We start from the raw sequence: 115,343 nt of genomic DNA, 5'->3' as shown, positions 1-115,343 counted from the left end.
GATGAGTTCACCGGCAAGGCTGAGTAGGCGTTGTACGGTTTCCAATGGCACACTGAGGTGGCTGGAACCACTACGTGGTATATCCGCCGTGTGGGCATCTTCCACCTCGCCGAAGTCGTCTTCTGCCGAACCGGACTGGATGATAAAGTCGGGCAAAATAACGGGTGCTAACAGTACGGATTCTGGCTCGGCCTGCGGATCTGGTGGCGATGCAGCAGCACTGGTTAGGCGTTGTTCCCAGTCATTCATTTCAGCCAGCAGCAGGGCGTATTCGTCCGGGAGTGGTTTGTGTTCCTGCAAGTGCTCGAACAGGGTTTCGAGGCAGTCGGCAGAAGCGGCTAGCGTTTTCCCTAAACCCTTTGGCAGGTGCTTGGCAATATCGAATTCGAGAATGTCTTCCAGTCGGTGGGTGAAGGAGGCGATGGCCTCTACGCCGACGACACCGCTGGCTCCTTTGACGGTGTGGGCAAGGCGGGCAGCGTGGCGGCGTTGTTCGGGGGTGCTGTCACCTTGGGAAATCAGGTGAATTAAACGGGATGTTTCGGCAATTTGCCCCGGCGTTTCCTGTAGGTAGGCTTCGAGCAATTCGGGGTGGATGTCCGCTGCCCATGCCAGTGGGTTGTGTGCCGGTTTGCTGGTGATGACTTCGGTCGGCTCGATGGCTTCGACCTGTTGGGAACTGACCCGCAGGTTGACGAGCAGGTTTTCCAGCATCTCAGGCGCTGGGGGTTCAGGCCATGCTTCGTCCATCAACTCAGCCGCGATGGCAGGCAAGTGGGAATGCTCTTCGGGTTCGCGCAAGGCAACAGCGGTGAGTTCGACCCAGCCGAACAATTGCCCGCCTTGCAGCAGTTCGAGGATGGCTTCTGGCAGGGCTTGCTGAAAACTGACCAGCATACCGTGTATCCACTCGGCGGCCTGCTGCACACCATCCATACCCAACTGGTCAGCGGCGGTGCTGATGCGCTGGTATTCAGCCACGACATTGGCAGCCGTCGCGGCAATCTCTTCCGGCGATTCGGCTAGCGGGTTGAGGCTGGAGAGTTGCAGGGCAACATCTTCCAGCACATCAGCGAAGGCGCTGGCATTATTCATAGGCTTACGCGTCCAGTTTGAAGACGTTGACCGATTTCACCAGACGTTGACCGTATTCCGCCATGTTCTTGGTCAGACCGGTGAGTGAGAGCAATTCTTTACCTGTCGATTGGGTGGCTTCCAGAATGCGCTCGGCACGGGTTTGCAGGGATTTGCTGATAGCAACCTGTTCGGCAGAGGATACAGCGATTTTTTCAACCGAGGCAACCAGTTCGTTGGTGGCTTCCAGTGTGGCTTGCATTTGCTGGGCAGCTTCTTCGGCGAGGGTGGAGCCGCTGACGACTTGTGCAATGGTGTTATCCATCGTGGCGATGGTGGTGTTGGCTTCTTGCTGGATATTGCGTACCAGTGTGGAAATCTGGTTGGTGGAATCACGCGAGCTTTCGGCGAGTCGCTGGATTTCTTCCGCGATCATCGAGAAACCGCGCCCAGCATCGCCCGCTGCCGTGGCTTGCATACTGGCGTTGAGGGCGAGGACGGTGGTGCGCTCGGAAAGGTTGTTGATGAAGTCGATGATCTGGCTGATTTCCTGGGAACGTTCACCGAGGCGTTTCAGGCGCTTGCCGGTTTCTTGTACGGTATCGCGGATGTTGCTCATGTTTTCCATGCTGCGTGAAACGGTTTCTTGCGCATGGCGGGTGGTGGTGGAGGTGGTGTCCGCCACCTGATTGGCTTGTTGAGCGGAAGCGGCGATGCTGTCCAGCCGTTGCAGGATGGTGTCGAGCTGTACGGCGGTTTCTTCGGCTTCGGAGCGTTCTAGTTGTGCGAGCTTGTTAACCTTAAGGGCGTAGCGGTTTACGTCTTGTGAAGTGGTTTCGACGGAAGTGGCAACGTCACGTACCTGTCTGAGTACGTCCGCAGTGTCTTCCGCCAATTGGTTAATCGCGTCAGCCAGTGGCCCGGTAGCATCTTCGGTTACTTTGGCACGTACTGTCAGGTTACGTTCGCTGAGGTCAAATACGGCATCCAGCAAGACGCCCACCGATTCATTGAGTTGTTTATGGTCTTGGTCGATGCGTGCCTGGGTGATGATCCGGTCTTCGATCATCTGGTTGAAGTTTTGACCAAGTTCTGCCAGTTCGTTGTTGCCTTCCAGTTCTACACGGGCTTGCAGGTTGCCATCCGAAATCTTTTTCATGGTGAGCATCAGGCGGTCGATGGAGTCTGCAATGGATTTGTAGATCAAAAAGCCCAATACCGCTGCGATCAAGGTTCCCAGCAGGATGAGGGCGATACTGGTCATCAGGAAGATGCCGACATTCTTTTGTGCACCCGTAAACGCTTCTTGGGATTGTTTGATGTCACCTTCTACTTCCTGATGGATGCTGTCCCGCACCGGTTTGGTGTCAGCATTCATGTCGTTTTGCAGGTATAGCTCCAGCTTGCCGCGATCTTCTAGCTTCAGCAATGCGATGGCTTTATCAATCGCTTCTGGTAAGTTGTCCACTTCTTTAAGGGTGGCAATGGTTTGCGGATCCTGATTGGTCGTTTTGGCATTTTTGTAGGCTGGTGAAAAACTGCTGCTGATGTCAGCGTTCAGTTGCTCAAGGGTCTTGCGCCCATCTTCCCATGTACGGCTACCGATCTGGACTTCATGCAATAAAATGATGTAGTCGCGTTGCATCCGCCGGATGATTTTATTGCCTTGGTCGATGGCGACGACCCGGTTGTTCATGTCCTCCAGCGCCAAACGGTTTTGGTTCAGGGCGATAATAGCGAAAATACCCGTGATGAACAGGATAGCCAGCGGAATCAGGATGAGTGCATAAATACGCCGTGCAACCGATAGGTTACTGAGAAAATTACCACGTTTCGTTGTTTGGGTGGCCATGTTTACCTTCCTTAATTGGTTGTGGTCGTTTTTTGTTTTTGGTCAAGCCAGCTTTGCCAAGCCGAATTTTGTAACGACCGCCATTTGTCTGCTGAATACTGGGTCATCACCACAAAGTCAGAACCTTGGTTATCATGGCTGAAATTCATGTTCAAGCCACCAAGATCGAACTGTTGGCCTTTAAAAGTGGCTAATAGATTAGCACGAGTGATGGGTTTTTTGTCTGTTTCCAATTGGCGTAGGCCATGTAGCAGGAGTTTACCGACAATATAACCTTCCTGTGAAACATAGCCGTAATCTTTTCCCAGTGCGGTGCGAGCTTCTTGCACAATGGGTAAGTCACTTTCGGGTAGCGGCACCACTTGCGTCATGATCACTCGATCATGGAGATTAAATTTATTCAAGGTTTTGCGGAAGTCCTCTGCCCCGGTAAACGAGACGGCACTGAAAATCCAGGGTTCGGCTTTATTGGTTGCGTAAGCGATAAAGCGGGCAATGGCTTCATAAGTGCCGACGGTGACGACCAGTTTACAGCTTGTGCCTTGCTTTTGTTCCCAAGCTTTCAGCGAGTCATAGCCGTCGCGGGCAATAAAGGTGTTGCGGGTGTAAACCCCGACCGGGCCCAGTTGGTTACGGGCAGGCTCTGTGCCTTCTGCTGCCATCACACTATCGAGTGTTTTCAGGGTAGCTTCCATGCCTTCGCTGGCTTGTAAGGCTTCGCGGATAGCAGCAACCCCCGCCATGCCGAAAGCATCATTTTGCACATAGGCACACACTTCGGTGGGCTTGATGCCATGTTGCAAGGCTGCGTCGATGACGGCTTTGGTCTCCTGTACATAGCTGGCGCGGAAATTGATGATGTCACCTTTGCCGGGGCGTAACAGGTCAGCACCCGTGAAGAAACCTACCGCCGGTATTTTTTGTGCTTCGAGAATAGGGAGAACGACCTTTGCCGTAGGTGTGCCGACATTACCTGCAAACAACAGTACTTTTTGCTCGATCAGTTGCTGGGTGGCGGCAACGGCTTTATCGGGCGTGTAAGAATCATTGGCAGACAGGAAACGCACCTTGCGCCCGTCAACGCGCTGGTTCTGCAAGGCGGCTTCGATGCCCTCCTTCATACCAAGCCCAAGGCCACTGGAACGACCATCCAAATCCATGACGCCGCCGATAACGATCTCAGTGTCGGTGACGCCATCTTCAGCTTGGGTTGCGGGTGGGGCGCATAACAGGCTCAATAACCCGGCAATGGCGGCGTAATGTTTGTTTTTGTTTTTCATGATGTAAATTCCTCTGTGGTATGTGGCTCAACTTCCTTGTGTGCGCTGTAAGTGCCGTAATAATCTGCCGTGGTCGGCAACCAATAGGGTATTGCTGTCGTGATGCAGGACATGGGGAATCCAACCCGGCAGATTTTCACCCACTTGCAAATCCAAATCTTGCGCAGGGAGCTTTAACTGGCGCGGATAGCCGTCGCAAGTCAGGGCAATAGGGGGAAAGCGTGGGTGCTGTATCAGCAAGAGCTGTGGGGTAGTAGCGAAGGATTGGCCTTGCAAGACCTGATGCATATCAACAATAGGGTATAATTCGCCTCGTAAGCTGATAAGCCCAGCGCACCATGCAGGGGAGAAGGGTAGCGGGTAAGTCACTTGCTCGCTCAGCACTTCGGTACGGATCTCCGCTTCCAGCAGGATAAAATGTATGCCGATACGGTAATAAAATCGGCTGGCTACCGATCCGGATGACGTTTGCACCTGTTCATTCCTCTGTTGTTATGCTTGATTGGTTTTATTGTTGGGAAAGCATCGTCAGGGTATCTAACTGCTACAGTTTGGCAATCTGTTGCAGTACATCTGCCTCTGTATACGGCTTGACGATGTAGTCAGTAGCGCCCAGTTTTTGTGCCCATTGTTTATCCACCGGGTTGGATTTGCTGGATACCATGATCACTGGAATGGCTTGGGTTATGGGGTTACGTTTGATGGCACGACACGCCTGATAACCATCCCCATCATCCATGATAATATCGAGTAAAATGAGATCAGGCTGTTGAGACTCCGCCAGTATTTTGGCTTCATTGCCAGATTGAGCCGCCATGACTTCAAAGCCTGCTGATTCCAGAATGTGAGTCAGGTGCAGGCGTTCAGTATTGGAATCATCTGCGATCAATATTTTGCGGATCATGGGCACGTTTCCTTGCGATACTCAACTGGGGGTAAATAACTACCAATGGTGTTTATAGTCAATCAGCCTGTATTAAGCAATGTAATTTCTATGAATGCGGTAGGATTTCCGACGATCTCGTAAATGCCTTGTCGCGCTTTAGCAATTCGGTCATAATCCTCGACTCTTCGCAATGGTGGCCTGCATTGGTTCTCCCGCGACGATAAGTGGTGAACCTTGTCAGGCCCGGAAGGGAGCAGCAACAGCCACTGATTCGGGCGCCGGGATGTGGCTGGTGCAGGTTGCCACCCACTCTAAGAATTCTATTATTATCCAATGAGTTATCAAGTACTTGCACGAAAATGGCGGCCTCAAGACTTCCAGCAAATGGTCGGTCAGGCGCACGTATTGCGAGCCTTGATGAATGCGCTGGACGGCGATGATGGCAAACAACGTTTGCATCATGCTTACCTGTTTACCGGCACGCGTGGGGTAGGCAAGACCACTCTGGCACGAATTTTCGCCAAATGCCTCAATTGTGAAACCGGTGTGACCGCCAAACCGTGCGGGGAATGCCGCAGTTGCCGCGAAATTGCTGAAGGCCGCCACGTTGATTTGATCGAAGTCGATGCCGCTTCACGCACCAAGGTCGAAGATACCCGCGATTTGCTGGACAATGTGCAATACGCGCCGACCCGTGGACGCTTCAAAATTTACCTGATTGACGAAGTGCACATGCTTTCCGGGCACAGTTTCAACGCCCTGTTGAAGACGCTGGAAGAGCCGCCGCCCCACGTCAAATTCCTGTTTGCGACCACTGACCCGCAGAAATTGCCGGTCACGATTCTGTCACGTTGCCTGCAATTCAATTTGAAACGGATGCCGGTTGACATGATCAGCGGCTATCTGGCGACGGTGCTGGAACAGGAAAATATCCCGTTCAGTGAAAGTGCCTTGCGTATTCTGGCGCGGGCAGCCGATGGCAGTATGCGTGATGCTCTGAGCCTGACCGATCAGGCGATTGTCGCCGGTGGTGGAGCCGTCAGCGAAGATGACGTGCAAGACATGCTCGGCCTGTTACCCCATGAACATTTGATCGGCTTGTTGCAGGCCGTGGCGGATGATGACGGGGCGCGGATGCTCGCCATCGTGGGGCAAATGGCGCAACTGACTACCGATTTTACGGCTGCCGCCGATAGTTTCATTTCCTTGTTGCACAGCATTGCGGTACAGCAAGTGGTGGCTGCCGATGAGGCGGATGTTGATGTGGCCGCGCTGGCAAAACTGTTATCACCGGCGGATGTGCAACTCTATTACCAGATGGCTTTGTATGGGCGGCGTGATTTGCCGTTAGCCCCAGACCCGCGTGGTGGCTTTGAAATGCTGCTGTTGCGGATGCTGGCGTTCCGGCTTGATGACGGGACTGCCCGTCAAGACTCGATACCCTCGGCACCGGCTGAGAAAAAAAAAATTGTAGTTGAAGAATTTCAACCTAAGAAAGAAACCCCTCCTAACCTCCCCTTATCAGGGGAGGAGCCGGAACCGGAAGAGGAAGTTGCCGTAGTAGCAGCACCCGCCCCTGTTCCTGCTCCCTTCCCTGATAAGGGGAGGGCTGGGGAGGGGTTTCTTCCGCCGTCCGCCGCTTCCACCAACGACTGGCACACCCTCTACCCCCAATTAAACCTCACCGGCATGGCCTTGCCCTTGGCGCAACATTGCCTGTTGGAAAGTGTGACGGATGACCAGATTACGTTGTTGCTGGACGAAAGCGGTTCCAGCCTGCAAAGCAGCACTGCCGAAGCCCAATTGGCTGAAGCGCTCGCTAAATATTACGGGCGTACACTGAAGCTCCATTTCGAGCTGGCGACCCTAAGCGAAGAAACCCCCGAAAAACGTACCCTGCGCGAAGGTGCTGAAAAGCAGACCGCCGCCGAAGAGGCGATTCGGAATGACCCTTTCGTGCAGCAATTGCAAGAAACTTTCGGGGCAGTGATTGTGCCGGGCAGTATCCGCCCGCGCACAAAGGGCAGTTAGTGTAGTAAACTGCTGGTTATTGAACACAATCGAGGACATACACACCATGATGGGTAAAGCTGGAATTGGCGGCCTGATGAAGCAGGCGCAAAAAATGCAGGAAAACATGCAGAAAGCGCAGGCAGAAATTGCTGCGATGGAAGTGACCGGGCAATCCGGTGGCGGCTTGGTCTCCGTGGTGATCACCGGCAAGCACGAATGCAAGCGCATCACGATTGACCCAAGCTTGTTTGCTGATGACAAAGACATGATCGAAGACTTGGTGACCGCCGCGTTTAACGATGCCGTTCACAAGCTCGAAGAGGAATCCAGCGAGCGCATGGCGGGCGTGACTGCCGGTATGCCGATGCCGCCTGGCTTCAAGATGCCATTCTAAGATGAGCGAATCCTCGCTGCTGAAAGAATTGGTGGATGCCTTGCGCTGCCTGCCCGGTGTGGGTTCGCGCACCGCGCAGCGCATGGCCTTCCACTTGCTGGAAAATGACCGGCGTAGTGGCGAACGGCTCGCGGCTGTGATGGCGCGGGCGATGCGTGACGTGCGCCATTGCTCACGTTGCCGCACACTTACCGAGCATGAAACCTGCCGTATTTGCGCGAATCCTGCCCGGCAACCCAATTTGCTGTGCGTGGTGGAACACCCCTCTGACGTGGTGGCGGTGGAACAGGCGACCGGTTATCGCGGTTACTATTTCGTGCTGGGTGGGCGTTTGTCGCCGCTGGATGGCATTGGCCCGGAAGACATCGGGCTGGATGTGCTGGAAGCGCGGCTCGATGAAGGTGAGGTGCAGGAGTTGATTCTTGCCACCAACCCCACGGTAGAAGGCGAAGTCACCGCCCATTACATCAGCGAACTGGCGGCGAAACGCAATATTCCTGCCAGCCGCATTGCGCACGGTGTGCCGATGGGCAGCGAACTCGAATACGTTGACAGCGGCACGCTTTCCCACGCCTTTGAAGGACGGAGAAAATACTGATGAGTAACTGTTTATTCTGCCGTATTGTGGCAGGTGAAATCCCGGCGAAGATCGCTTACGAAGATGAGGACGTGATTGCGTTTCACGACCTTAACCCGCAAGCGCCGTTGCATGTGTTGGTGATTCCGCGCAAACACATTGCCACCATCAATGACATCCAGCCAGACGATGCAGCCTTGATTGGCAAATTGTATTTGGCAGCCAAACAAGTGGCGGCGGATGCGGGTTATGCAGATGACGGCTACCGTGTAGTGATGAATTGTGGCGCGGACGCGGGGCAAAGCGTGTTCCATATTCATTTGCATGTGCTGGCGGGGCGGCATTTGAGCTGGCCACCGGGCTAAAAATCTCTCTCTCGATAAGGGCTAAACTTGACCTCCTCCCCTCCCTAAAGGAAGGGGATTCCTAATTCATCGAGAACAGGACAACGACACCGAAATGCCATCACCGCTAACATTCTCTCCAAAGGCTAACACCGCCAGTCCGGCGGCTAAAATGTTACGTGCCGCATTCACGTCACGGTCGTGGGTTGCGCCACATTCGGGGCATTCCCAAGACCGCACGTCCAGCGGCATGTTTGCTTTCACGAACCCGCAGCCGTTACAGCGTTTGCTGGAAGGAAAGAAACGGTCGATCTCGACATACGTCCTGCCTGCCCAGTGGGCTTTGTACGCCAGTTGGCGGGTAAATTCCCCCCAGCTTGCATCAGCAATGTGCTTGGCCAGTGTCGGGTTCTTAATCATGTTCTTCACGGCGAGGTTTTCAACGCAGATCACTTGGTTCTCGTTTATTAATCTGCGGGACAGTTTGTGCAAGTTGTCCGAACGGCAATCGGAAATCTTCGCGTGAACACGGGCAACCTTGCGTTTAGCTTTCAGCCGGTTCTTGCTGCCGCGTTTCTTCTTGGCAAGACGGCGTTGATACTTCGCCAGTTTAACCGCGTGTTGGGCGGTATGGCGGGGATTGCCGGACTTAAAACCGTCAGAGGTGACGAACAAATCCTTGATGCCCACGTCAATGCCCACCTTTTTATCGGTGACGGGCAGCAGCATGGGGTCAAATTCACACAAGCAAGACACGAAATAGCGTCCGGCCTGATCTTTGGACACGGTGACAGTGGTCGGGGCAGCAGGAAGTGGCTGGCTCCATCGAATGTCCAACGGCACATCGCACTTAGCCAGCTTCAATTCACCGTTGCGGAATGTAAAAGCACGGTAAGTAAATTCTGCCGACTGTCGGTGCTTTTTGGATTTGAAGACAGGGTATTTTGCCCTGCCCTCAAAAAAGTTCTTGAACGCGGTTTGTTGGTTCCGCAAGCATTGTTGCAGCGGAACACTGGAAACGTCGTTCAGAAAAAGCCGTTCGGGCAGCTTCTTGATGGCTGTCAACCGCGCATTAGCACCCAGGTAACTGACCTTTTCCTGAGCCTGATCGTAAGCATCGATGCGGTAACGCAAGATGCTGTTGTACACGTAACGCACACAACCAAACGTCTGCGCCAGCAACTTTTCTTGTTGCAGGTCTGGGTAAAACCGGAATTTGTAGGCGCGTTTCGTTGGCATGACTCACAGTGTAGTCCATGCCGTGTTCGTTGTGCCTGTTTAACCAAAATAGCGTAAACGAAAAGAGGAGCGAGAACAGGGTCGGCTCCGCCGACGCGCTATCCCTCCCCGACCTGAAGGACGGGGTATCTCGCGCAAGACGGATGAAATTCCATTCAGGCATTATTCTATGCCTTGCATTCCTATGGCTTGGGGGTTGTGGGGATGATAAACCGAAAAGCGTGACGCTGCCGGTGGTTGATAAATTTGCCGACACCAGCGCCTTGGCGAAAGTTGTGCCGGGTGAGCAATGGCATTCTGACATTCCACAACTGGCTGATTATTGGCAGCGCGTGCAAGCGGCGTTGCAGGCTAATCCGCCTATCCTGATGTTAAACGCTCAGGAATTGCCGGATGCCAAAGCGCAACTGGCGCAGCAACTGGCCGTCGCCAATGCAAAATTCCTTCAGTTTACCCGTGATGAAAAAACCCATGAAGCGTTGCGCAATGAAATCATGACGGTGCGTAAGGCATTGCCTGCGGACTTCAATGGCAATGCCGGGCCGTGTGCGCAAGCGGAATGCTGGCGGGTAGAGATGTACGACCATTTCCATAATGCCTCCACCATTGCGTTCGTGGATGTTGGGCAGCAGCAAGTGCTGGGTGTTAGTCGCCAGAATTACACGCAGCCGGATTTGTCGCCGCGTTTGGTGGCGCTGGCTTCCGCGATTGCCGGGGCAGCACCGGAAGTGCAAGCCATTTTGCAGGACAGAAACCGCCAGCCAGACAAGAAAGATTTCAAGACAGCGTTGCAGGATTCGATGTGCGAACGTTCGCACCACCTGTGTGTTGCGCCCACTTATGTGTTTGAAAACGATGCTTTGTGGGCGATTGTGGATTTGACCGCTGGCAAACTGGTAGGCACGCGTTGGACAGATTTGGGCGCGAGTGGCCCCAAAACCGTGGTCACGGAACGCAGTCTGGAAAACGAAACCACCTTCCGTAATTTCTGTGAAAAGGTGAATAGCCTGTCGCAGGATGGCTGGAATATGGAATACGTGATCACCGGCTCGGATGGTTTGCAGCTTTCCAAGGTGACATTCAATGGCAAACAAGTGCTGAAGAACGCCAAGGTAATGGATTGGCACGTGAGCTATTCGACCCGCGAAGGCTTTGGGTACAGTGATGCGATTGGTTGTCCGCTGTTCAGTTCGGCGGTGGTGATTGCTTACAATGGCCCAAAAACCGAGCCGATTGTGAAAGATGGGCAGGCAGTCGGGTTTGCGGTGGTGCAGGATTTCCGTCAGCCGCCGTGGCCGACACCGTGCAATTACCGTTATGTGCAGCGCTTTGAGTTTTACAAGGATGGGCGCTTCCGGGTGGCACAGGCCGATTTTGGGCGCGGCTGCGGGACGGATGGAACCTATCGTCCGGTGGTGCGGATTGATCTGGATGCAGCAGGCGCGGGCAGCACCGATACGGTTGCCGAGTGGAACGGTGCGGACTGGACAGCGTGGGACAAGGAGCAATGGCGTTTGCAGGATGATGCCAAGTTTAGCGGGGAAGGTTATCAGTACCGGGTGACAGGCAAGGATGGCAAGGGCTTTTATGTCGAGCCGGGGCGCGGGCAGTTTGGCGATGCGGGGCGTGGCGACCATGCATTCACCTACTTCAGTGCCTACAAGCCGGAAGAGGGCGAGCAGGATACGGTGACAATGGGTTCGTGCTGCAACAAGGATTACCAGCAGGGGCCGGAACATTTCATTGAGCCAGCCGAACCCCTGAAAGATAAGGATGTGGTGTTGTGGTACGTGCCGCAGATGAAGAATGACGGGAACCCCGGTAGCGAATATTGCTGGGCGGATACGCGGGTGAAAAATGGTGTGCAAAATATTGAGGTCTGGCCGTGCTGGTCGGGGCCGATGTTTGTGCCGGTGAAATAGCGATGTGCTCGGTTCATGCTATCCGATAAACGGGCAATCAATTGGGTGAATGCTGCTGTATAGTTGAGCGATACAATAAAACAATAATGCGGGGGCGTTATCGTGATCAATCAAGGGAAATGTAAACCAGCCAGCGTAGGGCGTTGGTGCGGTGGTTTGTTGGTGTTGGGCATTATTGGAAGTGTTCCGACTGTTATGGCAGCAGGGGCTATCAGCGGCACGGTTTTCAGTGACCTGAATGCTAATGGTGTCATGGATGCGGGGGAAGCCGGGTTCGGTAACATTACGGTGACTGCCTACGATCCAGCGGGGGCTGCCCAGGGTACTGCAACGACTGCTGCCGACGGTAAATATACCCTTGATGCGACAGGAACGGGGGCTTACCGGGTTGAATTCACTAATATTCCCGCCTACGACTGGCCTGGAGCCAAGGGTAGCCAGAATGCTGGCAGTATTCAGTTTGTAGCAGATGGTGCCACGGCTAATGTGAATTTAGGTATTCAAAGCCCAGCCAATTATTGTCAGGCTAACCCCAAGCTGGCGACGCCGGTTTATGTCAATGGTAATGCTAGCAATGCGAATGCGGCGATGTATTCACTGGGCTACGATGGTACTGCTAAAGCAACGATCGCCAAACAATCCGATATTGGTTCAACATGGGGTTTGGCTTATCAGCGCGAAACCGGAAAGTTGTATGCGGCTGCTACGGTCAAGCGTCATGCGGGGCTTGGTTCCTTGGGGTTGGGGGGGATTTACGCGTTCAACAGCCCCAATGGTGCGGGTGGAGCCGTTCCCTTTGTTGACCTTGATGCCGCTCCATTCAATCTTAATGTCGGTACATTGGGCAATAATACTGCGCGTGGTTTGCCCGCTGGTGTAACGACCATGAATAATGACCCGGCTGCGTATAGTGCCGTTGGGATGCAAGGTATCGGGGATATTGACCTCACCGAAGACGGTAAAACCTTGTGGGTGACTAACCTGAATGCGGTCAAAGGTGGTGTTGGTTCACTGGTTAAGTTGGATGTTACCAAGGGTGTAGCGCCTACCAGTGCAACGGAATACCCGTTGGCGGATATAAGCGGTTTGCCTACTTGTACAGGCGGTGTGTTGCGTCCGTGGGCATTGGCGTTTCACCACGGCAAAGGTTATCTCGGTGCGGTGTGTTCTGCGGAAACCAGCAAAAACCGTGCTGATTTACAGGCATTTGTGTTGTCCTTTGACCCGAATGCACCGACCAGTGTGGCCGTTGAATTAAATTTTCCTCTGACCTATACGAAAGGTGCTGTTAATACGACAGCGTTCCCCACTATCGGTAGTCAGTGGAATGCTTGGTCAAATAATCCGGCGGATTTCTTTACTGGCAGCAACTATTACGGTAGACCTACCCCGGTGTTGACTGATCTGGAATTCGACGATAGTGGGGCAATGGTTCTGGGGTTTATGGATCGATCCGGTATGCAGTTAGGTGCTTATAATCTCATGCTTGCTGGAACAACCGATCTGATTATTTATCAGCAAGGCGGGGATATGTTACGGGCTTGTCCTGATGCGGCGGGGGCATTCCAGTTGGAAAGTGCAGGAAAATGTGGTGGTGTGACGGGCTTTAGCACCAACAATAATAAAGGCCCCGGTGGCGGTGAGTTTTATAACGATAATATTCCTATTGCTCCGATCTATCACGAGGAAATGCCTTATGGTGGTTTGGCGATCAAGCCGGGTTCTGGCGAAGTGGTTTGGGCAGGGATGGATCCGGCGGTTTATGACAGTGGCGGTGTTTACTGGTCTAAAAATGCCAATGGGTCGCGTGTCCGCGCTACTGAGCTATGGAATGGTATGCAAGGTGGATCAGATGGTATCGGCGTAATGAATGGTTTTTCCGGTAAAACCGTCGGTTTGGGCGATATTGAGGTCTTGTGTGACCCTGCGCCTGTGGAAGTAGGCGACCGAGTGTGGTTGGATCAGGATAGCGACGGCATTCAGGATGCGGATGAAGCTGGTATTGATGGTGTCGCCGTCAAGCTGATTTGCGGGACGGATGAAGCAACGGTGACTACTGCCAATGGTGGGCAGTTCCTGTTTACCAATAAAGCCGGGGGTAATGCCACGTTTATGGGCTATGGTGAAAGTTGCGTGGTGAAGGTGGATAGTTCCCAGCCCGTGGTGAAAGATTACAAACTGGCTACTGCCAATACCGATGGCGTTACCAGCAATAATGCCCTGACCGATGTGCGCGACTCGGATGCTACGGATAATGCGGGTACAGCCGAGATTGCCTTTACCGCCGGTGGTGCAGGTGAAAACAACCATGCGCTGGATATTGGTTACCAGAGTGCGCCTGTTACCGATATTAGCTTGACCAAGGTGGTAGATAAAACCACTGCCCATCGTGGTGATACGCTGGTGTATACCTTAACTGCCACCAATGCGGGGCCGGCTATAGCCAGTGGCGTGGTCGTGACTGACCAGTTGCCAGACACAGTGACGTATGTTGAAGATGATGGTAAGGGGGATTACATCCCGGCGACTGGCCTGTGGACGCTGGGGAGTCTCGCGAAAGGTGATGCTAAGACGTTGACGATTACGGTAACGGTTAAATAGTTTTATGGACAAGATGTTATGGGGCATGGCCTGCGTTGCAGGGCTGCTGAGTGCTTGCGGCAAGCCGGACATGGGGCATTTCAAACCGGGCGTGGCGGATGCTTGCCGGGCGATGCCTGCTTTCATCAGCAAAACCGGGATGGGGACGCAGGTGGCGATTGATACCCAGCAGCAAGGGTATATGGGCTTACGCTTGCTGCAACCGCAATCGGGGAAGTCGTGGCAGCACCCGAGTTGGGATGATGCGGGGCATGTGGGTGCGTTTGCGCGGGATAGCGGCGGTAATATTTACGTCGCCCCAACGCCGGAAGTGAGCCTCGCCGAAAACCCACCTGCCTTGCAAAACCGCCTTTACCGCATTGAGGCACAGACCGGGGAAATGGCGTTGTGGCTGGAATTGCCTGCGGTTGCCCCACCATCGCCCTCCAACCCATTCGGGGTGATGGGCTTGTTTTACGATTGCGATACCAACAGCCTGTATGCCAGTTCGCTGGCGGGTTCAGAACCGAAGCAAGCGAATGGTAGAATTTATCGCGTGGACGTTGCCACCAAAAAAGTCATGAGCCAGCTTGAGAATACCGACGCGATTGGGGTCGGGGTATTCAACGGGGCGGAACACAAACGCCTGTATTTTGGGTCGGCGCGTTCGTCGGATGTGTATTCGGTGGCACTGGATGCGGCGGGGGATTTCACCGCAGATGCTCGCCATGAGTTTGCACTAGCAACCTTGCCGGATGGGAATAGCACCAGTGTGCGTAAATTCAGCTTCGGGCAAGAGCGTGGTGGGCAATATGTGATGCAGGTGAAAGAATTGGAGTTTGGCTTCCGCTTGCTGGCAGAAAATAATCCGCACAGGCGGATGTACCGTTTCGCGTATCAGCCAGAGCAGGATAGTTGGCAATTCGTGGGGGCGTTCCCGGAATCGGCTGAGTAGCCTGACTGCTCTTTCAATAATGATAACTAAAAGTCAGATATTATGTGGAATAAAACAATATTAAAACATTGGCAGCCTTTGGGGCTTGGCGCTTTGCTTCTCTCCTCCCCATCTGTTTACGCGGATATTTCCGGCAAGGTTTTCCGGGACTTCAACGCCAATGGTGTATTTGATACCGGCGCTAGTTTCAAGGAAATGGGGATGGTCGGTGTCACCATCAAAGCTTTTGATGCTACTGGTGCGGAAAAAGCCAGCGCAACGTCTGGTGTTGATGGTACTTACACCCTGAACATCGCAGATAGTGCCGATTACCGCGTGGAATTCTCGTGGGCACAAAGTTGGTTGAAGAATGGTAGTGCTGGTGGCACATCTGTACAGTTTGTTAAAGGCGATGCCAGTAACGTTAATGCGGCGGTGAGCAATCCTGCGGATTATTGCCAAGCTGATCCCATTGTTTCTACAACATATTTTTGGCCATTAGTGCAGGATACTACGAATCCGACGTTAGTCGGCGTGCCCTACAGTGCGGGTGTTACCGCGCCGAGTGCGGAAGCTTACAAGCTATCAAGTTGGCAAGATGTTGCACCCGTCACGTTTGGTGAGTCCAAACAACTTGGGGCAATTTTTGGTATTGCGTGGAATAGAAAAGACAATTATTTATACGCTGCTGCCATGAAGGAGCAATACGTCGGCTTTGGTCCCGGCGGGCGTGGGCAAGTTTACCGGGTGAAGATCAATCCTGCGGATGGTAGCGCCGTCAGTGCGCCAGAGGCATGGGTGAATCTTGAAACTGATCTCGGTTTATCGGTTTGTGGTTCTCATGGCGATCTTGCCAATGCAGGGTATTCTGATGCGGAATTCGATCAGGTAGGCAAGTGTAGCCTCGGTGATATTGAAATTTCCGACGATAATAAGTCATTGTTTGTCAGTAATTTGACGACCAAGCAAATCATTGAGATTTCAACAGCAGATGGTTCCAAGCTGAATACATTTGATTTTCCGTTGAATGCCGTAGATTGCCCGAATAATTCTACTACCAGCATACGCCCATTCGGCTTAAGTTATAAAGATGGCAAGTTGTTTGCGGGGGCGGTGTGTTCGGCAGAAGAATCTAAGGACGCGAATGATCTTCGGGCATTCGTCTATCGACTCGATAACCCCGCTAGTAAAACCTGGACACGTGTTACCCATTTTGACCCTGGGGTGGTGCGAGAAAATCAATATGAGACTGGCAAAACATCCTGGGAAGCCTGGCGTAGTGCCTGGACGGATGCTGGTGGTTACTATCAGGGATACGAGAGCCCGATGTTGTCCGATATTGAGTTTTACGGCGATGATATGATTCTGGGGTTGAGAGACCGCACTGGAGACCAAATAGCTTCCGGGATTATTATTAAAGGGACAACGATTAACGGGGTGGCAACACGTGGTGATGTGCTGTGCGCTTCTTATGACGCTACAAATGAAACGTATACACCGGAAACAGATAACCCAAATGCGTGCGGCAGCCACCTTGCTTCGGGAGTGGGGCGCGGCGATGGTAATGGTGAATTCTTCTGGGGTGATGGTAATACAAGCGCCAGCTCCCACGAAGAAATTACTATGGGTAATCTCGCGGTGTTTGGTGGCAGCCAATTAATGGTTGGCGGTGTTAACCCTGCTTACCCATTTGGTGCAGAAACTGCTAATTCAGGTGGTATTTTATGGTTAAACAATGAAAATGGAGCACCCCTGAAAACCTATTACCTGTATGAGAATAGTGCTGTCAGTAATAATTCCAAGGGTAATGGAATGGGGGATCTTGAGGCATTGTGTGACCCTGCACCCATCGAAGTAGGCAACCGTATTTGGCAAGACACTGACGGCGATGGTATCCAGGATGCAGACGAAGCAGGTATTGATAATGTAGACGTAACCCTGACTTGCGGCACAGAGACAGCGACCATGAAAACGGCTAATGGTGGGCAATTCCTATTCTCTAATAAAACCAATGCGACTTTTATGGAGGCGGATGAAAGCTGCAAAATCACGGTTGCAGCGGCTCAAGCACCCCTCGATGGCTTGAGCATTACTACCCAAAACGCTGATGGCATCCTTGACAATAATCCGGTAACGGATCTTCGTGACTCGGACGCGACATCTACCGGGGAAATCACTTTTACGGCAGGTAGTGCTGGTGAAAATAATCACACCTTGGATATTGGTTACAAAAGTATTCCAGTCGTCACGACAGATGTCAGTTTGGTCAAAGTTGCCGACAAATCAGAGGCAAAGCGTGGCGACACGGTGGTTTATACCCTGACTGCGGCTAATGCTGGGCCAGATACCGCTACGGGTGTCGCCGTTACCGATCAATTACCGGCAGGCGTGACTTGGGTCAGCGATGATAGTAGTGGCGCGTATGACAAAACGACCGGGGTTTGGACGGTGGGTGAGTTGCTGAAAGAGGACAGCAAGGTGCTGCACATTACGGTCACGGTAAACTGATGGCTTCGTGAATTTACAATTAATAGAAAGGGTTATAATGATGAAAAATAAGACTAATTTGAAAGGGCTGTTATTGACCTGTTGTGCTGTTGGCGTATTGGTGGCCGCTAATCAATCTTGGGCTGCTGACATTACCAACTGTGCGGAGGTTTCTGCTACCACCGAAATCGACGTGGATTCACAACCCAATAATATGTCTGGGACAACGGTTGTTGAAGATGATGAGTCCTGCGCACCTGTTACTGTCAACATTGTGTATGACTTTGGTGATGCCCCGGATAGCTACAAGACCTCGCTGGCTAAGGGCGGTGCTCAACATGAAGTTGTGCCATGGTTGAAGCTGGGTGCTGCCATTGATGATGAAGCGGATGCCCCAACACCTTTAGGCGCTGATGCAGATAAAGACGGCGCGGATGAAGACGGTATCAATATTTCATCATTAGTAGTGGGGCAAAAAAATGTCAAGTTGCAAACCACGACCGCACCCGTGAATACCTCAGGGGCTGATGCCTACCTCGGTTGCTGGATTGATTATGATGCCAATGGCACGTTTGATGCTGGCGAGTTTGGTTCTGCCGTTGTGCCCAATAATAATGCGGCGCAAATTGACGTTACCATGCCAGACGTTCCGGTGACGACAACGGCGGGTGATAGTTATGCCCGTTGCCGCCTAAGTAACGTTGCCCTGACTGCGACAGATGCTGCCGGGACGTTGGCGGACACGACAGGTTTCGCTGATGGTGAGGTTGAAGACTACAAGATCAGCTTTACGGCACAGCCTACGTTTGACTTGGCTTTGATGAAACGGGTTAAAACACCCGCGCCGGATGCGACTGATCCGACCTTGCCGGTTTCCTTGAGTGTGGGTGATACCGTTACGTTCGAGATGACGGTCAGCAATCAGGGCGGCGTTGAAGCTACCGCCATTACCGTGACGGATTACATCCCAACGGGTCTGAAACTGGCTGATGCATCAGCAGCCCAATGGACAGTGGTCGGTAATATTGCAACGCTGACTACGCCTATCGCCAGTTTGGCGGCTAATGCCAGCACAACACTGGATATTACCTTTACGGTAGAGTCAACCGCAGTGCTGGGCGCTCTTGAAAATGCCGCAGAAATCAGTGCAGCAACCGGTGTTGATGGCAGCGGCAATCCACTCACAGATAAGGACTCCACACCAGATGCGACCAATGACGATACCGTCAAAGATGATGTGGTGAGTGAAGACGGCAAAGCTGATAAAGCCAATGACGAAGATGACCATGATATTGCCAAAATCACCATTGTCCCGAAAGCTGACGTTGAGCTGACCAAAACGGTAGCTGATGATAAAGGTGCTGCTATTACGGATGTCCGCCGTGGGCAAACCGTTGTGTACACGTTGTCTGTGACCAACAAAGGCCCGAACGTTGCTACCGGCGTGGTGATTACCGACGTGCTGCCAAGCACCCTGGAATATGTTGCCCCAGCGTCTCCAAACCCGGAAGTTGTCTACGATACCGCGACGCGCACGCTGACTTGGACAGTGGCGGGCAGTCTGCCTGCTGATGGTGCCGTTAAGTCGTTGGCAATCAGCGCAATGGTTAAGTAAAAAGACTTAACGGTTACAACCCATCAGGCACAGGGAAGTGCCGATGGTGTTGACCCAAAACGAATTAAAATATTCCTACCGTTCTTCGGATTTGAGTTCAGGCATAAACTTGATGAATGGTATGATTTTTCGGACTAGATAAATTAACAAGAAATTAAAATCAAACTGACACCGGGGCTTCCAATAATGATAACAATAGGTCGGATAGAATGTACAAAAAAACACCTTTAATGCCTTGGCATTTTGTGGGGCTAGGGGTTTTGCTGCTGTCTGCTCAATCAGCTCATGCAACAGGGACACAAACATTCACCAAGGAATTATTAACACCTGCTACCGCGAAGCCGGGGGAGGCTGTTCAGTACCGTTTTAAACTGGCGTGTTCCAGCCTTACGTCGGATTGCGGCGACTTGACGATTGAAGACACGTTGCCTGCCGCGCTTGAAGCTGTTAGTTGCGCGGTTCCGACCGGGTTTACGGTGGTTTCGTGTGATGCTACCAACCCTGTTATCAAGATCACCAAGGATGCCGTATTCAATGGCGGGGATAGCTTCAATATTGATGTGGTCACGCGGGTCAAACTCGGTACGGCAGAAGATACCGTGTTGGCAAATACCGCTACGTCGGTCATTACGATGCCTGATTCTCTTGATAATGGCAGCGTGCCTTCTACGGCTGCTCCCGTCACTGTCGGTGCTTCTGCCCCGAACTGGAGCATCAAAAAAGCACGGGTTTCCCCTGCTACCAACCTGAAGCCTGCACCGAATACTGACGTTGGTTATCAAGTGGATTTCTGCTCAAATTCCGCTGTTGGCAACGTGAACCTCACGGGCGTGACGCTCAAGGATGCCTTCCCGGCAGGTGCAACCGTGGTGAATAACGGGGGCGCAACAGCCAGCGGTAGTGAACTGACGTGGGATTTGGGTAGCCAGGATTTGACCGCCCTGTATGCAGGCAAGGATTATACTTCCCAGGTTTGTATCACCAAGACCTATACCTTGCGTTACCCGGAAGCGACCTTCCCGATTGGCACGAGCATTACCAATACGCTTAGTGCGAACGCGAATGAAGGGGCGATTGGCCCGAATGCAGTGATTACTGAGGACATGGGTGAACCAACGCCGGGCGTTAACTTAAGCAAGTGGGCGCAAGACGTATTGGCAGGTGCGATGCCACCCTCTGATGGTTTTAACTGGGGGATTCGAGCGGATACTTATGGCTCGAATGCGCCTGTCCCTGATTTGACGCTTTATGATGCGTTGCCCAGCACGCCAACCGGTATTGTGCCAACTGAAGTCTTTGTGGGAACGTGGAATTCTCCGCCTACGACGAATGCACCGTCAGGCAGTGATGTACGTTTAACTTTGAGTTATGCGACGGTAGGGGGAGATTGCCAGACAGCGGCGTATACCGATTTGGTGGTGGATGCAGCAAGTGATGATTCATCAACGAGTTATCCGTTGCCTGAGGATACCCAGTGCTTACGTTGGAAATTCAAGGATCTAGGGCCAGATGGTCCGGCAGTTCCTCGTGGTTGGCAGTTTAACCCATACTGGTCAACCACGATGAAAGCGAATACATCTGCTGTTGTTGGGCCGTATCCAGTCGATGTGAAGAACTGTGTCGTGGGTACGTTTACGAAATTTGATACAACAACTGGCTCGTCAGGTGAGATTTGCGATCAAACTTTTATTGAAGAAGCGACACCAGCGGTTTGGCTGGATAAGTCGATAACCAATGGTTCTGCTTTCGCACCCGATAGTGAGGTGAAGTTTAAACTGTACGCCGAACACGCTTGGGATAGTTCAACAGGTGCAGCCGTCAACCCGGTGGTTTCTGACTTGTTACCGAAAGAACTGGATTTCGTGAGTTGGGATAGCTTTGCCGGTAACTGGGCAACGACAGATTTTCCTGAACCAAATATGGAGGTAATTAAGGATTATAAGGGCACAGGGCGTACCTTGGTGCGTTTCTCATGGGCTGCCACACCGCCAGCGGATTCAGTGAAGCTTGATGGTTCTCCGGGCACTGCCAATGCCGCCGATTTCGCGGTCGGTGGAGCCATGACGCTTGAAGTGACGGCCAAGGTTAAGCCCGGTACGGTGGTGGGTGGTTATACCAATGAAATGGCGTTTTTTGACAATAGCCCGCGCTTCAGTTGCACGAATACCCCTGAAGTGGTTGACAGTAACGATCTAGATGGCGATGGCAATGTAACGGAAAATGCCTGCACCAAACCAATTGGATTCGATGTGGTTTCCGCTGCGGTAATTTCTGCCGAGAAGTGGGTGAAAGGTGAATACCCAACCCTGCCTAACGTGGATGACCCGTTGACCAGCCCGGCTGTCACCAATGAACAATGCCCGGCAGATGGCGACGGTTATACCCGTTTCCCGTGTGTGGCACAGGTTTCACACAATGGCGCGTTCAATTACAAAGTATTAGTCACCAACAAGGGTAACGAAGCGCTGAGCAATTACATCCTTTACGACGTATTGCCAGCCAAGGGCGATACCGGGGTAGGCCAGCCGGTTTCCGGCCTGCAACGTGGCAGTGAATGGCGGCCTGTGATGACTGGCCCGATTACTGCTGCTGATGCTTACACAGCGTCAGCCGGTGCAGTAGTTGAATATTCCACGGCTGCTAACCCGTGCCGCCCGGAAGTTTCCTCTTCAGCGACCGAAACCCCGGCTGATCATTGGCAGGCCGGTTGCACGGATGACTGGAGTGCATCTCCCGCCGACTTTTCCAAGGTGACAGCATTCCGTATCAAAGCGGCATTTGCTTCTGCCCCGTATTGGGAACCGTTGCAATCACTGACCTTTAACGTCCCGATGGTGGCACCGGAAAATGCACCACCGAGTATTGTCGGTAATACCCGTTACTTCAATCCGGCATGGAACTCACTGGCGCACCGTGTCACCCAACAGTCCAACAACCAGCGTCTGGATACAGCGGAACCACGTCAGGTGGGGATTATCGTACCAACCATGAAATACCGCTTGGGCAACTTGGTGTGGAAAGACGAGAACGACAACGGTATTGCAGACGTAGGTGAAGCGGGGATTGCAGATGTGACGGTCAACTTGCTGGACAGCACTAATGCGGTGATTGCGACCACCAAGACCGATGCCAACGGGCATTACTGGTTTGAAGGTCTGGTGGCAGGCAAGTACCGGGTTGCGATTCCTGACCCTGTTGCACAAGCAGCCTTGGCTGGGATGAAATCATCCGACACGGGTGAGGAGGCTTCTCCTGATACTAATGTCGACAACAACGATAACGGTGTCACGACGGATGCTGCACTGGGGCTGGTTTCCGGCGAAGTGACGCTGGATGAAACACCGGCAGAACCTGAAAACGAAACGGTACGTTCCGGCGATGCGACCGATGATGACAACGATGCGTGGCCTGATATTGCTTCCAACGTGACGGTTGACTTTGGTTTCTTCACACCTGTGAGTGTGCCGGAAGCTAATGTTAGCCTGACCAAGGTGGCGGATAAGGCCGAAGCTAAGGCGGGTGATACCGTGGTGTATACCTTGAAGGTTTTCAATACTGGCCCGGATACTGCAACGGGTGTAGCGGTGACTGACAAATTGCCGGGGGGCATTACTTACGTCAGCGATGATGGGGCGACGCTGTACGGTGCCGATGTCTATGATGAGACGATGGGTGTGTGGACAGTCGGTGATTTGGCGAAAGATGAATCCAAAGAACTGAACATTACTGTAACGGTTAAATAACGGCCAACAAAGCTATAACTTAGAACAAAGAGAGCCATAATAATGAAAAAAATGACTAGTGCAAAAGCACTGCTGCTGACATTCTGTTCGGTTGGCGTGCTGACTGCGGCAAATCAATCTTGGGCTGCGGAGACGACTGTCACCAACTGCGCGCAAGTATCCGCAGTAGTTGAGGCCGATGCCGACGCGAATTCCACCCCTAATAACAAAAGCGAAGCTGATTTACTGGATGCTTTTGCTGCCGGTACGCTGGAAGAGGATGAGGCATGTGCACCATTAAAGGTGCTACCTACTACGCCGGTTTCTGTTGGTGACACCATCTGGATCGACGCGAACGAAGATGGCATACAGGATGCAGGCGAACTGCCGATGGAAGGTGCTGTTGTCACCCTGCTAGACAAGGATGGCAACCCGGTCAAAGACATCGAAGGTAATGATGTTCTACCTGTGACGACCCTCACCGACGGTAAATACCTGTTCAGCAACTTGCCGGAAGGCGAGTACAGCATTACGGTCAAAGCTATTGATGGCTATATTGTAACCAAAGGTGGCGCGGATGCGGATAATGACGCTTCCAACACCGACAGCAATTGTGCGGTGGTTGGCAGTAACATCCAAACGGCTCTATTTACCCTCACCGCCGGTGGTGAACCCATTGATGACGGCGACACCGACGCTAACAGCAACCTGAGCATTGACTGTGGTTTCTACCAGCCAAAAATGCCAACTCACAGTTTGGGTAACAAGGTTTGGGTGGATGATGGCGCAGGCACTGCTGCGAATGCCAACAATGGCTTGATGGATGCCGGTGAAGCGGCTGTCGCTGATGGCGTAAGCGTCGAGTTACGCGATGCGGCAGGCACAGTGTTGAGTAGCACGACCACCGACAAGGGTTTCTACTTGTTCAGTGGCCTAGCAGCAGGCGATTACAAGGTTTGTGTTGTTGCCAGCAACTTTGCTGACGGCGCGAAACTGGCAGGATTCACCGCCAGCACCGGCGGCAATGAAGCCAATGCAAACAGCAATGTGGACAGCAATGACAATGGCAGCGACGTTGTGGCAGATGGGCTGTGTTCCAATGTCATTACCTTGGGAGCCGATGAACCCACGGGTGAAACGGATACTGCCAGCGGCACGGCGGGTGACGATGGTGTGGGCACTGAAGATGCCCGTTCCAACCTGACGGTTGACTTCGGTGTGCTTCCGCCAGTGGTAGTAACCTACCCTGTATCCGTCGGTGACTACCTCTGGATCGATGCCAACGAAGACGGCATCCAAGACGAAGGCGAAGCTGCGCTGGAAGGCGCAGTCATCACCCTGCTCGATAAAGACGGCAACCCGGTCAAAGACCTCGACGGCAATGACGTGGCTCCGCTCACCGTGGGTACTGACGGCAAATACCTGTTCAGCAACCTACCCGAAGGCGACTACAGCATCAGCGTAGCTGCCCCTGAAGGCTACGTTGTCACCAAAGGCGGTGCCGATGTGGATGAAGACGCCTCCAACACCGACAGCAACTGTGCGGTGGTTGGCGGTAACATCCAAACGGCTCTATTTACCCTCACCGCCGGTGGCGAACCGGTTGACGATGGTGACACCGACGCCAACAGCAACCTGAGCGTAGACTGCGGCTTCTATCAACCGAAAGCACCCACCCACAGCCTCGGCAACCGCGTCTGGATCGACACCAACAACAACGGCTTGGCGGATGTAGGCGAATTGCCCGCCACCGCAGGCATCACGCTGGAACTGAAAGACGCAGCGGGTGCAGTCGTGACTTCCACCACAACCGACGCAACAGGCCGCTACCTGTTCGGTGGCCTCGCCGCAGGCAGCTACCAAGTCTGCGTCGTTGCGGACAACTTCCTTGCAGGCAACGTCCTGGAAGGCTACACCGCCAGCACCGGTGGTAACGCTTTGGATGCCAACACCGACCTCGACGGTGACGACAACGGCACTGACGACAACGGCACTGACGACACCAGCACTGGCCTGTGTTCCAACCTCGTGGTACTGGACGACCAAGAGCCGCTCCTCGAAACCACCGCCACTGGCGTAGATGGCAACGACGGCATCGGTACCGAAGACGCCCGTTCCAACCTCACCGTCGACTTCGGCATTGTCCCACCCGTCAAACCAGTCGCTGTCGGTGACTACCTCTGGATCGACACCAACAAAGACGGCCTGCAAAGTGAAGGTGAAATGGGTTTGGAAGGTGCGACCGTTACCTTGCTCGACAAAGACGGCAACCCCGCGAAAGATGTCGACGGCAACGACATTGCCCCAGCGATCACGGGTACAGACGGCCTGTACGGCTTCACCAAACTGCCCGAAGGCGACTACAGCATCAACGTCAAAGCCCCGGAAGGCTACCTGCCGACGCAAAACGCCGGTGACGTGGATGAAGTACCCGCCAACAACGACAGCAACTGTGCCGTCCAACCCGATGGCAGCGCCAGCACCGCCCTGTTCAACCTGATGGCTGACCAAGAACCCGGTGCCACCGCAGACGGTGACGGCACTAGCAGCAACCTGACGGTTGACTGCGGCTTCTACCAACCCGAACCCGGCAAAGCCACCATCAGCGGTACGGTCAAAGCTGACACCACCGGTGACACCGTAGGCGAAGACGCGCTTGAAGGCGTCACCCTTGCCTTGCAAAACCCGGACGGCACACCCGTGCTGGACAAAGACGGCAACCCAGTGACCACCCTGACCGATGCCAGCGGTGCTTATGTCTTCACCGACGTAACCCCCGGCGACTATCTGGTGGTGGAAACTGACCCGACTGGATACACCTCTGTCAGCGATCAGGACAGCACTTCCCCAGAAGACGACGCCGCCAACACCGACACCAACGACAACAGCCTCCCGGTTAGCGTCGTCGCGGACGAAACCGATGACGGTAACGACTTCGTAGAGCGTAAGCCAGTCGTGGCAACCCACAGTATCGGTAATATGGTCTGGGTGGACGACGGTGCAGGCGATGCAGCTAAAGCCAACAACGGTCAATTCGATGACGGAGAAAGCCTGCCTAACGGGGTTAAGGTCGAGTTGCGCGACAACAGCGGTGCAATTATTGAGAGCACCATGACCGCAGGCGGTTACTACTTGTTCAGTGGTATGAATGCCGGTGAGTATCAAGTGTGCGTTTCCGCCAATAACTTCACGGGTGTAGGCAAGCTGCTCAATTATACCGCTGGTGTGAATGGTAAGGAAGCTGATGCCAATGACAATGGTGACAACAACGACAACGGTGACACAACGGTTGAAGACGGCCTGTGTTCCAACGTGGTGGTCATAGACGACAAAGAACCAACCAGTGAAATGTCGACGGCGAGTGGTATTGCGGGTGATGATGGTGCTGGTACGGAAGATAACCGTTCCAACCTGACGGTTGACTTCGCAGTTCTGCCACCTGTTGTGCCAGCCAAACCAGTCGCCGTCGGTGACTACCTCTGGATCGATGCCAACGAAGACGGCATCCAAGACGAAGGCGAAGCTGCGCTGGAAGGCGCAGTCATCACCCTGCTCGATAAAGACGGCAACCCGGTCAAAGACCTCGACGGCAATGACGTGGCTCCGCTCACCGTGGGTACTGACGGCAAATACCTGTTCAGCAACCTACCCGAAGGCGACTACAGCATCAGCGTAGCTGCCCCTGAAGGCTACGTTGTCACCAAAGGCGGTGCCGATGTGGATGAAGACGCCTCCAACACCGACAGCAACTGTGCGGTGGTTGGCGGTAACATCCAAACGGCTCTATTTACCCTCACCGCCGGTGGCGAACCGGTTGACGATGGTGACACCGACGCCAACAGCAACCTGAGCGTAGACTGCGGCTTCTATCAACCGAAAGCACCCACCCACAGCCTCGGCAACCGCGTCTGGATCGACACCAACAACAACGGCTTGGCGGATGTAGGCGAATTGCCCGCCACCGCAGGCATCACGCTGGAACTGAAAGACGCAGCGGGTGCAGTCGTGACTTCCACCACAACCGACGCAACAGGCCGCTACCTGTTCGGTGGCCTCGCCGCAGGCAGCTACCAAGTCTGCGTCGTTGCGGACAACTTCCTTGCAGGCAACGTCCTGGAAGGCTACACCGCCAGCACCGGTGGTAACGCTTTGGATGCCAACACCGACCTCGACGGTGACGACAACGGCACTGACGACAACGGCACTGACGACACCAGCACTGGCCTGTGTTCCAACCTCGTGGTACTGGACGACCAAGAGCCGCTCCTCGAAACCACCGCCACTGGCGTAGATGGCAACGACGGCATCGGTACCGAAGACGCCCGTTCCAACCTCACCGTCGACTTCGGCATTGTCCCACCCGTCAAACCAGTCGCTGTCGGTGACTACCTCTGGATCGACACCAACAAAGACGGCCTGCAAAGTGAAGGTGAAATGGGTTTGGAAGGTGCGACCGTTACCTTGCTCGACAAAGACGGCAACCCCGCGAAAGATGTCGACGGCAACGACATTGCCCCAGCGATCACGGGTACAGACGGCCTGTACGGCTTCACCAAACTGCCCGAAGGCGACTACAGCATCAACGTCAAAGCCCCGGAAGGCTACCTGCCGACGCAAAACGCCGGTGACGTGGATGAAGTACCCGCCAACAACGACAGCAACTGTGCCGTCCAACCCGATGGCAGCGCCAGCACCGCCCTGTTCAACCTGATGGCTGACCAAGAACCCGGTGCCACCGCAGACGGTGACGGCACCAGCAGCAACCTGACGGTTGACTGCGGCTTCTACAAACCCGAACCCGGCAAAGCCACCATCAGCGGTACGGTCAAAGCTGACACCACCGGTGACACCGTAGGCGAAGACGCGCTTGAAGGCGTCACCCTTGCCTTGCAAAACCCGGACGGCACACCCGTGCTGGACAAAGACGGCAACCCAGTGACCACCCTGACCGATGCCAGCGGTGCTTATGTCTTCACCGACGTAACCCCCGGCGACTATTTGGTCGTGGAAACTGACCCGACTGGATACACCTCTGTCAGCGACCAAGACAGCACCACCCCGGAAGACGACGCCGCCAACACCGACACCAACGACAACAGCCTCCCGGTTAGCGTCGTCGCGGACGAAACCGATGACGGTAACGACTTCGTAGAGCGTAAGCCAGTCGTGGCAACCCACAGTATCGGTAATATGGTCTGGGTGGACGACGGTGCAGGCGATGCAGCTAAAGCCAACAACGGTCAATTCGATGACGGAGAAAGCCTGCCTAATGGGGTTAAGGTCGAGTTGCGCGACAACAGCGGTGCAATTATTGAGAGCACCATGACCGCAGGCGGTTACTACTTGTTCAGTGGTATGAATGCCGGTGAGTATCAAGTGTGCGTTTCCGCCAATAACTTCACGGGTGTAGGCAAGCTGCTCAATTATACCGCGGGTGTGAATGGTAAGGAAGCTGATGCGAATGACAATGGTGACAATAACGACAACGGTGACACAACGGTTGAAGACGGCCTGTGTTCCAACGTGGTGGTCATAGACGGCAAAGAACCAACCAGTGAAATGTCGACGGCGAGTGGTATTGCGGGTGATGATGGTGCTGGTACGGAAGATAACCGTTCCAACCTGACGGTTGACTTCGCAGTTCTGCCACCTGTTGTGCCAGCCAAACCAGTCGCCGTCGGTGACTACCTCTGGATCGATGCCAACGAAGACGGCATCCAAGACGAAGGTGAGGCAGCATTGGAAGGCGCAGTCATTACCCTGCTCGATAAAGACGGCAACCCGGTCAAAGACCTCGACGGCAATGACGTGGCTCCGCTCACCGTGGGTACTGACGGCAAATACCTGTTCAGCAACCTGCCCGAAGGCGACTACAGCATCAGCGTAGCTGCCCCTGAAGGCTACGTTGTCACCAAGGGCGGTGCCGATGTGGATGAAGACGCCTCCAACACCGACAGCAACTGTGCGGTGGTTGGCAGTAACATCCAAACGGCTCTATTTACCCTCACCGCCGGTGGCGAACCGATTGACGATGGCGACACCGACGCCAACAGCAACCTGAGCGTAGACTGCGGCTTCTATCAACCGAAAGCACCGACCCACAGCCTCGGCAACCGCGTCTGGATCGACACCAACAACAACGGCTTGGCGGATGTAGGCGAATTGCCCGCCACCGCAGGCATCACGCTGGAACTGAAAGACGCAGCGGGTGCAGTCGTGACTTCCACCACAACCGACGCAACAGGCCGCTACCTGTTCGGTGGCCTCGCCGCAGGCAGCTACCAAGTCTGCGTCGTTGCGGACAACTTCCTTGCAGGCAACGTCCTGGAAGGCTACACCGCCAGCACCGGTGGCAACGCTTTGGATGCTAACACCGACCTCGACGGCGACGACAACGGCACTGACGACACCAGCACTGGCCTGTGTTCCAACCTCGTGGTACTGGACGACCAAGAGCCGCTCCTCGAAACCACCGCCACTGGCGTAGATGGCAACGACGGGATCGGTACCGAAGACGCCCGTTCCAACCTCACCGTCGACTTCGGCATCGTCCCACCCGTCAAACCAGTCGCTGTCGGTGACTACCTCTGGATCGACACCAACAAAGACGGCCTGCAAAGTGAAGGTGAAATGGGTCTGGAAGGTGCGACCGTTACCCTGCTCGACAAAGACGGCAACCCCGCGAAAGATGTCGACGGCAACGACATTGCCCCAGCGATCACCGGGGCAGACGGCCTGTACGGCTTCACCAAACTGCCCGAAGGCGACTACAGCATCAACGTCAAAGCCCCGGAAGGCTACCTGCCGACGCAAAACGCCGGTGACGTGGATGAAGTACCCGCCAACAACGACAGCAACTGTGCCGTCCAACCCGATGGCAGCGCCAGCACCGCCCTGTTCAACCTGATGGCTGACCAAGAACCCGGTGCCACCGAAGATGGTGACGGCACTAGCAGCAACCTGACGGTTGACTGCGGCTTCTACAAACCCGAACCCGGCAAAGCCACCATCAGCGGTACGGTCAAAGCTGACACCACCGGTGACACCGTAGGCGAAGACGCGCTTGAAGGCGTCACCCTTGCCTTGCAAAACCCGGACGGCACACCCGTGCTGGACAAAGACGGCAACCCAGTGACCACCCTGACCGATGCCAGCGGTGCTTATGTCTTCACCGACGTAACCCCCGGCGACTATTTGGTCGTGGAAACTGACCCGACTGGATACACCTCTGTCAGCGACCAAGACAGCACCACCCCGGAAGACGACGCCGCCAACACCGACACCAACGACAACAGCCTCCCGGTTAGCGTCGTCGCGGACGAAACCGATGACGGCAACGACTTCGTAGAGCGTAAGCCTGTTGATGCAGTCAAACCAGTCGCTGTCGGTGACTACCTCTGGATCGACACCAACAAAGACGGCCTGCAAAGTGAAGGTGAAATGGGTCTGGAAGGTGCGACCGTTACCCTGCTCGACAAAGACGGCAACCCCGCGAAAGATATCGACGGCAACGACATTGCCCCAGCGATCACCGGGGCAGACGGCCTGTACGGCTTCACCAAACTGCCCGAAGGCGACTACAGCATCAACGTCAAAGCCCCGGAAGGCTACCTGCCGACGCAAAACGCCGGTGACGTGGATGAAGTACCCGCCAACAACGACAGCAACTGTGCCGTCCAACCCGATGGCAGCGCCAGCACCGCCCTGTTCAACCTGATGGCTGACCAAGAACCCGGTGCCACCGCAGATGGTGACGGCACTAGCAGCAACCTGACGGTTGACTGCGGCTTCTACAAACCCGAACCCGGCAAAGCCACCATCAGCGGTACGGTCAAAGCCGACACCACGGGTGACACGGTTGGTGAAGATGCCATCGAAGGTGTGCTGATTACCTTACTGAACAAAGACGGTACACCTGTGCTGGACGAGGACGGTAAGCCTGTGACTACCCTGACTGATGCAGGCGGCGCATACCGCTTCACTGATGTAGCCCCCGGCGACTATCTGGTAGCGGAAACTGACCCGGATGGTTACACCTCTGTGATCGACCAGGACGGTACTTTACCTGAAGACGACGCTGCCAACACCGACACCAACGACAATAGCATTCCTGTTAGCGTAGTAGCGGACGAAACGGATGACAGCAACGACTTCGTCGATCGCAAGCCAGTGTCTACGACGCCAGTTTCTGTCGGCAACCAGATCTGGATCGACAGCAACGCCAATGGCAAGCGTGACGAAGGTGAGAGCCTGTTGTCAGGCGCAGTCGTTACTTTGACGGATGCTTCAGGCCGTGCGGCCACGGATCTGGATGGTAAGCCGGTTGCCTCACATACCACGGGTGGTGATGGTCTCTACGTGTTTGGTAATTTGCCGGAAGGTGATTACATCGTCACGGTTGAGCCACCAGCAGGGTTCTTCCCGACTATGGGTGGTATTGATGCCGATGATGACGCGAGTGACTACGACAGCAACTGCCGTGTTAACCCGATCAACAGCACCATCGAAACCCATCCATTCACGCTGCAAGCGGGTACGGAATCGGATACAGACGGTGACGACGCCAACGGTAACATGACGGTTGACTGCGGCTTCTACGGCTCAGTCTCGTTGGGTAACAAAATCTGGCTGGACAGCAACGCCAATGGTCAGCAGGACAATGCCGAGCCGGGTATCGGTGGTATCACCGTTAGCTTGACGGAAGAAGATGGCATCACGCCGGTGATTGACATCAACGGTAACCAAGTCGCGGCTGTGACCACGGATGCCAACGGCAATTATCTGTTCGACAACCTGAAACCGGGCAACTACATTGTCACCGTGAAGCCGAGCAGTAACACGGGTTACAGCCTGACCAAAGGTGGCGCTGACCCGGATACTGATCCATCCAATACCGACAGTAACTGTAAGGTAGTGGCGGGTAGTTATCAGACATCAGCCGTGACGCTGTTGCCGGGTAGCGAACCCGGTGCAGAGGTGGATGGTGACGACGAAAGCCGTAATAGCACGGTGGACTGCGGCCTGATCCGCCCTGTCAACCTGGGCAGCCGCCTGTGGATTGACCTGAACGGCAACGGTAAGCAGGATGCAGGTGAACCAGGCGTGCTGGGTGCAACTGTTACCTTGCTGGATAAGGATGGCAAGCCAGTAACTGACATCTTCGGTGATGTGTTGAAGCCACAAACCACGGATGCGGATGGCAAGTACTACTTCGGCAATCTGCGTGAAGGGGCGTATGTGGTGAATATTGTCCCACCAACTGGCTATTTGCCGACCATTGGTGGCAATGATCCGAACGACGACGATGCTGCGGATAGCAACGGTATCCTCAACCCGGATGGTAGTATCTCCAGCAAGCCGATTGACCTCAAATGGGGTGAAGAGCCAGAGGATGGTGGTGCAACCAATACCACGGTTGGTTTCGGTCTGATTGCTAGCCTGCACGCTCAGGCGATCAATGTTCCGACCCTCAGCCAATGGGGTGTGGCGATCATGAGTATGTTGTTGGCAACAGCCGCATTCTTCCGCCGCCGCCGCGAAGACTAAGGGAGGGTATTTTCCTCATCCCCAGCCCTTCCCTCGCAAGAGGTGAAGGGTGCTAGTAAAAAGGCCAGCCTCGTGCTGGCCTTTTTTTGTGGATGATGTATAACAAAAAAGTGTATTATGTAGCCTTTTTCCAACAGCAGTTTTGGGGATTTATGGCTGGCAAAACGCTCTACGATAAGGTCTGGAATGCGCATGTGGTGAGGCAAGAAGCTGACGGCACAGGCTTACTCTATATCGACCGTCATTTGGTACACGAAGTGACTTCACCGCAAGCCTTTGAAGGGCTGCGCCTCGCCAACCGTCAACCGTGGCGGGTCAACTCGATGGTAGCCGTTCCCGATCACAACGTTCCAACCATTGGCCTGGAGCACGGCATTACCGACCCGATAGCCCGTTTGCAAGTCGAAACCCTCGACGAAAATTGTCGCTCCTTTGGCATTACCGAATTCAATATCGGCGACATCCGTCAGGGCATCGTGCACGTCATTGGCCCTGAGCAAGGCGCAACCTTGCCCGGCATGACCGTGGTTTGTGGCGATTCACACACCTCGACGCATGGCGCGTTTGGCGCATTGGCACACGGCATCGGCACATCCGAAGTCGAGCACGTCATGGCGACCCAGTGCTTGATCCAGAAAAAGATGAAAAACATGCTGGTCAGCGTGGATGGCAAAGTCGGCGCAGGCGTGACTGCTAAAGACATCGTGCTTGCCATTATCGGTGAAATCGGCACGGCGGGCGGCACAGGTTACGCCATCGAATTCGGCGGCGAAGCTATCCGCGACTTGTCGATGGAAGGCCGTATGACGGTCTGCAATATGGCTATCGAGGGCGGTGCTCGCGCAGGCATGATAGCCGTGGATGACACCACCATTAACTACGTCAAAGGCCGCCCTTACGCCCCGAAAGCGCACGATTGGGATAAAGCTGTTGCCGCTTGGCAAGACCTGCATTCCGATGCGGATGCGGTATTCGATCGGGTAGTACGCCTCGATGCTGCCAGCATTCAGCCGCAAGTCACTTGGGGGACTTCCCCCGAGATGGTACTGCCGGTGGATGGTAAAACGCCTGACCCCGCCAATGAAAGCGATGCGGTCAAAGCCAGCGGTATTAGCGCAGCGCTCAAATACATGGGTCTGGAAGCCAATACGCCGATTACTGACGTGCAAATCGACAAGGTATTCATCGGCTCTTGCACCAACTCACGCATTGAAGATTTACGTGCTGCCGCCGCCGTTGCCAAAGGCCGCAAAGTCGCGAGCAATGTGAAGCTGGCGATGGTGGTTCCCGGCTCCGGCTTGGTCAAGCAACAAGCGGAAAGCGAAGGGCTGGATAAAATTTTTATCGAAGCGGGTTTTGAATGGCGTGCACCGGGTTGTTCCATGTGCCTTGCCATGAATGCTGACCGTCTCGAACCGGGCGAGCGTTGTGCCTCTACCTCCAACCGCAACTTTGAAGGGCGGCAAGGGCAGGGCGGGCGCACCCATCTGGTTAGCCCGGCTATGGCGGCTGCGGCAGCGGTGACTGGTCATTTTGTCGATGTTCGTACCCTGTAAGGAGATGATCCCATGCAAAAGTTACTGAGTGTATTATTCCTGATGGCCTGTCTGTTGGTTGCTGGTTGCAGTACCGTGGAAGGCGTTGGCAAAGATCTGAAATCGTTGGGTGGCTCGATTGAACAAAATGCCCAGACAGAAAAGGCAAAATAATCATCATGGATAAATTTACTGTACATACCGGTCTGGTGGTTCCGCTGGACCGTTCCAACGTGGATACGGATGCGATTATTCCCAAGCAATACCTGAAATCCATTCAGCGTACTGGCTTTGGCCCGACGCTGTTTGATGACTGGCGTTACCTTGAGCCGGGCGAACCGGGCATGGATCACAGCAAGCGCACCCCGAACCCGGATTTCGTGCTGAATTTCCCGCGTTATGCCGGGGCTTCGGTGCTGTTGGCGCGTGAAAACTTTGGTTGCGGTTCCTCACGGGAACACGCGGTCTGGGCGCTGACGGATTACGGCATTCGTGCGGTAATTGCGCCGAGCTATGCAGATATTTTCTTCAATAACAGCTTCAAGAATGGCTTGCTGCCATTGACGCTGCCTGCTGAGGTGATTGATCAGTTGTTCACGGAAGCACAGGCGTCAGAAGGCTATCAGTTGACGGTTGATCTGGAAAAGCAGCAAGTGGTTACGCCGAGTGGCGCAGCGTTTGCGTTCAGCATCGACGAATTCCGCAAGTATTGCCTGCTGAACGGGTTGGATGATATTGGCCTGACACTGCAACACGCGGCTGACATCAAAGCGTATGAAACGCAGCGCAAGCAAGCAGCGCCTTGGTTATTTTAAGATTCTGGTTTATTTGGGTTAGATTCACATGACACACAAAATTTTGGTATTGCCCGGTGACGGTATTGGCCCGGAAATCGTGGCGGAAGCGGTTAAAGTCCTCAATGTTTTCACGGCGGAAGGCAATCTGTCGGTAGCGCTAGAATACGCGAATATCGGCGGCATTGCTTACGACAAGGAAGGTCAACCTTACCCGGATTCCACCCGCGCGCTGGCACAAAAGGCTGATGCGATTCTGCTTGGCGCTGTCGGTGGCCCGCAGTACGACACGCTCGACCGTCCGTTGCGCCCGGAACGTGGCTTGCTGGCGATTCGTGCTGATCTCGGTCTGTTCGCCAATTTACGCCCGGCGATTCTGTACGAAGAGCTGGCCTCAGCTTCCACCCTCAAGCCTGAAGTGGTTGCAGGGCTGGACATTATGATCGTGCGCGAACTGACCGGCGGTATTTACTTCGGTCAACCTCGTGGCATTCGTGTGCTGGAAAACGGTGAGCGTCAAGGTTTTAATTCTGCTACTTACACCGAATCCGAAATCGAGCGCATTGCCCGCGTCGGCTTTGAAACTGCGATGAAGCGCAACAAGCGCCTGTGTTCCGTCGACAAGGCTAACGTGCTGGAAGTGTGCGAACTGTGGCGCGAAATCGTCGAGAAAGTCGGTAAGGAATACCCTGAAGTCGAACTCAGCCACATGTACGTCGATAACGCCGCGATGCAATTGGTGCGTGCGCCCAAGCAATTCGACGTGATTGTGACCAGCAACCTGTTTGGCGATGTGTTGTCTGACGCCGCCGCCATGCTGACCGGTTCTATTGGTATGTTGCCTTCTGCCTCCCTGAATTCTTCGGCGTGTGGCTTGTACGAACCGATCCACGGTTCTGCGCCTGACATTGCAGGCCAGGGCATTGCCAACCCGTTGGCGACCATTCTGTCCGTAGCGATGTTGCTGCGTTACAGCCTCAATCGTCCAGAACTGGCTGAGCGCGTCGAAGCGGCAGTGGAAAAGGTTCTGGCATCTGGCGTGCGCACTGGCGACATTTACACCGAGGGTTGCCGCAAAATTGGCACGGTGGCAATGGGCGATGCAGTCGTTGCTGCCCTACAAGGTTAAATCATGTCCAACACTTATAACGTAGCCGTCGTCGGTGCAGGCAGTCTGGTGGGTGAAGCCATCCTGGACTTGCTGGCAAAGCGTAAATTCCCCATTGGTAAAATTTATGCGCTGGAATTTGCAACAGACGGTGAACAGTACGTCGATTTTGGCAATAAAACATTGGATGTTGAGCACGTCGAACATTTCGACTTCTCCAGCGTAAAAATTGCTTTTTTTGCCAGCACGGAGGCGGTAGCGGCTCAATATGTGCCGCTGGCGGTGGCGGCAGGGTGCGTGGTCATTGACGACAGTGCGTGCTTCCGTTTTGAGAAAGATGTGCCGTTAGTCGTGCCAGAAGTGAACCCACAAGCCATTGTAGGGTATAAGCAACGCAGCATTATTGCTAACCCCGGCAGCGCGGTTAGCCAGATGTTGGTGGCGTTGAAGCCACTGCATGATGCCGCGACGATTACGCGGATTAATGTGGCCACTTATCAAGCGGTTTCCGGCACGGGGCGTGAAGGTATCAATGAATTGGCACACCAAACGGCACAGCTCTTGAATGCCCGTCCGGTGGAACCGAAATTGTATGCCAAGCAAATTGCGTTCAATTTGTTCCCGCACATCGGTAATTTCCAGGAAAATGGCTATACTTGGGAAGAAATGAAGATGGTGCTGGAAACCCGTAAAATCATGGGCTTGCCTGCATTGGGCATTAATCCAACAGCAGTACGTGTTCCCGTGTTTTTCGGTCATTCCGCAGCCATCAATATTGAAACCGAGACGAAGTTGACAGCAGCAGAAGCCACGCAGCTTTTACGTAAGGCTGCTGGTGTGGAAGTACTGGATGAGCAGGTGGATGGTGGTTATCCGACGCCTGTGACCGAAGCGGTCAATAGTGACAGCGTTTATGTTAGCCGGATTCGTGAAGATATTTCTTGCCCATCGGGTCTGAGTTTATGGGTAGTTGCTGATAATGTGCGTAAAGGTGCTGCGTTAAACAGTGTCCAGATTGCTGAAATATTAGTACGCGACTATCTGTAGGTATGGTTAAGCGGGAATTAATTCACTATTGCTGACAATGAGAACATGGATATGATGTGCTTTGGGATTAATGCCTAAAGCCTGCTCGGGGCAGCATTGCTTGGAATAATGTACTAATATATAGTTTTAGTCCTAAGAAACAATAACCAGAATCGCTATTCATCATCGTCATAATAAGGGCTAATAAGCGGAGTGGATGATGGGTCAGAGATACCATAATCTTGCACAGATAAAGAATCTATTGAAGGGGAATTGCAGTGAATAAACAAGCCTTGAGCTTAGCTATATTCATCGCCGGAGCGTATCCAGCGGCTTCCAGCGCTTTGGGGCTTGGGGATATTGAATCCAACTCTCATCTGAACCAGCCGCTGCGAGCCAAAATCGACTTGTTGTCTGCTGCCCCGGCAGATGCCAGCAAGATTCAGGTACGCTTGGCACCACCCGATGTATTTAACCGGGTAGGTGTTGCTCGCCCTGACTTTCTGGGTAATTTACGTTTTACGCCCACGGTTCAGGGTGGTAAGCCAGTCATTCTGGTGTCGTCTGATACGCCTATTCAAGAACCCTTCGTTAATTTTCTATTAGAAGTCAGTTGGCCTCAAGGACAGCTTCTTAAAGAATATACCGTGATGTTGGATCCACCGGTGCTGATGCAGCCGGGCAATACGGTTGCCGGGGAAGCTGCTGTCAGGGCAGAGCCGAAAGCTGCCGGTAATGTCCGTCGCCCAGTACGCCCTGCTCAACCAGCCGCCGCACCCGCAGCACCACCGCAACCTGCTGCCCGTAACCGTACTTACCGGGTCAAATCCGGGGATACCTTGTTTGGTGTGGCATCACGTCTCCAACGCCAAGGCATTAACAACGACCAGATGATGATGGCTTTGTTCCGGGCAAACCCGGAAGCGTTCATTGATGAAAACATCAATAACCTCCGCACGGGTGCGTTGATGAAGACCCCATCTTCCAGCCAAGTCGGTGCTGTTTCACGCGCAGAAGCCCGCCGCGAGATTCGCCAGCAGAATGCCGAGTGGCGTGAATTCAGGAAGTCACTGGCAGGCAAAACCGTTCCGCAAAGTACCGGAACCAAAACGGTGGCTGCCAGCAAGCCTCAGTCCCAGAATGCACCAACCGCCAGCAACCAACAGGATAAGGCACGTCTGGAAGTCTTGGGTGCAAAAACAGGTGATAGCGCTGCCAGCAATGCGGCCGTTGCCGCCGGTAACGCCAAGCTCGCCGCCATCGAAAAGCAACTTGCGTTGGCGAGTGAGTCACTGGCAGCACGCCAGAATGAGAACAACGAACTCAAATCACGTGTGACTGACCTTGAGTCCATGTTGAGCAAGAAAAACCGTTTGCTGGCCTTGCGCGATACCCAGCTTGCTGAATTGCAGCAGCAACTGAGCGATAACGGCATTAAAGTCGCGCCGTCAGCCGATACGGCGGATACGCAAGATGCCCAACAAACCACACAGTCAACGCCAACAGGCAGTCAGGTTGTTAGCGTGCCACCAGAGCAGGGTAAAGACATCCAGACCCACATGGCGAATGTCGCGGGTCAGGACAACAATACCATCCTCAGGACTGAGCCGCCTGTCCCATCAGCCCCGCCAGTGCAACAGATAGCCCCGCCAGCCACTCCAGTGCCTGTTCCTGCACCAGCCGTACCGCTGAAACCTGTGATTGTGCCAGTAACGCCTGCGGAAAAGCCTGTTCAAAAGCCTTCACCTGTGTTTGCTGACCAGACAGGGGATAACAATGATCTTTTGGGGCTGTTGACATCGCCGCTGGCACTCAAAATTGGCGCAGGCTCGCTGGCATTGTTGCTGTTGCTGTGGTTATTAGGGCGTCGCCGCAAACCAGACGGAACCACGAAGACGCCACGCCGTGAAGCCAATCTGGACGATGATCTCGATATGCCAGTGACTCGTGACGAGTTCGATGTTAATTCTCTGGAACAAGAGCTGGAGAAAGCCGATAAACGCAGCGGCGGGACTTACGGTACTGCCAGAAATACTTTGTCAGAAGACCCCTTTGGTATTGCCGGGAATGATACGGATGAAGATGAGGGGATGGATGTTCCGCCTATTGCTGGTCAACCGCATCCCGCGGCGGGCATTGAAGATGATTGCCTGACAGAAGCCAATGTTTACATCGCTTACGGCTTGTACCAGCAAGCAGAAAGCGAGTTGAAAAAGTGTATTGAGCGTCACCCTGACAAGCCGGAATACCGCCACAAGTTACTGGAATGCTACTTCGTTGCCAATAACCGCGAGGCGTTTGATAACCACGCCCAACAGTTTGCGGTAATGGATGGTGCGGGTAAGGATAACCTGTGGAAATCCGTGGCTGAGTGGGGGCGAAAAATCAGCCCGGATAACGCGTTGTATCAAGGATCGGCTGTCCCGACTGCTCCAGCACCAGCGCCTGCTTCTTCAGTGGCGGCAACGGTTGCAACGGCTTTGGGCGGCATGGCCGCTGCAACAGCGGGAGCGTCATTAGCTGCTGACAATAAAGTGTCAGAGCCAACGCCTGTTCCCAGAGATGACTACCCGGCAGATGACTTCAGTGATTTGGATCTGGGTGAGATGGACTTTGATGACATCGATCTCGATAAACTGTTGCAGGACAGTGACGAGATGGCTGATTTCGGTGAGCCACCCGTTGAAGATAAGAGTGCGGTATCGTCAGAAATTGCGCCTGAATTGCCTACCCTGCCTGAGTTGGATGTAGCAGAAACCAAGCCTGCCCCACTTGCCGCAGCGGCGGATGATGAGCCATTCGATTTTAATCTGGATGAGCTGGACGATCTGGATGATGACCTTGATCTGGACTTTACGCTGGATACAGACGATAAAGCGCCCCAACCGGCGCAGGAAAGCATTGCTGTTAAGCCTCGCGAGCCAGAGCCGGATAATATGTATGAAGCAGAGTCTTCCGACCACTTGCTGGATTTTGATCTGGATGAACTGGACGACCTGGATGATTTGGTAGGCAATGATGACGCAATCCCTGCGACGCCAGCGAATCATGTGGCTGCTACTGCGGCGGCGGTAGCTGTTCCTGTTGTAGTAGCAGCCGCTGCGGCAAATTCTACCAACCTGAACCTGCATCTGGACAACCAAACAGGGATCAACCGTATCCTGCCCAAGGACACGTTCTACGCGCCGATTAGCGACGAAGACAAGGATTGGCTGGGCGATATTGATGATGCGCTGTCGTTCCTCGACTTCCCGGACGAGGAAATTGACCTGCACGAAGCTCATATCAGCACCAAGCTGGATCTGGCTCGCGCCTATCTGGACATGGGCGACATCGAGGGTGCTCGCAGCACGCTGGAAGAGGTCATGGTGGAAGGTAACGACGACCAACGCCGTGAAGCCGAAGTGCTGTTACACCAGACAGGTTGAGGAATCACCGCTTTCACGCTATAAAGGCCGGTTCATCCGGCCTTTTTTGTTTTTACTGCCCGTGGGGTTTAGCGTCATGAAATTTGCAGCGTGTATTGAATACGACGGAAGCCCTTTCTACGGTTGGCAACGCTTGAGTCATGGCCCCACCGTACAGGGGAATGTCGAGCAAGCGCTTTCCCGCGTGGCGAATGAAGCGGTGAGTGTGGTTTGTGCCGGGCGTACTGATTCGGGCGTTCACGGGATTGGGCAAGTGATTCATTTTGAAACCAGTGCTACCCGCCCGTTACGCGGCTGGTTGTTTGGGACGAATGCGCACCTGCCGGATGGGGTGTCGATGCGTTGGATTCAGCCGGTGGCCGACGATTTCCATGCGCGTTTTTCGGCGCGAGCACGGCGTTATCGCTACATTATCCTCAACCGTCAGGCACGTCCGGCGCTGTTGCATAACCGGGTGTATTGGCAGCATGGTGAGCTGGATGTGGCGGCGATGCATGAAGCGGCGCAAGCTTTGCTGGGGGAGCAGGACTTTTCCAGCTTCCGGGCGGCAGGGTGTCAGGCACGTCATGCAATGCGCGAGATGAGCGACATTACGGTCAGTCGGGAAGGCGACTTCATTTATGTTGATTTACGCGCCAATGCCTTTTTGCATCACATGGTACGCAATATTGTGGGTTCGCTGTTGAAGGTTGGGGCAGGTGAGCGCCCGCAGGCATGGATGGGGGAATTGCTGGCGTTGCGCGACCGCACGCAGGCGGGGATGACAGCGCCCGCTGCGGGCCTTTACTTTGTGCATGTGGATTACCCAGCACACTTTGGTTTGCCGACGACTTACCAGTTGCCTTGTTACTATACCTGATAGAACTGCTTGGTTAATTAACATTTTCAGCAGCAATTTTCGATAGAGTCGCTATAATTGAGGTTCAGAGTATTGCGAGGTGACAAGGAGTGTCATGTATGAAAATGAATAACCCTATTTCGACGCCTGCAAGAGGGTATTTTGCCTCCCAGCTTGGTGGCTTTCCTTCCGCGAAGGTAGGGATGCGCTTACTGGCTTTGGCGTTCGATTGGCTATTGGTTGGCCTGTTATTGGTGTTGGTTTTGCTGCTGGTGTTTGGTCAAGCTTGGCTGTTGTACCACGTTTCCTATACGGATAGCGCTTTGTATCTGGTCGTAGTAACCGTGCCGCTGGCTTATTTCGGTGGTTTCTGGGGTTTACTGGGCGCAACGCCGGGTAAGCTGTTACTCCTCCCGTGGTTGGAGTAATAAGCGCTAATTTCCCCCCGGTTGTATTTCCGGCGCCCGCTTTGTTGTAGTCTTTACCGCAGTGTAAGGCTAATCTGAAAAGGGATGTAAGGAATGCAAACGCAATACGACGTGATCATCGCGGGTGGCGGTATGGTAGGTTCTACGTTGGCCTGCTTGTTAGGCAAATCCGGCAAACGTGTTGCGGTGTTGGAAGGGCATGAACCTTCCGCCTTTGCCCCCACTGACCCCTATGACTTGCGGGTATCCGCGATCAGCCGCGCTTCACAACGGGCGCTGGCAGAAGCGGGTGTGTGGGAAGGCGTTGCGGCGCGGCGTGCTTCCCCCTACGAATCCATGCGGGTGTGGGATGCGACTGGTGACGGGGAAATCTGTTTTGATGCTGCTGACCTTGGCGAGCCTGACTTAGGGCATATCGTCGAAAACCGCGTGGTGCAGCTTGCTTTGCTGGACGCTATCCGTGCTTCCGATGCGATTGACCTTTACTGCCCTGAAAAAATCGCCGAGTTTACGCTGGAAGAACCGCAAGTCACCGTAACCTTGCAAAGCGGTAAAACCCTGACCGCCGGGTTACTGGTCGGCGCAGACGGGGCGCAATCCAAAGTACGCCAACTCGCGGGCATCAGTCTGGAAACCCATGACTACGGGCAAAAAGGGCTGGTTTGCGTGGTGCAAACCGAACTTCCGCATCAATTCACCGCCTGGCAACGTTTTATGCCGAGTGGCCCGTTGGCGTTTTTGCCGCTGGGCGATGGTTCCTGTTCGATTGTTTGGACATTGCCTGCCGACCGCGCTGACGCGCTGTTGCTGTTGTCAGACGCTGAATTCTGCCGCGAACTTACCCAAGCACTGGATAAGCGTTTGGGTGAAGTGACTGCCGTGGGTGAACGCGCCGCCTTTTCGTTACGCGGGCGTCATGCCGAACCCTACATTCAGGAACGCTTGGCGCTGGTGGGCGATGCGGCGCATACCATCCACCCGCTGGCGGGGCAGGGTGTCAATCTGGGAATCAAGGATGCGGTGGAACTCGCTCAGCAAATCCGTCAGGCATCAGGCGACATTGGCAGCCTCAAAGTGCTGCGGGCTTACGAACGCGCCCGTCGCGGCGATAATGTGCTTACCCAGAAAGCGATGGAAGGTTTCCGCCTGTTGTTCGGTAATACCTTGACGCCGTGGAAAATCCTGCGTAATTCAGGGTTAACTATCGTCAACCGCATGGGCTTTCTAAAATACGAAATGGCCAAACGCGCCATGGGAATTTAATTGAGGAGAATGATATGACATTACTGCCCCGTTTTACTGGTGTGGTTGCTTTTTCACTGTTCGCGGCGTTTTCCAGTCTTCATGCCGAAGAAGTCAGCGTGAAGCAGGGTGATATTGAATTGCGCGGCGAATTGACGCTGGCAGATGGCAAAACCGCCAAAGATGGCGTGATCCTGATGCAACATGGCACGCTTGCACACAACAAGATGGAAATCATGCAAACGTTGAGCGAGCTGCTCAAGGAAAAGGGTTACAACACCCTCAATGTCAACCTCAGCTATGCCATCGACAAGCGCCCCTCCGAAATGTTGGATTGCACCATTGAACACAAGCACAAACACGAAGATGCGGTGGCTGAACTCGATACGTGGATGAACTGGTTGAAAGAACAGGGTGCTAGCAAAGTGGTGCTACTCGGGCATTCGCGTGGTGGCAATCAGGTGTCGTGGTATGCGTCTGAAAAAGATTCCGACCTGCTGGAAAAGGTCGTAGCCGTTGCCCCAGCGACGTGGGATGCTGCCGATTCTGCCAAGGAATACGAAGAGCGCTACAAAAAGCCACTGGCAGATGTGCTGGCTGAAGCACAGAAGCTGGTTGATGACGGCAAGGGTGATACCGTGATGGAACTGCCGGGTTTTGTGTATTGCGAAAAAGCCAAGGCGACAGCCGCCGCCGTATTAAGCTATTACAAGGATGACGAGCGTAAAAATACCCCGAGCCTGTTACCCAAAATCAAAAAGCCGATGCTGATTGTGATGGGTTCTGCGGATGAGGTTGTGGCTGATTTGCCCGCCAAACTGGAAGGTATCAAGCAGGATAATCTGACAGTAGAAACGGTCGACGGTGCCGACCATTTCTTCATGGATTTGTATGCGGATGAGGTGGCGGATAAGGTCGCCGAGTTCGTTGACTGGAAGTAACTATTTGTGGCTTTCCAGCATTCCCAAACGGGCGAGCACTTTTTTGTAAGTGGTTAACAGTTCGGGCATCAGGGTGCGCTGGATGTAGTCCAGCACCCACTTACGGTCACGCGGCCCTACGGCTTCGGCAATAAAGTTGCCGAAAGCCAAGCTCATGGAGAAGCCGGGTTCTTGTGCGATTTTACCCCATGTGGTGTCAGCGTAATCTTCCATGCGCTGGTTTAGCTTGTTGATGAACGGGTTGCGGTAATCACCGGGGCCACCAAAGTCGCGGGCGTTGTCTTGCACATGGTCGGCGATTTTCAGGGCGAAGGTGGTGATCAAAGCGCTGCGGTCTTCGTCATTCAACACGTCGTGGGCAATGCGGTCGAGGACGTGGATCATAAACGCCATGATTTCTTCCATGATCATCACGCGCTGCATTTGGGTGTCGGTCTGGAAATTCTCGTTTTCGATTTCCAGCAGGGTTTGCATCCCGATCTTCCAGGTATTAAACGCCAGCACACTGACGGTATCTTCCAGCGAAACTTCACGTTCCTGCTTATTCCATTTGGTTTTCAGGCGTATGCGCACGGGGATTCCTCTTTCAAAACTAACTTGGTGCGGCATTATAGTGGCAGGGGATGCGGGAATGCGAATGGTGGGGAAATATGTTGGCGTGTAATTGCTGATTTTTTGTGTTCAATCAGGTATACATAAGTCACGATACTATTGGGCTTATTTTGATGACAACTCCTACCCCGCTGTTTTCCCATGCCTTCCTGATGTCTTGCTGGAGCGCCGATTATGCCGCCTATTGTGAGGGTGATGCGGATGCGCAGTTATTGGCAAGCCTGAAACATTGGGCAGAAAAAGATTTTCAAAAAGAAACCGGGGCGGAAGGCGGTTTTCTCGACATATTTTTCGTGGAATTGTGGGGCTATGCGCGTTCTGGTAAGCAGGATAAGGCCGAAGGCTATACATTGGTGCAGCAATTTGCGATTGAGAAAGCGGGGCAAAACGGCGGTGTCGGCAAAGCGGATGCGGCAATGGGTTGGTTCGGGGCGAGTGAATTGCCTACTACGCCGCAAATCTTGTGCGAGTTCAAGGATATACGTTCCGGGTTGGATGCGAAGCAGAACCGAGAGGGTAATGACCGTTCCCCCGTGCAACAGTGTGCCGATTACCTGAACTTTGCGAGACGCCAATTTACCCCGTATGGCACGGAAAAAATCCAGCCGACGTGGGGCATTGTCAGCGATATGAACGAATTCCGTTTGTATTGGAATTCGCGGATGCCACACCAGTACGAGGGGTTTGTGATTAAGCACAAGTCTTTGACGGACACGGGCGTGGCGTTATTGGACAGTGGGGAAAAAGCCCGTCAGCAACGTTTCCTGTTCAGCCGTTTGTTTCATGCCGATTGGCTGTTGAACCGGGGCAGTGAGCCGCCGTTGGTGGGTTTGTTGTCGATGCAGCGGATTCAGGAAAAGGCGCTGGAAAAGACCTTTTACTTTGAATATCGCGCTTATCGGGATGCGCTGTTCAAGACCTTGCTGGCGCATAACCCCGCCTATCAGCAGCAGCCGCGCCAGTTGGTGCGTTTGACGCAAAAGTTACTGGATCGTTTGTTGTTTGTGCTGTTTTGCGAGGATATGGGGGCGCATCTGCAATTCCCCGTCAATCTGTTGAGCAAAATGCTGAGTGAAGACAGCCAGAAATTGGAGTTTTTGCCGGAAGAAGCGGATGTTTGGAATAGCAGCTTGTTGCCGTTGTTTAAGTCGATGCGCAATGGGGGGATTTTCCGTTCGCACCCGATCAGCCGTTTCAACGGGGGCTTGTTTGCTGCCGATACTGATTTGGATGATTTGCACGTTCCGAATAAGGTGTTTTTCGCGCCGTTTCAGGGGGCGGATGATGTCGCCTTGCTGAAACACAAAGACACGCTGTTGTACTTTTCTGCCAATTACAATTTTGGGATTGAGGAAGGTGGCGAACGGGCGATTGGTTTGTATACCTTGGGGCGCATCTTCGAGCAGTCGATCACCGATTTGGAAATCATGGAGGCGGAAGCCGCTAACCAAGATTCCTTGATGAAGCTGAGTAAACGCAAAACCGATGGCGTGTATTACACCCCGGAATGGGTGACAGCGTATGTCGTTGAGGAAACCTTGGGTTTGCGCTTGCGTGAGTTGCGAGCGGAAAATGGGCAGGGCGAGTTTGCGGGGTTGGATGCGGCGGCGGTGGATGCTGACCATTTCAAGAATGGCAAGCTGAAAAAAAATACCTTGAGTGCGCGGTATTGCGATTGGTTGGATAGTTACCAACAGCGTTTGAGTGGCTTGAAAGTACTTGATCCCGCGTGTGGTAGTGGGGCGTTTTTGATTCAGGCACTCAAGCGTTTGTTGCAGGAACATGAGTGGCTTGTGAGCGAGAAAAGCCGCGTTAATTACGAATTCCGGCAGGTGGCGGCATTTGACAAGGCGAAGGCTTACCGCGAGATTTTGGCGAAAAACTTGTATGGCGTGGATGTTAACGCGGAGTCGGTGGAAATCACCAAGCTGGCATTGTGGCTGCATACGGTGATGCCGGGGCAACCGTTGTCATCGTTGGATGGCAATATTTTGTGCGGTAACAGTTTGGTGGATTGGGATATTAACCGCGCTGAGAAGCCGCTAAGCGATGAACAGCTTGAGCGGATTAATCCGTTCAGTTACCGCGAGGCGTTTGCGGAGGTGTTCGCGGCGGGTGGTTTTGATGTGATTATTGGCAATCCGCCGTACATCAAGTTGCAGAATATGCGGCGTATTCAGCCGGAAGCCACCGATTATTGGGTACAGGCGAGAAATGCCGATGGGTCGGTGAAATTCCGCAGTGTGCAGACGGGCAATTACGACATTTACTTGCCGTTTATTGAGCAATCGGTGGGGTTGCTGCATCCAGAGGGACGGATGGGGTTGATTGCGCCGAATGTGTGGGCGGTGAACGATTACGGGCAGGGGTTGCGCGAAGTGTTGCATGAGACGCGGCGCATGGATCGTTGGATTGATTTCAAAAGCTACCAGATTTTTGACGAAGCGATTACCTACACCGCGCTGCAATTCTTCACGGGCAAAGCGGTGGATGGTATCAAACTGCATTTTGCCCCGAATGGGGGCGACGACCTCAGCAGCCTCGACTGGTCGCAGGTCAACGCCCTGCCTTACGACAATCTACCCACTGCCGACGCATGGCAATTCATGCCCGAACCCGAACGCCAGCTCATCGAAAAGTTGATGAATAACACACCATTAAGTAAGGTTTGTTCATCTATTTCTCAAGGGCTGGTTACAAGCGCAAATGACATTTACCATCATGAAAAAATTGGGAATGCCCGTTACTTATCCTACGCAGATAAAGACAATCCAGTTGAAGTTGAAATAGATGATGCACTGATGCGTCCTTTATTATCAGGGAAGCAAATCAAACGTTACCGATTATCTGACAGCGCGAAGCATATCTTATTGCCATATTGTGTTGGCAATATCAGTGGTAAACCGTTTCTTTATCCTGAGGAAACCTTATCACAAACGTATCCAAAAGCTTGGGCTTATCTAAAGAGCCACGAAAAGGCTTTGCGTGGTCGTGAAAGTGGCAAAATGGACAGGGATGATAAGTGGTGGGGCTATGTTTATCCAAAAAACTTAGACAAACAATCAGAGAAAAAGCTATTCATTGCTGGCACAGCCCCAGATTTGAGGGTTGTAATCGACATTGAAGGAAAATACGCAGCAGATGATAAGCGAGCATATACTATTCATGCAGATACAGAGGCAGCGCTATTATTCATGTTGGGGATACTTAATGCTCCCCCTGCTACTTTCATCTTTAAGCGGATTGCTAGACCAAAATCGAACGGTTTTTTTGATATTGAAACGCAATACATAGCACCTTTGCCCGTGCCACATGCTGATGAGGAACAAAAGAAGAAAGTTGGTCAATTAGCATTGGAGTTACAGGAATTACATGGTCATTATGAAGCGGAGTTTTTGAAGCTAGAAAAGCGACTTAACTCATCACAAATGACAAATGATACCAAAATCCCGCAATGGATTTGGGCAAAACTCCCCGACGAAAAACAACTGAAAACCTCCGATGCCGCCAAAGCCACCGGACTCAAAGGCAAAGCCCTCACCGATTGGGCAAAAGCACAATACCAAGCCGCCTTGGCGCAAAAACTCGAAAGGCTCACGGTGAACCTCAACCCCAGTCTCAAACTGACAGTCGGTTATGAAGATGGCGAATTAAGCCTGCTTGCCAACGGCACGCCTGCCTTCGATAGCCTGTTCATCGACGATGCTGAACTGATTACCGTGCAGTGGAAGTACGTGATCCGTTCCACCAACATCACACCGAGCGTCACCGCTGAAAAACTGCTGGGCGAATTACTCAAACTGAAAACCACTGAAAATGACAGCTTGCGTAAGCAGATTATCGTGCTGGATAAAAAGTTGGATGAATTGCAGGCGGCGATTGAGGCTAAAGAGCGAGAAATGAATGTGGTGGTTTATGGGTTGTATGGGTTGACGCGGGAGAATATTGCTCAGGTGGAGCGGGGTTAAATGATGAAGAATGAATTAGAGTATTTGCTGCAAACAGACTTGATTGATACTGTTGAAAATAAATGGGGTAATGAAACTTGGACTATCGTTGATAAAAGATTTCATGAGGAAAATACTTATGGTTGCTTCTCTTGCGCATTTATACCATGGGATGAAATTCATGTTTCACTAGGTAAATATAGCTTTGATTTTTATACAGAGCAGTCTAAGCCAGACTACTGGGTTTCAAAGAAGGATGGGGAGGAATACATTGAGTATGAGTATTTCATGGATTTTGATTCAGTAAAGCCTTTAATCATACATAGAGATTTCTTCGATATAAAACCTGCAAGAATAGAAGTTCTTGAAGAGTTTCGCTTGTTTCATAATTTATATTATGATGATAAGAGTAATAAATATATTAAGATCATTGAAGGCGGTGAGGAGATTGATGCGATTATTATTAATGATGGTGAAGTAAAAGTAAAAACAAAGCTGATCATTGAGTTTATATCAATAAAAAACACATGTTTTGTAATATGCTGTGATAATGGAAGATATTCTCATGAAAGTATTTCTAACTACTCATCTGATCAATGTGATTTTGAAGTTAAAGCAGATAATTTAATATATGCAAGATACATAAGGGATGATGTTTATAGCTCTCATGGATACATCGCTTTTTCACGTCTTTTAGCAAAAAAGGTTATTTATCCTGTTAGTGTAAAAAAAGCCATTAGTTTTTTTATAAAAAAAGAGAAGAATTATCAGGATTTCATTATCGGTGAAAGTACTACTAGTGAAGTCATTAAACATACATGCAATCCTGATCTATTGGCTAATTTTTTTGGAGCTAATAATGATGCTCCGCATTATTTGACTCCAGTTTTTTTCAGGCGAGATGTTTTATCTCGTTACTACAGTGAGCCTGAAAAATATACTATAGAAGATGGTAATTTGGTTTGTGGTTCGTTATGGTCTATGTATATAGACAATAATCATGAAAAGTATGTTATTGTTTATCTGGGTGATCTGGGTAAATTTCTTTCGGAATCAGAACAATCATATTGGAAAAGCTTTAATATCTCTCCAGATGGAAAGATGAGTAATACTAATTATGATAGAAGTATACGAGCACAATTTTCTAGTCCATTACAAGCTGATTTAATTTTCAAACAAAATTTCGAGAAATTCAATACTGACTGGAAATTAAAGTTCAACTGGCATTTGTTAAAACCTTTGTCTGATGGGGATTCTTATCTTTTCACTCATTTGCGAATACCAGTAAATGAAAGTCAAGCTGAGTTTGATTATCAAGTTTTAACGTTGACTAAAATATTAATTGACTCTCTAAATGAAGAAGCAATGAATAGTTATATCGTCCTGAGCGAAGGAGAAAAGATAAGAGGGATTAAGAAATTTGATGCTTTTCTGAGAGTCCAAGAGATTTCTGATGATCAAGTGAGTAATGTAATTAGTTTTTTTAGAAATTTACAAGAATTACGCTCATCTAGCGTGGGACACAGAAAGTCTAAAAACTATCAAAAAATATCTAAAGTTTTTGGTATTGATGTAAAACCACTTTCTAGTGTTTTTACATCAATTTTGAACGAAGCAAATCAATGCTTATCTTGCCTTGAACATATTTTGCGCGAATAGATTTACTTCTTTGTGATATATCTTGACGATGATCCAATATAACTTATTCTCTACCGGAGGATTAAAATGTTAGCAGTAAACCCTTTACGGGAACGCCTAGTAGAAGAAATTAGCCAGATTCCCGATACCAAACTCGCGGAAGTGTTGGATTTCATCCATTACTTTCGGCTTGGCTTGCAGGCATCCCAGCGGCTTACCAATCAGCAGCCAACACAAGCAGCACCGCCCGATGATTTGCTGGAAGAGTTGAAGCGTTGTATCCGCCAACCTAATCCTGCACCTTTGGGTAATTTCAGTCTGGACTTGAGCGGCTACCGCTTTGATCGTGAGGAAGCGAATGAGCGTTGATTACTTTCTCGACACAAACATCCTGCTTTATCGCTATTCAAAGCAGGATGAACAAAAACGCCCGATAGCTGCCAATCTGCTGGAATGCGGGCGAGCAATGGTTAGCGCACAAGTTTTGAATGAATTTTGCAATGTCACCCGGCGCAAATTTCCTGAAACCTACGCCAATATTGACGTAACCATCGCCGAGATTTTGGGCTTGTTGCCTGTTGCATCGTTGGATGAAACTGACACAAAAAATGCACTTGGTATTTCCCGCCGCTACGGTTTCAGTTTTTACGATTCACTGATCGTTGCGGTAGCTGAACGAAATAGCTGTAAAATTGTTCTGAGCGAAGATATGCAGCATGGCATGGTGCTGGATAGTGGGGTACGAATCCTGAACCCGTTTGTTTTAAAAACGGCATGAATTGCAATATGCAGAACAACACTAAACGCACGCTCGAAATCAAAATCCAGTCTGAAAAACAGGCAATGCAAGCCTCGGCTGCACGTTTTCTAAATGCTTGGAACAAAAGCGAATACACAGGCGAATACCTGACGTTTACCTCCCCCGGCATGTTCTTTGAGGTGATCAACGCCCGCCGCTGGGATTTGGTCATAAAACTGCAAACGCTCGGCAAAACCAGCATCCGCGAATTGGCGCGGCAAATAGGACGCGATGTCCGGCGAGTACACGATGACATTAAAATTCTGATCGACCACGGTATTGTCGAACAAGATGCAGAAGGTGTTTGTGTTCCCTACGATGAAATTCATGCCGACTTCACCTTGATGGCAGCTGCGGCGTAACCGTTAATGCGCGTTGTGGCGCTAACCTTGCTACTATCGGGTAAAACAAACGAGGTAGGTTTATGCACACACAGCACCAAGACTTGATTCAGGCCGTGCAACGCAATTGCCATATTGCTGACGCACGCCACGCCGGTGATTACACCTTATGCGTGTATTTGCTGAAAATGCGCGAATTTTTCCGCTGGGAAAAAGGCATTCGCCTCAGCGATGTCGTGACCAGCGATGACGTGGGCGAATGGCTGACCCAGCGCGAAGTGATATGGGATGAACTGGACGCGCAGGATTACGCACCCTTGCCGCTGAATGGTAGCGGCGAACACGACCCGTTTGCCAACGAAGCGATTAATGCTGCCTTGAACGGGGCAGGGCTGGTCTACAGCGCAGGCTATGGTCGACGTTGCCGCCCGCTGTTTTTTCTGGCGGAACTGGAGCAAACCATCGAGCAGGACGGTTACACCATTCTGGTGGCCGGGCGCGAATTGGCGCGGGATGTGGAAGCGCCACCGGCGATGAATCAAGGTAAACAGGTGTTCATCCGCCGCGAATCCTTGCGCCGCATGGTCTGGGAAAAGGTCGACGAATGGCGCTGGAGCGGGCTGGATAATCCGATGGGTCGGGCGCTGTCCTGTTACGACTTCGATACGGATATGGAAGCGGCGTTGGATGCATTGGCAGCGGCTGAAACTGAAACGGTAGTGGCGCACGAAATCGGTGAGGTGAAAGCCGGGCAAGTGCTGGGCGATGCCGAATGGCAAACGATGCTGTTTGCGTTACCGCCTTCGCACGCTGACATTATGCTGCGGGCGGTGCGTGATTTGCTGGCGGATTGTTTGCATACCTTGCCGGAATTGCTGGCGCGGGGCAATGCCGCCTCTCTGCATTTCTATTTCGGCAATCTGTCGGCCATGCGTAAGAAACTGGCTCCGCAGTTGGTGGAAGCTTATCAGCATTGGCATGAAACTGGGGATGTCGGGAAGATTGCCGCGTATACGGCGTGGGGATGTGAGCATTGGGCGCAGGTGGGGAAAGCAGCTTTGGCGTTGTTTCAGGAAAAAGGCCAAGCGGCGTTGGCGGAGATTGAGGGGATGATCCAGACGGGCAATTGATGCTTGGGTTACAACCCTTGTAATAGCAACCGACCAGAATCATAGCGCCTCTTCCGTGGAGCGGCGGCGGGGCGGGCGCTTTCGCGTTCGATCAGGGCTTTTAGGCTTTCACGGAGTAGGGCGGCTTTTTCGGCAATGCCGGTCAGTTCAAAGGCTTGGCGTAGCAGTTCGTCATCAAGGTTGAGAGTGGTGCGCATGGTTGCCTCGATTAGCATCGAATAGAGTCATCATTGTATGCCATATTTGATTAGGGAGCTGGGTGATTTGGGGTTGGATCCCAAACAGGTACGGGCAATGGCGCGGGAAGCATTGCAGCCATTGCCCACCGTGGTGTGGGTACGAGTGTAGTTGCCCTAAAATGCCTCTCGCCAAAACTCTTGGTGACACTCACGGCAGACACATAGATTTTGCTTGGGCTTTGACATTTTTTGCCACCAAGTGCGGTGTCTCTTAGTCCAAACTAGAGAAGCGCAATGTGGACAGGAGTCTTTTTCCCAAGCGGAAAGGTCTAGGTCTTTGGATTGTTGAGATTGTTCATTGGCGATTTCATGAGTCGGTATCTGAGTGAACTGATGCTCAGTTTCCCGTTTGTATAGGGTGTTAGCGCTTACAGCTGGTTTTCTACCTCTCATGGTTTTTCGCACATTAACAAGTGTAGAAAATCGCTTATTGCTATGTTGGCTGGGGCTTGGGTTCATTGACATTAGTGAATACCTCCACTTTATGTTGACACATTTCTACCTCTTGTTTCCTGTGAAAAGATTCAAGAGGCGTGATACAAAAACCAGCATAGCTTATTTTTTATTCGATGTAATTAGAACTTTCTGTTCTGCATCATTAGAATTTTCTATGTGTGTAATCACAGTGTCCTGTTCGCAGGTTGAAACACTTCAATTAATTTTCTGAATGTTACCGAAACGGCGGAAAATCCCCAAAAAATGGATCAAAATCCGGCTCTGGAATCCGATACCCTTTCAGCCACGCTTTAAGTTGTTTTACATCTCGAAACGCCCGCATGTCGCGTTGGATACGGGCAATCATGTCTTGCACCGTGCGCATGTCCTGCTTGAGCAAGCCGATCATGCGCTTGGGGGAAAGCGGCTCGAAAGGTGACGCATTGATCATCTCGCGAATTTCGCTTTCCTTGAGGAACACTTCTTCCTGCAATTCGCGTAACTGGTCGCTGAGGATTTTGTTGTAATGCTTGAGGCGCTCTGCGTTGATATTGTTGAGTTTGCTCTGGTCGATCTGTTCGACAGCAAGTTGTAATTCCAGCAGTTTCAGTAAGTCCTTGCTGCCGTAAGCAACGGTTACTTGTTGCATCAATTCGGTTTTGCGTTCGCGCTCTACCGGGTCTTGCTCGCGGTCGGGGTGCAAGGCGCTGGTGAGTTGGCGGTAAACGGCTTGGATGGATTTGCTGACGTTGGCGGCTTCTTCCGCTGCCTTGGCTTCTTTGGCCAGTTGTTTGGCGCTTTTCTTGGGCTGTGGGCGTTTGGGCGCTGCTTGTTCGGCTTGTTCTTGTTGCTGCTTGAGCTTTTCTGCCAGCCGTTCGGCAGTGCCTTGCGGGTCTTTGATGTCAAATTCGACATCATCCAGCGTAGTGCCAAATTCTTGTTCAAACATCGCTTTCATCATTTCCAGCGCCATTTCGTCACTTTCTTGATCCAGTGTGTCGAAATCATCGTCGCTGTATTTGTTGAAAATCGCTTTCAAATCATCACGCTGGTTGAGGGTAATGAGCTCATCACAGGTTTCGGTGATCAGGTGGGTGAGTTTGTCTTTCTGGTTCGGCGTGAATTTGTGGCTGGTGAATTGCTGGTCGAGCAGTAATACCATGTCGGCTTGGTGTTCGTGCAGGGTCTTACGTAACGGTTCCAGCTTTTCGACGGCATCCTGACGGCATTGCGCAAAGGTTTCCTGCCATTCGCGTAGCACTTGTTTCTGTGCGTCGATCTTCTTGATTAGGGTGTTGAATTTCTTTTGTGCCGGGGAAAGCGGTGCTTGTGCGGCAACAGTTTTGATGTGGACAACTTTGTGGGGCATGGGGTCTTCCTGACGCTGGTATGTGAAAGAGTGTGGCATTAGATCGGACGTTGTTCCAGTAGGAAATCGACGAAAGCACGCATTTCTTTGCGTAACTGTTTTATTTATTGTTGCAGTGCAACTATTCTAAACCCTCCTCAACAGGAGACAACCATGATTGAAGCTAACACCCGCGCTTTTCGCCTTGCCACGCTGGCACTATGCCTTGGTTCGGCGATGATTTTTGCCAATTTGCATGTGGTGCAGTCCTTGCTGCCGACCTTGGCGCTGCAATTTCATTTGACGGAATTGCAGGCAAGCTGGAGTTTGACCATTACGATTTTGACGCTGGGCTTGTCCTTGCTGGTGTATGGGCCGTTGTCGGATGCGATTGGGCGCAAGCCGATCATGGTGGTGACGATGGCAGGGGCGGTGCTGGTGACGCTGGCGTTGTCGCAGGTGGAAAGCTATTCAACCTTGCTGTTGTTGCGTGGCTTGCAGGGATTTTTCCTCGGGGGCTTGCCTGCGATTGCGATTGCCTACATGGGGGATGAATTCAGCCGTAAGGCGGTGGTGTTGGCGGTGGGGGTATACATCAGTGCGAATAGTTTGGGGGGCGTGACCGGGCGGTTGCTGGGCGGTTTCGTCGGGGAGCATTTCGGCTGGGCGGCGGCGTTTGGGGCGGTGGGAATATTGAGTGCGTTGGTGCTGGTGGCGTTTGTGTGGCTGTTGCCTAAGTCGCAGCATTTCCAGCCGAAGCCTTTGCATCCGCTGCATATTGCGCAAGACATGGGCGGACATTTGCGTAATCCGGTATTGCTGGCGGCGTTTCTGATTGCGGGCGGTAATTTCATGATTTTTCTGAATCAGTATAGCTACATCACGTTTGTGCTGGCGGCTGCACCGTATCATTTGTCGCCGCACGCGCTGGGCTTGCTGTTTCTGACGTATTTGAGCGGTACGCTGGCAGCGGCGTTTTCCGGGCGGGTGACGCAGTATTTTTCTGCGCCAGTGGGTATGGCGTTGGGGATTTTATGCTTGATGGGTGGCTCGTTGTTGACGCTGATTCCCAGTCTGTCTGCGATTGTGTGGGGGTTTATGGTGAGCAGTTTCGGCTTTTTCCTGACGCATTCGTTGGCGAGTAGCTGGGTCAGCCATCATGCGTTGAAGGCGCGGGCGAGTGCGTCATCGTTGTATCTGGTGTTTTATTACATGGGGGCGAGTGTGGGCGGGTTTTTGCTCGCGCCGTTCTGGGCATGGCAGGGTTGGTTAGGGATTATACTGGGGTCGTTGCTAGTTTATTCGCTGACATTGGCGTGCAGTTTATGGCTTTATGCAAAAAACAACACATTTGACAAGAGGGTATCTGTTTCGTCGTCGTAAATAGGGCATAATCGGTGGATGTCCCAACAATTACCCCCCCTGAATGCCCTGCGTGCCTTTGAGGCCGTCGCTCGCCATTTGAGTTTTACCAAGGCGGCGGCGGAACTCAATGTGACCCGTGCCGCCATTAGCCACCAGATTAAATTTCTGGAGGATTACCTCGGCTTTGCCTTGGTAGAACGTAAAAACCGCAGCATCACCCTCAGCCAAGGTGCAGAAGCGGCCTTGCCTAAATTACGTCAAGGGTTTGATAATTTGGGGGAGGCGGTACACTTGATGCGCAGCGAAAAGCATCGGCAGAGCATTACTGTGTGTACCACGCCGTCCTTTGCGTCTAAATGGTTGATTCCACGCCTGCACCGTTTTTCACTGAAATACCCCGATATTGATATGCAGATCAACAGTAATGTCCAGTTGGTCACGGCTGATTTGCAAGGTGATGCTGGGGGGATGGATACCTTTTTCCGTCAGAATCATGTGGATGTGGTCATTGGCTTTGGGGCTGGTCAGGTTGCGGGTGCAGAAAAATTGTTTGCCGTGTCTGCTGTACCCGTGTGTAACCCTGCTTTGGTTAGCGATGCTCACCCGCATCCTTTGCAACAGCCTGAAGATTTGGTATTTCATACCTTATTGCATGATGAATCTAATTATGTTGGGCATCCGAGTTGGGTAACCTGGTTGAAACAGCAAAATGTGCAGGGGGTGAATGCCAATCGGGGCTTGCATTTTAACCACGTTTCATTGGCACTGGATGCCGCCGTGGATGGTCAAGGAGTATTATTAGCGATAAAACCCTTAGCGCAATCCGATATTGACGCGGGTAGGTTGTGTATACCGTTTAATTTACCTATCCAGTTAGAACATGCCTACTTTATTTTTAGACATGAAAAAATTAATAATAATCAAGCTGATACGGATATTTTCATTGATTGGTTGCGCGAAGAGGCACAGTCGCAAGATCGCGAATCTTCCAGTGGTTAGTTTTTCTAACCATTAGGTTTAGAAATTATAGCTTGTCCGCTTTGCCCGAAATCCATAATAATTGCTGCATTGCAAAAACGAGTGATTCCGGCTCTTTCTCTCCTCCTCCTCCTCCTAGCGGCGGAATCATTTGCAAGCGCCCACAGCGCATGGACATAGAGGGTATCTCTCTCCTCCTCCTCTCTTTCCTTCGTGTTCTTGCTGTGGGTGTCCTCTCTTTTTTTGTCTATCGCAGACAACTCAATAAAGCCAGCGTGATCCGCGCTGTCGCTCCCCACAATATCTCACCATCATATTCCTCAAAGTAAGCCACCGGTAAAGGTTTTGGCAAATCCGCCAAATGCCGATAACGTATTTCATGGTGTTGCGGTTGTGCTAGCCATGCCAAGGGAATGGTGAATGCCCGCGCGACTTCTTGCGGGCTGAGGGTGAGGTTGTAAGGCCAGGGCACGGTGGCCACCACGGGCAAAATGCGGAAGCGGCTGACGCTGTGATGTGGGCTGAGCTGCCCCAGCACTTGCACATCTTGTGGTTCGATACCGATTTCTTCGTGGGCTTCACGCAAGGCGGTAGCGGTCAGATCGACATCTTCTGGCTCATGTTTGCCGCCAGCAAACGCCACTTGCCCGCTGTGGTAGTCTCTGACCGAGGTAGGGCGACGGATAAACAGCAAATGCCATGCCCCTTCCATGCGCACAAAGGGAACCAGTACTCCGGCTTCCCGGCACGCATCCAGCGCTACATCATGAGTGGGTTCTCCCCGCCCGCGCAGGCGTTGGCTAATCTCGCTGAGGGTGAGTTGGTCAAGGTCGTGCATCGGCTCAGGCTACCACGGAGTATCCGCGCAAACGCTGGGCGAATTGTTCCAGTGCAGTAATTCCGGTTTTTTCGGCATTGTTAATCCACTCCTGTACCGCTTCCAGACGTGCTTCCTGACTGACGGTGGTGCGTTCCCACAACTGGTAAAGGCGTTGCTGGTACAAGTACACGGTTTGCAGCACCTGACTTTCCGCGAGCACGCTTTGGTGGCGCAGTTCGGACTTGGTGACGGGTTTGATCACTTGCTGGGCGAAATGCGACAGCACTTGCAAACGGTTGCCCAGCACAGCGCTTACCGTATCGAAATCAGCGGTGAGTTTGTGCGGGTTGATGCGGATGCGCGGCGCGACTTTGCGCACTTTCGCCATACCGAGCATTTCCAATAGGCGGATGTAGAACCAGCCCATGTCCAGCTCATACCAGCGGCAAGAAAAACGGGCGGAAGAGGCAAACGCATGGTGGTTATTATGCAATTCTTCGCCACCAATGAGGATGCCGATCGGTGAAATATTGGTGGAAGCGTCGGTAGTGCTCCAGTTACGGTAGCCCCAGAAATGCGCCAGTCCGTTGATGACGCCTGCTGCCCAGAACGGAATCCACACCATTTGCACCAGCCAGATCAGTGAGCCGGGCAAGCCGAACAGCACAATATCAATCACCAGCATGGTGCTGATGCCGAGCCAAGGGTAGGGTGCGTAAACATGGCGTTCTAGCCAGTCGTCGGGTGTGCCTTTGCCGTATTTTTCCAGCGTTTCCTGATTTTGGGCTTCCTGACGGTATAGCAATGCCCCTTTCCACAACACGGTATGGATGCCACGGGTTTGCGGGCTGTGTGGGTCTTCCGGGGTTTCGCATTTGGCGTGGTGTTTGCGGTGGATGGCGACCCATTCCCGCGTTACCATGCCCGTTGTCAGCCACAACCACAGGCGGAAAAAGTGTGAAGGAATACGCCCCAGCTCAAGCGCGTGGTGTGCTTGGGTGCGGTGCAAGAAAATGGTGACAGCCGCAATGGTGATGTGTGTTAACCCTAGTGTGACCAGCACCCATTGCCATGCGCTCAAGTCTGACAGTAAACCCATACGATTTATCTCTCCTCTGTTGTGATAAGGAATACTCTACTACATTCGCTCTTATTTGATACACGTTTTGATACAAGGATTAACCATGCAAGCCCTGCTTATTGTTGCCCACGGTAGCCGCCGTACCCAGTCCAATGATGAAATCCGCGCCCTTGCCGCCAAAGTGGGGGAACAGTCCGCTGAAACTTACGGCTATGTGAGCAGTGCCTTTCTGGAACTGGCGGAACCGTCGATCCCGGACGGTATCCAGCAATGCATTGACCAAGGTGCAACCGACATCACCATCATGCCGTTTTTCCTGTCTGCCGGGCGTCATGTGGTGAATGATGTGCCGGAGTTGGTGCAGGCGAAACAAGGTGAAAATCCGCAAGTACGGGTGCGCATGGCTCCCTACCTTGGGGTGTCAGGCTTGATGCCCAGCCTGATTTTGCAAGCCGCCGAGACAGCCTGCGACTGTCAGGGCGGGGCAAATTGTACGTACCCGGCGTGTATTACGGGCTAAGGTAGCTCCAGCCTTGTTCTTGCAGGGCAATAATCCGCGCAATGCCGGTTTGCGTTTCCTCTACTCCATCGATGAGCGCAGGGCGTGTGCCACTGCTTTCTGATACGGTATCCAGCGTATTGCCACAGGCGGTGAAGGTGACGTTCTGCATCATCAGGCTTTCCACGCGCTTGAGGAAAGCGCTTTTGTCGGTGACTAGCCAGATGCCAGGGCCATAGGCGACGACTTCGATTTCAATATTGTCCATGCCGTAATGTTTTTGCAAGTTGACGATATTGGACAGGAGATGATCCTGATAATCTTCTTCGCGTTTATTGACTTGAATGATCAAGCGATGGGTTTGTTCTGCTGCGGTAGCCGTTTTTGCTGCGCTGGGCTTTTCAGCAGCCGCAGCGGGCAGGCTGGCAAACAGTAAACTAACAGCTAGCATGGTAGCGGATAGGTGCGGGTTTAAGTGCATTGTTTTATCTCCTCCTAACGGAGTGGATACTATAGCAGGGAGGAGAAGGAAAGGGGACACACCCCAGAAAATCGTGGAAGGTTTCGACCTTGAACCAGTGGTTCAAGTGGGTGCGGCGAATGATTCTCAGGCTTACCGTCGAGCGGTCATGCACACCGAATCATTACAACCGCTCCCGGGGTAAGAAATTAGGCTCAAGGATAATACCCACCTTCTCACGAGATCCCCAGAAGTGTGTCCGTGAACCCATACTAGTACAATTATCGACTGGGGGGAAGAATTGACAAGGGATCAGGCTTTATGCTTATCCAGCACAGTGTCCATGCGTTGTTGCAATTGCTGTAACCGTTCAGCCGTTTCTGGGCTGACAGAGGCAGGCTGGGCGTGTTGTTGCTTGCCGTGCATTAATTCGTGCGCAAGATTAAGCGCTACCATGACGGCGATACGGTCACTACCTAATACCTTGCCGGAATCACGAATTTTACGCATTTCCCGATCGACTCGACGGGCAGACGCGATGAGGGCATCCTGTTCACCAATAGGGCAGGCGACCATATAATCTTTGTCCAGAATGCGAATAGTGACCGGCTGGATACTTTTTTCCATGTAACTTACGCCTCATTATCAGTTGGCTGGTTTTTTAGGCGCTGGATCATGGCTTCAAGCTGGCTGCTCGCCTTATCATGACGGCTACGTAAGGCTTGGCATTCCTGCATGAGGGATTTTTCCTGTTTTTTCAGTTCGCTATTTTCATTAGCGAGTTTTTCAATCAAGCCAAGTAAACGTTCCACGCGCTCGTTGATGGCGTGGAGTTGCGTTTGCAGTGTCAGATCGGGGGTTTGTGTATTCATACAGTAATGGTAGTAAAGAGTGCGAAACCAGGTCAATCATCTCATAATAGCGCTTTGTCAGGGAGAACATAATTTTGAACGATGAATTACCGGATTATGTAGCAATGGAACGAGCATTAGGACGTGCTAATGTGGACTTTTCCGGCGCAGAAATTCATGGCATGGGTTGCGGCATGTTGGTGATCGATCAGGGTTTCAGTCAGGAAACATGGTTGGCGCAAGTGCTGGAAGGCAACCCGCAGGATTTTCATGTGCAGGAAGCTCGCACCTTATTACGTGAATTGTTTACGGTCACCCGTCAGCAATTAAACGACCCTGGAATGGCTTTCGAGCTGTTTTTGCCGGAAGACGATGCGCTGGAAACGCGGGTGGAAGCGATGCAGGATTGGTGTCAGGGTTTCAGCTACGGGCTGGCGCTGGCGGGTGTCAAGGACATGCACAAGCTACCGGAAGATTCCCGCGAATGGGCGGAAGACGTGGTGCGCATTGGCAGTTCCGGCGAGCTGGAGATGGAAGATGAAGAAGAAGGCGAAAATGCGCTGGCTGAAATTATCGAATATTTGCGCGTCGGCGTGCTGATGATGAACGAAGAAATGCAACCGATGAAAGCCGCGCCACAAATACACTAGGATTATCCCCGGAGATTTTGATGAACAAACCAATCATTCCGAAGGAAGAATACGCTGCCCGCCGCTGTCGCTTGTTGGACAGGCTGGGTAAGGATGCGCTGGCCGTGGTGCCTTCCGGCGGCCTGAAAGTGCGTAACCGTGATGCAGAATACCCGTTTCGCCAAGACAGCGATTTTCACTACCTGACGGGTTTTAACGAGCCGGAAGCGGTCGCCGTGTTTGTGCCGGGGCGCGAAGCGGGCGAATACGTGCTGTTTTGCCGCGAAAAAAATGAAATGGCGGAACGCTGGTCAGGCACACGCGCTGGTCTGGACGGGGCAAAACACTGGCACGGTGCCGACGATGCGCACCCGATCAGCGATCTGGACAAACTGATGCTGGACTTGCTCACCGGGCGTGACCAAGTGCATTACGACTTGGGCGTGAACCCCGATTTTGATTTGAACGTGATCCGCTGGGTGAACCACTTGCGTGCCAAAGCGCGTGCAGGCGTGCGTGCGCCGCACAGTATTGTGATGCTCGATCGTATTGTGCACGAAATGCGGTTGTTCAAATCCGACGCGGAAGTGGCGGTGATGCGTTACGCCGCGCAAACGGCTGCCCGTGCTCACACCCGTGCCATGCAGGTTTGCCAGCCGGGTAAGTTTGAGTACGAAGTCGAAGCCGAGTTGCTGCATGAATTCCGCCAAAAGGGCATGGAACCTGCCTACACCTCCATCGTTGGTGGTGGCAAGAATGCCTGTATCCTGCACTACATCGAAAACCGCGACACCTTGCGTGATGGCGATTTGCTGCTGATTGATGCGGGGGCGGAACACGAATGCTACGCCAGCGATATTACCCGCACCTTCCCGGTTAACGGTACCTTCAGCCCAGAACAGCGGGCGTTGTACCAGTTGGTGCTGGATGCGCAACACGCTGCGATTGCCGTCGCCATTCCCGGCAAAAGCTGGGATGACCCGCATCAGGCAGCGGTGAAAGTGTTGGCTCAGGGCTTACTGGATTTGGGAATCCTCTCCGGCACGCTTGAACAGGCCATGCAAAAGCCCGCAGTGGCGGAAGGCGAAGCCCCCAAGGAAGAACCCTACCGCCAGTTTTACATGCACAAAACCGGGCACTGGTTGGGGATGGATGTGCATGATGTGGGCGATTACAAAGTCGGCACAGGTGACGACGAATGGCGTACCTTGCAACCCGGCATGGTGCTGACGGTGGAACCGGGGCTGTATATTTCTCCGGCAGACAATGTTGACTCGAAATGGTGGAATATTGGCATCCGTATCGAAGACGATGTGCTGATTACCGCCGACGGCAATGATGTTCTCAGCCGCGATGTGGTGAAAGAGATTGCCGCTATTGAGAATTTGATGGCACGGGAAGAAAACGGTAAACGGCCTGATAGCACGCTTTAATGTCTTCCAGATCGGCTCGCGCTTTGATTTCATCCTGACACGCGACATGGATGGCGTCGGCCTGTTTCCTGATCGCGCTTTGCTGTTCGGGGGTACGGGCTTGCGCTGCCAGGCTTCGCAAGGTTTCCAGTAAGCTGATGATGACGGCGACGTGAAACGCGGTATTCTGGCGAATCTGATTGAAAGCCGCTGCCATGATGCCACTGAAGGTGAAGGGTTTAAGTTGCAGGCGCAGCCGGGCGTTTTCATCGAAATACTGTTCTGCCGGAAATTGCCGGTTCAGCAGGAAAGCCAGCGCGTTGCCCAGTCGGTCGATGCAGGTAATCGCGGTAAACGGGTCATTGATGCCGGGTGACATGGCTCGCACCGCGATTTCCACCAACTGGCGCACAGCGTATTCGGCGTCTTGCTCGGCGGTGCGCGTATTACCCACAATCAGGTAGCTGTTGATGGCGGCTTGCTTGGCTTCGTCCAGCGCATCCTGATTTAGACACCAACCCAGACCGCAGTTTTGCATCAGGAAATCGCCGGGGCGGACAGCCAATTTCAGCGCCATATCCTGTTCGGTCACATAATCCCGTAAACCCGTCACATCAATCGCTTGCAAATAGCCAGCTTGTTGTACCCGCACGACATCACCTTGTGTTTCAAAGCGTTCGTGCTCTTGCGATTGCAAGGCGGCGGCTGGCAAATGCTCGCTGGTTTCGAGCGTTTCAGGGAAGAGTGCTTCCAGCCGTTCACTCAATTCTTGATGCACTTCGGTAATGATGGTGTCGGCCTGAATCGACATGGCGGTGTGGTGAAAGAAAAACACCAGCAACAACAGATCGGTAATGATTAACCCCAGCAGGGTTGTCAGCGAAATCACCGGTGTCAGGTTGATTTCTTCCAGCGTACTGCTGAATTGCAGCAGCAACACGCAATACAGGAACGTACCGATGAAAAAGCCCATCACCACCTGATTGAACTGGGTTTTCATGAAGTTACGCAACAGACGCGGGCCAAACTGCTGCGAAGCTAGCGTCAGGGAGGCAATCGTAATGGAAAAAGCCACCCCGGTGACTCCTAGCATGGCGCTAGCTGTCAGGCTTAATAGCGAGTGGAAGTTGTCCGCATCCTTGAAGTAAAACGGGAATGGCAATATTTCCCCCCAGCCTGTAAATAGCACCCGATCCAGATAGATGTTCACAAACGACAGAATGGTTGCCATCACTAGAAACAGCAACGGAATCATCCAGAAATTGACAGTCAGCAGCTCAAGCAAGTGCAGGATGCGGGTTTTCAATGCATTGTCTCCAGACATCGTGTTTTCACGAGTGTAGACCAATTATCCGGTATTACCGAAATCCCCTGTCAGTGCAGGGACTGAGAAAAACCGGGAAATTGACATCCTCCCCTCCCTGAAGGAAGGGGATTCCTACTGCATTCAGCTAGATAGCTGACTGACTTCGGCGAGTTCCTGCTTCATCGAGAGGCGTAATGCCCCATCTCCACAGGCTAACAAGCGGTGTCCCCGCTCTTTGACATTGATCGCGCCGACCACATCGGCGTTATTTTCGTAGCTACGTTCTTGCCGGGGTTTTCTGCCGTGCCTGCCGCTGATTTTGACATATTGCGTACCTGCAAATCTTCGACGAACACCACCGCGTGGTTTTGGCTGATTGTATTCGTGGCTTTGTGCAGGAAATTGCGGCGGGTATGGGCGATTTGCGCGTGAAGTTTTTGGACGCGGGCTTTCGCCTTTTTCCAATGGTTGCTGAACTTTTGTTTATGCGCCATGCGCCGTTGGTATTTGGCGAGCTTGGCTTGTGTTGTCTTGAAGCTGTTGAGCGGGGCGAGCCATGTGCCATCCGAGAACGTGGCAAAATGGGCGATGCCCAAGTCGATGCCGATGCTCGTGGTGGCGGTGGGTGTTGGCTGCTCCACTTCCCGTTGGGTTTGGATGCTGACAAACCATTCATTTCCAAACGGGCAGCTTGGCTGCCATGGCCACGTAACCGATGAACTTTTCACCCGCTGCATGGTTGGCTTGTTGCAACGCTAACGCCCTGTTGTAAACAAATCGGCACGATCCCGCGTAGCGGCGTAGGTTGCGCTGTTGCTCGCCGGTGGGCTTCAGTTCGTATTTAAAGGCTTGGCGTCGTTGCATGAGATTAAGGATAGGTTGAAATCCCTGTCTTGTGCGTCTGAATCCACCGTAAATGCGGGTTTCAGCCGACAAACGGAAGAGGCGCAGCGATGCTGCCCTCGCTCTGCATCCTCGCCCTGAAGGACGAGGTTTTACGCGAAAGACGGATAAATCCAAAAAAGTCGGCTGTACGTATACGTAAGTTGACTGGGAGTGCAGTCTTAAACAGAACAGGAGTGTTTATGCGTCAACAAGAGGGAAAAGCAAGCAGTTGTCTGATCGAACGGATGCGTCATTACACGTCGCTTTCAGACAGGGACGAACAGTTGTTACGTGAGCTTGAAAAAGACGAAATCAGCTACCGGCCTCGTACCCGTCTGGCATTCAGCGACAACCCCAGCCATCTGTTTGTGGTCAAATCAGGCTGGTTGTACCGTTACGAACAGTTGGACGAGACCCGCCGCCAGGTTTTGCGCATTCATTACCCCGGCGACATCGTTGGTCTGACGGATGTGGCGATGAAAGCTGCTTGTGGTGAAATGATGACCGTCACCAAGACGGTGCTGTGTCCCTTTCCCAAACGCAGGCTGGATGATATTTTCATTCACTCCCCCCGGTTGACGGCGCTGCTGTTCAGCTTGGGGGTTTTGAAACAGATTGTGTTACAGGATCGGATGAAGATCATGGGCAGGGCATCAGCACCACACAAGGTTGCCCATTTTATGCTGGAAATGCACGCCCGCTTGCGCATCCATTCACCCGCTGGCGTACTAAACCGCTTTGAAATGCCCCTGACGCAGGATGTGATTGGTGACGCGATAGGCTTGACCAACGTCTCGGTCAGCAACGCCATGACCCAACTGGCGTTTGAGGGCTATTGCACCTGCCAACACCGCGAAGTTACCCTGCATGAGCTGGATAAACTCAAGAAATTAATCAATTTTCAGGATCGTTATTTTGAAATAGATACGTCTTGGTTCCCCTCTGGCTAAATTTTTATCTAATTTGTGGTCGACTTGCACACAATTATCTTGAAATTTTAAAGTATTTTAAAAATATATAGACATGAATTGTACTGTATTTGATTTCACTGTTTTCGCTGTGTATTTTGACAAGCAACCATTAATTGTAAGGAGAACGTCATGATTAATTTGGTCAGTCACCTTTTTAGTTATTGCCCTGATTACTGCCGTAGAACGCCTTAATTAAGGCATTATCTATCAATTAATACTATAGAGATGGATTTTATGATGACTATCAAAAACACAGCACTGATTTTACTGGCATCTGCTACGTTATTCGCTTGTAGTGGTGATAAACAGGAACCAAAGTCACCTGCGAATGAAGCAGATCGTGCGGCTCAAGAGGCTGAAAATTCTGCCGCCGCGCAGGATGCCAAGGCCATGGCGGAGGATGCCGCTCAACAAACCAAAAAAGCTGCCCAACAGGCTGCCGATGCAGCGGCTGACGCTGCCAATAAAGCCAAGGCTGCGACTGCCGATGCCGTTGCTGATACTGCCGAGGGTGTTGCTGCCAAAGCGCGTGAAGAGCAGCAGGAAGCCAACCAGCAACTGAAGCAATAACCTCTTTTATTAAGGATGCAGATCATGACTGAAGTAGTTATCGCCAACTGGGATGCATTAAAACCGGGAAAGCCAGCCTACGCCTTGGTCGCTAACGTGGATCTGGTGGTTATTCGCTGGTCTGATGAGCAAAAGGTTTCCGTTTTATACGGGCGTTGCCAGCATCGTGGCGCATTATTAGCAGATGGTTATATTGATGGTGATAATCTGATTTGCAGTTTACATGGCTGGGACTACCGCTATAAAGGCGGAGTCAGTGAATATAATAATGAGGAATCATTACATAAATTTAGAGCATGGATTGAAGATAATAAAGTCTGGGTGGATGAAAAAGAAATTGCTAAATGGGAAAAACAAAATCCGCAAGCTTATAATCGTGAGTCTTACCAGGGTTTATACCAGGATATTCACGGCGGTGAAGAAGAAATACAGGTGCAAACCATTAAACAACTTTCCCAAATGAATAAACCCGGTAAACATGATTTCGGCGAAGTCGCCGCAATGGGTGTGCCTGTACAAACCTTACCACGCTGGGACGATATTCAGCTTCTCACCGCCCAGTTACACCGTTTTCCGCTGGAAGATAATGCGGAGGTTGCTACCCAAACCATTATCGGCAAACAGGCCAACTGCCCACTGACACTGGATATTCCCCTGTTTGTCACCGACATGAGTTTCGGTGCGCTGTCGCAGGAAGCCAAATTGGCACTGGCGAGCGGCGCGGAATTGGCCGGAACCGGCATCTGCTCAGGTGAAGGCGGCATGTTGCCGGAAGAGCAGGCCGCTAATTCCCGCTATTTCTACGAATACGCCTCTGGTCGCTTTGGTTTCAGCATGGACAAGGTGAAACGCTGCCAAGCATTCCACTTCAAGCTGGGGCAGGCGACCAAAACCGGCACGGGCGGGTTGCTGCCCGGCAAGAAAGTCACTGCCCGAATTGCTGAAATCCGTGGCGTCAAGGAAGGTGAAGATGTCACATCACCTGCCCGTATTCCCGGTCTGGAAACGCTGGACGATTACCGCCGTTTTGCCGAGGAAGTACGCGAAGCCACCAACGGCATTCCCATCGGCGTCAAGCTGTCAGCCCAGCATATCGAGGCAGACATTGAAGCCGCCCTGAACATGGGCGTGGATTACATCATTCTGGATGGGCGTGGCGGTGGTACGGGCGCTTCTGCCTTGCTGTTCCGTGACCACATTTCAGTGCCAACCCTTCCGGCACTGGCACGCGCCAGACGTTATCTGGATGAGCACGCCAACGGAAAGGTTAGTCTGATCGTGACCGGCGGCCTGCGCACTCCGCCCGATTTCATCAAGGCGTTGGCACTGGGTGCTGACGCCATTGCGCTGGGTAACGCTGCCTTGCAGGCGATTGGCTGTCTGGGAATGCGAGCCTGCCACACCAATAAATGTCCGGTCGGCATCGCCACTCAGGACATCCATTTCCGCCGCCGCTTGCTGGTCGAAAAAAGTGCGGAGCAACTGAACAACTTTTTCCGCGCCTCCACCCATTTGATGCAGGTGATGGCGCGTGCCTGCGGGCACACACATTTACACGATTTTTCCAAACGGGATCTGACCACTTGGAACCGCGACATGGCCTTGCTGACTGGCATCGCTTATGGCGGTTATACAGCGGTCAATCCTTAATCAATCGCAACACAAGGAGTATTACCATGAACTGGGATCAAATTGCAGGCAACTGGACGCAAATGAAAGGCAAGATCAAAGAGCAATATGGCAAGCTGACCGACGACGACATGACCGCCATCGAAGGCAAGGCTGAAGTCCTGATCGGCAAGTTGCAGGAACGCTACGGCATTACCCGTGAAGAAGCCGAGAAAATGGCTAACGACATCAATCTGTAATCTGAAGGAACAGGAGAATAAACATGGATATGAGTAATTACATTTCAGCCAACTGGCATCAAGTCAAAGGCAAAGTACGCGAACAATTCGGCAAACTGACTGACGACGACCTGCTGGAGGTCGCTGGTCGGGTCGAAACGCTGGTCGGCAAATTGCAGGAACGTTACGACATCAGTCTAGAAGAAGCGGAAAAGAGGGTCACGGGTCTGCACCTTGATAAAGACGGCATGGAACTGGAAACCAGCGTACTTTCCACTCAGGATGGTGAAGTCAGTGCAGAGGTCAGCCCTGCCGAGGCAGAAAAAGTGAAACGCGAACAGAAGGAACGTACCGAAAACTACATACATCGGTCATAACCACGAGGAATCGTTATGGGTATCGAAATTGGCGGCCTGTTGGGTCTGATCATCCTCATCGTCGATGTGTGGGCGATCATCAAAGTCGTGCAGAGTGGCGCAGGTACGGGTGCGAAAGTGCTGTGGGTAGTACTGATTCTGGTATTGCCAATCCTGGGGCTGTTGCTCTGGTTCCTGATGGGGCCGAAAGGGTAGTTAAAGAGGAGAACGGTAATGGCAACTGCAAAATCAACTGAAGACAGCAAGTAGCCGGTAAACCATGCAAGCCCGCTGTTCATGCTGGCGCTTTACCAGCTTTTGATCACCCATTGGTCGCCACCCCTGACCCTGTTTGTTATTGGGGTGGCGTGCCTATCACTGGCAGGCGCGGCATTTTTTGCCGGATTGTTGTGGAAGCGTTTGGGCAAGAATCATTTGCCGCCGGGCTTGTTGCCACTGGCCTTGAATTTGTTGAAACGGCTCTAACACTAAAAACGCGAAAGGACTTTTATGCAAACCAGCAGCCTGAAAAACCTGCAATTACCGCTGTGGAGAGTAAGCGACATGAGTATACGAACATTCATGAGCGTACTGCTGCTTGCCCTGTCGCTGTTCAGCACCAACCTGTACGCCGATCAACTGACGGATTTGTTGGGCGGTAAAGCGGCTGAAACAGCAGCGGATACCAGCAAGGTCATTGCGACTGGTAGTTCCGTGCAGGGCGATAAAAAAATACGTGAACGCTTACAAAGCATCTTCGCTGAGCTGGATGCTCTGAAAACCGTCAGCATCAGCGTCAATAATGGCGTTGTCACCTTGGGCGGTGAAGTGGATTCCAGCGCTTCTGAAACCAAAGCCTTGCAGTTTGCCAAGCAAGTAGAAGGCGTGGTGGAGGTTCAAAATGATCTGGTCATCAACCGCAGCATGAGTAAACGCCTGCAAAATACTTGGGACAAGTTGCTGGTCATGGGAAAGCAGACGATTGCTGCCTTGCCGCTGTTCCTGTTGGGTTTGCTGGTGTTCCTGTTGTTTTGGATGCTGGGTGGCTGGATTTCGCGTCGGCAAAACCTGTTTCGGCGCATCAGCCCGAACGCTTTCATTGCCAACCTGCTGGGGCAGATCACTCATCTGGTGTTTATCATGCTCGGGTTGGTATTGGCCTTGAGCCTGTTGGATGCCACCGCTTTGCTGGGTACGATTCTGGGTGCTGCGGGGATCGTCGGTTTGGCGGTTGGTTTTGCCGTGCGCGACACAGTAGAAAACTACATCGCCAGTATTTTGCTGAGTGTGCGTAACCCGTTTGAAGTCAACGATCTGGTCAATATTGATAACTTCGAGGGCAATGTTGCCAGCCTTAATTCCCGTGCCACGGTGCTAATTTCACCGGATGGCAATCATATCCGCATTCCCAACGCTACCGTGTTCAAGGCTATTATCACCAATTTTACCCGCAACCCTGAGCGGCGTTTCCAGTTCGATGTCGGTGTCGATACGGATCAAAATCTACTGACTGCCCAGACACTGGCGATGGAAACCCTGCAAGCCATGCCCGGTGTTATGCCAGAACCCAAGCCAGCGGCGCTGATTGAGGCGCTGGGTGATTCCAACGTACAACTGCGCATTTTCGGCTGGGTTGACCAGCGCCAGAACAACTTTGGTAAGGTGCGTAGCGAAGCTATCCGGGGTGTGAAACAGGCATTCGATCAGGCCGGTATTGTCATGCCCGAACCGATTTACAACCTGCGCATCAATCAGCAGTCGGAAACGCCACCTTCCGCAACGCCGACGAGTGCATCCGTGGAAGACCGCAGCGAAGCACAGGATGTCAGCGCCGATCGCACCATCGAAGACAAAGTGCTGAGTGAACAAACATCCGGTGACTCTGAAAATCTGCTGACACCCAATGCCCCCAAGGAATAGAGGCACATGACCGTTATCGCCCACATATCCGACCTGCATTTCGGTCGCGATTTGCAACCCGTCACCGAGGGACTGCTCGCCAGTCTGGATGCCCTTCAGCCCGACCTGATCATTATCAGCGGCGATTTGACCCAACGCGCCAAAACTTCCGAGTTTGCGGCTGGGCAGGCTTTCCTGCGCCACCTTGAGCAGCCGCGTTTCATTATCCCCGGCAATCACGATCTGGCGGCGTGGAACCTGCTGGAGCGCTTTGCTTACCCGTGGCGCAAGTGGAAGCGGTATGTCGCCACCGATCTGGAGCCGATCATGCAAACCGATGCCTTCATGGCTGTTGGTGTCAACACGGCACGGCGTCTGGGGTTGTCTCTGGACTGGTCACGCGGGCGCATCAACCGCAAACAAATCCGCTATGTTCAGGAGATGTTGCAACATGTACCGGAAGATTGTCTGCGAATTGTGGTGGCACACCACCCGTTCTGGCTGCCGGATTCCAGCCTGAGCCGCAGCCTGATTGGCGGGAGGGAAGCGGCTCTGCAAGGCTTCCACACGGCGGGGGTTGATCTGATTCTAGGCGGGCATGTGCATCTGGCCTACGTACAACCGCTGGAGGGAATGCTGGTTTCCCATGCCGGAACCACGCTTTCCAACCGGCTGGCTCCGGGGCAGCCCAATAGCTTCAACGTGATCCGGGGCGACCGTAATCGGTTGGCGCTGGAGCAGATGGAATGGCGCGGCACGGGTTTTGAGTCCATCCAGCGGCAGTTTTTCCAGCGTACAGCAGGAGGCTGGCAACCCTATGACGAGGTTTGACCGCAAGACAGTGCCGGTTTTCATTAACCCGGAATCCGGCAGCGCCAGCGGTATTATCGACCTGTTACAACAGGATCAGCGCTTGTCAGTACACGCTATGCCTGCTACCGATATGGCGGATGGCCTTCGCAAGGCCATGCAGGAGGGTGCTACCCGCATATTGGTGTCAGGCGGTGACGGTACGCTTGCGCTGGCTGGCGGTGTATTGGCGGGTACGGATATTGCGCTGGGCATCATTCCGGGCGGAACCCTGAACCATTTTGCCAAACGCCTCGGGATCCCCTCTGACCCGCAAGCCGCTATCGAACTGGCACTCACCGGGCAGGCGCAACCTGTGGATGTTGGTTATGTCAACGACCTGCTATTCATTAACACCAGTTCAGTGGGGGCATACGTCCATTTTGTGCGCACCCGCGAACATCTGGAACAGTGGATGAATTATCACCTCGCCAGTTTATTTGCGGGTTTGCGCCGCCTGTTACGTTTGCGCAGTGCCCACCTCCAACTGGATAGCAATACGATCCACTCGCCGCTGGTGTTTGTCGGCGTAGGTGAAAGGGGACTGGCTTTCCCAACCTTGGGGCAGGTGCGTGCTGATGGGCAAAATGGCCTGCACTTACTGGCGGTGCGGACACAAAACCGTCTGGAGACACTCAAGCTGGCTTTCAGTGCCGCCATCTGGGGGCGTGATCCGCTGAACCAATCTCAGACACTGGAAGACTGTATGATAGGTGCTTTGGTGCTGGATTATCGGCGTAAAAAACGCCGCATCCATGTTGCCGTTGACGGTGAGTTGGTGTTTTTAAAACTGCCGCTGCATTACCGTTTCGCGGTGGGGGCGTTATCAGTGATCATCCCGGACACCGCAAGCAAGGAGCAACAAAGCACTTGAACGGGTTAGTTTCCACACCCTTCTCGGTGCTTGACAGGCTGTCTGGTTTCATCAAGGATGAACGCATGATTCCAAGGTGTGAGAAGCGCAATGTTTGATATTTTGATTGTCGGTGGTGGCATGGTCGGCGCAAGCCTTGCGGTTGCGCTTAAACCCCTGAAACTGAAAATCGGCCTGATCGAAGCTTTCAACTTCGGCGTGGCGGAACAGCCCAGTTATGACGACCGTTCCATCGCCTTGTCTTACGGTTCCAGCCGCATTTATCAGGGCATGGGCTTGTGGGAAAAGCTGCGTGCCGGGGTAGAAAGCATCCAGCACATCCACATTTCTGACCGGGGACATTTCGGCGCAACCCGGCTGGAAGCGACGCAAGAAAAGGTTCCCGCCTTGGGGTATGTGGTGGAAAGCCGGGTATTGGGCAAGCTGCTGTACGAAGAACTGACGCAAGACGCCAACATCGAGTTGATCGTTCCGGCGAAAGTGTTTGCGGTGACGCAAGACGCCGACAGCGTGCAGGTAAGTATCGAACGCGATGGCGTGGTGGATAGCGTGCAAACCCGTTTGCTGGTGGTATCTGACGGCGCGAATTCGGCAGTGCGCGACATGCTGGGGATTGCAGCCACCCGCCGTGAGTATCACCAGACGGCACTGATTGCCAATGTCACCACCGCCGAACCTCATCAGCAGCGGGCTTACGAACGTTTTACCCCGAATGGCCCATTGGCCTTATTACCTTTGACCGAAGGCCGCTATTCATTGGTGTGGACACATCGTGATGAGGATGTGGCGGCAACAATGGCGCTGGATGATGCTGCGTTCCTGCGCAAGTTACAGGCTGAGTTTGGCTATCGGCAAGGCGAATTCGTGCGGGTCGGGCAACGTGCCACTTACCCCTTGGTGTTGCAGAAAGCGGTGCGCGAAGTAGCAGGGCGTGCGGTGGTGATCGGCAATTCTTCGCACGCGCTGCACCCGGTGGCGGGGCAGGGCTTGAACCTGGGTTTGCGCGATGTGGCAACCTTGGCGGATTTGCTGGCGGAAGCGGCGCGTCATGGCACTGACCCCGGCGACGCTACTTTGCTGGCAGATTATGAGCAGCGCCGTCAACCCGATTACCAAGCGGTGGTGCAATACACGGACACCTTGGTGCGGATTTTTTCCAATGATTTTGCGCCCTTGGGTCATGCACGGGCAGGGGGCTTGCTGGCGGTGGATCGTGTACCCGCGTTGCGCCACTGGATTACCCAGCAAAGCATGGGCTTACGGCATCGTCAGGCGCGTTTGTCGCGGGGTTTGGGCTTGCAGGTATGATGGATGCGATCGTGGACGGTTTGGCAGACCGTGGCTGGTTGGTCGTGCCGGGCTTGCTGACGCTTGCTCAGGTGCGAGCTTTGCGTGAGCAGGCACAAGCGCAATGGGCGGCTGGGGAGTTCCGCGCGGCAGGCATCGGACGCGGGCAGGGTTTGAATGTCAACGAGTCCATCCGGGGTGATCAAGTGCAATGGCTGGAGCAGGCCGAGTCGGGGGCATTAGCGGACTATCAGGCATTCATGGAAGCCGTGCGGGTAAACCTGAATCGGGCGCTGTATCTGGGCTTGTTCGAGTTTGAAGCGCATTTTGCCGTGTATGCGCCGGGTGCATTCTACCGCGCGCATCTGGATAATTTTCGCGGCACTTCAGCGCGGATTGTGACGGCGATTCTCTACCTGAATGAGGATTGGCAAACGGCCGATGGCGGGCAGTTGCGCCTGTATACCACGGGTGAAGAAGGCGGCGAATATGTCGACCTATTGCCCGAAGCCGGGCAATGGATCTTGTTCGACAGTGCCCGCTTCTGGCATGAAGTGTTGCCTGCCCGTCGCGAACGCTTCAGTTTGACGGGCTGGCTGCGCACCCGTAGTAAAGATTAACTTTTTTTCATAAAAATCCAATCCAGTTTCCAACCTCTCTCCGTAAGTCATAGCAAGTGGTTTAGACGAACCACGTTAATCACCCGATTATCCCTGCTCTTGGAGAATGGCTATGAGAACACATCACACACTGGCACTGGCGACCCTGACACTGGCAGTATCCAGCGCCGTACAAGTACAGGCATCCAGCCACCGCGAAGCACCTTTCATTACCGAAAACCCCAAGGTGGATGCCACTGACTTCTACGCTTTCCGCAGCTATGAAGGGGGGCGCGAAGGCTACGTTACCCTGATTGCCAACTACAACCCGCTGCAAGACCCGTATGGCGGCCCCAACTATTTCAGCCTGTCACCCGATGCGCTGTATGAAATCCACATCGACAACACGGGCGATGCTAAGGAAGACCTGACCTTCCAGTTCCAAGTCACTAATGAGCTGGGCAATGACGGCAAAGGCATTAGCTTGTCGATCGGTGGCAAAGACATTCCTGTCCCGCTCAAGAACATTGGCGCGGTCACCGATACGGATTCCAGCAACCTGAATTTCCGCGAATCCTACAAGCTGACCATGGTTAATGGCGACCGGCGCACCGGCGAAAAGCACGCCGCCGTTAACGCTGCCAACGGTAGCACCACCTTTGCCAAACCGTTTGACAATGTGGGTAACAAAACTTTCAGCACACAGGCTTACGACCAATACGCCCACAGCTTCATCCAGAACGTGCAACTGACTGGCTGCCCGGCTGGGGCGCAAGATGGGCGGGTATTCGTTGGGCAACGTAAAGATCCTTTCGCCGTCAACCTCGGGGAAATCTTTGACTTGGTGAACCTCGACCCGACAGCTTCAGCGGATGCCAAACCAGATGCATTGGCAGATAAAAACGTCACGACCTTTGCCCTCGAAGTGCCCATCGGCTGTTTAACTGGCGGCAACAGCAACGGCATTTTCGGCGCATGGACAACCGCCAGCTTGCCACAGGTTAGCGTGCTTGACCCAACCCCGGACAAGCTCAAAGCCAAAGTCAGCGGCGGCGCTTGGACGCAGGTTTCCCGCCTCGGTATGCCACTGGTCAACGAAGTGGTCATTGGCCTGCCCGACAAGAACCTGTTCAACGCCAGCCAACCCAAGGATGACGCTGCACAATTCCTGAATTACGTCACTAACCCCAGCCTGCCGGTTCTGCTGAATGCGCTGTTTGGCGTGACGGCTCCAACGGTTGAAGGCCGCCCTGACTTGGTGGCCGCTTTCCTGACAGGCTTGAAAGGCGTGAATGCTGACGGTTCAGCCGCAGAAATGCTGCGCCTTAACACCGGCATTGCCCCGACCATGAAAGCTCACCAGAACAACCTTGGCGTAGCCGCTGGCGATTCCGCTGGTTTCCCCAATGGCCGTCGCCCCGGTGATGATGTGGTGGATGCGGAACTGCGCGTTGCGATGGGCTTGCTGTGCCACCTGCCACTGGGTTTGTGTACACCGGAACAAGCACCTAGCGGGACGATTCCTTACACCGACGGCACACCGCAAAACGCGGGTCAGTTTGGTGAAGCCTTTCCTTACCTGACCACGCCTCTGGCTGGTTCACCTAACACAAACTAAGGGAGGCATGTCATGAAAAGCCAATACTGGAAACTCTCCACCAGCACCGTGTTGCTCACGTTATTAACCGCTTGCGGTGGTGGCAGCGGCGGTGGTAATACGACCGATAACGGTGGCGGAACCAGCACCAGCACCTCCGCCAGCCGGGTACAAGCCATCGCCAATGCTTCGATGACCGCGCAAGCAACCGATGTCACCGACCCCGTGGGTCTGCAACAAGACATTACCAGCGTGTTTGGTGCGGCTGACGGCACACCTATCCCGGTCAATACGGGCGATACCGTGCAAACGGTTATCAACCGGGCAGCGGGGCAATAACCATGCAACCGAAACAGATACAACCCTCATCTGTTTCCCCTTTGACAGGGCGGCGTTACGGCGCTGTCCTGTGCTTTTCCCTCCTGTTGGGCTTGCCTGCCACGTTGCAGGCAGCCCCCCATATTCCGGGCAGTGAGAGCGAAGTGCTGGAAGTGTTACCCACCCAGCTACGGGGAAACAACGACCCCATCAGCCGCCTGCGGGCGCAATGGCGTGCCAACCCGCAAGATGTGACGACAGTCGCGGCGCTTTCCCGCCTTTATATCGAAACCGGGCGCGAACAGTCCGACCCGCGTTACTACGGCTACGCCGCCGCACTCTTGCAACCGTGGTGGCAACAAACCGATCCACCCGATGAATTGTTGCTGTTGCGTGCCACCATCCGCCAACATAACCACGAATACGTTGCCGCCACCCAAGACCTTGAGCATTTGGTGAAACGTAATCCTGCCCAGACCCAAGCATGGTTAACCCTTGCCACGGTTCAGTTGGTCAATAAGGAATATGCTGCCGCCCGTCGCAGTTGTTCCGCGCTGGCAACGCACGCTTCAACCTGGTTTGCGACCCTCTGTTACAGCCAGGTCATGAGCCAGAACGGTGAAGCGGAACGTGCTTACCCCCTGCAAATCACGCTATTGCCGTCCTTGGGCAAGGAACAAGTGGAATTACGCCAATGGGTACTCACCTTGCTGGGCGAAACGGCTGCCCGTATCGGTAAAGTGCCTGAAGCTGACCAGCATTTTCAGGCGGCATTAGCCGAACCACGTCGCGACAATTACCTGTTGCGGGTGTACAGCGACTTCCTGATCAGCCAACAACGCCCGTTGGACGTTATTACGCTCTTGCAAGATAAAACCAGCGATGATGCGCTGCTGTTACGCCTCGCCATTGCCAGCCGCGATGCTCGGCAAACGGCTGAAACCGCCCGCTACCAAGCCCTGCTCGAAGCCCGCTACCAAGCTGCCAAGCTGCGCGGTAGTACGCTGCACGCAGAGGATGAAGCCTTGTATGCACGTACCTTTGGAGCAGCAACATGATGATGAAACACCACCTCTATTACTTCTGGGGAATCTGCCTGTTGCTATTGCCACTGGCGGCTTTCGCCCACAAACCCAGCGACAGCTACCTGTTTTTGCAGGATCAGCCGGATGGTAAGACCGGCTTGCGCTGGGATATTGCATTGCGCGATCTGGAACAGGCTATCGGGCTGGACAGCGATGCTGACGGCAAGATTACGTGGGGCGAATTGCAACGCAAACAGGCCGCGCTGGATGCTTACGCCCTCAGCCGTTTGCATCTGCAACAGGGCGGCACGGCCTGCCAGCCCCAGACCACAGGTTTGCAAACCGAAACCCATACCGACGGCGGTTATGCGGTGGTAATGATGAACGCGGGTTGCCCGGCTACTGCCAGTGGAGCCTTGCAGGTGGAATACAGCCTGCTGTTTGATATTGACCCGACGCACCGGGGTATCCTGCTGGATCAGCGGGCAGATTCGGGGGCGGCTTCCTACATTTTTTCCACCGACCACCCCACGCAGGAATTGACTGTGCAAAACAGTGGTTGGTTGTCGGTTTTGCTGACGTATATCCGTGAAGGGGTCTATCACATCTTGATAGGGTTCGACCATTTGCTGTTCATTTCCATGCTGATCCTGCCTGCGGTGCTGGTGTTGAAACAGCGCCAATGGGAACAGGTGGAATCGTTCCGCCCGGCTTTGATGAACCTGCTGAAGGTGATTACGGCGTTCACGGTGGCGCATTCCATTACCTTGTCGCTGGCAGTGTTGGGGGTGGTGGATTTGCCCTCGCGCTTGGTGGAAGCGGCGATTGCGCTGTCGATCATTGTGGTGGCGGTGAATATCCTGTACCCCATCATTACCCATGACCACTGGAAGCTGGCGTTTGTGTTCGGGTTGCTGCACGGTTTTGGTTTTGCCAGTGTGCTGAGGGATCTGCAAATGCCTGCCGGAGCAATGGCGGAAGCGCTGTTCGGCTTCAATATCGGGGTGGAACTGGGGCAATTGCTGCTGGTGTTACTGGTGTTCCCGCTGGCTTACCTGTTGCGCCCGACTCGCTTTTACCGGGTGGGCGTGTTGAACGGGGCGGCGAGTATTACCGTGGTGTTGGCGGGCATGTGGTTTGTGGAGCGGGCGTTTAATACCAAGCTTCTGTGGTCGTGAGGAGTCTAAAAAACGCTTATCTATTCAGGAAAAGCGTAATGTTACGCGGAACAATTCGCCAATTTCCTCAAACGTAATCCGTTCCTGCATTAACTTCAGCATCATGGGAATTCCCCTGCCCAAACCGTCGAAGTAGCGTAGGTTATCGAGGTATTTCATCAGGAAGATATTGCGCGGGGCGGAGTTTCCGTAGCGGATTTTCGTCAGTGTCAGGGTATTAGCGAGCTTACCGGGGGATGTGATTTCAATCCTGTTACTGTAGACATGCACCTGTATTTTGCGCTGGCTGAGGGAGTAATCGCGGTGGGCAACAGCGTTCACCATCGCCTCACGCAAGACTTTGAGCGGAACCAGCACGGTTTCACTGCGGCGAGTGCCTTCAATGACGGATGGGTTTGGCAGGAAAAGCTGGAGTAAGGCTACGGTCTTGTCAATCAGTTCGGGCAGTGTTCCCAGTATTTCCTTCTTGTCCACAAGATCATCTGTAATGTCATTACCTTTGAAAACTGCAAACATGATGGAACTGTGAGGCAGGCGGCGTTGGGGTTGTTTGCCGAACATCAGCAAGCCACCCACCGTTGCCACCTGTTTACCTTCGAGTTCGGTCAGAATGTCGGCATTCAGCAGCAGGCTTTGCTGTTCATCGTCTGGCAGGTCGATGAAAGCGGTGTCGTAGTAGGTGCGGTAGTAATGATCAACCAACCGGAAGTCGATGCCTTCAATGCCCGTATCAGCAACAGGGGCTGTATCGAAATGCACTAATCCCGCTTGCTGAAACAGGCGACTCAATTCCTCTTTGGTTGCGGTGCGGTTGGTTGAGCCGATTCGCAGCCAATACTTGCCATCCAGTGTTTGATAGGGCTTGTCTTTGCCCTTGGGAATGGTCACAACACACACGGTTTTCCCTTCAATAGTGACGTGTGTAACGTCTAGACTCAACGCTGGAATGATGTTGTTACGACTGATATTGGCAATCCATGTGTCCAGATTATCCTCACGAATGCCTGAAATCACCCCATCATCCTCGACGCCGATCAGCAACGTTCCGCCCAAGGTGTTGGCAAAGGCCACGATTTCCCGTGCCACAGAGTCGGGGCGAACGTCAGCCGACTTGAATTCAAGCTGGGCATTTTCGCCTTGGGTGATCAGTTGTTGGATGGCATTAGTCATAATAAGCATGTATTAAATTAAAAGAAAGATTATAGTATATGCATCAATAGGTTAATGAGTTGGTTGATTTTTTAGCAAAGCCCATTTTTCAAAATGGCTTTTGTTTGTTTTTTCATACCACTCAGAACATATGAAGTATTCAGCATCATATGCCTTAATAATAGGTTTGGCCCAATATCTTGAAGGTTTTCCCTCATCAATCGACAGCTTCTTTTTTAATAAAGGCATTTGGATGCCGAATATCTTTTTAGAATATTCGATTGATTCCATTAACTCAACTTCTTCTACTGATATTTTATTTTCTTCAAACATCTGTGTTAAGTTTTTTCGCACCCACTCGCCAATTTTTGTTTTATTTTGCAGTGCATCATTGTTTTTAATGCTGATTTTTGTTGAAAGTTTACTGGAATCATTGTTTTCTGAAAACATTTTATACATTTGTATACTACGCATGAATAACTCTGAAGTATCTGCGATAGAGGATGTGGCATCGAGAACAGGTTGAAGTATTTCTTTATTAAAAGAATTATTTGCAATTAACTTGATGTTGAAATTAAGCTTGTTTTTTCTGAGAATTTTTTCAACCTGAATTAAACAGACATCAAGAGTTTCAATTATATTGTTATTTACTTTTGGGGATGAAAAAACTATATCACCTTCGGAGCAATCGAAGTAACCATAAATACACATCGCTGCTCTTAATAGTTTCTTAACTATTTTCATGATGGTTTCATCTTTAGAACCATAATTAAGCCCGTACTCATGAAAGGCAATATCTACAGCATAAATATTCCTAAGCCCACCTGTATATGAAATACCAATAACATCAATTTCTGCTTGCTTAATCAATTGGCTGAGTGATGTATTTTTCTTATATATTTTATAATCATATTCATGCTTGAAGTAATCATCAGAGTCGCGCATTATTTGCTCGATGACACTTTCATTCATCAACTCCCACGATTCAACTGATGGTTTCCAATTCATTTGTACAAGTTGGCACTTTTTTTCGTGTCTGAGCCATGACAAAATCAGTGACTCTCCAATCTCTATTTTCATAATATGAAGCCCTTTTTGATTTGATTAAGTATTGGCAATATCTGCCTCCAGCTCATCCATCGGCAAATCCAGCATCGGCACGCCATAGCGGTGCAGGTTTAGCAGGAAAGTGACCCGTTCGATACCTGCAAGTTGAGCTGCCATGCCAGATGACAGACGCTTCATTTCAAACAGCTTGATGGCCATTGCCATGCGGGCTTCCTGTGCGAATGCTTCCGGTGTCGTTTGCAAGGCATCGGGGAAATGGGCGGGATATTCTACGTGTATGGAGTTTGACAGCATGGGTGTTCCATCCTTTTTCTATCAATGTTCCTGCATTCTAGCAAAATCTTTCAACGCATCACGGGGCATCTTCAGCATGAATCTGATGAATCGCTCGGCCTTCACCCGTGAAGTGCTGCGGATGGCGATTGCCCTTTATCACCAGCGCAAGCTGGTTGAAAAACAACGTGCTGGCTATCTGCGTCACCCTGTCACCCCCAACGAGTTTTCAGTCTGGGATGATTGACGGGTTTTAACCCATCTCTTTATACACAAATCAGTCCTTCCCCCAATTCACTAGCCATCTGAATCCCATAAATACAGTCCAGCACCCTTGAGTAGCCCAACCAGATACTTTTAGCTCCCGGTTCGCCATCGCATTTTCTGCCCAGAAAGCCCCCCAGTTCTGCCAGATTGCGGATCACTTGATTGAGGGTAGGTATGCCATCGGGCAGTGCTTTTTTGCCGAGCCGGAAGGATACTTTCCATTCCAGCGGGTCAAACACCAGCTCAGCCGGAAGTTCTGGGCAGGTACGCCCCAACCGCATCAGAAACATAATCCGCCAGGCCACCATGATGTAGAGCGCGAGGGCTTTTTCGATGCGCTCTTTAGTGTCCAGTTGCAGTTTTTCGACGCGACAGCCAACTTTCAGGACATCAAAAAACATTTCGATTTCCCAACGCGCCCGATACCAGTCGATGAGTTCACAAGCGGCATCGGCGGTCTCTACACAACGGTTGGTGACTAAACGCCAAATGAGGGGCGATTTTCCGGCGGGTGGGTTGATTTCTTTGGCTTGAACCAAGGTCAATAGCATCGGGTGCTTGCTCTTGGGACGCAGGGTATAACGTAACACCTTGATTTCCTGTACCACTTTGCGGGCTTTTTCACCCTGCTTGCGCGGTTTGGTAAAGGTGATGCGGGTCAACGCCTGTTGTTGCTCAATGGCATCCCACAGTTTGAGGTCATCTCCTAAGGCACGGTTATGTTGCGCCCGTATCAGCAGGTCAGCCGGGTAATCCAAGGCTTGTGCCCGTTTGAGCAAGTCGTAAAAGTCGCTTTCACGGTCGCCCGTATAGATGAGCCGGTGTCCGGGGCAGCGTGCCGCCAGTTCGGCTACCCGTTCATACCCTTCGATCCAGCGACGGCTTTCTTTGATGCTGGGGTTCGCTTGGTCGGCGGCTTTGCTCAAGCCCCGTGACCACATCCACGTATCGGTGATGCCCAACGGCAGGCGTTCCGGGTGATACACAAGGTCGGATGCAGGTACATCCCGCGTTGCTTATCGTAGGATAACCGCCCCAAGCCCTCGGTTTCCTGTCCATTGAAGTCCAATTCGGTGGTGTCTTGAATGCACAGGATAATCTTCGAGTCTTGTTGACGGATTCGGCACTCTGTCGCTTCAAAGTGGGATGCCATCAAAGCATCATGGCTCACCGCCTCATTCCAGAAGAAACGGTACGTCGCCAAGGTACTTGACCAACTCTGGCAAGCCTTGGGGAGGCTGGATTGGGGCGCTTTCAGCATGGCATTGAGAATATGGGCGGCGCGTGTTTCGAGGCGCTTGTCTCCCAAATCAAGATCGGTGAGTTCGCTAGATGACCAGTTCATAGGTGAAAATTGCTTATCTTACATCAGCTTGGGACTTGTGTATAAGGAGATGGTTTTAACCTCAGCCCTGATCGCCCGCTTTTCCCGGTCGACTCAGTTCTTGCGGTAACTGCGTAATCTCGCAAGGGCCGCGATACTGCTCCGGTACATCGCTTGGGCATTCACCGCACGCTTCATTACCCGGCACGGCGAAATCAATCTTGCGGGGGTAGGGCAGATTCAGCCCGTTCATGATGGCGATAAATGCTTCCTGCGAGGTGTTGTTACCCAAGCGTGGGTTGCGGTTTTTTTCCTGTCCGATGGTGGTGATTTGTCTGCCTTCGTAGTCATGCGCCGGGTAAACCAGCGTTTCATTGGGCAAGGTAAAGAATTTCTCGGTAATGCTTTGGTACAGTGTGGCGGGGTCGCCTGACTGGAAATCGGTACGTCCGCAGGCTTCAATCAACAGCGCATCGCCTGAAAACAGGACTTTTTGCATCCCGTTATCCAGCAGGTAGGCATGGTGATGACCCGTGTGCCCCGGTGTAAACAGCGGGTGCAACTCAAGCTGACCCACCCGGAACACGCGGTTTTCCTCAACACCCAAGTCGGCGCAAGCGAGTTTGTCCATCGCTGGAACCACGATTTTACTGCCAGTGTAAGCCCGCAGTTTACGCGCACCGGTCAAGTGGTCGGCGTGCATATGGGTTTCCAGCGTATAGGTCAGCTTCAACCCTAGCTCCTGCAATACCGCCAAGTCGCGCTCCACCGTGTCGATCACCGGGTCAATCAGCACGCACTCGCCCGTGTGTTCACAGGCCAGCAGGTAGGTGTAAGTGCTGGAGTCTTGCTCGAAAAGTTGTTTGAATATCATTTGTTTTCTCCTGTTGCCTAAAGAGGGTTTACGGGATGCTTGTCAGAAATTGCTGAACATCGCCGTAGCTAGGGCTAAGCAACCGCAACGGCGCTGCCAGACTGCCAATAATCTGCACATGATCGACACCGGGATACAGTTTCACCTGCACCGGCACGCCCGCTTGTTGCAAGGCTGTGGCAAAGCGGCGGGTATGCAGCGGGCGTACACGGGTATCCGCTTCGCCATGCAGTAACAATACCGGCGGCATACCGGGGTGAACATTCCTCACCGGCTTCACCACTTGCGGGTCAGCCTTGGGGAAAACAGGGATCACTTCCGGGTCATCCAGCGGCAAATCGTAAGGCCCCGCCAGTGCAATCAAACCTGCCAAGCGTGCAGTAACGCCACGTTCCTGCACGTAGTGTGTATCCGTTGCCAATAGCGCTGCCGTGTGTGCGCCGGAAGAATGTCCCATCAGGATATAACGCTGCAACGGCTTGCCCAGCAAACGTTGGGCATTCACTTCAGTATAGCGGATAGCATCCGCCACATCGTCAATGAAAGCGGGGAAACGCACCTGCGGATACAGGCGGTAATTGGGGATAATGACAGGATAGCCCAACCCGGTCAGTGCTTGCGCAACAAAGGCAAAATCGGCCTTGTCGCCTTCCCGCCATGCCCCGCCGAAGACAAACACAATCGGTGGCTTGTCTGTCGCCGCTTTGGGAAGGTAAATATCCATATCATGGCGTTCACCGCTGGCGTAGGTGGCGTGTTTAAGCGTATAGCCGTCGGTTGGCAGGACAAAATTCAACACATCGGTGGATTTCAAGGTGCTGCACCCGACAGCAGTCAGCAAGATGAAAACGACTATAATGGCAAACCCTGTTTTCAACTTGCATCTCTCCTTAAGCGGGTAACGCACCTTTCAAAAAGGCCAACGCGCCGGTTTCTGTTTTCAGCCTGCCGTGATGCACGCCTTTGGAGGCAAAGTGGTAATCACCGGCTTTCAGGTGTAAATCGCCGAACCACAATTCGCCTTCCAGCATGATGCATTCCTCATCGAAGGGGTGCGGGTGGCCGGGCATTTCAAAACCGGGCGACAGTTTTGCCAAATAGGTCAGCAGGCCGGAATCGCCTTCCCGATGCAAAATCTTGATTTGCGCACCGGGCATGGCTTCAAACCATTCGCCTTCATTGGCGCGGACGGTGGTGAAACCCGGTAAAATACCCGCTTCTTCCTGCGCAATGTTGCTGAGGATGTTATTGCGCATCCGTGCATTTAACTCCGGCGGAAGCTCCACTTCCTCCTGATTCTCTGCCAATAGCAGCAGGATGTCTTCGTCCAGCACAGGCGGGGCGACGCTTGTATTTTCATGATTTGCCATAATATCCCCCTTCTACGAGGTCAGTTTTTGTCAGTGCTGCACGCAAAATGCTTTGGGCGCGGCGCAGGAGAGTCTTCACCGTACCCAATGGCTCGCCGGTGTATTCGGCGATTTCCTGGTGGCTCATGCCACGGTAGAACGCTAATGCAATCATTTGACGTTGCTGTCCATCCAGTAGTTTCAAGGCTTCTGCCAATTCGTTGCCCTGTTCCACACCCAGTGTGTTAGAAAGCGGGTCAAGCGTGGCGGTGTCGGCCACATCGTAATCGTCTTCCAGCGGTATTTGGTTGCGGGTGGCGCTGCCTTCCTTGCGCACAGCGTCGATGGAGCGGCTATGCGCCATCATCAACAACCAGCCCAGTGGGGTGGCGCGTTCGGCGCTGTAGCTGGATGCGTTATGCCACGCTTGCATGAATACATCGCTGACGATTTCTTCCGCCAGTTCCTTATTGGCAGTCACTTTGAGGGCGACGGCAAATACGCGCCTGACGGTTGCATTGTAAAATACCCCCAGCGCTGCCTGATCGCCTCGCTGGATTTTTTCCAGCAAGACGTAGAGTTCACCCTGATCCTGCAACATTTATACTTCTCCACTAAAACAAGTACCTAAATACTAGCATAGAGAAGATCAGGCTCACGATCTCCAGTAGCAATCCTGTAGAAAAAGGCGCTTTCATCAAGCAGTACGTAAGTCAGTGCCCAAGTGGATTTAGCTGATTGCAGAATTTGAGGTGTGGGTAATGCGGATGTTGTTGCGAATGCCGGTCGGCTTGTCGCAGGAAATCTCCTCCAATGTTTGGTATTGGAGGAGGGGTGAAATCACGAAAATTCATCCCATTTCCAGCGATCATCTTTTTTTGCTGGTTTAGGCTTGACAGGAGGGGCTACAGGTATGGGTTTAGGTTTTACGGCTTGCCGTTTTACAGGATTACGCCCGTTGCTCGCCAATTTGCCGTAAGCATTCAATACGCGGCGGGTGTAGACAGCCGTTTCCTGAATCGGGACATTCGCGCCGTAACGGTCAACGCGCCCTTCACCCGCATTGTAGGCGGCGATAGCATGAGGCAGGCTGCCATTGTAACGGTTGAGCAACCAACGTAAATAACGCGTGCCACCGTCAATGTTTTCGGCAGGGTCGAAGCGATCATTCACCCCAAAGCGTTTCGCGGTAGCCGGGATGAGTTGCATCAAACCACCCGCGCCTTTGTTGGATTTGGCCTCATTGCGGAAGCAGCTTTCAGCGGTAATCACGGCTTTGATCAGGGCGGGGTTGACCCGGTATTTGATGGCGGAGTTGGTAATGGCTTCATTGTAAACGTAGGCTTTTTGATGCAGGACGCTTACCTGTTGTTGATCGCACGAGCCTGCAAAACTACAGACCGACACACTTAGCAAAGCAATCGACGCACCGAATTGCTTGGCAAATTTCTTTATTTTCATGGGCAAAATATAATCACTACACTGTAAAACACGACTCAGACGGCATTCTAGCCCATAATTTTTGTTACTAACAGGCTTTGCTTGAATTGTTATCGGGCATGTGCAGTGATTTGTGGTACAGATAACTGGGCATCTATCGAACAGTTTGGCAAAGCCAAGAAAACATTCTATGCTTGGTGCGTCTGTCTCGGCAAGTAGAAGGCTATACGCCATTTGCATCCTCTCTCTCGTTGCCCTAGCATAGGTTTATCCATCTTTCGCGTAAAACCTCGTCCTTCAGGGCGAGGATGCAGAGCGAGGGCAGCATCGCTGCGCCTCTTCCGTTTGTCGGCTGAAACCCGCATTTACGGTGGATTCAGGCACACAAGGCAGAGATTTTAACCTATCCTTCATCTCATGCAACGACGCCAAGCCTTTAAATACGAACTGAAGCCCACCGGCGAGCAACAGCGCAACCTACGCCGCTACGCGGGATCGTGCCGCTTTGTTTACAACAAGGCGTTAGCGTTGCAACAAGCCAACCATGCAGCGGGTGAAAAGTTCATCGGTTACGTGGCCATGGCAGCCAAGCTGCCCGTTTGGAAACGCGAAGCGGGGCAGGCGTGGCTAAAAGATTCCCCCTCACAGGCGTTGCAGCACGCCCTGAAGGACTTGGACAAGGCCTACCAAAACTTCTTTGCCAAACGTGCCGATTTTCCTCGCTTCAAACGTAAGGGCAACGGTGACCGTTTCCGCTACCCCGACCCCAAACAAATTAAGCTCGACCCAGCCAACAACCGCCTTTTTCTGCCCAAACTAGGCTGGATACGCTACCGTAACAGCCGCGAGGTGTTGGGTGAATTACGCAATGTCACCGTGTCCGGCAAGGGCGGTAAATGGTTTGTCAGCATCCAAACCCAACGGGAAGTGGAGCAGCCAACACCCACCGCCACCACGAGCATCGGCATCGACTTGGGCATCGCCCGTTTTGCCACGTTCTCGGATGGCAGCTACATTGCCCCGCTCAACAGCTTCAAGACAACACAAGCCAAGCTTGCCAAATACCAACGGCGCATGGCGCATAAACAAAAGTTCAGCAACAATTGGAAAAAGGCGAAAGCCCGCGTCCAAAAACTTCACGCGCAAATCGCCCATACCCGCCGCGATTTCTTGCACAAAGCGACGACCACGCTCAGCCAAAACCACGCGGTAGTGTTCGTCGAAGACTTGCAGGTACGCAATATGAGCCAATCAGCGGCAGGCACGGTAGAAAACCCCGGCAAGAACGTAGCGGCAAAGTCGGGCTTAAACAAAGCCATCCTTGACCAAGGGTGGGGGGAATTCCGGCGGCAGTTGGACTACAAGACGGCATGGAAGGGCGGAATGCTGTTTGCGGTGCCGCCGCAGTACACCAGCCAAACCTGCCCCGGTTGCGGGCATGTGTCGGCGGATAACCGCCAGAGCCAAGCGGTGTTTGCGTGTGTGGAATGTGGCTACGAAAATAACGCCGATGTGGTCGGCGCGATCAATGTCAAAGAGCGGGGACACCGCTTGTTAGCCTGTGGAGATGGGGCATTACGCCTCTCGATGAAGCAGGAACTCGCCGAAGTCAGTCAGCTATCTAGCTGAATGCAGTAGGAATCCCCTTCCTTCAGGGAGGGGAGGATGTCAAGTATATGCTAAACTAGGAGGTCAACATGCAAGCTGAACGTCACGTCCGCCTGTTTCGTAACGGGCGTAATCAAGCCATCCACATTCCTCGTGAATTTGAATTGGCAGGGAATGAGGCGATTATTCGCCGTGAAGGTAATCGTTTGATCATCGAAGCCTTGCAACGCCCCTCATTGCTCGCTTTTCTAGCTGCCTGCGTACCATCAGATGTGGATTTTCCCGACATAGATAATCTACCACCGTTGGATGATGTGGTATTTTAAAAAATGACAAATTATCGCTACCTGCTCGACACCAATATCATTTCCAATCTGTTCCGCGAACCTCAAGGCAACGTTTACCAACATTTGCAGCGTGTTGGTGAGAATACGGTTTGTACCAGTATTGTGGTCGCCGCTGAGTTGCGTTTTGGGGCAAAAAACGTAATTCCCCGATTCTGAGCGCGTGGGTGGAGCAAATACTTTCCACCATCGACATACTGCCGTTTGATGCCCCAGCAGATCATGCCTATGCAGACATCCGCGCCTACCTTGAGGGGACAGGACAAATTATCGGCTCTAATGATTTGTTGATCGCTGCCCACGCTCTGCATTTGGGATTAGTTGCTGTGACTGATAATACTGATGAGTTTAAACGTGTGCCGGGCTTGGTGGTGGAAAACTGGTTGTTGCCATAATAGTTAGCCGCTTATTTGAGCAATGCCTGCAATGCCTTCAACTGTTGGCTAGCCTCTCTTGCTGCTTTGGAATCCGCTAACGGTGCGAGAATGGTTTGCCATTCTTTCAAATCCACGTCAGTGATTTCGTCCGGCTGGTTTTTCCACTCTTTCCTGATGTAGGCCAAGCTGTCGTTGACGTGCTGCAAAGCCGTTTCGACATGCTTGCCCTTGGGGTAACGCTTGAGGTATTCGCCTTCCATCATCTGGCTGCGCCCCGACATGCAACTGATGAAACCTTCGCATTCACCCCCGACAAACGCATTGGCTGCTTGCCACGCAATGGCATCGCCGCTGGCATCCCGTTTGTGGCGGTCGGCGAGTTTCCAGTAATTGCGCGGGTTGACGAGGTATTCAGCGCTTGGCTCCGTGTAAAACACATGCTTGCCGAGCTGTTTTAGCCATGCGGCGTAAGGGGCTTTGCTAGCCTTATCTGGTGGGATTTTGAAGAGCGAAATTTGCACCGCCCGCCAGTAGGCCAGTTCCAGTTCACCCTGGACTTCGGGATTCTTGCTGGCGGCTGCGGCGCGGTTTGCAAACTGGCTGACTTCCACAGCATCAGCAAAGTCTAGTGGCGACTGGTTTTCGTGGTCGCTGCCATAGAGGCCGCCGTATACTTTGTCTGCCGCGCCCAGTTTTTCACGTATCAGGGTAAGGCGGGCAGCATCAGCTTTGGCAGAGTCGAAATTGCGTAACAATCCGCCGAATACCCAACCCTTGGGCGGCGTGTCTAGCCGATACCAATAGTCAGACTGACTGCCGATTTTGGCCTTGGTCGCGGTGCGTTGGGTGGCGGTGAAATTTGTCCCCAGCGAGAGCTTGCCTGTTTCGGCAGCGCTGGTAGCGGGCGTGGCGCGTACTCTGACACCCGTACCAATCGTGATCTTGTCAGCTTTTTCTGCCACGTAAGTATCAGCGGCGACGGCGCTTGTCCATAACAGCATGGAAAGCGTGGTAAGCAAGAGGGGGATGGTTAGTTTGCGTAACATGGTGTATTCCCTCAGTCAGCTAAACGTCAACAATAACATAATGCGCCAGTTGTACGGCAGATAACCCAATCGCGACATAGCTAGGTTTTGCCGCTTATGATAACTTACCCGGTTTTTACGATCTTCGACGTAGGAGCGCGGTAACGTGAAATTCAGCGAATACAACTGGAACGCCATGCCGGATAAAGCCGGGCATTTTGGCGCATACGGCGGGCGTTTCGTCGCAGAAACGCTGATGGAGCCGATCTACGAACTCGAACAAGCCTACGAAAAGCTCAAAAACGACCCTGCTTTCCAGGCCGAATTCGACCGTGACCTCAAATATTATGTCGGTCGCCCCAGCCCGCTGTATCTGGCGGAACGCTGGACGCGCGAACTTGGCGGTGCAAAAATCTACCTCAAGCGCGAAGACCTGAACCACACCGGCGCACACAAGATCAACAACACCATCGGTCAAGCGCTGCTCGCCAAATTCATGGGCAAGACGCGCATCATCGCTGAAACCGGCGCAGGCCAGCACGGGGTTGCTTCCGCCACCATCGCCGCCCGCCTCGGTTTGGAATGCATCGTGTACATGGGCGCAGAAGACGTGCAACGCCAAGCCCCCAATGTATTCCGCATGAAATTGCTGGGTGCAACCGTTGTGCCAGTAACGTCCGGCTCGAAAACCCTCAAAGACGCGCTCAACGAAGCGATGCGTGACTGGGTAACGAATGTCGATGACACGTTCTATATCATCGGCACGGTGGCAGGCCCTCACCCATACCCTGCAATGGTACGCGATTTCCAATCGGTGATCGGTCGTGAAGCCCGCGAACAGATTCTGGAACAGGAAGGTCGTTTGCCGGATGCGCTGGTGGCTTGCGTCGGCGGTGGTTCTAACGCCATTGGTTTGTTCCACCCCTTCCTTGCGGATGAATCGGTGGCGATTTATGGCGTAGAGGCTGGTGGTGATGGCATCGACACTGGCAAACACGCAGCGCCACTGTGTGCAGGCAAGCCCGGTGTTTTGCACGGCAATCGTACTTATTTAATGGAAGATACCAACGGGCAAATCATTGAAACCCATTCCATTTCTGCGGGTTTGGATTACCCCGGTGTAGGCCCCGAACACGCTTGGTTGAAAGACATCGGTCGTGCCAATTACGTTTCCGTGACGGATGCCGAAGCCATGCAAGGTTTCCACGCCCTGACCCGTATCGAAGGCATTATTCCCGCGTTAGAAAGCAGCCATGCGCTGGCTTACGCGATGAAACTTGCGCCGACCATGAGTAAAGACCAAAGTATCATCATTAATCTATCCGGGCGCGGGGACAAAGACATCAACACCATTGCACGTCTAGAGGGGATGACGCTATGAGTCGCATCGCCGCTTGTTTCGCCGCCTTGAAAGCACAGGGCAAAACCGCATTGATCCCCTACGTTACCGCTGGCGATCCGCACCCGTCGCTCACCGTGCCACTCATGCACCGCATGGTCGAGGCCGGAGCCAATATCATTGAACTTGGCGTGCCGTTTTCCGACCCAATGGCGGATGGCCCCACTATCCAGCAAGCGCACGAACGTGCGTTGAAACATAACGTTAGCCTGCACGATATTCTCGGCATGGTGGCTAAATTCCGCAAGACCAACCAGACCACGCCCGTGGTACTGATGGGGTACTTGAACCCGATCGAAATCATGGGTTACGCCGAGTTCGCTAAGGCTGCGGAAGCTGCTGGTGTCGATGGTGCGCTGACCGTGGATTTGCCGCCGGAAGAGGGCATGGGTGTGCTGCCGTTGTTCCGTGAACACGGTATTGACCCGATTTTCCTGTTGTCACCCACTACGCCAGAACGCCGTATTGCTACAGTGGCGCAAGCAGGCGGTGGTTTCATTTACTACGTTTCACTGAAAGGTGTGACGGGTGCGAGCACGCTGGATGTTGGGCAAGTGGCCAGCCATATCGCCAAAATCCGCACGCATACCGACCTGCCATTGGGCGTTGGTTTCGGCATCAAGGATGCTGCGACGGCTGCGGCTGTCGCCAAAACGGCTGATGCGGTGGTGGTGGGTAGTGCCGTTATCAAATTGATCGAAGCGACACTGGATGATCATGCTGCTATCATGAACAACATCAGTGAGTTGCTGACTTCCATGCGCACTGCAATGGATGCCTGAATACGCTAGGGGTAAACACACAAAATGAGCTGGTTTGAAAAACTGCGTCTGCCATCCCGCATCCGCACCGATGCGAGCAATACCGAAAAAAAATCTATCCCGGAAGGCTTGTGGCACCAATGCCCCGCTTGTCAGGCTGTGCTGTACCGGGCGGAGCTGGAACGCAATTTGGACGTTTGCCCCAAGTGCAACCACCACATGCGCCTGTCCGGGCGGCGACGGCTGGATGTGTTTCTGGATGCTGACGACCGTGAGGAAATCGGTGCGAATGTTGCCCCGACCGATATGCTGAAATTCCGCGATACCAAAAAATACAAAGACCGTTTGGCGGCCGCGCAAAAAGACACGGGCGAAAAAGATGCGCTGATCGTGATGAAAGGCGCTGTCTTGGGTGTGCCCTTGGTGGCGGCGGCGTTTGATTTTCGTTTCATGGGTGGCTCGATGGGCTCAGTGGTTGGGGAACGTTTTGTGCGCGGTGCGGAAGCGGCCATGCTCAACAAGATTCCTTTCATTTGCTTTGCGGCGAGTGGTGGGGCGCGGATGCAGGAAGCTTTGTTCTCGTTGATGCAAATGTCCAAGACCAGCGCGGTGTTGACCCGTTTGAGTGATAAGGGCTTGCCATTTATTTCGGTGCTGACTGACCCGACGATGGGCGGGGTTTCGGCAAGTTTTGCGATGTTGGGCGATATTCATATCGGTGAACCCAAGGCACTGATCGGTTTCGCTGGCCCGCGAGTCATTGAGCAGACCGTGCGTGAGAAACTGCCAGAAGGTTTCCAGCGCAGTGAATTCCTGCAAGAAAAAGGCGCGATTGATATGATTGTGCACCGCACGGATATGCGCGAAACCGTCGCGGATCTGGTGTCCATTATGCAGCATAAGCCTAGCCCTATTCAGCATACTGCTGTGCCGGATGCTGCTTGAAAACGCTGGATGACTGGCTGCGCTGGCAGGAATATCAGTTCCTGCTCAGTATCAAGCTGGGGTTGGAGCGCATCCGTACCGTGGCGGAGCGGATGGATTTGCTCCAGTTGCCGGTTCCGGTCATGACGGTGGGCGGGACTAATGGCAAGGGTTCTACCTGCGCCATGCTCACCCGGATTCTGACCTTGCAGGGTTATCGGGTGGGAACCTATACCTCGCCACATTTGCTGCGTTACAACGAACGCATTGCCATTGATGCTGAACCTGCCAGTGATGCGATGATTTGTCAGGCATTTGCGGCGATTGACAAGGCGCGTGACGGCATTGATCTGACCTATTTTGAGTTTGGTACTTTGGCGGCAGTGTGGTGTTTCCTGCAAGCCAAGGTGGATGTGATTGTGCTGGAGGTTGGCCTCGGTGGGCGGCTGGATGCTTGTAACCTGTGGGATGCTGATGTTGCGATTATTACCAGTATTGGTATCGACCATGAGGATTGGTTAGGCAGCACCCGCAAAGCCATCGGGCGCGAAAAGGCAGGTATCATGCGGGTAGGTAAGCCGGTGATCAGTGGCGACCCGCAGCCACCGGCCATTCTTGCTAGCGAAGCGGCTCGTATTGGTGCTCGTTTGTTGCAGTACGGTCAGGATTTCAGCGCGGAAGGTGTGCCGCAGCCTGCTTTGCTGGGGGATGTGCAGCAACAGAATGCGGCTTGCGTAGTGACTGCCTTGCAACAGTTGCGAGAGGTGCTGCCGGTTAGCCCGGCTGCCATTGCTGAAGGCTTGCGCACTGTGAGCCTCACGGGGCGGATGCAGCGGGTGCATAAACAGCCGGAAGTTATCCTTGATGTTGCTCATAATCCCCATGCCGCAAAAGAATTGGCATTATGGTTGAAAAAAAATCCCGTTGCAGGCAAAACATTTGCAATTTTTTCTATACTTGCAGATAAGGATATTGCCGGGGTGCTGGAAATAATGGCAACTCAGGTGGATGAGTGGCATTTGGTTCCCTTGTCGGGGAGTCGGGCTGCGAGTTGCGACGTGCTTGTGGAGAAAATACAAGCGTGTCATGTGCAGGTGCCTGTCCATATCCACCCTGATTTTCAAGCTGCGTGGAGTGCTGTCTACTTAAGCGCAGAAAAACAGGACAGAGTAGTTGCATTCGGTTCTTTTCTGGTAGTATCCGGTATGCTGGAAGTTTTCGTTCCATAACGGGGCTGAGTCAGTAAACAGCGCGAATCAATAGTTTTTGAGTGTCATATTTAAAGGAGCAGTGAATCACATGGATAATAAGGCCACAACCAAACGTATGATTGGCGCGGTAGTGCTAGTACTGGTTGCTGCGTTACTGTTGGCATGGTTGCTGAAAGGCAAAAACCGTGACGGCCAACAAGACATGGCGATGAATCAGGCTGGCGAGACCAAGCCTATTTTGGGTTTCCCCGGTGTGGGTGACGATGGGCAGAAGCCAAGCATTGTGGGTGATGACCCGAATGCAGCAGCCCAGCAAGCGGCAGGTATTGATGTTGCTCAACAGCAACAAGGTGCTACTGACGCAGGTCAGGCTGCAACGGGCAATAGTCTGATTCCTGGGGTTGAGGTGAAGCTGCCGGAAACGGTTGCCAATACTACTGGCTTTGATGTGCGCCCTGTTGGTGCGGGCGGTGAAGTTCGTGATCTGGTTGATACTGACGGCAAAGTGAAAGATGGCAAAGGTAGTATGGGTACTGGTGATGCAACGGCCAGCAATACTAAATCTGGCACTGATAGTGCAGATCAGGCACAACAGGTTGCTACGCAGGCTCCAGCGACTGAAAGCAAAAGCAGTGCGGCTTCTTCTGCTTCCCAGCAAGATAAAGTGTCAACCAAAGACGCAGCACCTGTTGAAAAGAAAACAAGCTCCAGAGTCGTGCTGGTAAATGAAAAGCCAGTGCCTAGAGCCACTTCAGAAGATAGCGCCAAGGCTGCTGCTGCCAAAGTAGCGGCTGCTAAGAAAGCGGCTGAAGATAAAGCTGCGGCGGAGGCTAAAGCGGCTGCCGAGAAAGCGGCGGCTGCCAAGTCTGTAGCATTAGCGAATGCAGGTGCTGGCGGTTTTGTGGTTCAGGTTATGGCGAGTTCCGACAAAGCTAGTGCTGATGGGGTTGCTGCTCCCCTCAAGGCTGATGGTTATGATGTTGCGGTAGTGCCTGCGACAGTAAGTGGCAAGGCTATCTATCGGGTGAATGTGGGTGGTTTTGCCGACCGCGCTGCGGCTGATGCGGCGCAGGCGAAGATGAAAGCACGCTATACGCAGAATCAAGCCATCCAGAGTAGCTTCGTAACCAGCAGCAAGTAATCCATGACAGCAGATATTCTGGATCTCAGTATTATTGTCCTGATTGTCTTGTCAGCCATTATTGGTCTGGTTCGCGGGTTTGTCAGGGAAGCCCTTTCCCTAGTAACTTGGCTGGCAGCGTTGGCGTTTGCCTTTCTGTACTACAATGACCTAGCGGTACATGTGCCGTTTGCAGTGCAGGGCAAGATTGGGCAGGTAGTCATTGCCTTTGTGGTCATCTTCCTTGGGGTACTGATTGTTGGCTCGATCATTAATCACTTGTTGAGCGCTGCGGTATCTTCCGTGGGGCTTGGCGGGGTGGATTACTTGTTGGGTGGAGCCTTTGGTATTCTGCGGGGTGGCTTGATTGTTAGCTTGTTGGTATTACTGTTTAGTGCTGTGGGAAACTTTTCCAAGGATGCGTGGTGGAAAGATTCGCGGTTGATGCCGTGGTTCGAGGAAACCGCTGGCGTGCTCAAGGAAATGATTCCTAACAAACTCCCGGAAGATTTCCCCGGTATTTTTTCCAGCAAACCCTGAAAGCAGGGGAATGCGGGGGTAATCATCCGTTAATCAAGGCAGCCATGTACGTATCGTGCATGGCTGTTTTGTTTTGAGGGGGTTAGAATATGACGTTTTCGTTTCACCGGAAGGCTTGTTATGTGCGGAGTTATCGGGATTATTGGCCATGAACCTGTTAATCAGGGGCTTTATGATGGTCTGACGGTTTTACAACATCGTGGGCAGGATGCTGCGGGTATCGTCACCAGCGATGGCCGGAAACTTTACCTGCGCCGTGATAACGGTTTGGTTAAAGATGCATTCACGGAACGCCACATGGCTATGCTGAAAGGCAATATGGGCATTGGGCATGTGCGTTACCCTACTGCGGGTTCTTCTTCTTCTGCTGAAGCCCAGCCTTTTTATGTGAACAGCCCTTACGGGATTTCTTTGGCGCACAATGGCAATCTGACCAATGCGCATGTGTTAAAGAAAGAGCTGTATCAACAGGATCGCCGTCAAATCAACACCGAATCTGATTCTGAAATCTTGTTGAATATTTTTGCGCAGGAATTACTGCGACAGGATGCTTTACATGTGCGCCCTGAAGACATCTTCTCAGCGGTGGAAGGGGTGCATCGGCGTTGTAAAGGTGCGTATGCGGTGGTAGCGATGTTGACCCGTGATGGTTTGGTGGGTTTCCGTGATCCGCATGGTATCCGCCCTTTGGTTTATGGAGTGCGTGAAACTCCAGCGGGCAAGGAGTTCATGCTGGCTTCTGAAAGTGTGGCGCTGGATGTGCAGGGTTATCGCTTGGTGCGTGACATCGAGCCGGGTGAAGCGATTTTCATCCGCCCGGACGGCCAAGTATTTACCCGCCAATGCGCGAAAAATCCGCGTTACAGCACCTGTATTTTTGAGTACGTGTATTTTGCCCGCCCTGATTCCATCATTGATAATGTCTTCGTCCACAAGGCGCGGATGCGGATGGGGCGCAAAATGGCTGAGTACGTGATGCGTGAATGGCCAGATAATGACATTGACGTAGTGATCCCGATTCCTGATACCAGCCGTACTTCGGCGCTGGAAATGGCGTATACCTTGGGTGTGCCTTATCGGGAAGGCTTTATCAAAAACCGCTATATCGGGCGTACTTTTATCATGCCGGGGCAGGCCAAGCGCAAAAAATCAGTGCGTCAGAAACTGAATTCACTGGCGTTGGAGTTCAAGGGCAAAAACGTGATGCTGGTGGATGATTCCATTGTGCGTGGCACGACGTCTGGCGAAATTGTGCAAATGGCACGTGATGCCGGGGCGAATAAGGTGTATTTTGCGTCCGCTTCACCGCCTATCAAGTTTCCCAACATTTACGGGATAGACATGCCCGCTGCCAAGGAACTTATTGCGCACGGGCGTACCGAAGAAGAAGTGGCAAAAGCCATCGGCGTTGACCGTTTGGTGTATTTGCCCCTCGAAGACCTGATTGAGGCGGTGAGTAAGGGCAACCCGCGCTTGAAGGATTTTGATTGTTCTGTTTTCACCGGCAACTACGCCACGGGGGAAAACGGCGACTATTTTGCTGAATTAGAGGCTTTACGTAATGACGAACAACAAACACAACGTGAAAAAAATATGGCTGCCATTGATATTTGCAACAGCGATTCATAGCGGGGCGGTGATGGCTGAAGATTTTCCTATGCCACCCCTTAATTCATTGCCTCAGGCTGCTGCGGTTGAACAGGGGAAGGCGTCTGTTGATTTTATTGTGCAGGATTTGCAACGCCGTTTTCCCGGCTATTCAACCGAACGCGTGTTGCTGGTTGATGGCATCAAGCAGAAAATGGAGTTGATCGAAAACGGTCAGGTCAGCCAGACATGGGTTATTTCTGTTGCGCAGAAGGGGCTGGGGAGCCGCAAGGGCAGCGAGCAAACCCCTACCGGCGTGCATCGTATCGCACAGAAAATTGGTGCTGGTGCGGAGCGGGGTACTATTTTCAAGGCACGTCAGAATACCGGGCGGATTGCCGAGATTCTTACTGGCGCGGATGAGCGCAGTACCGGGGATAATGTCACCACGCGTATCTTATGGCTGGCGGGCATGGAACCGAATGTCAACAAGGGTGGCAATGTCGATTCTTATGAACGCTACATCTATATCCACGGTACGGATGAGGAAGGGCGTTTGGGGCAGGGTGCATCTCACGGTTGTATCCGCATGAAGAATCAGGATGTGATCGACTTGTTTGACCTAGTATCTGAGGATACGCTGGTTGTGATTACCCCCAATTAACGCAGGACATAAACCTTGAACGAAAGCGACTGGGATTTTGCCACGCTGGCTATTCGTGCCGGGCATGAGCGCACCAATGAAGGTGAACATTCGGAGGCGATTTTTCCGACCTCCAGCTTTGTATTCGGCAGTGCGGCGGAAGCGGCAGCGCGGTTTGGTGGGCAAGAGCCGGGCAATATTTACGCCCGTTTTACTAACCCGACCGTGCGTTATTTTCAGGAGCGGCTAGCCGCGCTGGAAGGTGGCGAAAGCTGTGTGGCAACCTCGTCTGGCATGTCCGCTATTTTGGCGGTGATGCTGGGGTTGTTGAAGGCGGGGGATCACGTGGTGTGTTCCCGCGCTGTGTTTGGCACGACCACGCTGCTATTGCAAAATATTATTGGTAAATTCGGGGTGGCATTTAGCTTCGTCGATTTGACGAATATGGCAGCGTGGGAAGCCGCATTACAGCCGCATACGCGCTTATTGTTTGTGGAAACGCCTGCGAATCCGTTGACAGAGATTGTCGATATTCGTGCATTGGCTGATTTAGCGCATCGTAATAGCAGTCTGTTGGTGGTCGATAATTGTTTTTGTACACCTGCGTTGCAGCGTCCGCTGGCGTTGGGGGCAGATATCGTGGTGCATTCTGCTACCAAATATTTGGATGGACAGGGACGAGCGCTCGGCGGTGCAGTGGTCGGGGATAAGGAACGGGTCGGCAAGGATGTGTACGGCGTATTGCGCAATGGTGGCGTCACCATGAGTCCGTTCAATGCATGGATTTTCCTGAAAGGTCTGGAAACGCTGGATTTGCGTATGAAAGCGCATTGCGACAATGCCATGCAGCTTGCCCAGTGGCTGGCAGCGCACCCGGCGGTGGAACAGGTCTATTATCCGGGGCTGGCTTCCCACCCGCAGCACGCGCTGGCGCAACAACAGCAAAGCGGCTTTGGGGGGCTTGTATCCTTCGTGCTGAAAGGTGGGAAAGAGGCGGCATGGAAGGTAATAGATTACACCCAAATGCTGTCGATTACCGCGAACCTTGGCGATACTAAGACCACGATTACTCACCCGGCAACGACTACGCACGGTAGGCTGACGCCGGAGCAGAAGGCGCAGTCAGGGATTGCTGATGGTTTGGTGCGGGTATCCGTCGGGTTGGAAAGTATCCGCGACATCCAGCGTGATCTGGCGCGTGGTTTGGATAATCTCTAATCAGGTAGGCGGAATTCAGGAAGCTCGAATTCCCGCCTGACCTCATTCAATTCCACAAAGGTTTCGCGTTCGGCGGGAATTAATTGGAAGCGGTAGCCACCATCGCCGGGGTAAGGGTCGATGTGGTCACACTTGCCATCCATGATGGCACTGGGGATTTCCTCAAATGCCAAGCATTCCCGGTCTGGATTGTTTTCGAGAAAGTGCTGGCAGAAGACGCAGACGGGGGGAAGCACACAACTCATAATAGATATACCGACTACAGAAATTAACAGTCAGTGGTATTGTTGCCCTAATTCATGTACCGCGTCTACCAATACGCCGACATTTTCCGGCTTAATATGCTGGTGAATGCCATGCCCCAGATTAAACACATGCCCGGAGCCTTGCCCGTAACTCGCCAGAATAGCCGCAACGTGCTGACGGATGACATCCGGTGATGCATACAGCACGCAAGGATCCATATTGCCCTGAAGCGCTACTCTGTCACCGACGCGCTGGCGTGCTTCGCTGATATTGATCGTCCAGTCCAGTCCCAGTGCATCGCAGCCGGTATCCGCCATCGGTTCCAGCCATTGCGCCCCGCCCTTGGTGAACAGGATAACGGGTACTTTCTGACCATCATGCTCACGGGTTACGCCGTCCACGATTTTTTGCATGTAACGCAGTGAGAATTCGCGGTAAGTCGCAGGTGTTAGTGAGCCGCCCCAAGTATCAAAGATCATCGCAGCTTGTGCGCCTGCTGCAATCTGGGCATTCAGGTAGAGAATAATGCTGTCAGCGAGCTTGTCGAGCAGCAGATGCAGGGCTTTGGGGTTGTCATACAACATGCCCTTAACCTTGGCGAAGTCCTTGCTGGAACTGCCTTCCACCATGTAAGTGGCCAGTGTCCACGGGCTGCCGGTGAAACCGATCAACGGAACGCGCCCGTCAAGTTCGCGGCGGATGGTGCGAACCGCATTCATCACGTACTGCAATTCACCTTCGGGGTCGGGGATGCCGATCTTTTCAATATCCGCCATGCTTTGCACGGGGTTAGTGAAGCGTGGGCCTTCGCCTTCCGAAAAGTACAAGCCTAAACCCATTGCATCGGGGACGGTGAGGATGTCGGAAAACAGGATAGCCGCATCCAGCGCATAACGCTCCAGCGGTTGCAGGGTGACTTCGCAGGCGAGGTCGGCATTCTTGCACAAATCCATGAAGCTGCCAGCGCGGGCGCGGGTAGCACGGTATTCGGGCAGGTAGCGGCCTGCTTGACGCATAATCCACACGGGCGTGGTATCGACCGGCTGTTTCAGGAGTGCGCGTAAAAAACGATCGTTTTTGAGTTCTGTCATGTTGACACCCCTGAAAGAGTGAAGGGCGGGTTTAGCCGCCGAGTCGGGTCTTGATCAGTCCGCTCACTTGTCCCATGTCGGTGCGGCCTTGCACTTTGGGCTTTAGCCATGTCATGACTTTGCCCATATCGCGCACGGATGCCGCGCCAGTTTCGGTAATGGCTTGCTGGAGAAGGGTATCCAGTTCGGCCTCAGTGAGTTGTTGGGGAAGGTAGCTCTGAATGATACCTACCTCAAACACTTCCTGATCAACAAGGTCAGTACGGCCTGCATCACTGTACTGGCGGATGGATTCCCGGCGTTGTTTGGTCATTTTGTCCAACACTGCCAGCACGGCAGCATCGTCCATCTCGACGCGGGTATCCACTTCCTGCTGTTTGATGGCAGCCAGTATCAGACGGATTACACCCAGTTGCGCTTTTTCATGCGCACGCATGGCTGTTTTCATGTCTTCGGTGAGGCGTGCCTTGAGGAGGCTCATTAGTACAGACGCACGCGACGGTTCAAGTCGCGGGAAATGCGCTTGAGGTTGCGTTTGACGGCAGCAGCACGCATACGCTTGCGCACAGAGGTAGGCTTTTCATAGAATTCGCGTGCGCGGACGTCAGCTACAACGCCAGCTTTTTCACAGGTGCGCTTGAAACGGCGCAGGGCAACTTCGAAAGGCTCGGTATCACGTACTTTTACACTAGGCATACAAATCTGTCTCAAATCCACAATTGAGTAAAGCGCGAGATTATACTCACCTGCCAGCTAAATGCAAAACATTCAGGAGGTTTTGTCGTTTTCTCCGACAAACTCACCGTAAAGGATCAAAGAATGATCCTTGATGTGAAAATTATGCTGGCGGGCGAGTTCACGCTGGCGTTGTTCGATGATTTCGTCATAAAACTCAACAACCTTGCCGGTTTTGACGCAAACCATGTGGTCGTGATGTTCCTCAGTGGCGAGTTCAAACACGGCTTGCCCACCTTCAAAATGGTGGCGATTCACCAAACCAGCCGCTTCAAATTGGGTCAGTACACGATAAACCGTGGCGAGGCCAATTTCTTCACCATTGCCGATGAGCGACTTGTAAATGTCTTCGGCGCTGAGGTGGTGTTCATGGGAATTGCTTAACAAGTCGAGGATTTTAACCCGTGGTTGGGTAATCTTTAATCCGGCGCGTTTAATATCCTTCTCTTCCACTCTGCACTCTCCATCCTGAATAGTCTATTATGATGCCCATGTTTACTTTGGACGATACAAGACTAACATGATAAAGCCTATCATTTCACTTACCCTTGGTGCGGTTCTGCTGCTGGGGGGCTGTAGCTCTTATAAAATGGAAATCCAGCAAGGTAATTACATTAGCCGTGAAGAACTGGCGATGGTCAAACCTGGCATGAGTGCAGCTCAGGTGCAGGAAACGCTGGGAACACCATTGCTGGTGGATGATTTCCACAAAAATCGCTGGGATTATGTCTTTTACCTGAAAGCGCCGGATGGCAGTGTGCAACGTAGCAGCGTCACGGTGTTTTTCCAGAATGGTGTGGTGCAGAATATCCGTAATGATGCAGCGCCTGTGGTGGTAGCGCCGAAATAATTAAAGCCACTTCCACAGATAATAGATGTACTGCCCTTCTGATGATTTGGAAGGGCCCTGTATGACGGCGGGGAAACGTTTGGGGTCGTTTTCGGCAGCGTCTATCGCTTCCTGTTCGCTGGCATACGCGGTGATACAACTGGCGGGGAAGCGGTTGCGGCTGGGCTTGAATTTGGGCATGTAAACGGTCGCATACACGGTTTGTGAAACGCCGCTTCCCGATGGGTCGGGCGGAACCATGCCGTGCATCAGGAATCCCCCGTGCTGTCAGCGTCACCACCGCCTTTTTTCATGTTTTTACCCTCGGCAGCCCGCTGCTTGCGCACGGCTTTGGGGTCAGCAATCAGGGGGCGGTAGATTTCGATGCGGTCACGTTCGCGTAATGGCGCATCCAGCTTCGCCAGCTTGCCGAATACGCCTGCTTCCAGGGTATCCAGCGTGAGTTCCGGGTAGTGTTCCAGAATGCCGGAGGCTTGAATGCCGTCGCGGATGCTTGCGCCATCCGGTACCTGTGCCGTCATGATCAACTGTTCGTGCGGCAAAGGGTAGACGACTTCGATGTGTAGGGTGTCAGTGGTTGCCATAAACGGTTTTCGCCCTTTGAACAAATGAGTCAACCAGTGTGTTGGCGATTTGGTTGAAGACCGGGCCAATCACTAGGCTCAGAATCTTGCTGGAAAATTCAAAATTCAGATCCAGCGAAACTTTGCAGGCATCGGCCTTGAGTTCGTCAAAACGCCAGAAGCCGTGCAAATGCTGAAATGGCCCATCAATCAAGCGCATTTCAATGGTTTTGTTGTGTTGCAGGCGATTGAGGGTGGTGAACTGCTTGTTCACTGCCCCTTTGGCAATTTCGACGGTAGCCTTCACCTGATCGGCATCGCGTTGGTGCTCCACCGCAGTCCTGCACCAGGGCAGAAATTGCGGGTAAAGGCTGATGCCATCAACCAGTTGGTACATTTGCGCGGCGCTGTAAGGCACCAAGGCACTGCGGCTAATATGCGCCATCCGCTTAGTTCGCGGGTGCGGCCGGGGCTGGCGTAGCCGCCGCAGGAGCCGGAGCTGTAGGTGTTGCCGCCGTAGTGGCAGGTGCTGGCGTCGGAGCCGCTGCGGCGGTTGGTTCAAACACGCTAAAGCCTTCCGGCAAGCTGAAATCTGCATCGGCGAGGGCGTCTTTTGCCAAGCCACTCAACTCACTGCGCGGGCCGTCGGGTAATGCCTGAATGCGCAGTGCCAAACCTTCCTTGTGCAGGCTGGCGGAACCTTCTGTCGGCGGGGTGGCTCCCTGTGCTTTGGCGGACTCTGCGGCAATGTTGTCCATGTATTCAAACATGCTGACGAGCATGGTGTGATCGGCTTCGTCCATGCCACTCTTGCTGGCGATACAGACATCACGCACGGCTTTGTCATCCATTTTGACGGTGGAAATAGTGCATTCCATGCCTTGAATGGTTTCCTTGCGCTCGGTTTTTTCCATCTTGATCGCCGGTGGCGGCGCTTTCATAGCGGCTTCGCTTTGCTGGATGCGTTCTTCGAGTGCTTTGCGCTGATCTTCCGGCATGGAGGCCATTTGTTTTTTCATGTCCTCCTTGAATTGGTTTTGCATTTCGACCACTTTGGTCATGCGTTCGCGGATTTTGTCAGGCGTGGTTTCGATGAACTGTTTGGTTTTGGTGTTGATGGTGTACAGCATTTTTTTGCTGTTGTCGTACAGGGAGTAAATGTCGCTGCCGACTTCGCCCATGCGCACTTTGTCACCGTGAATCTGGATAACGGTCTGGCGATCCTGCGGGGCAAAGCCGGTATCGGTGTAGGTCAGTTTGGTGTCAGCGTTAGCAGTGCTGACAGCGCCTACAGAAACAGCCGCTATCAAACAGCGTGACAAAAAATTATGATGCATTTTCAACTCCATGTTTTTCTGAGCAGTCAAGCAGGGCTTGAAGCCTCGCTAACGGTAAACCTTCATTAAAACGAACTGTTACATAAGGTTCGTTATCCTGCAATGGTTTGTAATGAGTTAATTGCTGATGCAGTACAGCAATATCCGCATCCGATGCGTCATTTCCAGCCTGTTGGCGCTGTAAAATATTGCTTTCCAGTTGCGCAGGTGTTGCCTCGAAATGCAGGATCAGAAAGGTAAGTTGCCTGTCGCGTGCCAGTTGCTGGAAACGGTGGCGCTGTGCTGGTTGCAGGAAGGTAGCATCCACTACCACTGAATAGCCGCTTTGCAGTGCCAGCGTTGCCAGTTCCACCAGTCGGTCGTAAGTGCGGGTATTCATCGCGGCGCTGTAGAGGTGTTGTGCTGAGCCGCTGTAGTGGCGCTTGCGTTCCACATCCGAACGTAGCTGGATGCAGCCCAGTTGCTCCACCACCTCACGGCAAGCCCAGGATTTGCCCGAGCCACTTAAGCCGTGGGTAATCAGCAAGGCAGGTTGCCGGGCATGGGTATACGTTTCGGCAAGTGTTAGGTAGCGGTCGCATTGTTGCAGGCAGGCGGCGCGTTCGGCAGTATCCTCAAGCTGACTGAGGCGCAAGGCATGGACTTTGGCGCGTACCATCGCCCGGTATGCTTGATAAAAGTTGAGCAGTGGCAAAGCTGCGTAATCACCGCTTTCTGTCAGCCACGTATTCAGCAGCCGATGTGCCCACGCGGGTTTGCCCCGGTCGTGCAAATCCATTAGCAGGAAGGCGACATCACTGGCGGTGTCGATCCAGCGCAAGGCTTCACTAAACTCGATCCCGTCGAAAAAAGTGATTTCAGCGTCAATCAGGGCTATATTCCCCAAGTGTAAGTCACCGTGGCAGGCGCGGATGTACCCGCTTTGCTGGCGGTGCAAGAGCCGCTCATGCCGTTGGGCATAGGTTTGTTGCGTCCAGTCCTCCAGTGGTGCTAGGCGTTTCAGTACGTGTTCCCCGTGCAGGTGCTGGCGCAAGGAGAGGAAATTTTGCAGCATGGGCGCAAGAACGTTCGCCGGTAAACCCCGTTCACTGGTGGCAGGTGCTACTTCGGCCTGCTGGTGAAAGCGGGCAAGGCGGGTAGCGAGCTCATCCATCTGTTCCAGCGGCAGCAGATTGGCTGACAGCAGGCAATCCAGTTGTTGGGAGGGATCGAACTGGCGCATTTTGACTGCATATTCGACGACATCCGCGCTGGTTTTGGCGGTGGCTGACCCTAGGCGGTAAGTGCCGTCAACCAGTAAAATGGGCAGGACATCCAAATACAGTTTGGGAGCGAAGCGGCGGTTGAGACGCAGTTCTTCCTCGCAAAAATGCTGCCTGTCAGCCAGTTGGGTGAAGTCGAGAAACCCGAAATTGACCGGCTTTTTTATCTTGTAAGCGAACTCGCCAGTCAGGAAGACGGTCGATATGTGGGTGTGAATTACTTGTATATTGTATGTTGTATGTGGGTAGAATGCGGTGTTACGCATCGCCTCCCACAGAGTGTCAGATGTGTGTGAGGACATGCCATGTCTCTATATATGACCCGAAAATATAAGCATAGCAGGAAAATAGTTTGAGTCAGGAAGTAAAACAGGAATCGTCAGCACGGCGTTTCTTTAAAGGGCTATGGGTTACCTTCGCGCTGTTTGGGCGGGTATTCCGCATTCTGCTGCTGGTAGCCCTAGTGCTGGGTTTACTGCTGGGTATTGTGTATACCTTGGATCTGGATGAAAAAGTCCGCGACCAGTTTGAAGGCAGGCGCTGGGAATTGCCCGCACGGGTATTTGCTCGTCCGCTGGATATGTACGAAGGCCAGCAATTATATGCGGATCACCTTGAAGAAGAGCTTAAATTGCTCAATTACCGTGCCATCGACAAGCCTGTCGAAACCGGGCAATACCAGCGTCAAGGCAATAAATTCGTCATTAATACCCGTGGTTTCCAGTTTGCTGACGATAAAGAACCGGCGCGTAGCATCAAAATCAATGTTGCTAACGGCAAAATTGCCTCCTTGGCGTATGCGGATGGCAAAAACCCGCTGGACTTGATGCGACTGGAGCCTGTGCTGATCGGTAATTTCTACCCCCGTAAAAATGAAGACCGGGTATTGGTGCGCCAGAAAGATGTGCCCCCACTATTAGTGGGGGGGTTGGTCGCCGTTGAAGACAGGAAGTTTTATGAACACCAGGGTGTTAACCCCATGGCGATTGCCCGGGCAATGGTGGCTAACCTGAAAGCAGGTCACACCGTGCAAGGCGGTAGTACCCTGACGCAGCAGTTAGTGAAAAACTTCTACCTGACCAGTGAGCGTAGCTGGCATCGCAAAATCAAGGAGGCCACCATGGCTTTCTTACTGGAAATGCGTTACACCAAGCAAGACATCATGGAAGCCTACCTGAATGAAATTCATCTGGGTCAGGACGGCGACCGCGCTATTCACGGTTTCGGGCTGGCAGCACAGTTTTATTTCAATCGTCCGGTGTGGGAGCTGAAACCCGACCAGATCGCCTTGCTGATTGGCTTGGCAAAAGGTGCGGGCTATTACGACCCCCGTTTGCATCCTGACCGTGCGTTGGAGCGCCGTAATCTGGTGCTGCAAGTCATGCTCACTGAAAAGGCCATTACCCAGGCTGCTTACACAGAATCCATTGCGCAGCCGCTGGGTGTTAGTGAGAAAAAGCCTTCTGGTAACAGCCCTTTCCCTGCGTATCTGGATCTGGTGCGCCAGCAGTTGCAGCGCGACTACAAGGAAGAGGATGTACGCAGCCAAGGCTTGATGATTTTCACGGCGATGGATCCTATCGTCCAGTTAACGGCTGAAACTATCCTGCAAAATCGGGTGGGGCGGCTGGAACGCGCTCAGCGCATCCCCAAAGGCAAGCTGAATGGTGCGCTTATTATCAGCAGCGTACAGGGTGGCGAAGTCATGGCCTTGGTGGGAAGTCGCGATGTGCGTTATGCCGGTTATAACCGTGCTTTAACCGCACAGCGCCAGATCGGTTCACTCGTGAAGCCAGCCATTTATTTGGCAGCACTGGAAAACCCCAAAAAATACAATCTGGCAACCCGTATCAGTGACGGCCCGGTGACAGTCAAGTTGGGCTCCAAAAAGTATTGGCAGCCGCAAAATTACGACCGGGGCAACATGGGTGCTGTGACCTTGCTGAAAGCCATCACGTTGTCCCGCAACACCCCGGCAGTGCGTGTCGGTGTCGGTGTCGGTCTGGACAAGGTCGTGCGAACCTTGCATGACTTGGGCATTGGTGGTGACATACCCGCTTACCCGTCGATTTTGCTGGGTGCTTTGGAAATGTCACCCATCGACGTGCAGCAAATGTACCAAACGATTGCCGCAGGTGGTTCGTATTCGCCGCTGAAAGCCATCCGCAGCGTGATGAACCCGCATGGGCAAGTCCTGACCCGTTACCCCTTGACGGTGAAACAGGTTGCCAGCCCTGAAGCGGCTGATTTACTGATTTATGCGATGAATCAGGTAACAGAGGTGGGAACAGCTAAAGAATTGAGCTCAACCTTGCCAAGCTGGAAAAAAGTGGCGGGCAAAACCGGTACAACCAACGACAAAAAAGATAGCTGGTTTGCTGGTTTTTCCGGTCAGCACGTCGTAACGGTCTGGGTAGGGCGTGACGATAACAAACCCACCAATCTGACAGGCGGCACAGGCGCATTGAAAGTTTGGGCGGATTTGTTCAAGGTGTTACCGACCAAACCGCTTCAGGTCGCTAATTCGTCGCGTTTGGTCTGGGTCGATGTTGATCAGTCTACCGGGTTGCGGTTCAATCCGGCCTGTGGCAAAGCCATACGCACGCCTTTTATCAAAGGTACACAGCCTCAGCAAATGAGTTACTGCGAACCGCCAGTATCTGCTGATCCTGTCGCACCTGAGCCTGCTACCGCCGCCCCGCTGCCACCGGCAGCAGCACCGGTGGTGGTGGCGGCTCCGGCAAAGAAAAAGGCTGATTCATCTGGTTGGATCGATGACTTAATGCAATGAGATATAGAAGAGTAAACATGACACTAATTCCACGTAATACCGTCATCCTCAGTGTCGTGCTGACAGGTCTTCTGTCAGCTTGTTCCCCCAATCCCGCCGTTTTGCAGGATCGGGTCTACGGTAGTCGCGCCATTCCGGCGCCATCACCCGCGAGAACGGTGCCTGCCAAACCAGTTACCAGTGCTCCGCCCAAAGCAGCACCTGCCCCTACGGTCAGCACTGTGGTTATTAATAAGCCAGTGCAAGTGCCACCGCCAGCACCCAAACAAGCACCGCCGGAGGTCATTGTTGTGCCAGAGCCTGCTGCCCAGGCAGCCCCCGTCGTTTCTTCCCCCAAGGTGTACAAGTCTTCCCCAGCCGTGCAGGCACTGGTGAAACAGGCCGATGCCGACGTTGCCAAAGGTAATCTCGACAATGCAGCGGGTACGCTGGAACGTGCCTTGCGTATCGAAGCAGACAACCCCGATTTGTGGATGAAACTCGCCAAGATCAATGAGCAGCAAGGCAAGCACGACCAAGCCGTCAGCATGGTGGGTAAGGCGCAAGCTTACCGGGAGCAGCTCAATTAGTTCACCCGCTGCCATTCAGTCAGCGCTGGATTTGCCTGATTTATTGGGTGATGCTGGCCCGTTTGCTGGGCTGATTGAAGGTTTTCAAGCCCGGCCGCAACAGCAGGCCATGTTGAAAGCGGTGCAAGTCATTATGCAGACCCAAGGAACGGCAGTGATTGAAGCCGGTACGGGTGTAGGTAAAACCTTTGCTTACCTTGCACCTGCCTTGCTGTGTGACGAGCGCGTGATCATTTCCACCGGCAGTAAAACCCTGCAAGACCAGCTTTACCACAAAGATTTGCCACTGGTGCGCAAGGCGCTGAAAAGTGCGGCCAAAACAGCCCTGCTAAAAGGCCGTGCCAATTACCTGTGCCTGCATCGCCTGAAAACCACGCTGGACGAAGGCCGCTTGCCTGACCGCAAAAGCGTTACTTGGCTGCACCGCATCCGCGACTGGTCGGAGTTGACCAGTAAGGGCGATATTGCCGAGCTGTCAGCCGTTCCGCACGATGCTGAAATCTGGGGGCGGGTCACGTCCAACACCGAGAATTGTCTGGGTGCAGACTGCGGTGATTATCAGGAATGTTACGTGGTCAAAGCCCGGCGTGCCGCGCAGGAAGCCGATCTGGTGGTCGTCAATCATCACCTGTTTTTCGCGGACATGGCGCTCAAGGAAGAAGGCTTTGGTGAATTGCTGCCACTCGCCAACGTGGTGGTGCTGGATGAGGCGCATCAGTTGCCGGAAATCGCTTCCACCTTTTTCAGTGATAGCTTTAGCAGCCGCCAGTTGCACGACTGGAAGCGCGACACTGTGGTGGAGGCGTTGGAAAACGCGTCCGATATGCCCCAAATCCGCGAATTTCTGGATCGACTGGAAAAAGCGGTGCTGGATTTGCGGCTGGCTATGGATACGCCGGGGCAACGTGCGCCGTGGGCACGCATCAGCCACAAGCCTGCAATTGCCGAGCACATGAAAGCGCTGGATGATTGCATGAAAGATTTGGCGGCTTTGCTGGAACACGCGGCGGAGCGTAGCAAGGGTTTGCAGTCGTGTTATGAGCGCTTGCTGGAGCAGCAGGCACGGCTGGGGCGTTTGCACAATCCGCCAGCGGATAGCGTGCAGTGGTTTGAAACCTTTACCCGTGGCTTTGCGATTACCACTACGCCGCTGGATGTTTCCGTGCCGTTCAAAAAGTGTATGGATGAGTTGCCGTGTAGCTGGGTGATGACCTCCGCGACGCTGGCAGTCGGGCAGTCGTTTGAGCATTTTAATCAGCGTATGGGGCTGGATAAGGCGACGACCTTGCAGCTCGACAGTCCGTTTGATTACTGGCACAACTCGTTGCTGTATTTGCCTGCGGGGTTGCCGGAGCCGCAAGACCGCGATTTTGTGTCTGCACTGGTAGAGGCGGCGATTCCAGTGATCGAGGCATGTGGTGGGCGCACGTTTATGTTGTTTACCAGCTACCGGGCGCTGCATGAGGCGGCGGAATTGCTGCAAGATCGTTTTGAGTATCCATTGCTGATTCAAGGCGAATCACCGCAGCGTGACATGATCGAACGCTTTCGCGAGCTGGGCAATGCGGTGTTGCTGGGCACGGCGAGTTTCTGGGAAGGCGTGGATGTGCGCGGTGAAGCCCTGAGTTGCGTGATTATCGACAAGCTGCCCTTTGCTGCGCCGAATGACCCGGTGATGGAAGCGCGGCTGGAGAGTATCCGCAAGCGTGGCGGCAATCCTTTCGGGGAATACCAGATTCCACAGGCGGTGATTACTTTGAAGCAGGGTGTCGGGCGGCTGATCCGTGACCAGCAGGATCGTGGGGTGTTGATGATTTGCGACATTCGCCTGCGTACCCGTAGTTACGGCAAGACTTTCCTCGACAGTTTGCCGCGTATGCCGCGTACCCAGAAGCTGGAAATTGTCGAACGTTTTTTTGCTGGAAATTTGAATGAAACTGCTAGCCCTTGATACCTCTACCGAAGCCTGTTCTGCCGCTGTCTACGCGGATGGCGTGACGTTTTGCGAATTTGAACTGACCCCGCGTGCGCATACTCAACTGATTCTGCCGATGGTAGAAAAAGTGTTGGCAGCGGCTGGCCTGCGTTTACAGGACGTGGATGCGCTGGCTATTGGCTGTGGCCCTGGCGCGTTTACCGGTATTCGTATCGGTGTGGGTGTGGCGCAAGGCTTGGCGATGGCGGCAGATAAGCCGGTGATTCCGCTTTCGACCTTGGCGGCGTTGGCGCAACAAGCCAGTGTGCAGCATGGCGCGATGCAAGTGCTGGTGGCGTTGGATGCGCGGATGGGTGAAGTCTACTGGGGGCAATACGCTTTGCAGGACGGGCTGATGCAGTTGCAGGGCGAAGAGCAGGTCTGCGCTCCGGCGGATGCGCCTTTGCCAGAAGGTGACGGTTGGTTTGCTATCGGGCATGGCTGGTCGGCTTATGCGGATGCCTTGCAAGCGCGGTTTGGCGCGAAGCTAGGCGGAACTGATACCGCTTCACTGCCAGCCGCCGAATTCATGCTGCCGCTGGCGCTTGCCGCATGGCAGGCGGGCAGGGCAGTAGCGCCGGAAGAGGCACAGCCGGTTTACCTGCGTAACAAGATTGCTTTGACTACGCAGGAACGGCTGGCCAACAAGCCTTAACGGTTTTGGGATAGCTTATCTACCCACAGCGCCGTACCGCCAGCCACGCCGACTGGCATGGCGAAGAAATTCACGACGGGAATCGCTGTCATCAGCGACAGTAGCCAGCCGAACCCCAGTGCTTCACCCCGATTTTTCTTCAGTGCGACCAACTCATCCTTGAAAAATAGGTTGTGGTTGCCCATCGGGTAGTCGGCGTATTCAATCGCCAGCATCCACGCGCCAAACAGTGTCCACGCCACGGGTGAGATAATGTTGATGCCGGGAATCACGGTCAGGATTAGTACCAGCACGAACCACTTGCCCATGTACCACAGCTTGCCAAGTTCACTGCGAAAAGTGCGCACAATCAGCGCGGGCAGGCTTTTGTAACCCTCAAACTCAGGCACGGGCAGGCCGTTGAGGCGGGCTTCGACCCGTTCCGCCAACACCGAGTTGAAGGGTGCTGCCAAGATATTGGCCACTATTGAAAATACGTAGAACACCACGAAGAAAATCAACACGGCAAATATCGGCCACAGTAACCATTCCAGCCATGTCAGCCAGCTTGGTAGCAGGCGCGTCATCCAGTAGTCGAGTTGGGACTTTGCCAGCCAAATACCGCCAGAAAACAACACGATGTTGATCAGCAGCGGTACGACTACAAACGGGCGGATGCCTTTTTGCGTGATGAGTGACAGGCCGCGCAAGACGCAGCCAAACCCTTTGAACAATCCCGTTATCATTATGTGTTTTTCCTTGTGTAATGCGGTGGCTATACTGTAGCGCATTTACCGAGCCGTTTTAAGTTAAGGAGTTTTAACGATGTCCTCTTTCATGCAAGCAATGAATTTCCGCCATGCCTGTAAAAAGTTTGATCCGGCGCGGCAGATTCCTGCTGATGCATTCCAGCAGATTCTGGAATTCGGGCGGTTGTCGCCATCGTCTTTTGGTATGGAACACTGGCATTTTGTGGTGGTACAAACCCCGGCGTTGCGTGAGAAATTGCGCGAAGCTTGCTGGAGCCAACCGCAGATTACCGAAAGCAGCCATGCGGTGGTGATTTTGGCGAAAACCGCCGCCGTGGAGCCGGGCAGTGAATACGTGCAGCGTTTGTTCGGGCGACGTGGTTTGCCAGCCGAGGCGGAACAGGCATATCTGGCACGTTACGCTGCGCACAATGACAGCGAAATCAAACCGTATATCAATACCTTCGCGTGGAGTTCCAAGCAGTGCTATCTCGCGTTGGCGAACATGATGACGGGTGCTGCCAGCATGGGGATTGATTCCTGCCCGATTGAAGGTTTCTCGAAATCGGGTGTGGAAACATTGCTGGGTATTGATACCAGCCAGTATGGCGTTGCTGTCATCGTGACCTTTGGCTACCGTGCTGGAGAACAGATACCCAAGCTGCGCCAGCCGTTGGCGGATATGGTGGAATACCGTTGATCTGACTTACTCGCCATACAGCGTGACGGTGAGTTTGCGTTGGAAACGTCCGGTGCGGTGCTCGTAGAGGTACAAGCCTTGCCAGGTTCCCAAGGCACTTTGCCCTCGGGTGATGGGGATGGTCAGTTCGGTTTGGGTGAGCATACAGCGGATGTGGGCGCTCATGTCATCGTCGCCTTCATCGCTGTGGCGGTAGGCCGGGTCGCCATCGGGGGCAAGGCGTTTGAGGATAGTTTCAAGGTCGCGGCGCACGTCGGGGTCAGCGTTTTCGGTGATGATTAGCGACGCGCTGGTGTGGTGGATGAAGACGTGGCATAGGCCGGTTTTGATGGTGCTTTCGCGAATAAGGGTGTCGATTTGGGCGGTAATGTTGTAGGTTCCGCGTCCGGTGGTGGTGATGGTTAGCGTTTGTTGGTGGATGGTCATGGAGCTGATGTCCTGCTGGGCTATTGGCGTTTTTCATTATTGGTGATCAGTGAGGACTTTAGCAAATGGCAATTCGTCAGAATTTTCGCACGCTGTTGAATTTCTCCTTGGGTAAGATCGACGATCTGCAAGCAATGGATGCATTAGGGATTGAGTACGGTTGCGAAAGTAGGCGTAACATCGGCTACGACAACGAACGCGGCAAAGGTGATCACCGACACTACGGTGAACGGGAAGAAGCCTACACATTTTCGACACCCGAAAAGCTACTGGAAGATTTTTTCGCTGACGTGCAAACACTGAGAGAAGGGGGTAAAGCATGAACAGGAAACTGATTATCAGCATCACATCCGAAGCGGACGCCATGCAGGATTTCAAGGCAGGTTTTCTGCAAGCCTTCAAAACGGGTGAAGTGTAGGATGAGTACATTTATTTCACATCCCCTGCCCGATTGTTCCAAAAAATCACCCCTAAACGCTGGGAACTGATCGAAAAATTGCAGGAAGCTGGAATGGTCAGTATCCGCGAACTGGCGCGGCTGCTGAGGCGTGATATACGCCGAGTGCATGATGATGTAGTGGTGCTGGCGGAAGAGGGCATTATTGAACGGGATGCGGGTGGCGTATTCGTGCCATTTGCAGAAATTCACACTGACTTTACACTCAAGACCAAGGCTGCCTGATTTCTCTTGCCAAACTGCGGACGCACCCCGTCGCAGTTGGCACGGGAATCGCCTACAATCCCGCACCACTTTCCGCTATTATACCTCCCTTGACAAACTACCCATTGGTTTACCCCCCATGCTGATCTTCCCCGGTAGCGTTGCCCTTTCCGAATTCCGCCGCAACAAGCTGTTAAATGCGCTGCAAGCGGCTGTGCCTGCGGTCTCTGGTGTACAAGCCGAATACATCCATTTCGTGCGCACCTCGCGTGAGCCGAGTGCTGACGAACTCGCCCGTTTGCAGGCATTGCTGACCTACGAAGAAACGCAAGGCAGCCACGATTTCAGCGGAATGCTGTTCCTCGTCACCCCGCGTGCCGGGACGATCTCGCCTTGGTCAAGCAAGGCCAGCGACATCGCCCACAACTGCGGCCTGACGATGGTGGAACGGGTAGAGCGCGGTGTCGCCTACGACGTACAAACCACCGCGTCACTCACCACCGCCGAGCGTGGGGCAATCGCTGCGCTGTTGCACGACCGCATGACCGAAATGGTGCTGGCAGACACGCAAGATGCGATTGTCCTGTTTAGCGAAGCCGAGCCTGCGCCGTTGCGCTACGTCGACATTTCGGACGACGCAGCGGCGGCACTCGCCAAAGCCAACACTGACTGGGGTCTGGCACTTTCCCCGGATGAAATCGACTACCTCGCGGAAAATTACGCCGAACTCCAGCGCAACCCCACCGACGTAGAATTGATGATGTTCGCGCAAGCCAATTCCGAACATTGCCGCCACAAAATCTTCAACGCCGATTGGATTATCGACGGTAAAGAACAGCCCAAATCGCTGTTTGCCATGATCCGCAACACCCACGCGCACGCGCCCGAAGGCATCCTCTCCGCCTACCATGACAACGCCTCCGTCATCGAAGGCCCCTTGGCAACGCGCTTTTTGACCGACGTAAAAACCGGCGAATACCACTACACCAACGAACCTGTTCACATCCTGATGAAGGTGGAAACCCACAACCACCCCACCGCGATTTCCCCGTTCGCAGGCGCGGCGACAGGTTCGGGCGGCGAAATCCGCGACGAAGGCGCAACCGGCAACGGCTCCAAGCCCAAAGCAGGTTTGAGCGGCTTCTCGGTTTCCAACCTACGCATTCCCGGCTATGAACAGCCGTGGGAACACGATTTCGGTAAACCGGGGCGCATCGTTTCCGCGCTCGACATCATGCTCGAAGGGCCCATTGGCGCAGCAGCGTTCAATAACGAATTCGGCCGCCCCAATATCACCGGCTACTTCCGCACCTTTGAAATGCAAGCGCCCGGCGCGAAGGGCACGGAACTGCGCGGCTACCACAAGCCGATCATGATTGCGGGCGGCATGGGCAATATCCGCGAAAACAACATCAACAAAAACCCGCTGCCGGAAGGCACGCCGATCATCGTCCTCGGTGGCCCCGCGATGCTGATTGGTCTGGGTGGCGGCGCGGCTTCCTCAATGGCAAGCGGCACGAGTGCGGAAAACCTCGACTTCGCTTCGGTACAACGCGGCAACCCTGAAATGCAACGCCGTTGCCAAGAAGTCATCGACCGCTGCGTGGCGCTAGGCAATGAAAACCCGATCCTCTCGATCCACGACGTGGGCGCAGGCGGTATTTCCAACGCCATCCCCGAAATCGTCAACGATGCAGGACGCGGCGGCCGCTTTGAACTCCGCGCTGTTCCCAACGCTGAACTTGGCATGGCACCAATGGAAATCTGGAGCAACGAAGCGCAAGAACGCTACGTACTCGCCATTGCCGAAGACCGCCTCGACACGTTCCGCGCCTTGTGTGACCGCGAACGCGCCGTGTACGCGGTGGTCGGTAGCGCAACGATTGAACAACAATTGCTGGTTGGCGATTCCCTGTTTGACAACAATCCGGTGAATTTGCCGATGAACGTGCTGCTCGGCAAACCGCCGAAAATGCTGCGCGATGTGCATCACCAGACCTTCCACAAACCGGAAATAGACCTGAGTGGCATTGAGCTTCCTGAGGCGATTGAGCGCGTATTGCGCTTGCCGACGGTAGCCTCCAAAGCCTTCCTCATCACCATTGGCGACCGCTCGGTCACGGGCATGGTCACCCGCGACCAGATGGTCGGTGCATGGCAAGTGCCAGTGGCGGATGTGGCGGTAACGTCCAGCGATTACAGCACGAATTTCGGCGAAGCCATGGCGATGGGTGAACGCACCCCGATTGCGCTGGTGAACCCGGCAGCCTCCGGGCGCATGGCGATTGGTGAAGCACTCACCA

Annotated in this window: 111 protein-coding genes and 2 other RNA genes (2 of these 113 cut by a window edge); 72 read left to right on the top strand and 41 right to left on the bottom strand. The window is 53.1% G+C overall.

The window, feature by feature from the left end:
* The 5 genes from J9253_RS11950 to J9253_RS11930 form a co-directional block, all read right to left on the bottom strand.
* Positions 1–1,095, bottom strand: the 5' end (the start) of a protein-coding gene (locus tag J9253_RS11950) for a hybrid sensor histidine kinase/response regulator (RefSeq protein ID WP_210221202.1). It extends 1,773 nt beyond the left edge of the window; only the first 1,095 of its 2,868 coding nucleotides appear in the window; the start codon lies at positions 1,093–1,095; its stop codon lies off the left edge, out of view.
* Between the two features lie 4 nt (positions 1,096–1,099).
* Positions 1,100–2,926: a methyl-accepting chemotaxis protein gene (locus tag J9253_RS11945; protein WP_210221201.1), complete on the bottom strand. Its 1,827-nt coding sequence runs from the start codon at positions 2,924–2,926 to the stop codon at positions 1,100–1,102.
* A gap of 11 nt (positions 2,927–2,937) precedes the next feature.
* Positions 2,938–4,206 (bottom strand): ABC transporter substrate-binding protein, encoded by a 1,269-nt coding sequence (locus tag J9253_RS11940; RefSeq protein WP_210221200.1) that lies wholly within the window; start codon positions 4,204–4,206, stop codon positions 2,938–2,940.
* Positions 4,207–4,233: 27 nt separating this feature from the next.
* On the bottom strand, positions 4,234–4,680 hold the full coding sequence (locus tag J9253_RS11935) for a chemotaxis protein CheW (protein WP_210221199.1): 447 nt from the start codon (positions 4,678–4,680) through the stop codon (positions 4,234–4,236).
* Positions 4,681–4,750: 70 nt separating this feature from the next.
* Positions 4,751–5,110 carry a response regulator gene (locus J9253_RS11930; RefSeq protein WP_210221198.1) on the bottom strand — a complete coding sequence of 120 codons (360 nt, stop codon included), beginning with the start codon at positions 5,108–5,110 and terminating at the stop codon, positions 4,751–4,753.
* Positions 5,111–5,293: 183 nt separating this feature from the next.
* On the opposite strand from J9253_RS11930, the gene ffs reads away from it, so the two are divergent.
* From ffs to J9253_RS11905, 5 genes are all read left to right on the top strand, one after another.
* Positions 5,294–5,390, top strand: an RNA gene (gene ffs / locus J9253_RS11925) — signal recognition particle sRNA small type.
* Between the two features lie 35 nt (positions 5,391–5,425).
* Positions 5,426–7,123 carry a DNA polymerase III subunit gamma/tau gene (dnaX, locus tag J9253_RS11920; protein ID WP_210221197.1) on the top strand — a complete coding sequence of 566 codons (1,698 nt, stop codon included), beginning with the start codon at positions 5,426–5,428 and terminating at the stop codon, positions 7,121–7,123.
* 46 nt (positions 7,124–7,169) lie between these two features.
* Entirely contained in the window at positions 7,170–7,499 is a 330-nt protein-coding gene (locus J9253_RS11915) for a YbaB/EbfC family nucleoid-associated protein (protein ID WP_425426800.1), read from the top strand.
* Between the two features lies 1 nt (position 7,500).
* Entirely contained in the window at positions 7,501–8,097 is a 597-nt protein-coding gene (gene recR / locus J9253_RS11910) for a recombination mediator RecR (RefSeq protein ID WP_028490190.1), read from the top strand.
* Complete coding sequence (locus J9253_RS11905; RefSeq protein ID WP_210221196.1) at positions 8,097–8,441, top strand: histidine triad nucleotide-binding protein; 345 nt, start codon at positions 8,097–8,099, stop codon at positions 8,439–8,441. Before recR ends, J9253_RS11905 begins: the two co-directional genes overlap by 1 nt.
* 66 nt (positions 8,442–8,507) lie before the next feature.
* Here the strand turns inward: J9253_RS11905 and J9253_RS11900 are convergent, their stop codons facing one another.
* Entirely contained in the window at positions 8,508–9,659 is a 1,152-nt protein-coding gene (locus J9253_RS11900) for an RNA-guided endonuclease InsQ/TnpB family protein (RefSeq protein WP_210221195.1), read from the bottom strand.
* Positions 9,660–9,802: 143 nt separating this feature from the next.
* Between J9253_RS11900 and J9253_RS11895 the strand changes: the two genes are divergently transcribed.
* The 17 genes from J9253_RS11895 to J9253_RS11815 all read left to right on the top strand — a co-directional run bounded on the left by J9253_RS11895 (position 9,803) and on the right by J9253_RS11815 (position 43,805).
* Entirely contained in the window at positions 9,803–11,581 is a 1,779-nt protein-coding gene (locus J9253_RS11895) for a hypothetical protein (RefSeq protein ID WP_210221194.1), read from the top strand.
* 102 nt (positions 11,582–11,683) lie between these two features.
* Positions 11,684–14,182: an SdrD B-like domain-containing protein gene (locus tag J9253_RS11890; protein WP_210221193.1), complete on the top strand. Its 2,499-nt coding sequence runs from the start codon at positions 11,684–11,686 to the stop codon at positions 14,180–14,182.
* Between the two features lie 4 nt (positions 14,183–14,186).
* Complete coding sequence (locus J9253_RS11885; RefSeq protein ID WP_210221192.1) at positions 14,187–15,116, top strand: SMP-30/gluconolactonase/LRE family protein; 930 nt, start codon at positions 14,187–14,189, stop codon at positions 15,114–15,116.
* A gap of 42 nt (positions 15,117–15,158) precedes the next feature.
* Positions 15,159–17,603, top strand: coding sequence for an SdrD B-like domain-containing protein (locus J9253_RS11880; protein ID WP_210221191.1), 2,445 nt, complete (start codon positions 15,159–15,161; stop codon positions 17,601–17,603).
* 37 nt (positions 17,604–17,640) lie between these two features.
* Positions 17,641–19,197, top strand: coding sequence for a DUF11 domain-containing protein (locus J9253_RS11875; protein WP_210221190.1), 1,557 nt, complete (start codon positions 17,641–17,643; stop codon positions 19,195–19,197).
* Between the two features lie 209 nt (positions 19,198–19,406).
* On the top strand, positions 19,407–22,940 hold the full coding sequence (locus tag J9253_RS11870; RefSeq protein WP_210221189.1) for an SdrD B-like domain-containing protein: 3,534 nt from the start codon (positions 19,407–19,409) through the stop codon (positions 22,938–22,940).
* A gap of 42 nt (positions 22,941–22,982) precedes the next feature.
* A complete protein-coding gene (locus J9253_RS11865) occupies positions 22,983–32,465 on the top strand; it encodes an IPTL-CTERM sorting domain-containing protein (protein ID WP_210221188.1) in 9,483 nt (3,160 codons plus the stop codon).
* A gap of 152 nt (positions 32,466–32,617) precedes the next feature.
* Complete coding sequence (leuC, locus tag J9253_RS11860; RefSeq protein ID WP_210221187.1) at positions 32,618–34,021, top strand: 3-isopropylmalate dehydratase large subunit; 1,404 nt, start codon at positions 32,618–32,620, stop codon at positions 34,019–34,021.
* Positions 34,022–34,033: 12 nt separating this feature from the next.
* A complete protein-coding gene (locus J9253_RS11855) occupies positions 34,034–34,174 on the top strand; it encodes an entericidin A/B family lipoprotein (protein WP_210221186.1) in 141 nt (46 codons plus the stop codon).
* A 5-nt stretch (positions 34,175–34,179) separates the two neighbouring features.
* Positions 34,180–34,815: a 3-isopropylmalate dehydratase small subunit gene (gene leuD / locus J9253_RS11850; protein WP_210221185.1), complete on the top strand. Its 636-nt coding sequence runs from the start codon at positions 34,180–34,182 to the stop codon at positions 34,813–34,815.
* Between the two features lie 28 nt (positions 34,816–34,843).
* Positions 34,844–35,923 carry a 3-isopropylmalate dehydrogenase gene (gene leuB / locus J9253_RS11845; protein WP_038141754.1) on the top strand — a complete coding sequence of 360 codons (1,080 nt, stop codon included), beginning with the start codon at positions 34,844–34,846 and terminating at the stop codon, positions 35,921–35,923.
* A gap of 3 nt (positions 35,924–35,926) precedes the next feature.
* Positions 35,927–36,949, top strand: coding sequence for an aspartate-semialdehyde dehydrogenase (locus J9253_RS11840; RefSeq protein WP_210221184.1), 1,023 nt, complete (start codon positions 35,927–35,929; stop codon positions 36,947–36,949).
* A gap of 257 nt (positions 36,950–37,206) precedes the next feature.
* Positions 37,207–40,356, top strand: coding sequence for a FimV/HubP family polar landmark protein (locus J9253_RS11835; RefSeq protein WP_210221183.1), 3,150 nt, complete (start codon positions 37,207–37,209; stop codon positions 40,354–40,356).
* 76 nt (positions 40,357–40,432) lie between these two features.
* Positions 40,433–41,215: a tRNA pseudouridine(38-40) synthase TruA gene (truA, locus tag J9253_RS11830; protein ID WP_210221182.1), complete on the top strand. Its 783-nt coding sequence runs from the start codon at positions 40,433–40,435 to the stop codon at positions 41,213–41,215.
* Positions 41,216–41,313: 98 nt separating this feature from the next.
* Positions 41,314–41,622, top strand: coding sequence for an RDD family protein (locus J9253_RS11825; protein ID WP_210221181.1), 309 nt, complete (start codon positions 41,314–41,316; stop codon positions 41,620–41,622).
* A gap of 93 nt (positions 41,623–41,715) precedes the next feature.
* Entirely contained in the window at positions 41,716–42,885 is a 1,170-nt protein-coding gene (locus J9253_RS11820) for a UbiH/UbiF/VisC/COQ6 family ubiquinone biosynthesis hydroxylase (RefSeq protein WP_210221180.1), read from the top strand.
* A gap of 14 nt (positions 42,886–42,899) precedes the next feature.
* Positions 42,900–43,805, top strand: a complete 906-nt coding sequence (locus J9253_RS11815) for an alpha/beta hydrolase (protein WP_210221179.1) — start codon at positions 42,900–42,902, stop codon at positions 43,803–43,805.
* Here the strand turns inward: J9253_RS11815 and J9253_RS11810 are convergent, their stop codons facing one another.
* A complete protein-coding gene (locus J9253_RS11810) occupies positions 43,806–44,378 on the bottom strand; it encodes a hypothetical protein (RefSeq protein WP_028490022.1) in 573 nt (190 codons plus the stop codon). It abuts the gene before it with no gap.
* Positions 44,379–44,530: 152 nt separating this feature from the next.
* Between J9253_RS11810 and J9253_RS11805 the strand changes: the two genes are divergently transcribed.
* The 6 genes from J9253_RS11805 (at position 44,531) to J9253_RS11780 (ending at position 52,272) form a co-directional block, all read left to right on the top strand.
* Positions 44,531–48,385 (top strand): Eco57I restriction-modification methylase domain-containing protein, encoded by a 3,855-nt coding sequence (locus J9253_RS11805; protein WP_210221178.1) that lies wholly within the window; start codon positions 44,531–44,533, stop codon positions 48,383–48,385.
* Positions 48,386–50,023, top strand: coding sequence for a hypothetical protein (locus tag J9253_RS11800; RefSeq protein WP_210221177.1), 1,638 nt, complete (start codon positions 48,386–48,388; stop codon positions 50,021–50,023).
* Positions 50,024–50,089: 66 nt separating this feature from the next.
* Entirely contained in the window at positions 50,090–50,371 is a 282-nt protein-coding gene (locus J9253_RS11795) for a hypothetical protein (protein WP_210221176.1), read from the top strand.
* Complete coding sequence (locus J9253_RS11790) at positions 50,361–50,780, top strand: PIN domain-containing protein (protein ID WP_210221175.1); 420 nt, start codon at positions 50,361–50,363, stop codon at positions 50,778–50,780. The genes J9253_RS11795 and J9253_RS11790 overlap by 11 nt, the downstream gene beginning before the upstream one ends.
* Positions 50,781–50,788: 8 nt before the next feature.
* On the top strand, positions 50,789–51,163 hold the full coding sequence (locus tag J9253_RS11785; RefSeq protein ID WP_210221174.1) for an HVO_A0114 family putative DNA-binding protein: 375 nt from the start codon (positions 50,789–50,791) through the stop codon (positions 51,161–51,163).
* Positions 51,164–51,225: 62 nt separating this feature from the next.
* Entirely contained in the window at positions 51,226–52,272 is a 1,047-nt protein-coding gene (locus J9253_RS11780; RefSeq protein ID WP_210221173.1) for an Sfum_1244 family protein, read from the top strand.
* A gap of 8 nt (positions 52,273–52,280) precedes the next feature.
* Here the strand turns inward: J9253_RS11780 and J9253_RS11775 are convergent, their stop codons facing one another.
* A complete protein-coding gene (locus J9253_RS11775) occupies positions 52,281–52,487 on the bottom strand; it encodes a type II toxin-antitoxin system VapB family antitoxin (RefSeq protein WP_228291363.1) in 207 nt (68 codons plus the stop codon).
* Between the two features lie 694 nt (positions 52,488–53,181).
* A complete protein-coding gene (locus tag J9253_RS11770) occupies positions 53,182–54,315 on the bottom strand; it encodes a molecular chaperone DnaJ (RefSeq protein ID WP_210221172.1) in 1,134 nt (377 codons plus the stop codon).
* A 153-nt stretch (positions 54,316–54,468) separates the two neighbouring features.
* On the opposite strand from J9253_RS11770, the gene J9253_RS11765 reads away from it, so the two are divergent.
* Both J9253_RS11765 and gcvA read left to right on the top strand, forming a co-directional pair.
* Positions 54,469–55,677: an MFS transporter gene (locus tag J9253_RS11765; protein WP_210221171.1), complete on the top strand. Its 1,209-nt coding sequence runs from the start codon at positions 54,469–54,471 to the stop codon at positions 55,675–55,677.
* Between the two features lie 18 nt (positions 55,678–55,695).
* Positions 55,696–56,658 (top strand): transcriptional regulator GcvA, encoded by a 963-nt coding sequence (gcvA, locus tag J9253_RS11760; protein WP_210221170.1) that lies wholly within the window; start codon positions 55,696–55,698, stop codon positions 56,656–56,658.
* 226 nt (positions 56,659–56,884) lie between these two features.
* Here gcvA and J9253_RS11755 read toward each other — a convergent pair whose 3' ends face one another.
* Positions 56,885–57,475, bottom strand: a complete 591-nt coding sequence (locus J9253_RS11755) for an NUDIX hydrolase (protein ID WP_210221169.1) — start codon at positions 57,473–57,475, stop codon at positions 56,885–56,887.
* A 4-nt stretch (positions 57,476–57,479) separates the two neighbouring features.
* A complete protein-coding gene (locus J9253_RS11750; RefSeq protein ID WP_323128843.1) occupies positions 57,480–58,556 on the bottom strand; it encodes a DesA family fatty acid desaturase in 1,077 nt (358 codons plus the stop codon).
* Positions 58,557–58,641: 85 nt separating this feature from the next.
* Between J9253_RS11750 and J9253_RS11745 the strand changes: the two genes are divergently transcribed.
* Positions 58,642–59,058 carry a sirohydrochlorin chelatase gene (locus J9253_RS11745; protein ID WP_210221168.1) on the top strand — a complete coding sequence of 139 codons (417 nt, stop codon included), beginning with the start codon at positions 58,642–58,644 and terminating at the stop codon, positions 59,056–59,058.
* Here J9253_RS11745 and J9253_RS11740 read toward each other — a convergent pair.
* The 4 genes from J9253_RS11740 to J9253_RS11725 form a co-directional block, all read right to left on the bottom strand.
* Entirely contained in the window at positions 59,048–59,518 is a 471-nt protein-coding gene (locus J9253_RS11740) for a DsrE family protein (RefSeq protein ID WP_210221167.1), read from the bottom strand. The two genes, J9253_RS11745 and J9253_RS11740, sit on opposite strands and share 11 nt — an antisense overlap.
* A 55-nt stretch (positions 59,519–59,573) precedes the next feature.
* A non-coding RNA gene (gene ssrS / locus J9253_RS11735) (6S RNA) lies at positions 59,574–59,754 on the bottom strand.
* Positions 59,755–59,809: 55 nt separating this feature from the next.
* Complete coding sequence (locus J9253_RS11730; RefSeq protein ID WP_210221166.1) at positions 59,810–60,124, bottom strand: cell division protein ZapA; 315 nt, start codon at positions 60,122–60,124, stop codon at positions 59,810–59,812.
* Between the two features lie 5 nt (positions 60,125–60,129).
* A complete protein-coding gene (locus J9253_RS11725; protein WP_210221165.1) occupies positions 60,130–60,369 on the bottom strand; it encodes a restriction endonuclease subunit S domain-containing protein in 240 nt (79 codons plus the stop codon).
* A gap of 74 nt (positions 60,370–60,443) precedes the next feature.
* Between J9253_RS11725 and J9253_RS11720 the strand changes: the two genes are divergently transcribed.
* Together J9253_RS11720 and J9253_RS11715 are read left to right on the top strand one after the other, a co-directional pair.
* On the top strand, positions 60,444–60,998 hold the full coding sequence (locus J9253_RS11720; protein ID WP_210221164.1) for a UPF0149 family protein: 555 nt from the start codon (positions 60,444–60,446) through the stop codon (positions 60,996–60,998).
* A 20-nt stretch (positions 60,999–61,018) separates the two neighbouring features.
* The gene (locus J9253_RS11715; protein ID WP_210221163.1) at positions 61,019–62,410 is read left to right on the top strand and encodes an aminopeptidase P N-terminal domain-containing protein; all 1,392 of its coding nucleotides are present in this window, start codon (positions 61,019–61,021) and stop codon (positions 62,408–62,410) included.
* Here the strand turns inward: J9253_RS11715 and J9253_RS11710 are convergent.
* The 3 genes from J9253_RS11710 to J9253_RS11700 all read right to left on the bottom strand — a co-directional run bounded on the left by J9253_RS11710 (position 62,352) and on the right by J9253_RS11700 (position 64,559).
* Positions 62,352–63,713 (bottom strand): DUF2254 domain-containing protein, encoded by a 1,362-nt coding sequence (locus J9253_RS11710; protein WP_210221162.1) that lies wholly within the window; start codon positions 63,711–63,713, stop codon positions 62,352–62,354. The two genes, J9253_RS11715 and J9253_RS11710, sit on opposite strands and share 59 nt — an antisense overlap.
* A gap of 194 nt (positions 63,714–63,907) precedes the next feature.
* On the bottom strand, positions 63,908–64,423 hold the full coding sequence (locus J9253_RS11705; protein ID WP_210221161.1) for an RNA-guided endonuclease InsQ/TnpB family protein: 516 nt from the start codon (positions 64,421–64,423) through the stop codon (positions 63,908–63,910).
* On the bottom strand, positions 64,368–64,559 hold the full coding sequence (locus tag J9253_RS11700) for a helix-turn-helix domain-containing protein (protein WP_210221160.1): 192 nt from the start codon (positions 64,557–64,559) through the stop codon (positions 64,368–64,370). The genes J9253_RS11705 and J9253_RS11700 overlap by 56 nt, the downstream gene beginning before the upstream one ends.
* 221 nt (positions 64,560–64,780) lie before the next feature.
* Between J9253_RS11700 and J9253_RS11695 the strand changes: the two genes are divergently transcribed.
* The 16 genes from J9253_RS11695 to J9253_RS11620 all read left to right on the top strand — a co-directional run bounded on the left by J9253_RS11695 (position 64,781) and on the right by J9253_RS11620 (position 77,950).
* A complete protein-coding gene (locus J9253_RS11695; protein ID WP_210221159.1) occupies positions 64,781–65,530 on the top strand; it encodes a Crp/Fnr family transcriptional regulator in 750 nt (249 codons plus the stop codon).
* A 255-nt stretch (positions 65,531–65,785) separates the two neighbouring features.
* The gene (locus J9253_RS11690; protein WP_210221158.1) at positions 65,786–66,121 is read left to right on the top strand and encodes a hypothetical protein; all 336 of its coding nucleotides are present in this window, start codon (positions 65,786–65,788) and stop codon (positions 66,119–66,121) included.
* A 24-nt stretch (positions 66,122–66,145) separates the two neighbouring features.
* The gene (locus J9253_RS11685) at positions 66,146–67,771 is read left to right on the top strand and encodes a glutamate synthase-related protein (RefSeq protein ID WP_210221157.1); all 1,626 of its coding nucleotides are present in this window, start codon (positions 66,146–66,148) and stop codon (positions 67,769–67,771) included.
* A gap of 26 nt (positions 67,772–67,797) precedes the next feature.
* A complete protein-coding gene (locus J9253_RS11680) occupies positions 67,798–67,989 on the top strand; it encodes a CsbD family protein (protein WP_210221156.1) in 192 nt (63 codons plus the stop codon).
* A 23-nt stretch (positions 67,990–68,012) separates the two neighbouring features.
* Complete coding sequence (locus J9253_RS21340) at positions 68,013–68,345, top strand: CsbD family protein (RefSeq protein WP_407701769.1); 333 nt, start codon at positions 68,013–68,015, stop codon at positions 68,343–68,345.
* Positions 68,346–68,360: 15 nt separating this feature from the next.
* The gene (locus tag J9253_RS11670) at positions 68,361–68,540 is read left to right on the top strand and encodes a PLDc N-terminal domain-containing protein (protein ID WP_210221155.1); all 180 of its coding nucleotides are present in this window, start codon (positions 68,361–68,363) and stop codon (positions 68,538–68,540) included.
* An 81-nt stretch (positions 68,541–68,621) separates the two neighbouring features.
* Positions 68,622–68,810 carry a hypothetical protein gene (locus J9253_RS11665; RefSeq protein ID WP_210221154.1) on the top strand — a complete coding sequence of 63 codons (189 nt, stop codon included), beginning with the start codon at positions 68,622–68,624 and terminating at the stop codon, positions 68,808–68,810.
* Positions 68,811–68,888: 78 nt separating this feature from the next.
* Complete coding sequence (locus J9253_RS11660; RefSeq protein WP_210221153.1) at positions 68,889–70,244, top strand: mechanosensitive ion channel domain-containing protein; 1,356 nt, start codon at positions 68,889–68,891, stop codon at positions 70,242–70,244.
* A 6-nt stretch (positions 70,245–70,250) separates the two neighbouring features.
* Entirely contained in the window at positions 70,251–71,054 is an 804-nt protein-coding gene (locus tag J9253_RS11655; RefSeq protein ID WP_210221152.1) for a metallophosphoesterase family protein, read from the top strand.
* Positions 71,041–71,946 carry a diacylglycerol/lipid kinase family protein gene (locus J9253_RS11650; protein WP_210221151.1) on the top strand — a complete coding sequence of 302 codons (906 nt, stop codon included), beginning with the start codon at positions 71,041–71,043 and terminating at the stop codon, positions 71,944–71,946. The genes J9253_RS11655 and J9253_RS11650 overlap by 14 nt, the downstream gene beginning before the upstream one ends.
* A 90-nt stretch (positions 71,947–72,036) precedes the next feature.
* The gene (gene ubiH, locus J9253_RS11645) at positions 72,037–73,254 is read left to right on the top strand and encodes a 2-octaprenyl-6-methoxyphenyl hydroxylase (RefSeq protein ID WP_210221150.1); all 1,218 of its coding nucleotides are present in this window, start codon (positions 72,037–72,039) and stop codon (positions 73,252–73,254) included.
* On the top strand, positions 73,251–73,853 hold the full coding sequence (locus J9253_RS11640; protein WP_210221149.1) for a 2OG-Fe(II) oxygenase: 603 nt from the start codon (positions 73,251–73,253) through the stop codon (positions 73,851–73,853). Before ubiH ends, J9253_RS11640 begins: the two co-directional genes overlap by 4 nt.
* Positions 73,854–73,965: 112 nt before the next feature.
* On the top strand, positions 73,966–75,450 hold the full coding sequence (locus J9253_RS11635; protein ID WP_210221148.1) for a DUF4331 domain-containing protein: 1,485 nt from the start codon (positions 73,966–73,968) through the stop codon (positions 75,448–75,450).
* Positions 75,451–75,462: 12 nt separating this feature from the next.
* The gene (locus J9253_RS11630; protein WP_210221147.1) at positions 75,463–75,768 is read left to right on the top strand and encodes a hypothetical protein; all 306 of its coding nucleotides are present in this window, start codon (positions 75,463–75,465) and stop codon (positions 75,766–75,768) included.
* A gap of 2 nt (positions 75,769–75,770) precedes the next feature.
* A complete protein-coding gene (locus J9253_RS11625) occupies positions 75,771–76,805 on the top strand; it encodes a tetratricopeptide repeat protein (protein ID WP_210221146.1) in 1,035 nt (344 codons plus the stop codon).
* Positions 76,802–77,950: a HupE/UreJ family protein gene (locus tag J9253_RS11620; RefSeq protein WP_210221145.1), complete on the top strand. Its 1,149-nt coding sequence runs from the start codon at positions 76,802–76,804 to the stop codon at positions 77,948–77,950. The genes J9253_RS11625 and J9253_RS11620 overlap by 4 nt, the downstream gene beginning before the upstream one ends.
* A 24-nt stretch (positions 77,951–77,974) precedes the next feature.
* Here the strand turns inward: J9253_RS11620 and J9253_RS11615 are convergent, their stop codons facing one another.
* From J9253_RS11615 to J9253_RS11605, 3 genes are read right to left on the bottom strand one after another with little or no spacing between them, the layout of a single operon-like run.
* Positions 77,975–79,120 carry an RNA-binding domain-containing protein gene (locus tag J9253_RS11615; RefSeq protein WP_210221144.1) on the bottom strand — a complete coding sequence of 382 codons (1,146 nt, stop codon included), beginning with the start codon at positions 79,118–79,120 and terminating at the stop codon, positions 77,975–77,977.
* 51 nt (positions 79,121–79,171) lie between these two features.
* Entirely contained in the window at positions 79,172–80,179 is a 1,008-nt protein-coding gene (locus J9253_RS11610) for a hypothetical protein (protein ID WP_210221143.1), read from the bottom strand.
* 24 nt (positions 80,180–80,203) lie between these two features.
* Entirely contained in the window at positions 80,204–80,461 is a 258-nt protein-coding gene (locus J9253_RS11605; RefSeq protein ID WP_210221142.1) for a UPF0175 family protein, read from the bottom strand.
* Positions 80,462–80,537: 76 nt separating this feature from the next.
* On the opposite strand from J9253_RS11605, the gene J9253_RS11600 reads away from it, so the two are divergent.
* A complete protein-coding gene (locus J9253_RS11600) occupies positions 80,538–80,687 on the top strand; it encodes a hypothetical protein (RefSeq protein WP_210221141.1) in 150 nt (49 codons plus the stop codon).
* A gap of 19 nt (positions 80,688–80,706) precedes the next feature.
* Here J9253_RS11600 and J9253_RS11595 read toward each other — a convergent pair whose 3' ends face one another.
* From J9253_RS11595 to J9253_RS11570, 7 genes are all read right to left on the bottom strand, one after another.
* Positions 80,707–81,693 (bottom strand): IS4 family transposase, encoded by a 987-nt coding sequence (locus tag J9253_RS11595; RefSeq protein WP_456121475.1) that lies wholly within the window; start codon positions 81,691–81,693, stop codon positions 80,707–80,709.
* A complete protein-coding gene (locus J9253_RS21435) occupies positions 81,630–82,052 on the bottom strand; it encodes an IS4/Tn5 family transposase DNA-binding protein (RefSeq protein WP_456121474.1) in 423 nt (140 codons plus the stop codon). The genes J9253_RS11595 and J9253_RS21435 overlap by 64 nt, the downstream gene beginning before the upstream one ends.
* 61 nt (positions 82,053–82,113) lie before the next feature.
* Positions 82,114–82,905, bottom strand: coding sequence for an MBL fold metallo-hydrolase (locus tag J9253_RS11590; protein ID WP_210221140.1), 792 nt, complete (start codon positions 82,903–82,905; stop codon positions 82,114–82,116).
* 28 nt (positions 82,906–82,933) lie between these two features.
* Positions 82,934–83,782 carry an alpha/beta hydrolase gene (locus J9253_RS11585; RefSeq protein ID WP_210221139.1) on the bottom strand — a complete coding sequence of 283 codons (849 nt, stop codon included), beginning with the start codon at positions 83,780–83,782 and terminating at the stop codon, positions 82,934–82,936.
* A 13-nt stretch (positions 83,783–83,795) separates the two neighbouring features.
* On the bottom strand, positions 83,796–84,275 hold the full coding sequence (locus J9253_RS11580; RefSeq protein ID WP_051543295.1) for a cupin domain-containing protein: 480 nt from the start codon (positions 84,273–84,275) through the stop codon (positions 83,796–83,798).
* Complete coding sequence (locus J9253_RS11575) at positions 84,262–84,855, bottom strand: RNA polymerase sigma factor (protein ID WP_210221138.1); 594 nt, start codon at positions 84,853–84,855, stop codon at positions 84,262–84,264. Before J9253_RS11575 ends, J9253_RS11580 begins: the two co-directional genes overlap by 14 nt.
* Positions 84,856–85,094: 239 nt before the next feature.
* Complete coding sequence (locus tag J9253_RS11570; RefSeq protein ID WP_210221137.1) at positions 85,095–85,715, bottom strand: lytic transglycosylase domain-containing protein; 621 nt, start codon at positions 85,713–85,715, stop codon at positions 85,095–85,097.
* 396 nt (positions 85,716–86,111) lie between these two features.
* Here J9253_RS11570 and J9253_RS11565 point away from each other — a divergent pair, with 396 nt between their 5' ends.
* The 4 genes from J9253_RS11565 (at position 86,112) to J9253_RS21155 (ending at position 88,041) form a co-directional block, all read left to right on the top strand.
* A complete protein-coding gene (locus tag J9253_RS11565) occupies positions 86,112–87,323 on the top strand; it encodes an RNA-guided endonuclease InsQ/TnpB family protein (RefSeq protein ID WP_210221136.1) in 1,212 nt (403 codons plus the stop codon).
* Between the two features lie 68 nt (positions 87,324–87,391).
* Positions 87,392–87,628: an antitoxin gene (locus J9253_RS11560; protein ID WP_210221135.1), complete on the top strand. Its 237-nt coding sequence runs from the start codon at positions 87,392–87,394 to the stop codon at positions 87,626–87,628.
* A gap of 3 nt (positions 87,629–87,631) precedes the next feature.
* Positions 87,632–87,805 carry a PIN domain-containing protein gene (locus tag J9253_RS21160; RefSeq protein ID WP_210221134.1) on the top strand — a complete coding sequence of 58 codons (174 nt, stop codon included), beginning with the start codon at positions 87,632–87,634 and terminating at the stop codon, positions 87,803–87,805.
* Between the two features lie 8 nt (positions 87,806–87,813).
* The gene (locus J9253_RS21155; RefSeq protein ID WP_210221133.1) at positions 87,814–88,041 is read left to right on the top strand and encodes a PIN domain-containing protein; all 228 of its coding nucleotides are present in this window, start codon (positions 87,814–87,816) and stop codon (positions 88,039–88,041) included.
* Positions 88,042–88,052: 11 nt separating this feature from the next.
* On the opposite strand, the gene J9253_RS11545 is transcribed toward J9253_RS21155, so the two are convergent.
* On the bottom strand, positions 88,053–89,069 hold the full coding sequence (locus J9253_RS11545; protein WP_210221132.1) for an SH3 domain-containing protein: 1,017 nt from the start codon (positions 89,067–89,069) through the stop codon (positions 88,053–88,055).
* 175 nt (positions 89,070–89,244) lie between these two features.
* Between J9253_RS11545 and trpB the strand changes: the two genes are divergently transcribed.
* The 9 genes from trpB (at position 89,245) to J9253_RS11500 (ending at position 98,451) form a co-directional block, all read left to right on the top strand.
* Positions 89,245–90,429: a tryptophan synthase subunit beta gene (trpB, locus tag J9253_RS11540; protein WP_210224609.1), complete on the top strand. Its 1,185-nt coding sequence runs from the start codon at positions 89,245–89,247 to the stop codon at positions 90,427–90,429.
* A complete protein-coding gene (gene trpA, locus J9253_RS11535) occupies positions 90,426–91,229 on the top strand; it encodes a tryptophan synthase subunit alpha (protein WP_210221131.1) in 804 nt (267 codons plus the stop codon). The genes trpB and trpA overlap by 4 nt, the downstream gene beginning before the upstream one ends.
* Before the next feature lie 24 nt (positions 91,230–91,253).
* Positions 91,254–92,153, top strand: a complete 900-nt coding sequence (gene accD, locus J9253_RS11530) for an acetyl-CoA carboxylase, carboxyltransferase subunit beta (protein ID WP_210221130.1) — start codon at positions 91,254–91,256, stop codon at positions 92,151–92,153.
* Positions 92,150–93,361: a bifunctional tetrahydrofolate synthase/dihydrofolate synthase gene (gene folC / locus J9253_RS11525; protein WP_210221129.1), complete on the top strand. Its 1,212-nt coding sequence runs from the start codon at positions 92,150–92,152 to the stop codon at positions 93,359–93,361. The genes accD and folC overlap by 4 nt, the downstream gene beginning before the upstream one ends.
* A 70-nt stretch (positions 93,362–93,431) precedes the next feature.
* Positions 93,432–94,484: an SPOR domain-containing protein gene (locus tag J9253_RS11520; protein WP_210221128.1), complete on the top strand. Its 1,053-nt coding sequence runs from the start codon at positions 93,432–93,434 to the stop codon at positions 94,482–94,484.
* Between the two features lie 3 nt (positions 94,485–94,487).
* Complete coding sequence (locus J9253_RS11515) at positions 94,488–95,003, top strand: CvpA family protein (protein ID WP_210221127.1); 516 nt, start codon at positions 94,488–94,490, stop codon at positions 95,001–95,003.
* 120 nt (positions 95,004–95,123) lie between these two features.
* Complete coding sequence (gene purF, locus J9253_RS11510; protein WP_210221126.1) at positions 95,124–96,632, top strand: amidophosphoribosyltransferase; 1,509 nt, start codon at positions 95,124–95,126, stop codon at positions 96,630–96,632.
* Complete coding sequence (locus J9253_RS11505) at positions 96,565–97,254, top strand: L,D-transpeptidase (RefSeq protein ID WP_228291362.1); 690 nt, start codon at positions 96,565–96,567, stop codon at positions 97,252–97,254. The genes purF and J9253_RS11505 overlap by 68 nt, the downstream gene beginning before the upstream one ends.
* Positions 97,255–97,269: 15 nt before the next feature.
* On the top strand, positions 97,270–98,451 hold the full coding sequence (locus tag J9253_RS11500) for an O-succinylhomoserine sulfhydrylase (protein WP_210221124.1): 1,182 nt from the start codon (positions 97,270–97,272) through the stop codon (positions 98,449–98,451).
* Here J9253_RS11500 and J9253_RS11495 read toward each other — a convergent pair.
* The 5 genes from J9253_RS11495 to fur all read right to left on the bottom strand — a co-directional run bounded on the left by J9253_RS11495 (position 98,448) and on the right by fur (position 100,976).
* Positions 98,448–98,696: a hypothetical protein gene (locus tag J9253_RS11495; RefSeq protein WP_210221123.1), complete on the bottom strand. Its 249-nt coding sequence runs from the start codon at positions 98,694–98,696 to the stop codon at positions 98,448–98,450. The two genes, J9253_RS11500 and J9253_RS11495, sit on opposite strands and share 4 nt — an antisense overlap.
* A 30-nt stretch (positions 98,697–98,726) precedes the next feature.
* Positions 98,727–99,788, bottom strand: a complete 1,062-nt coding sequence (gene hemE / locus J9253_RS11490; protein WP_210221122.1) for a uroporphyrinogen decarboxylase — start codon at positions 99,786–99,788, stop codon at positions 98,727–98,729.
* A gap of 31 nt (positions 99,789–99,819) precedes the next feature.
* On the bottom strand, positions 99,820–100,269 hold the full coding sequence (locus J9253_RS11485; RefSeq protein WP_028490128.1) for a GatB/YqeY domain-containing protein: 450 nt from the start codon (positions 100,267–100,269) through the stop codon (positions 99,820–99,822).
* Positions 100,269–100,484: a 30S ribosomal protein S21 gene (gene rpsU, locus J9253_RS11480; RefSeq protein WP_028490129.1), complete on the bottom strand. Its 216-nt coding sequence runs from the start codon at positions 100,482–100,484 to the stop codon at positions 100,269–100,271. The genes J9253_RS11485 and rpsU overlap by 1 nt, the downstream gene beginning before the upstream one ends.
* 72 nt (positions 100,485–100,556) lie before the next feature.
* On the bottom strand, positions 100,557–100,976 hold the full coding sequence (fur, locus tag J9253_RS11475) for a ferric iron uptake transcriptional regulator (protein ID WP_210221121.1): 420 nt from the start codon (positions 100,974–100,976) through the stop codon (positions 100,557–100,559).
* Positions 100,977–101,043: 67 nt separating this feature from the next.
* Between fur and J9253_RS11470 the strand changes: the two genes are divergently transcribed.
* The gene (locus tag J9253_RS11470; protein ID WP_210221120.1) at positions 101,044–101,373 is read left to right on the top strand and encodes an outer membrane protein assembly factor BamE; all 330 of its coding nucleotides are present in this window, start codon (positions 101,044–101,046) and stop codon (positions 101,371–101,373) included.
* On the opposite strand, the gene J9253_RS11465 is transcribed toward J9253_RS11470, so the two are convergent.
* The 5 genes from J9253_RS11465 to J9253_RS11445 are packed head-to-tail and all read right to left on the bottom strand — an operon-like array spanning position 101,374 to position 104,837.
* Positions 101,374–101,622 (bottom strand): hypothetical protein, encoded by a 249-nt coding sequence (locus J9253_RS11465; RefSeq protein WP_210221119.1) that lies wholly within the window; start codon positions 101,620–101,622, stop codon positions 101,374–101,376. It abuts the gene before it with no gap.
* On the bottom strand, positions 101,622–101,957 hold the full coding sequence (locus J9253_RS11460; RefSeq protein ID WP_210221118.1) for an RnfH family protein: 336 nt from the start codon (positions 101,955–101,957) through the stop codon (positions 101,622–101,624). The genes J9253_RS11465 and J9253_RS11460 overlap by 1 nt, the downstream gene beginning before the upstream one ends.
* A complete protein-coding gene (locus tag J9253_RS11455) occupies positions 101,944–102,381 on the bottom strand; it encodes a type II toxin-antitoxin system RatA family toxin (RefSeq protein ID WP_210221117.1) in 438 nt (145 codons plus the stop codon). The genes J9253_RS11460 and J9253_RS11455 overlap by 14 nt, the downstream gene beginning before the upstream one ends.
* Positions 102,382–102,385: 4 nt before the next feature.
* Positions 102,386–103,273, bottom strand: a complete 888-nt coding sequence (locus tag J9253_RS11450; RefSeq protein WP_210221116.1) for a hypothetical protein — start codon at positions 103,271–103,273, stop codon at positions 102,386–102,388.
* A complete protein-coding gene (locus J9253_RS11445) occupies positions 103,263–104,837 on the bottom strand; it encodes a bifunctional aminoglycoside phosphotransferase/ATP-binding protein (protein ID WP_210221115.1) in 1,575 nt (524 codons plus the stop codon). The genes J9253_RS11450 and J9253_RS11445 overlap by 11 nt, the downstream gene beginning before the upstream one ends.
* Before the next feature lie 50 nt (positions 104,838–104,887).
* Between J9253_RS11445 and mrcB the strand changes: the two genes are divergently transcribed.
* Genes mrcB through tsaB form a run of 4 tightly spaced genes read left to right on the top strand, consistent with a single transcriptional unit; the run spans position 104,888 to position 110,525 of the window.
* Complete coding sequence (gene mrcB / locus J9253_RS11440; protein WP_210221114.1) at positions 104,888–107,326, top strand: penicillin-binding protein 1B; 2,439 nt, start codon at positions 104,888–104,890, stop codon at positions 107,324–107,326.
* A gap of 17 nt (positions 107,327–107,343) precedes the next feature.
* Positions 107,344–107,895: a tetratricopeptide repeat protein gene (locus tag J9253_RS11435; RefSeq protein WP_210221113.1), complete on the top strand. Its 552-nt coding sequence runs from the start codon at positions 107,344–107,346 to the stop codon at positions 107,893–107,895.
* A complete protein-coding gene (locus J9253_RS11430; protein ID WP_228291361.1) occupies positions 107,819–109,846 on the top strand; it encodes an ATP-dependent DNA helicase in 2,028 nt (675 codons plus the stop codon). Before J9253_RS11435 ends, J9253_RS11430 begins: the two co-directional genes overlap by 77 nt.
* A complete protein-coding gene (tsaB, locus tag J9253_RS11425; RefSeq protein ID WP_210221112.1) occupies positions 109,827–110,525 on the top strand; it encodes a tRNA (adenosine(37)-N6)-threonylcarbamoyltransferase complex dimerization subunit type 1 TsaB in 699 nt (232 codons plus the stop codon). Before J9253_RS11430 ends, tsaB begins: the two co-directional genes overlap by 20 nt.
* Here the strand turns inward: tsaB and cysZ are convergent.
* A complete protein-coding gene (gene cysZ / locus J9253_RS11420) occupies positions 110,522–111,250 on the bottom strand; it encodes a sulfate transporter CysZ (protein WP_210221111.1) in 729 nt (242 codons plus the stop codon). The two genes, tsaB and cysZ, sit on opposite strands and share 4 nt — an antisense overlap.
* Positions 111,251–111,329: 79 nt before the next feature.
* Between cysZ and J9253_RS11415 the strand changes: the two genes are divergently transcribed.
* On the top strand, positions 111,330–111,953 hold the full coding sequence (locus tag J9253_RS11415; protein ID WP_210221110.1) for an NAD(P)H-dependent oxidoreductase: 624 nt from the start codon (positions 111,330–111,332) through the stop codon (positions 111,951–111,953).
* 6 nt (positions 111,954–111,959) lie between these two features.
* Here the strand turns inward: J9253_RS11415 and J9253_RS11410 are convergent, their stop codons facing one another.
* A complete protein-coding gene (locus J9253_RS11410; protein WP_210221109.1) occupies positions 111,960–112,379 on the bottom strand; it encodes a secondary thiamine-phosphate synthase enzyme YjbQ in 420 nt (139 codons plus the stop codon).
* A gap of 65 nt (positions 112,380–112,444) precedes the next feature.
* Between J9253_RS11410 and J9253_RS11405 the strand changes: the two genes are divergently transcribed.
* The 3 genes from J9253_RS11405 to purL form a co-directional block, all read left to right on the top strand.
* Positions 112,445–112,702 carry a toxin-antitoxin system TumE family protein gene (locus J9253_RS11405; protein WP_210221108.1) on the top strand — a complete coding sequence of 86 codons (258 nt, stop codon included), beginning with the start codon at positions 112,445–112,447 and terminating at the stop codon, positions 112,700–112,702.
* 104 nt (positions 112,703–112,806) lie between these two features.
* Complete coding sequence (locus tag J9253_RS11400; RefSeq protein WP_456121893.1) at positions 112,807–113,061, top strand: HVO_A0114 family putative DNA-binding protein; 255 nt, start codon at positions 112,807–112,809, stop codon at positions 113,059–113,061.
* 118 nt (positions 113,062–113,179) lie between these two features.
* On the top strand, positions 113,180–115,343 hold the 5' portion of the coding sequence (gene purL / locus J9253_RS11395; RefSeq protein ID WP_210221106.1) for a phosphoribosylformylglycinamidine synthase. The gene runs 1,727 nt beyond the window's last position; only the first 2,164 of its 3,891 coding nucleotides appear in the window; its start codon is at positions 113,180–113,182; its stop codon lies beyond the right edge, outside the window.

Source organism: Thiothrix litoralis, from assembly GCF_017901135.1.
In the GTDB taxonomy this organism is placed as follows: domain Bacteria; phylum Pseudomonadota; class Gammaproteobacteria; order Thiotrichales; family Thiotrichaceae; genus Thiothrix; species Thiothrix litoralis.
This window is presented reverse-complemented; position numbering and strand designations above follow the sequence as displayed.

Bases quoted from the DNA above. Each gene is read 5' to 3' on its own strand.
- J9253_RS21160 (WP_210221134.1), top strand. From the start codon at position 87,632: ATGACAAATTATCGCTACCTGCTCGACACCAATATCATTTCCAATCTG.
- J9253_RS11800 (WP_210221177.1), top strand. From the start codon at position 48,386: ATGATGAAGAATGAATTAGAGTATTTGCTGCAAACAGACTTGATTGAT.
- J9253_RS11580 (WP_051543295.1), bottom strand. From the start codon at position 84,275: ATGGCAAATCATGAAAATACAAGCGTCGCCCCGCCTGTGCTGGACGAA.
- J9253_RS11905 (WP_210221196.1), top strand. From the start codon at position 8,097: ATGAGTAACTGTTTATTCTGCCGTATTGTGGCAGGTGAAATCCCGGCG.
- J9253_RS11790 (WP_210221175.1), top strand. From the start codon at position 50,361: ATGAGCGTTGATTACTTTCTCGACACAAACATCCTGCTTTATCGCTAT.
- J9253_RS11840 (WP_210221184.1), top strand. From the start codon at position 35,927: ATGTCCAACACTTATAACGTAGCCGTCGTCGGTGCAGGCAGTCTGGTG.
- J9253_RS11435 (WP_210221113.1), top strand. From the start codon at position 107,344: ATGACACTAATTCCACGTAATACCGTCATCCTCAGTGTCGTGCTGACA.
- J9253_RS11570 (WP_210221137.1), bottom strand. From the start codon at position 85,715: ATGAAAATAAAGAAATTTGCCAAGCAATTCGGTGCGTCGATTGCTTTG.
- J9253_RS11795 (WP_210221176.1), top strand. From the start codon at position 50,090: ATGTTAGCAGTAAACCCTTTACGGGAACGCCTAGTAGAAGAAATTAGC.
- trpA (WP_210221131.1), top strand. From the start codon at position 90,426: ATGAGTCGCATCGCCGCTTGTTTCGCCGCCTTGAAAGCACAGGGCAAA.
- J9253_RS11460 (WP_210221118.1), bottom strand. From the start codon at position 101,957: ATGGCAACCACTGACACCCTACACATCGAAGTCGTCTACCCTTTGCCG.
- J9253_RS11450 (WP_210221116.1), bottom strand. From the start codon at position 103,273: ATGCATCATAATTTTTTGTCACGCTGTTTGATAGCGGCTGTTTCTGTA.
- J9253_RS11565 (WP_210221136.1), top strand. From the start codon at position 86,112: ATGCAACGACGCCAAGCCTTTAAATACGAACTGAAGCCCACCGGCGAG.
- J9253_RS11750 (WP_323128843.1), bottom strand. From the start codon at position 58,556: ATGGGTTTACTGTCAGACTTGAGCGCATGGCAATGGGTGCTGGTCACA.
- J9253_RS11745 (WP_210221168.1), top strand. From the start codon at position 58,642: ATGCAAGCCCTGCTTATTGTTGCCCACGGTAGCCGCCGTACCCAGTCC.
- J9253_RS11765 (WP_210221171.1), top strand. From the start codon at position 54,469: ATGATTGAAGCTAACACCCGCGCTTTTCGCCTTGCCACGCTGGCACTA.
- J9253_RS11780 (WP_210221173.1), top strand. From the start codon at position 51,226: ATGCACACACAGCACCAAGACTTGATTCAGGCCGTGCAACGCAATTGC.
- J9253_RS11590 (WP_210221140.1), bottom strand. From the start codon at position 82,905: ATGATATTCAAACAACTTTTCGAGCAAGACTCCAGCACTTACACCTAC.
- J9253_RS11680 (WP_210221156.1), top strand. From the start codon at position 67,798: ATGAACTGGGATCAAATTGCAGGCAACTGGACGCAAATGAAAGGCAAG.
- J9253_RS11695 (WP_210221159.1), top strand. From the start codon at position 64,781: ATGCGTCAACAAGAGGGAAAAGCAAGCAGTTGTCTGATCGAACGGATG.
- J9253_RS11875 (WP_210221190.1), top strand. From the start codon at position 17,641: ATGATGAAAAATAAGACTAATTTGAAAGGGCTGTTATTGACCTGTTGT.
- cysZ (WP_210221111.1), bottom strand. From the start codon at position 111,250: ATGATAACGGGATTGTTCAAAGGGTTTGGCTGCGTCTTGCGCGGCCTG.
- J9253_RS11465 (WP_210221119.1), bottom strand. From the start codon at position 101,622: ATGCACGGCATGGTTCCGCCCGACCCATCGGGAAGCGGCGTTTCACAA.
- J9253_RS11710 (WP_210221162.1), bottom strand. From the start codon at position 63,713: ATGTCTGGAGACAATGCATTGAAAACCCGCATCCTGCACTTGCTTGAG.
- J9253_RS11685 (WP_210221157.1), top strand. From the start codon at position 66,146: ATGACTGAAGTAGTTATCGCCAACTGGGATGCATTAAAACCGGGAAAG.
- J9253_RS11770 (WP_210221172.1), bottom strand. From the start codon at position 54,315: ATGCCCCACAAAGTTGTCCACATCAAAACTGTTGCCGCACAAGCACCG.
- J9253_RS21435 (WP_456121474.1), bottom strand. From the start codon at position 82,052: ATGAACTGGTCATCTAGCGAACTCACCGATCTTGATTTGGGAGACAAG.
- J9253_RS11455 (WP_210221117.1), bottom strand. From the start codon at position 102,381: ATGGCGCATATTAGCCGCAGTGCCTTGGTGCCTTACAGCGCCGCGCAA.
- J9253_RS11715 (WP_210221163.1), top strand. From the start codon at position 61,019: ATGAACAAACCAATCATTCCGAAGGAAGAATACGCTGCCCGCCGCTGT.
- J9253_RS11895 (WP_210221194.1), top strand. From the start codon at position 9,803: ATGAAATTCCATTCAGGCATTATTCTATGCCTTGCATTCCTATGGCTT.
- J9253_RS11445 (WP_210221115.1), bottom strand. From the start codon at position 104,837: ATGTCCTCACACACATCTGACACTCTGTGGGAGGCGATGCGTAACACC.
- accD (WP_210221130.1), top strand. From the start codon at position 91,254: ATGAGCTGGTTTGAAAAACTGCGTCTGCCATCCCGCATCCGCACCGAT.
- J9253_RS11690 (WP_210221158.1), top strand. From the start codon at position 65,786: ATGATGACTATCAAAAACACAGCACTGATTTTACTGGCATCTGCTACG.
- J9253_RS11520 (WP_210221128.1), top strand. From the start codon at position 93,432: ATGGATAATAAGGCCACAACCAAACGTATGATTGGCGCGGTAGTGCTA.
- J9253_RS11915 (WP_425426800.1), top strand. From the start codon at position 7,170: ATGATGGGTAAAGCTGGAATTGGCGGCCTGATGAAGCAGGCGCAAAAA.
- J9253_RS11470 (WP_210221120.1), top strand. From the start codon at position 101,044: ATGATAAAGCCTATCATTTCACTTACCCTTGGTGCGGTTCTGCTGCTG.
- J9253_RS11870 (WP_210221189.1), top strand. From the start codon at position 19,407: ATGTACAAAAAAACACCTTTAATGCCTTGGCATTTTGTGGGGCTAGGG.
- J9253_RS11630 (WP_210221147.1), top strand. From the start codon at position 75,463: ATGAAAAGCCAATACTGGAAACTCTCCACCAGCACCGTGTTGCTCACG.
- J9253_RS11600 (WP_210221141.1), top strand. From the start codon at position 80,538: ATGAATCTGATGAATCGCTCGGCCTTCACCCGTGAAGTGCTGCGGATG.
- trpB (WP_210224609.1), top strand. From the start codon at position 89,245: ATGCCGGATAAAGCCGGGCATTTTGGCGCATACGGCGGGCGTTTCGTC.
- J9253_RS11805 (WP_210221178.1), top strand. From the start codon at position 44,531: ATGACAACTCCTACCCCGCTGTTTTCCCATGCCTTCCTGATGTCTTGC.
- J9253_RS11775 (WP_228291363.1), bottom strand. From the start codon at position 52,487: ATGCTAATCGAGGCAACCATGCGCACCACTCTCAACCTTGATGACGAA.
- J9253_RS11865 (WP_210221188.1), top strand. From the start codon at position 22,983: ATGAAAAAAATGACTAGTGCAAAAGCACTGCTGCTGACATTCTGTTCG.
- J9253_RS11725 (WP_210221165.1), bottom strand. From the start codon at position 60,369: ATGAATACACAAACCCCCGATCTGACACTGCAAACGCAACTCCACGCC.
- J9253_RS11700 (WP_210221160.1), bottom strand. From the start codon at position 64,559: ATGCAACGACGCCAAGCCTTTAAATACGAACTGAAGCCCACCGGCGAG.
- J9253_RS11665 (WP_210221154.1), top strand. From the start codon at position 68,622: ATGCTGGCGCTTTACCAGCTTTTGATCACCCATTGGTCGCCACCCCTG.
- J9253_RS11430 (WP_228291361.1), top strand. From the start codon at position 107,819: ATGAGCAGCAAGGCAAGCACGACCAAGCCGTCAGCATGGTGGGTAAGG.
- J9253_RS11495 (WP_210221123.1), bottom strand. From the start codon at position 98,696: ATGAGTTGTGTGCTTCCCCCCGTCTGCGTCTTCTGCCAGCACTTTCTC.
- J9253_RS11740 (WP_210221167.1), bottom strand. From the start codon at position 59,518: ATGCACTTAAACCCGCACCTATCCGCTACCATGCTAGCTGTTAGTTTA.
- J9253_RS11885 (WP_210221192.1), top strand. From the start codon at position 14,187: ATGGACAAGATGTTATGGGGCATGGCCTGCGTTGCAGGGCTGCTGAGT.
- J9253_RS11410 (WP_210221109.1), bottom strand. From the start codon at position 112,379: ATGACCATCCACCAACAAACGCTAACCATCACCACCACCGGACGCGGA.
- J9253_RS11635 (WP_210221148.1), top strand. From the start codon at position 73,966: ATGAGAACACATCACACACTGGCACTGGCGACCCTGACACTGGCAGTA.
- J9253_RS11405 (WP_210221108.1), top strand. From the start codon at position 112,445: ATGGCAATTCGTCAGAATTTTCGCACGCTGTTGAATTTCTCCTTGGGT.
- leuD (WP_210221185.1), top strand. From the start codon at position 34,180: ATGGATAAATTTACTGTACATACCGGTCTGGTGGTTCCGCTGGACCGT.
- J9253_RS11615 (WP_210221144.1), bottom strand. From the start codon at position 79,120: ATGACTAATGCCATCCAACAACTGATCACCCAAGGCGAAAATGCCCAG.
- J9253_RS11900 (WP_210221195.1), bottom strand. From the start codon at position 9,659: ATGCCAACGAAACGCGCCTACAAATTCCGGTTTTACCCAGACCTGCAA.
- J9253_RS11620 (WP_210221145.1), top strand. From the start codon at position 76,802: ATGATGATGAAACACCACCTCTATTACTTCTGGGGAATCTGCCTGTTG.
- truA (WP_210221182.1), top strand. From the start codon at position 40,433: ATGAAATTTGCAGCGTGTATTGAATACGACGGAAGCCCTTTCTACGGT.
- J9253_RS11820 (WP_210221180.1), top strand. From the start codon at position 41,716: ATGCAAACGCAATACGACGTGATCATCGCGGGTGGCGGTATGGTAGGT.
- dnaX (WP_210221197.1), top strand. From the start codon at position 5,426: ATGAGTTATCAAGTACTTGCACGAAAATGGCGGCCTCAAGACTTCCAG.
- J9253_RS11880 (WP_210221191.1), top strand. From the start codon at position 15,159: ATGTGGAATAAAACAATATTAAAACATTGGCAGCCTTTGGGGCTTGGC.
- J9253_RS11940 (WP_210221200.1), bottom strand. From the start codon at position 4,206: ATGAAAAACAAAAACAAACATTACGCCGCCATTGCCGGGTTATTGAGC.
- J9253_RS11485 (WP_028490128.1), bottom strand. From the start codon at position 100,269: ATGAGCCTCCTCAAGGCACGCCTCACCGAAGACATGAAAACAGCCATG.
- J9253_RS11605 (WP_210221142.1), bottom strand. From the start codon at position 80,461: ATGCTGTCAAACTCCATACACGTAGAATATCCCGCCCATTTCCCCGAT.
- leuC (WP_210221187.1), top strand. From the start codon at position 32,618: ATGGCTGGCAAAACGCTCTACGATAAGGTCTGGAATGCGCATGTGGTG.
- J9253_RS11545 (WP_210221132.1), bottom strand. From the start codon at position 89,069: ATGTTACGCAAACTAACCATCCCCCTCTTGCTTACCACGCTTTCCATG.
- gcvA (WP_210221170.1), top strand. From the start codon at position 55,696: ATGTCCCAACAATTACCCCCCCTGAATGCCCTGCGTGCCTTTGAGGCC.
- J9253_RS11855 (WP_210221186.1), top strand. From the start codon at position 34,034: ATGCAAAAGTTACTGAGTGTATTATTCCTGATGGCCTGTCTGTTGGTT.
- J9253_RS11560 (WP_210221135.1), top strand. From the start codon at position 87,392: ATGCAAGCTGAACGTCACGTCCGCCTGTTTCGTAACGGGCGTAATCAA.
- rpsU (WP_028490129.1), bottom strand. From the start codon at position 100,484: ATGCCTAGTGTAAAAGTACGTGATACCGAGCCTTTCGAAGTTGCCCTG.
- ubiH (WP_210221150.1), top strand. From the start codon at position 72,037: ATGTTTGATATTTTGATTGTCGGTGGTGGCATGGTCGGCGCAAGCCTT.
- J9253_RS11415 (WP_210221110.1), top strand. From the start codon at position 111,330: ATGTCCTCTTTCATGCAAGCAATGAATTTCCGCCATGCCTGTAAAAAG.
- J9253_RS11505 (WP_228291362.1), top strand. From the start codon at position 96,565: ATGACGAACAACAAACACAACGTGAAAAAAATATGGCTGCCATTGATA.
- J9253_RS11610 (WP_210221143.1), bottom strand. From the start codon at position 80,179: ATGAAAATAGAGATTGGAGAGTCACTGATTTTGTCATGGCTCAGACAC.
- J9253_RS21340 (WP_407701769.1), top strand. From the start codon at position 68,013: ATGGATATGAGTAATTACATTTCAGCCAACTGGCATCAAGTCAAAGGC.
- J9253_RS11575 (WP_210221138.1), bottom strand. From the start codon at position 84,855: ATGTTGCAGGATCAGGGTGAACTCTACGTCTTGCTGGAAAAAATCCAG.
- J9253_RS11650 (WP_210221151.1), top strand. From the start codon at position 71,041: ATGACGAGGTTTGACCGCAAGACAGTGCCGGTTTTCATTAACCCGGAA.
- J9253_RS11625 (WP_210221146.1), top strand. From the start codon at position 75,771: ATGCAACCGAAACAGATACAACCCTCATCTGTTTCCCCTTTGACAGGG.
- J9253_RS11640 (WP_210221149.1), top strand. From the start codon at position 73,251: ATGATGGATGCGATCGTGGACGGTTTGGCAGACCGTGGCTGGTTGGTC.
- J9253_RS11755 (WP_210221169.1), bottom strand. From the start codon at position 57,475: ATGCACGACCTTGACCAACTCACCCTCAGCGAGATTAGCCAACGCCTG.
- J9253_RS11825 (WP_210221181.1), top strand. From the start codon at position 41,314: ATGAAAATGAATAACCCTATTTCGACGCCTGCAAGAGGGTATTTTGCC.
- J9253_RS11660 (WP_210221153.1), top strand. From the start codon at position 68,889: ATGAGTATACGAACATTCATGAGCGTACTGCTGCTTGCCCTGTCGCTG.
- J9253_RS11930 (WP_210221198.1), bottom strand. From the start codon at position 5,110: ATGATCCGCAAAATATTGATCGCAGATGATTCCAATACTGAACGCCTG.
- J9253_RS11515 (WP_210221127.1), top strand. From the start codon at position 94,488: ATGACAGCAGATATTCTGGATCTCAGTATTATTGTCCTGATTGTCTTG.
- J9253_RS11655 (WP_210221152.1), top strand. From the start codon at position 70,251: ATGACCGTTATCGCCCACATATCCGACCTGCATTTCGGTCGCGATTTG.
- J9253_RS11785 (WP_210221174.1), top strand. From the start codon at position 50,789: ATGCAGAACAACACTAAACGCACGCTCGAAATCAAAATCCAGTCTGAA.
- tsaB (WP_210221112.1), top strand. From the start codon at position 109,827: ATGAAACTGCTAGCCCTTGATACCTCTACCGAAGCCTGTTCTGCCGCT.
- purF (WP_210221126.1), top strand. From the start codon at position 95,124: ATGTGCGGAGTTATCGGGATTATTGGCCATGAACCTGTTAATCAGGGG.
- leuB (WP_038141754.1), top strand. From the start codon at position 34,844: ATGACACACAAAATTTTGGTATTGCCCGGTGACGGTATTGGCCCGGAA.
- hemE (WP_210221122.1), bottom strand. From the start codon at position 99,788: ATGACAGAACTCAAAAACGATCGTTTTTTACGCGCACTCCTGAAACAG.
- J9253_RS11815 (WP_210221179.1), top strand. From the start codon at position 42,900: ATGACATTACTGCCCCGTTTTACTGGTGTGGTTGCTTTTTCACTGTTC.
- J9253_RS11945 (WP_210221201.1), bottom strand. From the start codon at position 2,926: ATGGCCACCCAAACAACGAAACGTGGTAATTTTCTCAGTAACCTATCG.
- recR (WP_028490190.1), top strand. From the start codon at position 7,501: ATGAGCGAATCCTCGCTGCTGAAAGAATTGGTGGATGCCTTGCGCTGC.
- J9253_RS11670 (WP_210221155.1), top strand. From the start codon at position 68,361: ATGGGTATCGAAATTGGCGGCCTGTTGGGTCTGATCATCCTCATCGTC.
- J9253_RS11730 (WP_210221166.1), bottom strand. From the start codon at position 60,124: ATGGAAAAAAGTATCCAGCCGGTCACTATTCGCATTCTGGACAAAGAT.